The organism is Leptolyngbya sp. PL-A3, assembly GCF_039962325.1.
In the GTDB taxonomy this organism is placed as follows: Bacteria; Cyanobacteriota; Cyanobacteriia; order Elainellales; family Elainellaceae; genus Vacuolonema.
Genome location: NZ_JAMPLB010000014.1, coordinates 1 through 115,343 on the forward strand (window position 1 = coordinate 1; position 115,343 = coordinate 115,343).

70 protein-coding genes and 1 pseudogene (1 of these 71 running past the window's edge) are annotated in these 115,343 nt (G+C 49.6%); 38 read left to right on the plus strand and 33 right to left on the minus strand.

Going from position 1 to position 115,343, the window contains the following annotated elements; translation table 11 throughout:
- Positions 1-646 precede the first annotated feature (646 nt).
- The 4 genes from NDI52_RS12730 to NDI52_RS12745 all read left to right on the plus strand — a co-directional run bounded on the left by NDI52_RS12730 (position 647) and on the right by NDI52_RS12745 (position 7,518).
- Positions 647-895 (plus strand): helix-turn-helix transcriptional regulator, encoded by a 249-nt coding sequence (locus NDI52_RS12730; RefSeq protein WP_190770439.1) that lies wholly within the window; start codon positions 647-649, stop codon positions 893-895.
- On the plus strand, positions 888-3,947 hold the full coding sequence (locus tag NDI52_RS12735; protein WP_190770440.1) for a PAS domain S-box protein: 3,060 nt from the start codon (positions 888-890) through the stop codon (positions 3,945-3,947). Before NDI52_RS12730 ends, NDI52_RS12735 begins: the two co-directional genes overlap by 8 nt.
- Before the next feature lie 331 nt (positions 3,948-4,278).
- Positions 4,279-6,384 (plus strand): histidine kinase dimerization/phosphoacceptor domain -containing protein, encoded by a 2,106-nt coding sequence (locus NDI52_RS12740; protein ID WP_199307579.1) that lies wholly within the window; start codon positions 4,279-4,281, stop codon positions 6,382-6,384.
- On the plus strand, positions 6,385-7,518 hold the full coding sequence (locus NDI52_RS12745) for an ATP-binding protein (RefSeq protein ID WP_190770442.1): 1,134 nt from the start codon (positions 6,385-6,387) through the stop codon (positions 7,516-7,518).
- Between the two features lie 347 nt (positions 7,519-7,865).
- On the opposite strand, the gene NDI52_RS12750 is transcribed toward NDI52_RS12745, so the two are convergent.
- Positions 7,866-8,048: a hypothetical protein gene (locus NDI52_RS12750; RefSeq protein ID WP_190770855.1), complete on the minus strand. Its 183-nt coding sequence runs from the start codon at positions 8,046-8,048 to the stop codon at positions 7,866-7,868.
- A 1,626-nt stretch (positions 8,049-9,674) separates the two neighbouring features.
- Between NDI52_RS12750 and NDI52_RS12755 the strand changes: the two genes are divergently transcribed.
- Positions 9,675-9,992, plus strand: coding sequence for a hypothetical protein (locus tag NDI52_RS12755; RefSeq protein ID WP_190770856.1), 318 nt, complete (start codon positions 9,675-9,677; stop codon positions 9,990-9,992).
- 163 nt (positions 9,993-10,155) lie between these two features.
- Here NDI52_RS12755 and NDI52_RS12760 read toward each other — a convergent pair whose 3' ends face one another.
- The 3 genes from NDI52_RS12760 to NDI52_RS12770 form a co-directional block, all read right to left on the minus strand.
- A complete protein-coding gene (locus NDI52_RS12760) occupies positions 10,156-10,935 on the minus strand; it encodes a sulfotransferase domain-containing protein (RefSeq protein WP_190770857.1) in 780 nt (259 codons plus the stop codon).
- 269 nt (positions 10,936-11,204) lie between these two features.
- The gene (locus tag NDI52_RS12765; protein ID WP_190770858.1) at positions 11,205-12,317 is read right to left on the minus strand and encodes a glycosyltransferase; all 1,113 of its coding nucleotides are present in this window, start codon (positions 12,315-12,317) and stop codon (positions 11,205-11,207) included.
- A gap of 10 nt (positions 12,318-12,327) precedes the next feature.
- Positions 12,328-13,215 carry a helix-turn-helix domain-containing protein gene (locus NDI52_RS12770; RefSeq protein WP_242035582.1) on the minus strand — a complete coding sequence of 296 codons (888 nt, stop codon included), beginning with the start codon at positions 13,213-13,215 and terminating at the stop codon, positions 12,328-12,330.
- Positions 13,216-13,834: 619 nt separating this feature from the next.
- Between NDI52_RS12770 and NDI52_RS12775 the strand changes: the two genes are divergently transcribed.
- The 11 genes from NDI52_RS12775 to NDI52_RS12825 all read left to right on the plus strand — a co-directional run bounded on the left by NDI52_RS12775 (position 13,835) and on the right by NDI52_RS12825 (position 26,856).
- A complete protein-coding gene (locus NDI52_RS12775; protein ID WP_190770860.1) occupies positions 13,835-14,866 on the plus strand; it encodes a glycosyltransferase family 9 protein in 1,032 nt (343 codons plus the stop codon).
- Positions 14,856-15,320, plus strand: coding sequence for a hypothetical protein (locus tag NDI52_RS12780; protein WP_190770861.1), 465 nt, complete (start codon positions 14,856-14,858; stop codon positions 15,318-15,320). The genes NDI52_RS12775 and NDI52_RS12780 overlap by 11 nt, the downstream gene beginning before the upstream one ends.
- Positions 15,321-15,444: 124 nt before the next feature.
- Positions 15,445-16,416: a glycosyltransferase family 4 protein gene (locus tag NDI52_RS12785; RefSeq protein WP_190770862.1), complete on the plus strand. Its 972-nt coding sequence runs from the start codon at positions 15,445-15,447 to the stop codon at positions 16,414-16,416.
- 111 nt (positions 16,417-16,527) lie between these two features.
- Positions 16,528-18,546, plus strand: coding sequence for a glycosyltransferase (locus tag NDI52_RS12790; protein WP_190770863.1), 2,019 nt, complete (start codon positions 16,528-16,530; stop codon positions 18,544-18,546).
- A 56-nt stretch (positions 18,547-18,602) separates the two neighbouring features.
- Complete coding sequence (locus NDI52_RS12795) at positions 18,603-19,358, plus strand: SDR family oxidoreductase (protein WP_190770864.1); 756 nt, start codon at positions 18,603-18,605, stop codon at positions 19,356-19,358.
- A 14-nt stretch (positions 19,359-19,372) separates the two neighbouring features.
- A complete protein-coding gene (locus NDI52_RS12800) occupies positions 19,373-20,035 on the plus strand; it encodes an HAD-IIIA family hydrolase (protein ID WP_190770868.1) in 663 nt (220 codons plus the stop codon).
- On the plus strand, positions 19,965-21,434 hold the full coding sequence (gene rfaE2 / locus NDI52_RS12805; protein ID WP_199307577.1) for a D-glycero-beta-D-manno-heptose 1-phosphate adenylyltransferase: 1,470 nt from the start codon (positions 19,965-19,967) through the stop codon (positions 21,432-21,434). The genes NDI52_RS12800 and rfaE2 overlap by 71 nt, the downstream gene beginning before the upstream one ends.
- On the plus strand, positions 21,434-22,564 hold the full coding sequence (waaF, locus tag NDI52_RS12810; RefSeq protein ID WP_190770865.1) for a lipopolysaccharide heptosyltransferase II: 1,131 nt from the start codon (positions 21,434-21,436) through the stop codon (positions 22,562-22,564). Before rfaE2 ends, waaF begins: the two co-directional genes overlap by 1 nt.
- 101 nt (positions 22,565-22,665) lie before the next feature.
- Positions 22,666-23,472 (plus strand): glycosyltransferase family A protein, encoded by an 807-nt coding sequence (locus tag NDI52_RS12815; protein ID WP_190770866.1) that lies wholly within the window; start codon positions 22,666-22,668, stop codon positions 23,470-23,472.
- 40 nt (positions 23,473-23,512) lie between these two features.
- The gene (locus NDI52_RS12820; RefSeq protein WP_199307576.1) at positions 23,513-25,639 is read left to right on the plus strand and encodes a glycosyltransferase family 9 protein; all 2,127 of its coding nucleotides are present in this window, start codon (positions 23,513-23,515) and stop codon (positions 25,637-25,639) included.
- Positions 25,630-26,856: a glycosyltransferase gene (locus NDI52_RS12825; protein ID WP_190770867.1), complete on the plus strand. Its 1,227-nt coding sequence runs from the start codon at positions 25,630-25,632 to the stop codon at positions 26,854-26,856. The genes NDI52_RS12820 and NDI52_RS12825 overlap by 10 nt, the downstream gene beginning before the upstream one ends.
- A 267-nt stretch (positions 26,857-27,123) precedes the next feature.
- On the opposite strand, the gene NDI52_RS12830 is transcribed toward NDI52_RS12825, so the two are convergent.
- Entirely contained in the window at positions 27,124-27,489 is a 366-nt protein-coding gene (locus tag NDI52_RS12830; protein WP_190789190.1) for a DUF4345 family protein, read from the minus strand.
- 529 nt (positions 27,490-28,018) lie between these two features.
- Between NDI52_RS12830 and NDI52_RS12835 the strand changes: the two genes are divergently transcribed.
- Positions 28,019-28,516, plus strand: coding sequence for a TVP38/TMEM64 family protein (locus NDI52_RS12835; RefSeq protein ID WP_199307632.1), 498 nt, complete (start codon positions 28,019-28,021; stop codon positions 28,514-28,516).
- Between the two features lie 118 nt (positions 28,517-28,634).
- On the opposite strand, the gene NDI52_RS12840 is transcribed toward NDI52_RS12835, so the two are convergent.
- From NDI52_RS12840 to NDI52_RS12855, 4 genes are all read right to left on the minus strand, one after another.
- Positions 28,635-30,539 carry a GUN4 domain-containing protein gene (locus NDI52_RS12840; protein WP_190775822.1) on the minus strand — a complete coding sequence of 635 codons (1,905 nt, stop codon included), beginning with the start codon at positions 30,537-30,539 and terminating at the stop codon, positions 28,635-28,637.
- 386 nt (positions 30,540-30,925) lie between these two features.
- Positions 30,926-31,591 carry an SDR family oxidoreductase gene (locus NDI52_RS12845; RefSeq protein ID WP_190775821.1) on the minus strand — a complete coding sequence of 222 codons (666 nt, stop codon included), beginning with the start codon at positions 31,589-31,591 and terminating at the stop codon, positions 30,926-30,928.
- Positions 31,592-31,992: 401 nt separating this feature from the next.
- The gene (locus NDI52_RS12850) at positions 31,993-32,322 is read right to left on the minus strand and encodes a hypothetical protein (RefSeq protein WP_190775820.1); all 330 of its coding nucleotides are present in this window, start codon (positions 32,320-32,322) and stop codon (positions 31,993-31,995) included.
- 403 nt (positions 32,323-32,725) lie between these two features.
- On the minus strand, positions 32,726-35,041 hold the full coding sequence (locus NDI52_RS12855) for a nitric-oxide reductase large subunit (protein WP_190775819.1): 2,316 nt from the start codon (positions 35,039-35,041) through the stop codon (positions 32,726-32,728).
- 650 nt (positions 35,042-35,691) lie between these two features.
- Between NDI52_RS12855 and gvpA the strand changes: the two genes are divergently transcribed.
- Positions 35,692-35,910 carry a gas vesicle structural protein GvpA gene (gvpA, locus tag NDI52_RS12860; protein WP_190775818.1) on the plus strand — a complete coding sequence of 73 codons (219 nt, stop codon included), beginning with the start codon at positions 35,692-35,694 and terminating at the stop codon, positions 35,908-35,910.
- A gap of 188 nt (positions 35,911-36,098) precedes the next feature.
- Here the strand turns inward: gvpA and NDI52_RS12865 are convergent, their stop codons facing one another.
- A complete protein-coding gene (locus tag NDI52_RS12865; protein WP_190775817.1) occupies positions 36,099-36,800 on the minus strand; it encodes a TVP38/TMEM64 family protein in 702 nt (233 codons plus the stop codon).
- Positions 36,801-37,084: 284 nt separating this feature from the next.
- On the opposite strand from NDI52_RS12865, the gene NDI52_RS12870 reads away from it, so the two are divergent.
- Both NDI52_RS12870 and NDI52_RS12875 read left to right on the plus strand, forming a co-directional pair.
- Positions 37,085-37,546 (plus strand): hypothetical protein, encoded by a 462-nt coding sequence (locus NDI52_RS12870; RefSeq protein WP_190775816.1) that lies wholly within the window; start codon positions 37,085-37,087, stop codon positions 37,544-37,546.
- A 153-nt stretch (positions 37,547-37,699) separates the two neighbouring features.
- Complete coding sequence (locus tag NDI52_RS12875) at positions 37,700-38,536, plus strand: YwiC-like family protein (RefSeq protein WP_190775815.1); 837 nt, start codon at positions 37,700-37,702, stop codon at positions 38,534-38,536.
- An 89-nt stretch (positions 38,537-38,625) separates the two neighbouring features.
- On the opposite strand, the gene NDI52_RS12880 is transcribed toward NDI52_RS12875, so the two are convergent.
- From NDI52_RS12880 to NDI52_RS12890, 3 genes and pseudogenes are all read right to left on the minus strand, one after another.
- The gene (locus tag NDI52_RS12880; protein ID WP_190775826.1) at positions 38,626-40,860 is read right to left on the minus strand and encodes a family 1 glycosylhydrolase; all 2,235 of its coding nucleotides are present in this window, start codon (positions 40,858-40,860) and stop codon (positions 38,626-38,628) included.
- Between the two features lie 250 nt (positions 40,861-41,110).
- Positions 41,111-42,424, minus strand: a complete 1,314-nt coding sequence (glf, locus tag NDI52_RS12885) for a UDP-galactopyranose mutase (RefSeq protein WP_242035630.1) — start codon at positions 42,422-42,424, stop codon at positions 41,111-41,113.
- 225 nt (positions 42,425-42,649) lie between these two features.
- Positions 42,650-43,906: pseudogene (locus tag NDI52_RS12890) on the minus strand (glycosyltransferase family 1 protein); the annotation flags it as partial.
- Between the two features lie 668 nt (positions 43,907-44,574).
- On the opposite strand from NDI52_RS12890, the gene galE reads away from it, so the two are divergent.
- Positions 44,575-45,561: a UDP-glucose 4-epimerase GalE gene (galE, locus tag NDI52_RS12895; RefSeq protein WP_190775825.1), complete on the plus strand. Its 987-nt coding sequence runs from the start codon at positions 44,575-44,577 to the stop codon at positions 45,559-45,561.
- A gap of 127 nt (positions 45,562-45,688) precedes the next feature.
- Here galE and NDI52_RS12900 read toward each other — a convergent pair whose 3' ends face one another.
- From NDI52_RS12900 to gorA, 9 genes are all read right to left on the minus strand, one after another.
- Entirely contained in the window at positions 45,689-46,033 is a 345-nt protein-coding gene (locus NDI52_RS12900) for a signal peptidase I (RefSeq protein ID WP_190775813.1), read from the minus strand.
- 93 nt (positions 46,034-46,126) lie between these two features.
- Positions 46,127-46,933, minus strand: coding sequence for a phytanoyl-CoA dioxygenase family protein (locus NDI52_RS12905; protein ID WP_190775812.1), 807 nt, complete (start codon positions 46,931-46,933; stop codon positions 46,127-46,129).
- A gap of 253 nt (positions 46,934-47,186) precedes the next feature.
- A complete protein-coding gene (gene galK, locus NDI52_RS12910; protein WP_348256435.1) occupies positions 47,187-48,245 on the minus strand; it encodes a galactokinase in 1,059 nt (352 codons plus the stop codon).
- 2 nt (positions 48,246-48,247) lie between these two features.
- On the minus strand, positions 48,248-49,348 hold the full coding sequence (locus NDI52_RS12915; protein ID WP_190775810.1) for a M24 family metallopeptidase: 1,101 nt from the start codon (positions 49,346-49,348) through the stop codon (positions 48,248-48,250).
- A 109-nt stretch (positions 49,349-49,457) separates the two neighbouring features.
- Positions 49,458-50,558, minus strand: a complete 1,101-nt coding sequence (gene galT, locus NDI52_RS12920) for a galactose-1-phosphate uridylyltransferase (RefSeq protein ID WP_190775809.1) — start codon at positions 50,556-50,558, stop codon at positions 49,458-49,460.
- The gene (locus NDI52_RS12925; RefSeq protein WP_190775808.1) at positions 50,470-52,440 is read right to left on the minus strand and encodes a glycoside hydrolase family 2 TIM barrel-domain containing protein; all 1,971 of its coding nucleotides are present in this window, start codon (positions 52,438-52,440) and stop codon (positions 50,470-50,472) included. The genes galT and NDI52_RS12925 overlap by 89 nt, the downstream gene beginning before the upstream one ends.
- A 738-nt stretch (positions 52,441-53,178) precedes the next feature.
- Positions 53,179-54,465 (minus strand): ATP-grasp domain-containing protein, encoded by a 1,287-nt coding sequence (locus NDI52_RS12930; protein ID WP_190775807.1) that lies wholly within the window; start codon positions 54,463-54,465, stop codon positions 53,179-53,181.
- Positions 54,466-54,566: 101 nt separating this feature from the next.
- Positions 54,567-55,472 carry an isoaspartyl peptidase/L-asparaginase family protein gene (locus NDI52_RS12935; protein ID WP_190775806.1) on the minus strand — a complete coding sequence of 302 codons (906 nt, stop codon included), beginning with the start codon at positions 55,470-55,472 and terminating at the stop codon, positions 54,567-54,569.
- A gap of 419 nt (positions 55,473-55,891) precedes the next feature.
- Positions 55,892-57,232 (minus strand): glutathione-disulfide reductase, encoded by a 1,341-nt coding sequence (gene gorA / locus NDI52_RS12940; RefSeq protein ID WP_190775805.1) that lies wholly within the window; start codon positions 57,230-57,232, stop codon positions 55,892-55,894.
- A gap of 463 nt (positions 57,233-57,695) precedes the next feature.
- Between gorA and NDI52_RS12945 the strand changes: the two genes are divergently transcribed.
- Positions 57,696-58,634 (plus strand): AraC family transcriptional regulator, encoded by a 939-nt coding sequence (locus tag NDI52_RS12945; RefSeq protein WP_190775804.1) that lies wholly within the window; start codon positions 57,696-57,698, stop codon positions 58,632-58,634.
- Between the two features lie 154 nt (positions 58,635-58,788).
- Positions 58,789-59,241, plus strand: a complete 453-nt coding sequence (locus tag NDI52_RS12950; RefSeq protein ID WP_242046015.1) for an MAPEG family protein — start codon at positions 58,789-58,791, stop codon at positions 59,239-59,241.
- Between the two features lie 15 nt (positions 59,242-59,256).
- Here NDI52_RS12950 and NDI52_RS12955 read toward each other — a convergent pair whose 3' ends face one another.
- On the minus strand, positions 59,257-60,168 hold the full coding sequence (locus NDI52_RS12955; RefSeq protein WP_190775803.1) for an SDR family oxidoreductase: 912 nt from the start codon (positions 60,166-60,168) through the stop codon (positions 59,257-59,259).
- Positions 60,169-60,320: 152 nt separating this feature from the next.
- On the opposite strand from NDI52_RS12955, the gene NDI52_RS12960 reads away from it, so the two are divergent.
- Together NDI52_RS12960 and NDI52_RS12965 are read left to right on the plus strand one after the other, a co-directional pair.
- Entirely contained in the window at positions 60,321-61,283 is a 963-nt protein-coding gene (locus NDI52_RS12960; protein ID WP_190775802.1) for a YafY family protein, read from the plus strand.
- Positions 61,284-61,403: 120 nt separating this feature from the next.
- Complete coding sequence (locus NDI52_RS12965) at positions 61,404-62,147, plus strand: peptidase E (RefSeq protein WP_190775801.1); 744 nt, start codon at positions 61,404-61,406, stop codon at positions 62,145-62,147.
- On the opposite strand, the gene NDI52_RS12970 is transcribed toward NDI52_RS12965, so the two are convergent.
- From NDI52_RS12970 to NDI52_RS12995, 6 genes are all read right to left on the minus strand, one after another.
- Positions 62,144-65,860 carry a PAS domain S-box protein gene (locus NDI52_RS12970; protein WP_199307630.1) on the minus strand — a complete coding sequence of 1,239 codons (3,717 nt, stop codon included), beginning with the start codon at positions 65,858-65,860 and terminating at the stop codon, positions 62,144-62,146. The genes NDI52_RS12965 and NDI52_RS12970 overlap by 4 nt on opposite strands.
- A 277-nt stretch (positions 65,861-66,137) precedes the next feature.
- Positions 66,138-69,305 carry a PAS domain S-box protein gene (locus NDI52_RS12975; RefSeq protein WP_190775799.1) on the minus strand — a complete coding sequence of 1,056 codons (3,168 nt, stop codon included), beginning with the start codon at positions 69,303-69,305 and terminating at the stop codon, positions 66,138-66,140.
- Between the two features lie 2 nt (positions 69,306-69,307).
- Entirely contained in the window at positions 69,308-74,809 is a 5,502-nt protein-coding gene (locus NDI52_RS12980; protein ID WP_348256436.1) for a PAS domain S-box protein, read from the minus strand.
- Positions 74,810-74,859: 50 nt separating this feature from the next.
- Positions 74,860-78,420: a PAS domain-containing protein gene (locus NDI52_RS12985; protein WP_190775798.1), complete on the minus strand. Its 3,561-nt coding sequence runs from the start codon at positions 78,418-78,420 to the stop codon at positions 74,860-74,862.
- Entirely contained in the window at positions 78,417-83,111 is a 4,695-nt protein-coding gene (locus NDI52_RS12990) for a PAS domain-containing protein (RefSeq protein ID WP_190789236.1), read from the minus strand. The genes NDI52_RS12985 and NDI52_RS12990 overlap by 4 nt, the downstream gene beginning before the upstream one ends.
- A gap of 73 nt (positions 83,112-83,184) precedes the next feature.
- A complete protein-coding gene (locus NDI52_RS12995) occupies positions 83,185-83,532 on the minus strand; it encodes a helix-turn-helix domain-containing protein (protein WP_190775796.1) in 348 nt (115 codons plus the stop codon).
- Between the two features lie 217 nt (positions 83,533-83,749).
- On the opposite strand from NDI52_RS12995, the gene NDI52_RS13000 reads away from it, so the two are divergent.
- Positions 83,750-84,079 (plus strand): YnfA family protein, encoded by a 330-nt coding sequence (locus NDI52_RS13000; RefSeq protein WP_190775795.1) that lies wholly within the window; start codon positions 83,750-83,752, stop codon positions 84,077-84,079.
- A 179-nt stretch (positions 84,080-84,258) separates the two neighbouring features.
- Positions 84,259-85,371: an aldo/keto reductase gene (locus NDI52_RS13005; protein ID WP_190775794.1), complete on the plus strand. Its 1,113-nt coding sequence runs from the start codon at positions 84,259-84,261 to the stop codon at positions 85,369-85,371.
- Between the two features lie 60 nt (positions 85,372-85,431).
- On the opposite strand, the gene NDI52_RS13010 is transcribed toward NDI52_RS13005, so the two are convergent.
- Positions 85,432-86,352 carry an AraC family transcriptional regulator gene (locus NDI52_RS13010; RefSeq protein ID WP_190775793.1) on the minus strand — a complete coding sequence of 307 codons (921 nt, stop codon included), beginning with the start codon at positions 86,350-86,352 and terminating at the stop codon, positions 85,432-85,434.
- A 378-nt stretch (positions 86,353-86,730) separates the two neighbouring features.
- Entirely contained in the window at positions 86,731-88,962 is a 2,232-nt protein-coding gene (locus NDI52_RS13015; RefSeq protein ID WP_190775792.1) for an amylo-alpha-1,6-glucosidase, read from the minus strand.
- 772 nt (positions 88,963-89,734) lie between these two features.
- On the opposite strand from NDI52_RS13015, the gene NDI52_RS13020 reads away from it, so the two are divergent.
- Positions 89,735-92,206 carry a glycoside hydrolase family 31 protein gene (locus tag NDI52_RS13020; RefSeq protein ID WP_190775791.1) on the plus strand — a complete coding sequence of 824 codons (2,472 nt, stop codon included), beginning with the start codon at positions 89,735-89,737 and terminating at the stop codon, positions 92,204-92,206.
- Between the two features lie 251 nt (positions 92,207-92,457).
- Here NDI52_RS13020 and NDI52_RS13025 read toward each other — a convergent pair whose 3' ends face one another.
- A complete protein-coding gene (locus NDI52_RS13025) occupies positions 92,458-92,961 on the minus strand; it encodes a pyridoxamine 5'-phosphate oxidase family protein (protein WP_190775790.1) in 504 nt (167 codons plus the stop codon).
- Positions 92,962-93,590: 629 nt separating this feature from the next.
- On the opposite strand from NDI52_RS13025, the gene NDI52_RS13030 reads away from it, so the two are divergent.
- From NDI52_RS13030 to NDI52_RS13045, 4 genes are all read left to right on the plus strand, one after another.
- Positions 93,591-96,761: a PAS domain-containing protein gene (locus tag NDI52_RS13030; protein ID WP_190775789.1), complete on the plus strand. Its 3,171-nt coding sequence runs from the start codon at positions 93,591-93,593 to the stop codon at positions 96,759-96,761.
- Positions 96,762-96,764: 3 nt separating this feature from the next.
- Entirely contained in the window at positions 96,765-97,196 is a 432-nt protein-coding gene (locus NDI52_RS13035) for a response regulator (protein WP_190775788.1), read from the plus strand.
- Complete coding sequence (locus tag NDI52_RS13040; RefSeq protein WP_190775787.1) at positions 97,193-99,475, plus strand: GAF domain-containing protein; 2,283 nt, start codon at positions 97,193-97,195, stop codon at positions 99,473-99,475. Before NDI52_RS13035 ends, NDI52_RS13040 begins: the two co-directional genes overlap by 4 nt.
- Positions 99,476-99,918: 443 nt before the next feature.
- On the plus strand, positions 99,919-101,403 hold the full coding sequence (locus NDI52_RS13045; RefSeq protein WP_348256437.1) for a peptidase S10: 1,485 nt from the start codon (positions 99,919-99,921) through the stop codon (positions 101,401-101,403).
- An 85-nt stretch (positions 101,404-101,488) separates the two neighbouring features.
- On the opposite strand, the gene NDI52_RS13050 is transcribed toward NDI52_RS13045, so the two are convergent.
- A complete protein-coding gene (locus tag NDI52_RS13050; RefSeq protein ID WP_190775785.1) occupies positions 101,489-102,793 on the minus strand; it encodes a WD40 repeat domain-containing protein in 1,305 nt (434 codons plus the stop codon).
- A 1,148-nt stretch (positions 102,794-103,941) separates the two neighbouring features.
- On the opposite strand from NDI52_RS13050, the gene ptsP reads away from it, so the two are divergent.
- The 6 genes from ptsP to NDI52_RS13080 all read left to right on the plus strand — a co-directional run.
- Positions 103,942-106,404: a phosphoenolpyruvate--protein phosphotransferase gene (gene ptsP / locus NDI52_RS13055; RefSeq protein ID WP_190775784.1), complete on the plus strand. Its 2,463-nt coding sequence runs from the start codon at positions 103,942-103,944 to the stop codon at positions 106,402-106,404.
- On the plus strand, positions 106,401-107,351 hold the full coding sequence (gene pfkB, locus NDI52_RS13060; protein ID WP_190775783.1) for a 1-phosphofructokinase: 951 nt from the start codon (positions 106,401-106,403) through the stop codon (positions 107,349-107,351). Before ptsP ends, pfkB begins: the two co-directional genes overlap by 4 nt.
- A 107-nt stretch (positions 107,352-107,458) precedes the next feature.
- Entirely contained in the window at positions 107,459-109,267 is a 1,809-nt protein-coding gene (locus NDI52_RS13065) for a PTS fructose-like transporter subunit IIB (RefSeq protein WP_190775782.1), read from the plus strand.
- A gap of 635 nt (positions 109,268-109,902) precedes the next feature.
- Positions 109,903-110,655, plus strand: coding sequence for an alpha/beta hydrolase (locus tag NDI52_RS13070; protein ID WP_190775781.1), 753 nt, complete (start codon positions 109,903-109,905; stop codon positions 110,653-110,655).
- 603 nt (positions 110,656-111,258) lie between these two features.
- Positions 111,259-111,741, plus strand: coding sequence for a DUF6328 family protein (locus NDI52_RS13075; protein ID WP_190775780.1), 483 nt, complete (start codon positions 111,259-111,261; stop codon positions 111,739-111,741).
- Between the two features lie 717 nt (positions 111,742-112,458).
- Positions 112,459-115,343 carry the 5' portion of an ATP-binding protein gene (locus tag NDI52_RS13080; protein WP_348256438.1) on the plus strand. Its footprint extends 247 nt past the window's final position, so the window shows 2,885 of its 3,132 coding nt (coding positions 1-2,885); it begins with the start codon at positions 112,459-112,461; the stop codon falls past the right edge of the window.

Consider the following 115,343-nt stretch of genomic DNA (forward strand, 5'->3'; position numbering starts at 1 on the left):
AAGCCAAGAGTATCTTTCGCTATGGTTTCGACCACCTGCGTCAAATCCTACTGAATCTGGAGTTATTCATCGATGAGTTTTTCCACGTCCTTCAATTTTTGTCCTGTACCTAGTTGCTGACCATGTAGATGTTACGCACTGAACTATTTCTTAAGAAGGTCTATGTAGTGTCTGACCTTCCTGGGTGGGGTTTCTTAAGCCTCTGGCTGACAGCAATTCTCATTTTGAAATCCAAGCCGAAAATAGCCCGCCGAAGGCGGGCTATTTTCGGGGTTTCAAAGCTGAGAATTGCTGTCTGATTGACGGGCTTTGTGAAAAACACGCACGATGTGCCACGAGTAGGTCATGTTTCAAACATGTAGATGGGATGGGGTGCATCCCAGTTTTGTTAATGTGGCGGGCGAAGCCCGCCACATTAACAAAACTGGGATTTCAATCTGCAAAAGTGGGATGTACCCGATGGGATGTGCTGAAAGGGGCATGAAGTGGTCCTTTCCCATCCCCATCCACACATCTAGAACATTACCCTACGAGTGGTGCTCATCAGCGGAAAAGTCTTCCCTGGCCCCTTTTTAAGCTCCTCCTTAAGAGTGGCGGTAGCGTTATCCCATGTGTCCTACTGTGGTACAAGCGATCACGATTAGCAATGTCCTTCACAAAGTCCTTACCCATTCCAGATTTGATTCGTCACCTCCGGCAGCATCTCAACCTGTCCCAGGAAAAATTTGCTGCACAATTAGGGGTTTCCTTCAAAACGGTGAATCGGTGGGAGAACGGGCATAGCTTACCCTCCCCGATGGCAATGAAATTACTGGAAGAATTGCTGAAGTCAACCGGGGAAGCAGAGAAAGGTTTGTTGCAGCAGGATTTCTCCAAGGGAGAATGGGATGTCTGAAATGTTGCCCTCTACGGGTTTGAATGATGTTCTGATTACTGCCGCCTTAGCGCAGAGGCCGAGCCGAACCCCAAACTTACAAGCCGAGACTGAGGCGCTTCATACCGTAGCGCGGCAATTGGCAGAGCAGTCCCAAACCATGCTCAAGACGCTGGTAACGGTGGCGAAAGACTTATGCCAGGTAGGGAGCGCTGGGGTGAGCTTGCTAGAAGTTACCCCTGATGGGGAAGAGATGTTTTGTTGGAGTGCGATCGCCGGAGCATTAGCTGAGCACGAGGGGGGAACAATCTCAAGGAGTTTCAGCCCCTGCGGTACCTGCCTGGATCTCCAGAAGCCTCAACTTTACTCCCATCCTGAACGGTACTTTACCTACTTAGAGGAAGCAAAAACGACGATTGTTGAAGGGTTGACCATTCCCTTAATGGGGGCGACTAACCCCTTAGGAACGATCTGGGTCGTGTCCCATGACGAATCACGCCAGTTTGATCTGGAAGATGTGCGGCTCATGACCAGCCTCGCAGATTTTACGGCGGCTGCCCTGCAAAGTATTCATCTGCGCCAAGCGGCTGAGGTGGCCTTGCAGCGAGAGCAAGCGGCCCGTCAAGACGCGGAAGCAAACCGCCGAGCTTTTGATGAATCGGCACGACGAGCCGTTGAAATTCTAGAAAGTATTACGGATGCTTTTGTCTGTGTCGATCAGGATTGGCGGATTACCTATGCCAATCAGGAAGCCGCGCGAGTGAACGGTCTGCAACCGGAGGAAATGGTTGGAAAAACCTACCAGGACATGGAGCCGTGTGCGATCGCCACTGTTCTAAAACAAATCCAGTGCCGCATCACCGCAGAACCAGAAATAACGCAATTTGAGGTATTTGATGAATCTTCGAAGAAGTGGTTAGAAATTCATGCTTATCCTTGTAAGGTCGGTTTCAGTGTTTATTTTCGAGACATTACCGAGCGCAAACAAGACAAAGCCAGACGCCAGGAAGCGGAATCTGCTCTCCGAGAAAGTGAATCCCGCTTTCGTTTAATTGTCGAGAGCGCAAGGGATTATGCCATCTTTACCCTTAATGCCAGTGGTATCATCACCAGTTGGAACCCTGGAGCCGAACGGTTGTTGGGCTATCATGAGGCAGAAATCATCGGTCAGCCCAACTACATAATCTTTACCCCAGAGGATAGGGAAACTAGACAATCCGAGAAGGAACTCCAGACCGCGCTGGCTCAGGGGCATGCAGAGGATGAACGCTGGCACCTCCGCAAAGATGGGAGCCGGTTTTTTGCCAGTGGTTTGATGATGCAACTGCGGGATGAAGCGGGCAACCTTCAAGGTTTAGTCAAGATGCTGCGGGATAGAACCGAAGCGCATCAGGCCGCAGAGCGAGAGCAATTTTTGTCCCGGGCGAGTGCTGTATTAGCGGAGACTCTCGATTACAAAATCACGTTATTTAACATTGCACAGTTGGCTGTACCATTTCTAGCCGACTTTTGCTTCTTTGATATTCTCAGCCCCAGCAACCAGATTGAGCGAGCGGCGTGGTACCACGGTGACCCAACCAAACAGGAGTGGTTTGAGCAGCTACAGCAATACACCCCACCTCACAAGTGTGAGAGCCACCCCATCACAAAGGTTCTGAGCACGGGTAAAGCCAACCTGATGTCTCACGTTACCGATTCATGGATGCAAATAGTTGCTATTAATGCTGAGCACCTTCAATTCATGCGAGATTGCCAAACGCGATCGCTCATCACCGTTCCCCTTACAGCTCATGGTCGCAGGTTAGGAGCATTAACCCTGGGCTTAACCGCAAGTTCTAACCGCCGTTATACTCCAACAGATTTGGCTGTTGCAGAGGAACTCGGGCACCGGGCTGCACTGGCATTTGATAATGCCCAACTGTACCAGCAGGCCCAGGAATCCAACCGGATGAAGGACGAATTTATGGCGGTACTCTCACACGAGTTGCGATCGCCTCTTAACCCAATTCTGGGTTGGATCCAGATGCTGCGGAAAGGCGTTTTGGATGCAAACAGAACGGCAAAAGCCTGGGCAGCCATTGAGCGCAATGCCAGGCTGCAAGCCCAACTGGTTGAGGATTTACTGGATATCTCGCGCATTCTACGTGGCAAGCTCAGCCTGAATGTGGCACCTGTTAATTTGGTGGCGACCGTTCAAGCCGCGATGGAGACTGTTCAGTTGGCAGCCCAGGCCAAGTCCATTGAGATAGAGACAAGGCTAGACTCTCACGTCGGATTGGTTTTAGGCGATGCAACCCGATTACAGCAAGTGGTTTGGAATGTCCTCTCTAATGCGGTGAAGTTCACACCAGAAGGCGGCCAGATTGAGGTGAGCTTAGAGCATCAGGATAATCAGGCTCTGATTACGGTAAGGGATCGGGGCATTGGCATTCATGCTAGCTTCCTGCCCCATGTGTTTGACTACTTTCGGCAAGCAGATGGAGCAACTACACGCCGCTTTGGGGGGCTGGGACTGGGGTTGGCGATCGTGCGTCAGTTAGTGGAGGCCCATGGTGGATCGGTGCAAGTAGAGAGCCCCGGCGAAGGGCAGGGGGCAACCTTTACCATACGGTTGCCACTGATAACTGCACAGGCCGTTCAAGAGGAGAATAGGCAGCCTTCAGAGGAGGACTTTAACTTACAAGACACGCAAATCTTAGTCGTGGACAATGAACCCGATGCGCTAGAGTTCGCCACGTTTGTTTTAGAACAAGCGGGCGCAAAAGTTATCTCGGCAACATCCGCTGATGAAGCCCTGACCTTACTCAGCGAATCCCAACCGGATTTGCTGGTCAGTGATATTGGGATGCCAGACATGGATGGTTATATGTTGATGAAACAGGTGCGATCGCTTCCACCGGAGCAGGGAGGTAAGGTTCCGGCGATCGCCCTGACTGCCTATGCCGGAGACATCAACTACCGGCAGGCTATAGCAGCAGGGTTTCAACGACATATTTCTAAACCGATAGAACCAGAGACGTTCGTTAAAACAGTTGCAGCTCTAGTGCAACCGACTCGGCATGGAGAAATTTAACCCAGGTGCTAAAAAATACCTTCTTGGGAGTATGTAATATTTTTTAAAATGACTTGAAATATATTCACTGATAGCATTGTTCTGCTACGTCAATACGGATAGAGGCAATTGTTAAACTGCCCCGGTCTTGAGCAGGGTCGGGTATGCTTAATTCTCTCTCCCAGTTTTTCTGCGAATCGTGCTCCAGGTCTTATTCAAAAGCACCTGCCACTCAAAAACGATTGCTTCCATGTATCCCCAACAGTCATCGAACCCTCTCATAGCTGTGGACCCTGCCATTGACCGACGTCCACTCACGGTGTCGCCTGATGTTTCTGTCAGGGACACAATTATGATGATGAGCAAAGCGCAGAGCAGTTGTGTTCTGCCGGGGCTGGAACTCTCGCTCAATACCATTTTGATGAGCGAGGCACGAGCGAGTGGCATTTTAATTGTAAACGGGACACAGCCCTTAGGAGTATTTGCCGAGCGAGACGCGTTACAGGCTATTGTTTCGGGGCAAGACCTAACAACGGTAAAAATTTCTGATGTGGTGTCGCGGTCCATCATCGCCTTAACCCAATCGAGGGGTCAAAATACATTGACTGCCCTTGCGCAAATGCGTCAGCATCGGATTCATCATCTTCCAGTCCTTGATGAGCAGGGACAATGGCTTGGTATCGTGACCCTACCGAGTATTCGCAAGGTCCTACAGTTAGATGAATTATTGAAATCAAAGCAATTAGGCGCAATCGTTTCTCCACCAGCCATTTACGCGCCTGCAACAACAACCATTCTTGATCTGGCCCAACAGATGGTCGATCATGCGGTTGATTGTATCGTACTAACGGCAGCTCATGAGACAGAGAATAATTCTTACCCAGTAGGGTTGATTTTAGAGCGGCATATCCTTCAACTTTGGTCATTAGGGCTAGATTTATCGCAAATACAAGCCCAAACGATCATGAGCACACCATTTCTGCACTTTGCATCGTCAGAGTCAGTATTAGTTGCCTACTGGAAAATGCAGCAAGCAAGAGTACAGCGGTTTGGAGTATACGGAGAGCAAGGCGACCTTTTAGGCGTGGTCTCACCAACAAGTTTCCTGCAAACGTTGGACTTGAACGAGATGTATAGCGCGGAGGAGGAGCTACAACAATCGATTGAGCACTTTAAAATCTCACGCACGGAATCTGAAGACCAATACCCAGAGCTTGACCGCCAGTTATTAAAAAACCCGTCAGGCTTATTAGAGCAGTTGAAGTGTAGTCAGATTCTCGCCACAATGGCGCTTCACATTCGAGAATCCCTTACCCTGCATGACATCCTCCAAAGGAGTGTAGAAGAAGTTCGACAATTTCTTAAAACTGACCGGGTCATCATTTACCAGTTCAACCCTGACTGGAGTGGCACGACTGTGGTTGAGTCGATCGAGAACGGTTGGAGACCTGCCCTGAATAGTAGTATTCGAGATACTTGCTTTGGGCAAAACTATGCCCAGGCCTACAAAGAGGGACGGACTCAGGTTTGTGAGGATATTTACACGGCTGGTTTAACTCAATGTCATATTGACATTCTGGCTCTCTATGATGTTCGAGCTAGCCTAGTCGTACCAATCCTTCAGGGAGAACATCTGTGGGGATTGTTGTGTGCCTACCAGTGCTCTGGACCGAGACGATGGCGAGCATTTGAAGTTGAGTTGCTAAAGCAACTGGCAACGCATATGGCGATCGCCATTCAACAATCAGAGCTATATCAGCAGGCTCAGAATGAACTTAAGGAGCGTAAACGAACTGAGGAGCAACTAAAGCTATCGCTGAAAGAGAAAGAAGTTTTACTAAAAGAAATTCACCACCGGGTCAAAAACAATCTCCAGGTAATCTCCAGTGTCCTGCGCCTCCAATCAGACTACATCAAAGATGATAGGGTACTCGCGCTATTTAAGGACAGCCAAAATCGAATCCGTTCAATGGCGCTGATTCATGAGAAGCTGCATCAATCGAGTAACTTGCTCAAAATCAACTTTGCTGAATATATTCGTGACCTGGCCGATAACTTGCTTCGCTCCTATGCAGCTAATTCGAGAGCTGCAACTTTACGAACTGAGGCAGAGAATGTTTGGCTCAATATTGATACAGCGATTCCCTGTGGATTGATTATTAATGAATTGGTTTCTAATGCCCTAAAACATGCCTTCCCAGCCTCCAATCCAGAAAATGAAATTGTTGTGAGAATCTTTCCCACAGCTAACAAGCAATTTACATTAGGTGTTCAAGATAATGGAATTGGCTTTCCACCAGAGCTGGACTTTCGTAATACCGAATCACTCGGTTTAGAATTAGTCTGCATTTTCACAGAACAGTTAGAAGGTACGATTAAACTGGATCAAACTAACGGACGAGGAACAACTTTTACAATTACATTTTCAGAATTAGAGAATACTGGGAAGGTACAATAAGTGGCTTCTGAAAAGATTTTGATTGTTGAAGATGAAAGAGTCGTTGCTCGAGATATCGAGAAGCGGTTAAAGAAGTTAGGATATGTTGTATCCGAATCGGTTGCTTCTGGAGAGGAAGCCATTGCCAAGGTCGCAGAATTACGACCTGATTTAGTTTTAATGGACATTCGGCTAAAAGGCCATATGGATGGTATCGAAGCGGCAGAACAAATTCGAACTGATTTTGATACCCCTGTCATTTATTTAACAGCTTACGCCGATGATGCAACCTTACAACGGGCAAAAGTAACTGAACCATTTGGGTATATTGTTAAACCGTTTGATGAGCGAGACTTACAGGTTGCGATCGAAGTTGCCCTCCGCCGTCGTTTATCAGAGACGGCCATCCGCGTCGCTCTGGAGAAAGAAAAGGAGTTAAGCGAACTAAAATCTCGATTTTGGTCAATGGCGGCTCATGAGATCCGGAGCCCGATGACATCTATTCTAGGTTGCGCCCAATTGCTTGAGCATGAGTATCACAATTTGACTGAGGAGCGGCGACGCGAGTTCCTATACATGATTCAGGAGTCGCTCCGAACTATGGATCAATTGTTGAACGATTTGCTGGCTATTGGTCGTGCTGAAGGCGGAAACTTGAAGTTTGAACCAGCACCTTTAGATTTAGAGCAGTTTTGTCTAAGCTTGGTGGAGGAAATACAATTTAGTGTAAATCCTCACCATCGCATTAGGTTTAATTGCCATGGTGATTGTGAAAATACGTATTTGGATCAGAAGCTTCTCAGACACATTCTCACTAACTTAATCTTAAACGCAGTTAAATATTCGCCTCAAGGTGGCACCGTCTATTTTGATCTTTCCTGTGCTCCGGAAGAAGTCACACTACAGGTTCGAGACACAGGCATTGGAATTCCCCTTGATGCCCAACAGCGTTTATTTGAACCTTTTCAACGAGCAAACAATGTCGGCGATATTCCAGGCACAGGACTAGGGTTGACTATCGTAAAACGGTGTTTAGATCTGCACAGTGGGCAAATTGCTGTTGAGAGTGAAGTGGGTATAGGAACAACCATAATTATTAAATTACCACACCACCAATATGCAGATAGTCAACAGGAAAGTACCGTGTCGAGTTGAAAAGAGTTCCGGGATGCTTACCCATAGTTGTACTCAATAGTTCAACCTGCTTAAACATAAGATCTAAAAGGCTGTGCCGCTCTTCGTAAGCAGCACAGCCTTTTGAATCTTATGTTTATAACAAGTAAAGTTAAATGCTTATGATAAAAAGTAGCGCGGCGCTTTGCGCCGCGCTACTTTTTATCATAAGCATTTAACCTGGCATAATATTAATCACAACCGCCCACTTCAGGAAATTGAAAGTATGACAGAACAAAGCTTCTAAGCTCACCACTTCTAATAGCTTGAGACTTGAGGAAATCGCCCTCTGTAAGGGGCTTTCAGCGATACATACAATATCTGTTCACCTAATCCTTCTCTGTGCTATTTTCTTCAATAACTTCTAGATAGCTAAGCACTCCATCTAGCGTCCGATAACCGACTATCCTTCCGGTTTCCACGTTGATAAGAACGTACTGTTTATCCAGCAGCTGAAGCTGATAGCCACGTCTTGAAGCTACTGCTGCTGCATACTTTTCTAAAGCATTCATGACAGCCTACCCTAAAAAAGCGTCCTCTAAAATCTTCTGTCGCAAACATTACTTCAAATTATTAGGGTGGTTCATATCCTTTTTATTGTTTACAAGTGACTATTTTAGAGAAAAGGGTGTGAGGATCTTGTGTGGGTAATAACAAGCATTTCCATAAAAATCATAAATAGCAACCGTGCTGAAGCCGAATCACAGCCATGTCTTTAGATCTGATTCCATAAGGAATTTATATTCTTTGAATGAATAGAAGAGGCAAGCGATCGCTACTATTTAAGCAAAGCTACCTACATGAGGTAGGGCGATCGCGCCAAGAACCACCCCGGCTCCAGATTTATATCATGTCGGGTTAAATGCCTATGATAAAAAGCGGCGCGCCGCTTTTTATCATAGGCATTTAACTTTACTTGTTATTAGGTGTCTTGAGAACAGTTTTTCAAGGATTTACCTACCTCTCAGGAGCGAAATAAGCAGGTAATTATGGGTCCACAGGAGCGAAATATGAAGGGAGAGGTGGCTATTCCTATGACTCCTCCCAAAAGGCTGTTTAAAAACAGTAACGTAAGCGCTTTGATTTTATTTATCAAGCTCAATTTAATGCTGTTTATAACAGGATTGGAGCAAGTTCTAGTCATACCCAGAACTCGCCAAGTAATGCCGAAAGATTCTGCTATGTGATGCTATTGATTCAGCCAGTATTCATAGTTTCTGTTCGAGTGCCTGGTATGGGACACCTAACAAAAAACAGACCGTTTCTATACGAGGTGGAGTTCGTATGAACTGCTAAGTGACTCACTCTGCTGTAGAAAAAATATGAAATTCAAAGATATTGAAAATCCTCAAATAACTGAAGGGTTTTACCAAACTGTTACTAGGGCAGGAGTGCCTACCTATATGCCCTGCAGTATCATTACCGGGACATATCGAGGGAATCGGATTACTGCCAAATTTCGCACACCCTATGGCGTTTCTATCCCTGACAGCGAGGAAGCATTTTCAGTACAGTCTGACACCTTATCTAGCGAAGACTGAATTCCTGGTACTTCACCATATGGGTGCATCCCACTTTTGCAGATTTGGAAACCCACTTTTGTGCGTGAGGCGCACCCTCACCATACCAATTTTGACAGGTGAGATGCGGCACAGCAATTCTCATTATGAGCTTCAAATCCGAGAGTTTGCGCCCGACGGGCGAGAACTCCTTGATTTGAAGGCTGAAAATAGCCCGCCGAAGGCGGACTATTTTCAGCCTTCAAACCAAAATGAGAATTATTGGATGTGGCAGGCGAAGCTTGACACATCTCACCTGTCAAAATTGGTGGCCTGTCACAATCTTTATGGTGGTAAACAGCAGAAATCAATCCATGTTTGGCAGGGGAGGATGATCTGCACTTTCCACTCTCAAACATGGGCAAATTTAAGCTGTTGATTACTAGAGCAGGTACCCAGTCTGCTTGTAGACTAATCCAGTCTTAACCTGAAAGCGATCGCTAGCTCTAGGAACGTTAAATACATAACAAAACAAAAAAACTATAGACAAAATAAAATTAATTTCATAGATATTTCATTTGTTTCCGATACGCTCTCTGATATGGGTCAATGACTAACGTATAGAGGCTGCGATCGTCCATGACCGAATCTGCATACATTCCCGAACGAGTTGTCGAGTTGATGTCATTACCATTAGGCCAGTTTACAGAAGTAACGAAGGATATCAGTCCCAGGCCATGCGACCCGGGGAGTGAACCAGGATTGTTTCTGCGGATTGAACCAACTTTAGCTAACATTCCAACAAAACAGCTACTTCCCCGACTACTCCGGGAGTACCGCAGTGGACGTCAAATCTTTAATAGCTGGCTACAACTGGCCTTAGAGAAATGGGCAGCGGAAAGCCCTGATGAAGCCAATGCTTGGACAAAACTTATGTATGACGGTCAACACCCCTAATAAGTGGTACTCCTATTTCTTAAAGGATAGAGAAAAAAGGCTGGTTTTAGAAGTTGTGCAAAGCGTAACTTCTAAAACCAGCCTTTTTTCTCTATCCTTTACAGAAGTGTACTACCTTATTTGGATTTGGGTGAACAGTTAGACGAAAGATACGGTGGTAAAACTACAGCTCCACGGAAGTGGATAGCAATGCATTGGATTTTTGAAGGAAAAGAGAAGGATTATAACTATGCTGGTTACACCATTCGATAACCTTCTCTTCAATTAAAGCCACTTCTTCAGGTAAGAGATCCTCTCTCCAACGACCGCGCTTTGCTGAATCGATATGGTTCATGTGAAGTAGTGTTTCTTCATCGTGATAATCAACAATTTCGCGGTGATCGTTAGGGTTTAAAGGCGTTTGTAGAAGTTGTTTGCGAAAACATTCAATTCGTTGTTGTTGAGATTCTAGGCTATAGTCATCTGCAATCTGTTGGCATTCCTCCAGGTTAATATCCAGATTTAGATGGTGGGCAATTCTGAGGACTTCTTCAGGTGGGTTATCCATTACCCTCTGGTATGTAGAAACAAGTGTATTGGGTAATGTTGTCCAAATTTTATAGTTATTCAAGCATGTTTCTAGAAAACCCTCATTCCATATAAATTGAAATGACTTTTGACGCTGTTTGAGATAAGACGAAAAAACATCTCGGACATCCCTAAAGATGTAAATTCCTAATGCATTATCTTGTAAAAACTCTGCCTGGATGGATTCTGTGCAAACATGAACTTTGACGACCTTGAAACCCGGTTTATGGGTATGGGTACGTTGTATTTCTGCAAAGCGATACGCATCAATCCAACCAATCTGCTCGCCAACTCCTGCATCTTTTACCAGCCGCGTTGTGATTTGAAACTGTAGAGTTGATGCTGACCGGAACATGCCACCACAAAAGACCCACATAGGCTTCTCTCATGCAGAAATCACACCTAACCTACAGTTTCCGGCTACTGTTCTGCCTCTCTACCAGGATAGGTATTTGTAAACTGGATCACAATTGTAGTTTGGATTACAATTATGTTCCCTGTTTTCTACAAAACTCTTTTGTGTGTCTGACAATAAGCAAGGTTAAATACACACAATAAAAAGTGTTGTGACGTGGTGTGCCATACCACTTTTTATTGTGTGTATTTAATACGACATAACATGAAGCGATGCAACAAAATGCGTAATTATTCTTTGGGCTGGGGAACACGTAGGCGAGGAACTTGGGGCTGTGTCAGCAACGATCGCCATAGTTCTTGATATTGGGCTGTCATCGACTGGATGGTGAAGTGCTGAAGGGCTACTGCACGGGCATTCTGACCTAATTGGTGACGGAGGTCGGGACGATCGCGCAAGTACATCAAGGCTGCCACAAGGCCATCGACATCGTCCTTATCGATCAAGAGCCCGGTCTTTTCAGGGATGATCGCTTCAGCAACGCTACCTACTCGGGTGGCAATGATGGGGCGGGCTGCTAGCATTGCTTCCACTACGGTAAGAGGAAACCCTTCGGAGCGGGAAGGTTGAACAAAGACATCAAACGTGGGCAGGTATTGTCGAGGTTGATCGACCCAACCGGGTAGGAGCACGCGATCGCTAATCCCTAATGCTTCTGCCAGTCGCTCCAGTTCACCTCGGTAAGCTCCGTCACCCACGATAACCAATTTGGTCCCTTCAACCTGGGCAACCGCTCGTAACAGGACATCATGGCCTTTCATCGGATCAAGCCGTCCGATGCTACCGATGTGGAACCAATTGTGCTCGGTTGAGGTTGCCTTGTCTGAAATACAGGATGTTGGATCAAGCTCGGGAACGCCATTGGGAACCGATAGGACTGTCCGGCGTCCGAGCGCATAAAAGTCCTCCATTTTGCGTCCACACTCCTGGCCTACGGCGACATGAGCATCGACGCGGAGGCTTAGCGATCGTGTCCTGAGCCAGGTCCATAGATCCGTTGTTCGCAGAGGAAGTTGATCGACCCGCACGACCCGTGCTTGGGGTAGAGAGAGGGCAGCCAGTAGCCCTGTTGCGCAAGCCCAGGGAGTGCAGAGGTTGAGATGAACAATATCAGGTAGGAGGCGATGGAACGTGGTCAGGTGCGATCGCAGTGCTGCTAAACCTGTGGCTGGTAGCACATAGCGTTGGGTTTGAGGGCGATGTCGAGCGATCGCATTGACAACGGTTGAATTAACGCCAACGACTGTTATTGTAATGTCGGAAGAGGCGTTGGTGACCAAATGGCCAAGGCTAATTTCGGCTCCACCAATACCAGCGGAGTCCGTATAGGCCAGAACGTGCATGATTAGCGTTTCAACTCGGCTTAAGATCTTGCAGCAACAGGGCCAAGCGGATTTGCACAGCTTCATCAAAGCAGCGTGGATCGAGACCTGTCAGCAAGGCAATTTTTTCCAGGCGATAGCTCAGGGTGTTGCGGTGAATGGAGAGCTGCTTAGCAACAGCGGAGGGAGTACAGCCCAGGTTAAAAAAGGTCAATAGTGTATCCAGTAAATCGGGTTCATTGTCGAGGGGGCTTAATAGATGGGTTGCCAGTTCAATTTTGGTTTGCTCATCGGCGACACAAGCAAAGGCAGCAATTCCCAAACTATCCAGACAATAAACCCGGTTATGACCGTTGAACTGGCGGCCTAACCGTAAGGCAACCTGAGCATCTTGATAGGAGCGGGATAAACCATATAATCCGGGATGGTAACGGCCTATCCCAATGCTAATGGAGGCTCCCGTGTCACCCCGAAGGCGGCTCATTAGAGCGTTTCCAGCTCGTTTAACGGCCTCTAAATTGGTCCACGATGAGGCCGCGAACTCATTGGGGTTCATGTCATTATGCATGGCCCAACTGCCCATGTTGCGCGTGTCGCTAGCCTTCAGGACGGCAAATTCTCCATTGCCTAAGTCGGCACAAATGGTGTCGTCAGGGAGGTGAAAGAAGCTGACAATGCTGTCGATGATGAATTGCGATCGCGTCTGTTTTGTGGTCGTTTGGTCTGAGTCTGTCGCTTGAGCACAAACAAATTCACTGGCATCAATGAGAATGACCGCTCGGGGAGGCGTGAGATCCAGCTCAAGCCGTCGTGCCTGTTCTAAAATTACATCATCTTTCCCAAACTGCCCATGTAATAAACCATAAATGACTTGATTTTTATAGCGTTGAGCACTCGTGGCAGATTGGTTCAGAATCATGTCAACAAATGCTTGTGAGATCTGAGACGAAAGCATTTCTGGCTTTATTACTTGCTCTATCATCATTTCGTTCATGGGGCGATATCCGTGGAGCAAAGACGGTGGAACTTACTCATGGAGTGAACAGAGTTCATCGATCTTTAAATGAACCAGAGCCGTTGATTTTCTGTTGGCTTGGCTTCTCTCAATGACCTCAAGGAAAGATATTGATAGCCCAGAAAAATAATGACAGAAGTCTTAACTTATCCAGAGATAATTATCACTGCACTACTACGTCGGAACAAAAACTATCTAAGGTGGGGTTTACTTCTATTTTTCTAACAGAGTGGCTTATGAGACATGTACTGAGGCTATACAACAATCCAAAATCGCATCATGCAGGTTGTTATTGAGCTTAAATTAGATACTGACATCAGCTTGTTGTAAAAAGCTCGATTACATCATCTTCCCAAAGGTGTAATAAAGTCTGAAGAAAATCTATCGATCGATCTCCAACCTGGCTTCATTGGGCATTTGCACAACAAATTAAAAATTTTCGGTATGGTTTTTTTGGCAAATGCCCAATGAAACCCAAAATTGAGTTTTCTAGGATGAGCATCACAGCCTGCTCTGCGTGTCTATGCTCCATCTAGATTCCCAACCAAAGCGCATTCTTGTGGTGCGATCGCTACCCGGATTAGGCGATTTACTGTGCAGTGTCCCAGCATTGCGGGCACTGCGGACAGTGTTTCCGGCATCTCAGATTTCTTTTTTAGGGTTGCCGGAACTGCGATGGTTTGGCGATCGCTTTTCTCACCTGATGGATGACTGGGTGGAGTTTGCTGGATATCCTGGCATTCCTGAGGGTTGGCAGGGGGTGGAAGCAATTCCGCCGTTCCTGGCAGCGCAGCAAGCCCGAAACTATGATTTAGCCATTCAACTGCACGGAAATGGTAGCTATATCAATCCATTTCTGATGTTATTAGGAGCCAAGCTCAATGCGGGCTTCTTTGTACCGGGACAGTTCTGCCCCGACCCTCGTCATTTTCTGCCCTATCCTGCCGGAGAGCCAGAAATTTGGCGAATGTTGCGGTTACTGGAATTTTTGCAAATTCCACTTCAGGGGGATCAACTCGAATTTCCACTGCAATCCTCAGATCATGCTGCTTATCATCGACAGGTTCAACATCATGGATTGCAGCCTCAATCCTATGTCTGTATTCATCCGGGTGCAAGTGGAGACGATCGCCGTTGGTCGACGGAGGGCTTTGCAGCTGTTGCTGATGCCCTGGCCCAACAGGGTTATACCATCGTGCTAACGGGAAACGCGGCTGAGCGATCCCTGACGGAACAGGTGGCCCAACGTATGGTGTCGCACCCGATCAATGTAGCTGGACAAACCCAACTGGGGGCGATGGCTATCCTCCTGCAACAGGCGGCTTTGCTGGTGTGCAATGACACGGGGATCTCCCACCTGGCTGCTGCTATGAAAACACCGAGCGTGGTGGTTTTCAGTAACTCCGAAACCCAACGCTGGGCACCGTTAAACCGCGATCGCCATCGGGTGGTTGATGTGCGTCAAGCACAAACGGCCACCTCAAAAATGGTTTTAGCAGAGGCTGAGCATCTACTGGCAAAACAACCGCAATGGGAGGTGGCCTGTGCAGGATGAATGGCTCTCCACAATTCAACGGTTGTTAGTCATTCAACTGGATACTGCGGATGCCATTCGGGGAGCGATCGCAACACTCCAACAACATCGGCCGGATATCTCCCTGATTTTATTAGAGGCCCAGAATGATGACGGTTCGAGCGTTAGCTACATCTTGCCCGGTGAGATGCCTCTAACCGTCCACGATAATTTCCAACACGCCACTATTGAGTGGATTCGGGAGCAGTCGGTGGATGCTGCCGTTGTGTTGAGTGCTAGAGAGCGATCGCCCTATACCTGGGCCTATCGCTGTTATCTGGCTGGAGTTCCTATCCGCATCGGTCAATCCCTGGAGTTTGGTGGGCAAGTGCTATCTCATTGCATTGCTCCACCGGACACAACCGTCTCCGATCCCCATTTGCATCTCCTTCAGACCTGTGGGCTTGTTGCCACTGAAGCGTTGCCTCAAATCTGAATGGCTGCCGCTTGCTAAAACGTGATCCCCAAATTTTCCTGTTTGCCATAACGGCCATAATTAGCGTTTCAAAAAATCGTATCCCATCCTGCATTTATCCTTTATCGATACCCACCACCCAGCCATGCGACGTCTACGAATTCTGACCTGGCACGTTCACGGTAGCTATCTTTACTACCTGACCCAGGCTCCCCACGATTTCTATTTGCCTGTCAAGCCCGATCGCCCAGAGGGTTATGGGGGGCGGCTGCCAGGTTTCCCCTGGGGGGATAACGTGCATGACGTAGCAGCCGATGAAGTGCGTCACCTGCCGTTTGATTGCGTGCTGTTTCAATCACGACGCAACTATTTGCAGGACCAGTACGAAATTCTATCTCCTGAGCAACGTCAGCTCCCCCACCTGTTTTTAGAACACGATCCACCTCGGGAACATCCTACCGATACAACCCATGTGGTGAACGATCCCAACATGTTCCTGGTGCATGTGACCCACTTTAACGATTTGATGTGGGACAGTGGTGAGACGCCGACCTATGTTATTGATCACGGCGTTATCGTACCCAACAACGTTACCTACACCGGAGAGATTCCCCGGGGAATTGTGGTGGTCAATGGATTGCGATCGCGCGGGCGTCGTTTAGGGTCTGATATTTTTGAAAAAGTGCGTCGCCAAGTGCCCATTGATTTGGTGGGTATGGGCTCTGAAGCGCTAGGTGGGCTCGGCGAAATTTCCCATGAGGAACTTCCCGGTTTCCTCAGCCGTTATCGCTTCTTCTTCCATCCCATTCGCTACACCAGCCTGGGTCTATCTGTCTGTGAAGCCATGATGCTGGGGCTTCCCATCGTCGGCCTTGCCACGACTGAACTCCCCACCGTTGTAGAAAACGGCGTTTCTGGCTATGTCAGTACCGATCTGCAATGGCTTATCCAGCAAATGCAGATACTCATTGATGATCCCGCTCAGGCGCTCTTCCTGAGCCACAATGCCCAACAGTATGCCCAACAACGCTTTTCCATTCAGCGCTTTGTTCGTGACTGGAATGATGTGTTGGAGTTGGCGATCGCGCGTCACAGCCCGGTTTATGAAACGGTTTAGTTGGGAAGGCAGAAGGCAGCGGGCAGAAACGTTGATGTCGCCCCACCGCTCCCCGTACCTCTGCCCCCCTGCCGCTCATTCCCTACCACCCTCACACCCTTTCCTAAAACCATGACTAAACGTATAGCTCTCATTAGTGAACACGCCTCACCTCTGGGCATCTTCGGTGGTACTGATAGTGGTGGCCAAAATGTATATGTCGGCCAAGTTGCTAAGCATTTAGCTGGTCTGGGTTATCGGGTGGATGTCTTCACTCGGCGCGATCGCTCGGATCTTCCAGAGCAGGTGATTTGGCACAATGGAGTTCGTATTATTCATGTGCCTGCTGGCCCTGCGACATCCATTCCTAAGGAAGATCTACTCCCATTCATGGGGGCATTCACGCAGTTCGTTCAGTCATTTATGGAGCGGGAACGGAAGCAGGCGAATGGCTCTCTGAAAGGACAACAATTTTATCAGCTCATCCATGCCAATTTTTGGATGTCAGCATTGGTGGCGTTACAACTGAAGCGACACACCGATATTCCATTTATTGTCACGTTTCACGCCCTGGGGCGTATTCGGCGGCAGTATCAAGGGAGTGCTGATCGCTTTCCCGATCAGCGCTTTTCTGTGGAAGAAGAGGTGGTGCGGGCAGCGGACTTCATTGTGGCGGAATGCCCCCAGGATCGCGATGATCTCATTCAGTTCTATCAGGCTGAACCCAGTAAGATTCGTGTGATTCCCTGTGGGGTGGATGCGGCTGAATTTTGGCCCATTCCGAAGGCGCAGGCCCGTGCTACGTTGGGGTTGCCATTGCGCGATCGCATCGTGCTGCAACTGGGCCGTATGGTGCCTCGTAAAGGGGTAGACACGGCGATTCAGGGGGTTGCTGCCCTGAATCATGAAGCCTGCTTGCCGACCCAATTGTTGGTAGTTGGAGGCGAAGCTCCCACCCCTGACCCGGTAGCAACTCCAGAGATCGGTCGCCTGCAAACACTGGCCCGGAAGTTAAACCTGGCGGATAAAGTCACCTTCGTGGGACAACAGGGGCGCGAAATCCTGAAGTACTATTACAGTGCGGCGGATGTTTTTGTGACAACACCCTGGTACGAGCCCTTCGGTATCACCCCGCTGGAAGCGATGGCCTGTGGAACTCCTGTGATTGGTTCCAATGTAGGCGGCATTAAATTCACCGTTAAGGATGGTGAAACGGGCTACCTGGTACCACCGCAGCGCCCCGATCGGATATGCGATCGCCTCGCCTTCCTCTATCGCCATCCTGAATTACTCAACCTGATGGGGCGTCAGGCCATTCGCCATGTAGCCGCGCAATTTACCTGGCCTAAAGTGACCAGTGCGATCGCCGCCCTCTATGAAGAGGTGCTAGCCACTCCTGCCCTTTCTCTGTCCACCGTGAGTGATGAGGTACAGGCCCGCCTGCGGCTGGAGGATGCCTTTGATGCTGCTATGCACACTCTCCAACAGTCTAAACAGGCTTTAGGTGCTGATATTTTGGCGGCAGCTGCTCAACTTGGCATGTGTTTCGAGCGGGGCGGTAAGGTGCTGATCTGTGGCAATGGTGGCAGTGCGGCAGATTCGCAGCATTTCGCCGCTGAGCTAGTCGGGAAGTTCCGATCGCCCCATCGGGCTGGTCTGCCTGCGATCGCTCTCACCGCTGATACCGCGTTACTGACGGCCTGGTCAAACGATGAGGGCTACGAGGATATTTTTGCGCGTCAGGTTCGAACCTTCGGCCAACCGGGGGATGTGCTGATGGTGATGAGTACCAGTGGGCGATCGCCCAACGTCATCCAGGCGGTACAGGCGGCTAAAGCGCGCAATGTCTTCACGCTGGCATTGCTGGGCGGTGACGGTGGGAGCGTGCGCGAGCTGGTCGATCAGGCCATTTGCGTTCCGGCCACCGACCCCCAACGCATCCAGGAAATTCACCTCTTGGTGTTGCACCTGATTTGCGAATGGATTGAGGAGGATATGTTGCGTTCGAAGAGTGCAACCCTTCCCGAAAACACCTGGGATGTTTGTGCAACCCAGTCTGTGTCTTCCCCTAATCTGACGTTGACTCACGTTCCTGCTCAACGGGAAACACCTGTGGTCGCGTTAGAAACCCAAGACACCGGGTGCTTTTAAAAAACCGGTATCTGGAAACCCTAACTTTGCAAACCCGTTTTACTCAAGGAGTCATTATGCAAACGCTACCTAAAACCACTCGTGCCAACCAGAAACTAGCCGATAAAGTCGTCATCGTAACGGGCGGCGCACGGGGCCTGGGAGAAGCGACCTGCCACTGCTTGGCGGAAGCTGGCATGAAAGTGGTGGTCGCTGATATGCGGCAAGAATTAGCCACCCAAGTTGCAGAACAGATTCAGGCGCAGGACGGAACGGCGATCGCCCTCCCTCTCGACGTTAGCAGCCCCGATAACATTGCTAAATCGGTAGACACTATTCTCGAAACCTACGGAAAAATCGATGTATTGGTGAACAATGCGGGGATCGATATTACGCTTTCTGTGGAAGAAATGGCGATTGACGAATGGCAGCAGGTGATTAACGTTAACTTGAACGGGCCGTTCTACATGTCCAAAGCTGTTTTTCCCCATATGCGTGAACAGGGCGGTGGACACATTATTAACATTGTATCTACGGCAGCGAAACGCGCTTGGGCCAATGCATCAGCTTATCACGCAAGCAAATGGGGCTTGTTGGGACTCAGCCAGGCATTGCATGTAGAAGGGCGATTGCATCAAATTAAAGTCACCTCGGTGATCGCTGGAGGAATGCAAACTCCCTTCCTGCTGGATCGCTTCCCTGATATTGATGTGACGACGCTGCAAGATCCCCGCAACGTGGCTGAAACGATTGAATATTTGCTAATGCAACCCAAGGAGACGGTGATTTCTGAAATCATGGTGCTGCCCATGAAGGAGACTTCATGGCCCTAGGGCGACTAACCAATATGGAGGTTGGGTGGGCTAAGCCCGCCCAACCTCACGTCTTAAAGCCAGCCGTATTTCTCGACAAGGACGGCACATTAATTGTGGACGTCCCTTACAACGTGGACCCGGAGCAGATACAGTTACAACCCGGTGCAGCGTCAGCGGTACAACGACTCCATCAAGCCGGATATGCCTTGGTGGTTGTTTCCAATCAATCCGGGGTAGCCCGAGGTTACTTTGCGGAAGCCGCTTTGAAAACCGTTGAGCAACGTTTGCAGGAACTGTTGGGAGTACCGCTGGCAGGGTTTTACTATTGCCCCCACTATCCAACCGGTGTCGTGCCAGAGTATGCGATCGCCTGCTCCTGCCGTAAGCCCGAACCGGGAATGTTGCTGCAAGCCGCCGCCGATCTTCACCTGGATATGAGCCGTTCCTGGATGATTGGCGATATCCTCAACGACGTTGAAGCCGCGCATCGGGCTGGATGCTGTGCCATTTTGATCGACAACGGCAACGAAACGGAATGGGAGATGACCGAAGGGCGATCGCCCGATTTCACCGCACCCGATATGGCGATTGCCGCCAATTTTATCCTTCACCAGGCTAAAGACGATGACACCAACGGATTCGATGCTGACGTTTCTCGATCGCTTCGCCCATCTGCGCGTGTTGGTGATCGGTGACGCCATTCTGGATTGCTTTCTACAGGGAGGCGCCAGTCGTATTTGCCGTGAGGCTCCTGTGCCTATTGTGGATATTGAGCGGATACAGGATGTACCGGGGGGAGCGGCGAATACGGCTGCCAATGTTGCCAGTCTGGGTGGCGATACCTACTTTCTGACGGTCGTTGGCATGGATGATGCGGGCGATCGCCTGCAAATTGCTTTAGAGCAACAGGGTGTACAACTGGATGACATTCTATGTCACCCCAGTCGTCGTACCTTGATCAAACAACGAGTAATGGCAGCCGATCATCTGGTCGTACGGTTTGATCAGGGAAGTACGGGGGCGATCAGCGAAGACCTGGAGGATCAGCTTATTGAGCGGCTACAAATCCGCTTCCTCACCTGTGATGCGGTGATTATTTCTGATTATGGTTATGGCATTCTGACTCCTCGTGTGATCGATGCCCTGGCCCAACTTCAGGCTGAAAATCCCCGTGTTATTGTGGCCGACTCCAAGCATCTTCAAGCCTATGCGGCGGTCGGGGTCACGGCGGTGAAGCCAAATTATGGCGAGGCAACAGCGCTCCTGAATTTGCCTTCGTTGTTAGGAACAGCGCGCGTGAACCAAATCACACGGGAAGGCCAGAGGGTTCTAACCCAGACGAAGGCACAATTGGCTGCTATCACATTGGATGTTGATGGAGCGCTCATTTTTATGGGCGACCATTCCCCCACGCGCACTCTGGCTCAACCGGCTCCCAGTTGCAATGCCACAGGGGCGGGAGACACCTACGTGGCCTCTCTGGCGTTAGCTCTGGCCGCTGGAGCCGATGCGAATGCAGCCGCCACCCTTGCCGGGGCTGCAACTGCGATTACAACCCTGGAAGTGGGGACAACGTGCTGTGAGCTGGCTACGTTACGGCGATCGCTCTCAGATACCCACAAACGCCTCAGCGACCAGGCCGAGCTTCTCTCTGCTGTAGAGCAGATCCGCAATCGGGGCAAACGCATCGTCTTCACGAATGGTTGCTTCGACTTGTTGCACTCGGGCCACGTCACGGTCTTAGAACAAGCTAAAGCCTTGGGCGATGTGCTGATGGTGGGCGTGAATACTGATGAAAGCATTCGCCAGCTTAAGGGGGATGCTCGTCCGGTGAATGGGTTGGGCGATCGCCTTGCGGTGTTGGCTGCTCTGGGATGTGTCGATTACGTGATACCGTTTGGCGACCTATCGCCCCGGGAACTGATTCGTCTGATTCGCCCTGATGTGTATACCAAAGGTGGAGATTACACCCGGCACAGCTTACCGGAAACTCCCCTGGTAGAGGAACTGGGCGGTGAAGTCATTATTTTGCCTTATGTGGAACAGCGCTCTACCACCGGCATGATTCAATCCATTCGATCAGGGAGGGGCTAATGACCGACGTGACCTGGGAGCAGGACTGGGCCGCCGCTAAGCGAATTCTGTGCATTCGCCTCGATAGTTTAGGGGATATGGTGATGACCACCCCTGCCCTCAATGCTTTAAAAGCGGCCAATCCAGAGCGCCATTTGACCTTAATGACCTCTACGGCAGGAGCGGCGATCTCCGCTCACCTACCCATGATTGACGAGGTTATGGTCTACGAAGCCCCCTGGCTGAAGGCAACTGCCCCCCGCCAAAACAGCCAGCCAGAATTTGAAATGGTGGAGGTGTTGCGCGATCGCGCCTTCGATGCCGCCATTATCTTCACGGTCTACAGCCAGAACCCGCTGCCTTCGGCTTTCATGTGCTACATGGCCGACATACCATTGCGTCTGGCGCACTGCCGCGAAAATCCCTACCAGCTCCTCACTCACGTCATCCGCGACCCCGAGCCTGAGCAGTTCACCCGCCACGAAGTCCAACGGCAACTGGATCTCGTCGCCAGCATCGGAGCCCATCCTGTTAATGGTGACACCCGCCTCACCATCGCTACTTCTCCCCTGGCGGAGTGTCGCATAGCCCTGCGCCTCCGGGAATTAGGGCTCACCCCCGATCGCCCCTGGATCGTCATTCACCCTGGAGCCACCGCCCCCTCCCGCCGTTATGCACCCGAGCGTTTCGCTGAAGTAGGGCGATCGCTCCATCAACAAGGGATAACCGCCGTCTTCACTGGTAGCGCTGAGGAACAGGAACTCGTCGAATCCATCCGTCAGCAGATGGAAGTCCCCTCTATTTCCCTGGTGGGCCAACTCGACATCCCCGACCTGATCGCCCTCCTGCAAGCCGCCCCCCTGCTGCTTTGCAACAATACCGGCCCCGTTCACCTTGCCGCCGCCCTCGGCACCCCCGTTGTCGACCTCTACGCCCTGACAAATCTACAACACACCCCCTGGCAAGTGCCCCACCGGGTTCTCTACCACGACGTCCCCTGCCGCATCTGCTACCGCAGCATCTGCCCCGAAGGCCACCACCATTGCCTGGAACTCGTCACCCCCGACCAGGTCGTGACAGCCATTTTGGAACTACTCGCAGAAACCAGCGCTTCCGAAACATCTGTATCCCTCAGCCCTCACCTTGTTTGAGAGTTGCGAAGGCGAACCCACACCCCCTAGCCCCCTCTCCCAAAAGAGGGGGAACCGGAACAGGTTTATATACGCTCTCCAACAACACAATTTCTAAACCCATGTCAACCATCGACGTCCTAATCCCCACCTACAACCGCCCCACCGCCCTAGCCGTCACCCTCACCAGCCTCAGCGCCCAAACCCACCCCGATTTCAGCATCATTGTCTCTGATCAAAGCGACACCTGCGACGTCGCAGACATCAGCGAAATCCAAACCATCCAACGGGTGTTGCGATCGCACAACCACCCCACCCAAATTCACAAACACCTTCCCCGCCGAGGCATCGCCGAACAACGCCAATTTCTTCTCACCCAGGCTACCGCCCCCTACGTCCTCTACCTCGACGATGACGTCATCCTCGAACCCTGGGTTATCCAAACCCTCCTCGAAGCCCTCCAAAACCAAGGTTGCGGCTTCGTCGGCAATCCTCTTATCGGCCTCAGCTTCCTGGACGACATTCGTCCCCACGAACATACCGCCCTCCAATTCTGGGAAACCGCTGTGCAGCCTGAAATCGTGCGATCGCACACCCCCGAATGGGAACGCTGGCGACTCCACAACGCCGCTAACCCCTACCACATCCAACAAAAACTAGGCATCACCCCCGACAACCCCCGTCTCTACCGCATCAACTGGATTGGTGGTTGCGTATTATTCGATCGCGCCAAACTGCTGGATGTTGGTGGCTTCAGCTTTTGGCAAGACGTCCCCGCGACAGCTTGTGGTGAAGACGTGTTAGTGCAGCGGCGCTTAATGGCCCAGTATGGCGGTTGTGGCCTACTACCATCCGGTGCCTACCACCAGGAATTGCCTACAACCCTGCCCGATCGCACCGAAAGTGCGTCCAATTTATTGTCCATATAAACGCTGATGTTTCCCATCAGCCCCCATCGGTAGAACCCCTGTGTCCTCCCTCACCCGTATCCTCTTCATCGAACTGCTTGGCGGCTTAGGCGACGTATTGATCGCCCTGCCCGCCATGCAAGCGATCGCCCAATCTCACCCTCACGCTACCCTCACGGTTCTCACCTTTGCTCCGGGTGGCGATCTGTTGCACTATCATCCCCTCATCCATCGCGTCATCCAGATCCCCAAAGGCACCGCTCGCCACGCCGTACAAGTTCTCACTCACAATTCCTCTTTCGACCTGATCATTACCGATACGACTTACGATGGCATTGCCGATTTGGTTCAACAAAGTGGTGTGCCCCACGTCGTCACTAACCTGTGGCGGAATCCACCCGATCATCAGAAAGTGAGCGATCGCTTCCTCCAACTCCTCCACGAAGACGGTTGGATTACACCAGAAGCGCTGAATATGAATCAGCACCCGCGTATCTACCTGACCCCGGCCGAACATGCGGCTGCCCAGGCACGTTTGGGCGATCTGCCCCACCCCCGTATTGGCCTCTATTCCGACGCCGGAATGGCCATCAAACGGTGGCCCACTGAAAACTTCATTACCCTTGCTCACGTTCTCCAACAAGAACATCAAGCCAGCATCATTGTCCCTGAAGGGTCTGATACGGCTTCTATTCAGGCCATCACCGCAAAAATTCCCACGGCTAAACCCTGGCCTAAAGGAACGCTGCGAGAACTCGCGGCCCTCTTTGCACAACTCGATGCTGTTGTAGCCGCTGACACAGGCCCGGCTCGTATTGCGGCTGCCCTGGGCATTCCTACCGTCACATTGTTTGGGCCATCCTGGGGCGATCGCTATGGCCAGCCTCTGCCTCATCAAAATCTTCAGGGTTATCCTTCCTGCCCCGAACGCTACATTCCCAACTTCACCACTCAATCCTGTTGGTACAGCGGCCAATGTCCATTTGAGTGGAGGACGTGTGTTGATGACATTTCGCCTGAAGCCGTTCTCACCGCTCTGATTCCTATGATTTCTGCTGGTTTAGAAGGCAGAGAATTACCGGAGCAGGAGGGTAAAGGGATAAACCAACGGTTAGAAGGCATAAGGCTAGGATCAAAAACGGGCAGCTTCCCTTCCCTCCTTCCCTCTTTCGCTTCTGCACAGAATATCCTCGCCATTCGTCTCGATAATATTGGCGATGTGATCATGACTGGCCCCGCTCTAAAAGCTCTGAAAGCAAACGCCTCGACTCAGCTGACATTGCTGGCAAGCCCTGCCGGAGCGCAAGCGGCTGCCGTATTGCCGTGGGTTGATGATGTCATTGCATGGCGATCGCTCTGGCAAGACCTGGGGCGGCTCCCCTTTGACCCGGACCGGGAATGGCAGTTGATCGAGCAATTGAGAGCACGGCAATTTGATGCGGCTGCCATCTTCACGAGTTTCAAGCAGAGCCCTCATCCAGCAGCCTTGATTTGTCAAATGGCTGGAATTCCTGTGCGCTTAGGGTTCTCGCGAGAAGAAGATGTTGTGCTTACCCATACGGCTTCTGCACCTCCCGACGAGGAACATCAGGCCGAACGTAACATGCACTTGGTGGAATTCGTGGGTTATTCAGTCCACGATCGCAGCTTACAACTCCAAATACCGGCATGCTCCCTCATTCCTGATGAACCCTATTTACTTCTGAACCCATGGGCCAGTTGCCCATCTCGCACGTATGATCTGGAACGATTCGGAAAAGCGGCTGCCCTGTTGAGTGAACAGACTGGGTATCGGGTGGTTGTTACAGGGTTGGAAAAGGACCGCGATCGCGCCCGTCCATTATTGGAGATCGTGGGCGATCGCGCTATCGACTACATGGGACAAACGAATTTTACAGATTTAGTCGCGCTGGTCGCTCATGCTCGTCTGATGCTGTCTAACAACACTTCCACCATGCACATTGCCGATGCCACGCGCACTCCCAGCGTCATCCTCTTTGCCGGGACTGAGTTGGAACGACAATGGCGGCCCCGCAGCACACGAGCGGTTTTGCTACGCTGTCCGACCTCTTGTAGCCCCTGCTATCAGTTCACCTGCCCCTATGAGCTGGAGTGTTTAGATATTACTCCAGAGGCGATCGCGGTGGCTGGCCTATCCCTATTACAGGAGGCCCGTCTATGCGTGTAACCTTTGTGGCCGGAGGTTATCAGCCTCAGCGGTGCGGTGTAGCTGACTACCTTGCGCACCTACGCACACACCTGGCCAAGCAGGGTGTTGAATCTCAAGTTGTGACGTCACAGGTTTCTGCCCAGGCTATCAATAAACCGGATGTGATAGGAGCCGTAGATGATTGGGCAATGCCCAACCTGTTTCCCCTGGTGCGGACATTGATGGCTCATCCTACAGATGTGTTGCATATTCAGCATGCAGCAGGGAGCTATGGGTTTCAGCGTCCCATTTTTTTGCTGCCGCTTCTGTTGCGATCGCTCGGCTATCGCCCACCTATTGTTACCACAGCTCACGAATATGGCTGGTGGGAATGGACGCCCAGTTGGATTCCGGCTGGATTGTTGGAATTTGCCAAAAATTGGGGCCAGCAACGCGGTTGGTGGGATCGAGAAGACGGCTGGTTATTGACGGGTAGCGAAGCCATCATTACGACCAATGAAAATATTGCGGCAATTATGCGCGATCGCCTTCCCCAATTGGGCGATCGCCTCCATTCCATTCCCATTGCAGCGAACGTAAGTGTTGCCCCCATCGATCGGGATATAGCCCGGCGTCAACTACGGCAAACCTGTAATTGGCCGGAAGACACAGAAGTGATTGCCTTTTTTGGGTTTCTTCATCCTGTTAAAGGGATTGAAACATTGCTGCAGGCTGTGCAAAAGGTGGTCTACTCACGTCCCAATGTCCGGTTACTTCTGCTAGGTGGAGTGGAAACCCTCTCGCTACAAGGAGAAGATGCAGAACGCTACTGGCAGAAAATCCAAGCTTGTATTGCCGAATTGCAATTATCTCAGTCTGTTCATTGTACGGGTTATATAGATGCGGAACAGGCGTCTCATTACTTATCAGGGGCGGATATCGGTGTGCTTCCATTTAACCCCGGCGTAACCCTTAAAAGTGGCTCATTGTTGACTTTGCTAGCCCATCGACTACCGACTGTCATCGCGGAGTCAGTAGAAACGGATCCCGTGTTAATGTCAGACTTGGTGAAGCGTGTTTCTCCCCGCTGTGTGCCCTCTCTGGCTAACGCTCTTCTGGAATTATTGGATGATTGTTTCCAGTGCGATCGCTTATCGGAAAATGGATACCGATTTGTACAGTCGCGTACCTGGGAGGCGATCGCCCTCCAGCATCATGCTATATATCAAAAAGTTATAAATCAATTCTCCAATTAGAGTCTGTTTTTTCGTGCGCAAGGCGCACGAAAAAACAGACTCTAGCGGAATTCCGTTTGGCTTTTTAGCCAGCAATTCTCATTTTGAAATCCAACCCGAACATAGCCCGCCTTCGGCGGGCTATGTTCGGGTTTCAAAGCTGAGAGTTCGTGCCCGAAGGGCACCAACTCTCAGCTTTGAAACCCATACTGAGAATTGCTGCTTTTTAGCCGAGGGTCAAGATTATCAGGTTGTGGGGTGTATTGCGATTAGCATGGTGCCCACGCTTTACACAGACCAAAGCCAGCTCAGAAGAAATAAACCACCCAGGAACGCTTCTGCCACAACACCCCCGATATTTTTAACTGTAATACTGCGATCGAACAGACTCGACAACAGACGTACCAGGGCCGCTCCTAATGATGCAATTCCTAAAACTGTAAACGCATCTGTTGACTGCAACCATAAACAGGTAGCTCCCAACCCCAGGAAAAAACTTCCTAACGTTGATCGAATTTCAGAAATCCCCACCGGAGCAATGGGTTGAATACCCACAAAAGCAGCCATGGTTTTGGGAAAGAACAAGGCGGCTCCCCCTAACACCATGAGAAGGGCTGCTGCAACGTTAGGTGCAAGTTGAATCAAAGTTTCCACACGCAAAATCTTGAAGCAATATCTCCATTTGTAACTACCGATGTTAAAGTCGGTACTGTCTGCCGATAGAATTTCCTAATTTCCTCCTCGGGCAACTGTCGCAAGAGGAGTTAGCGCTGATAGACAACCACGTTAGCGGCTTGAGCCCGTTGCGATCGCTCATCCTCAGCGGCCATCAGGTTACTAATACGAGGTCCTTGGCAACTCTAGCCCATTTAACGGTTCTGGGTTTAGCAGAAAACCCATAGGCGATCGCACTTGTCCACTTCGCGACCTCAGTGCGCGTTATTTCGAATAAGATATTTCCATATTGCTTCACTCCTGCTCTATGATCGCACGCTACTTTCAACAATTTCGCCAACTTCTAATCAATAGGCGCTTTCAAGTCGCGCTCATTTGGGGTGTTGCAATTCTTATTTTCTGCTTTAGCCCTTTGCGATTTCTATTGAATCGTGAAACGCTCATTCCTTATCTACAAAGATTGGGTATTTGGAGTCCTCTTCTCTTTATTGGAATCTATGCTGTTTGTATGGTAATTGGCTTCCCGACTGTTATTTTTACAATTGCAGGAGGAGTGGTGTTTGGGCTCCTTTGGGGGACTGTTTATTCCATAGCCGGGGCTACCTTAGGAGCAATGGGAGCATTGTGGCTGACGCGTTATCTTTTTCGTGATTGGGTGGAGCATCGGTTTGGCCATAACCCAACCTTACAGAAATTCCAGCGCGGCATTGCAGAGCAGTCGCTGTTGTTTGTTCTCTCGATGCGGTTGATTCCTGTCACTCCCTTTAATGTTGAAAATTACTTATTTGGGCTTACCTTAGTGGATTGGCGGTCTTACCTGCTAGGAACCATCGTCGGCATCATTCCAGGTACCATTGCTTACACATGGGTTGGTGTGACGGGAGCTCAGGCTTTGGAAGGAGGTAGTGCCCTTTCCTTCTTTCTGGCAGTCGGTCTTCTGCTGTTTATCTCTGTGTCCCCAATATTGATTTCCCACTGGCATCGCCGTAGAACAGTAAAACGCTAAGATTTGCTTTAAAGGTTGTTTTTTCGTACGCAAAGCGCACGAAAAAACAACCTTTAAAGTGCCCAGGTTATACCAAATCTGCTTGAAAAAGCATGAGAATACTACTTTCGCTTGCAGGTTATGGTTGCCAAACTTGCAGAGTGTGCCCGTTTGTCAATAAGAACTGACCGTTGGGACTGAAGTTAAATGTCGTTGCATACTGCACCTGGTTGATGCTCTGTCCAGAAGCTACATCCCATAAGGTAAGACCCGGCAACGTCAGCGGTTCTCGCGTAACGGGATGAGCGAAGGGTAGCAGAGCACTAGCCGCTAGGGTACGGCCATCTGCCGTGAAGGACAAATAGCTGGGGCTTTCAGTCTGCCCTCCTATGGTTCCGGCTGCCCCATTAAGAGTATGCAGGAGCTGGTAGTTTTGCATGTTCCACAGCCGGATAGAATAGTCAGTGCTGCTGCTAGCCAGAGTTTGACTATCCGGGCTGAAGGCCAAGCCATTGACCGTCGTCCCATGGCCTTGAAGGGTAATCAGGCGAGCACCTGTGCTGGCATTCCACACTTTTACGCTGTTGTCGGTGTCACTCGTTGCCAGAAACCGTCCGTCTGGACTAAAAGCAATCGGTATCCCATAGGGCTGAGGTACCGTTCCCTCTACAAATGTGCGAATAAGTTGACCGGTGGAAAGATTGCGCAGTTGCAGTTCGTTTCGGTTGGTGGCGATCGCCAACCGCGTCCCATCCGGGCTGATTTTCACCGTGTGTACTACTCCATCTCCCTCACCCAGTGTCATGGTGCGGCTGAGCTGTCCCGTTTGCAAATTCCAAACTTTAATGGTTTGGTCTGAGCTGGCACTCACCAATTGAGTGCCGTCAGCGCTAATGGCGATCGTCCGCACGGCATAGCGATGCCCCGTCAAGGTGCGCTCTAGCTGCCCTGTGGCCGTCGACCAGATGCGTACTGTTCCATCAGCCATCCCTGCTACAATTCGCTCGCTATTGGGGGTGAAGGCGATCGCATTGGCGACATCACCAACCATCTGACCTTGCTCTGTGGGTGGTTCCTGGGCTTGCCCTCTATAGGCATAGGACTCCATAGCCTGCCCCCGTACAAGGGTAATAATGCGACTTCCCCGTTGAGCGTTCCACAGAACCAGGGTGCTATTGTTGGCGGCCCCTCCACAGGCCCGCTCGTAACTGTAGCTGCTCACGGCGAGAATCTGACTGTTGGGGCTGATGGCTTGAGCCACGGTCTGTAACGGGCATCGGTTGGAAGGGTACAGAGAATTGAGGTCGATTTGAAACCGCAGCTCGGGGCTACTCCAGGTTTGGGTGCCTGGTTGCGTGGGAGTTTCTAATGCGACTTTGACGCGATCATAGAGGATAGGGATGTAGCGATAGAAGCGATCGCCCTGCAAGTCCATGGCATCAACCATGCAACTGCCACAGCTTTGCTGATTGAGCATCTCTTGAATCTGGCTCCAGGGAACCCCTGCCCAGGGAAAGTGACCCATAGGCGCATTCAAGGAGTTAGAAAGTTCCGGCTCAGTAAACCAGTCGGGGGATACAAAATTGTTGCTATCGGGAGCTGGCCGTAGCCACCCTACCCGTCGCCCAAACGCCCGTACTGCAGCAGCTCTATCATTGGGATACTGCGTCGAGACTTCCTGCCAAATACGTTGCTGTACACTAAATCCGAATCGCCCATTGCTGGCCTCTAACCACAACTGATCCAGCGTTTGCAACGCATCGACTGGGATATTGCTGACTAGGGGAGTGCTCATGGGAGCATTTCCCTGAGCCCACCGCTCCAGTAGTCGGCGGGTTTCTTGATCAGCTGCCTGCCAGTTTTGAGTATTCAAATGGCGACGCAAAGAGGCATAGGCATCGTTCTGAGCTACCAGGGGAACATCCACGGGCACTGGGGGCACAACCGAAGAACGTGTGGTTGCAGCAGGAACGGCGCCTGCTACCAACGTCATTGACATCAGCAAAAGTCCAGCAAGTGGCGAAACCAAACCAAGAATTTTCATAGGTGGATGATACAGGGGAGACGATTTCCTACGCCTTGCCATAGAATTGTGCAGACGTAAGAAAGGCAGGATGCGTGTTGGAAGAATGAGGCTGAATTCGGCCTCTAAGCTCAAAACCATCCTTTACAGGCTATGTTTATTTTGAACCCCCTGTTTTTCCCTGGCTGAGCAGTTACAGAAAATGATACGCAAATTTGCTTTAGATTGAAAACGCTCAAAAACCCAAAGGAAAGAGGTCCCAAGTGCCCCTTTCCTCTGGGTTTTTGAACATACCTGTGATCTACTGAATCTGTCATTCTTTCTGTGGGAGGTATGATTTAGTACCACTTTCCACAAAAATCCGGGTTTTATTTAGCTGCATTTCTAACGGCTTAATGGAGAATCATCTACCAGGGCAGCACCTCACCGTTACTGTGCCAAAAAGTACCTGTATTCTCCAGCGTCAACTCATGAATTCGTGCCAGCAGCCCTTGAACGGAGACTTCTGGTGGAATGCCGCCGGGGGTAAAATGGGTCATTCGAGTTTGAACTAGACCGGGATGGAGAATGGCGACAGCAATCCCTCGTTCTTTCAAATCATGTGCTAATGACTTACCCGCCATGGATAGTGCAACCTTAGACATACGATAGCCATAAGAACTTCCAGACGTATTATCACCAATCGACCCCATCCGGCTCGTCATTAGTACAACTTTGGACCCAGACGAGAGGTTGGGCAGCAGAGCATGGGTAACACGCAAAGCTCCAAGAGCATTCACCTCAAACTGTTCACGGATGCTATCAAAGTCAAGATTGTCTAGAGTCACGCGTTTGAGAATGCCTGCATTATTGATGAGGACATCGATCGCCGTATCCTGTAAGCGCGATCGCAAGTCCGCCACTGAAGCATCGGAGGTAATATCAATCCCTTCTTCAACCTGCACACCCAGTTGCTTCAGCTCCTGAGAGACTGCGCGGCAAACGGCAATGACTGTGTTGCCCTGGCCTTGAAGTTGGCGGCAGTATTCGTATCCAATTCCTCGATTTGCACCCGTAACTACATAAATTGCCATGGAACCCTCAACCCCGCTTGTGAAAGGATGTTTTTTCGTGTGCTTCATACACAAAAAATAACCCTCTTTCACGTTCCCTAGGGTCCTTCGCAGCCGCTACGCCCTCAATTGCTTTGTGAAATGCGTTGGTGTTGCCTCCAATCTGCATTATCAAAGGGCAAGCACGATTGGTTCAAGCTGATGAGCCAGGGGAAGGCATTCGCTTGTTAGGCGATCGCCACCTGCATTTACACAAGACCACACAACTTTCTTCTCAACGCTCTATTCGTCCATCAATACTCTGGACAGTTTTTCTGAAACTCTTGGTTTTGCGTGCGCTTCGCGCACGCAAAACCAAGAGTTTCAGAAAAACTGTTCGAACTAATGGTCCATAAAACGTTGATTCTTATACAAAAGCGGTTTCAGGCATCTTCTAAATGCTGGCTCAGCTTATGCTCCAGCTTGTCTTTAAACGCCTGACAGTTCTGGATATTCCAGCTCATTGCTTCCATATCCTTTCTCGATCGCTTAATTTCTGCTTCTAGTGCGCCTAAATGCTGCCTTGCCCATCGAGGTAGAGGCATTTTAAACGACAAAAAATATGTTCTCTCTTCATCAGCCTGAGCCAAAACTTTATCCTTGTAGTTCAGCAACAATTTCTGGTTTTCCAGAGTTTCACTGAACAGATAATTCAATTCAAGGATGGCGCGCTCGCATGCGATTAGCTGAGCTTGAAGCATTTCAACATCCATCAATCTAGCTACCTGATTATCTACACGTCATACTCACGTTTTAAGAAAAATATGATTCCAAGACAGGGTTCTATTGGAAGAGCTGAGGCGTGCGAAAAGTAGGAATTCTAAAGAATAAACATAAACCATAAGTTGTATCAGGCTTTACCGTGCTTCTAAAGTTCATATTATTTCCTTGGGGTGGTAAAATCTGTGGCTTGAATTTGCTTGAACTTTATTGCCATATCCATTTGTTGGAGCAAAAAGCGTGTATTTTTTGTATTGGGAGTAGCGATAGAACCACTACTCTCAATAGGAAATTACGGGTTGTTTTATTTGTGATCCTGAGTTGAACTATTAGCGAATGTGCACGATACTTTGCATCGTGCACATTCACTACATAAAGATAGGGTGGAAGTGCCGTTTAAGCTTCGGCAATAGGCTTAATTTCAGCCAGCTCAGGGTGATTCTGCGTAGGTTGGTGTAGGATAGCCCAAATAGCTTGAACTACGAACACCATTATTGCCAGAGCCCCAACTGTAAAGATGATATCGCCGGGAATGCGGAGCCAAACTGTCCATTCCATAAAACGAGAGTGAATCACTTCAGCACTGCGAGCATACCAGGTGCCATAGTTCACGGATTGAATCAGTTGGTAGAAACCGTTTGGAATCAACCCAAAGATCATCATGACGGCAAGACCACCATTAATATGCCAGAAGGCAAAATTCAACAATCGTTCATTCCAGGCTTTCTCGGGAGTGATTTCACGCAAGGCAAACAACATCAGCGCCAGGGCCAGAGAACCGTACACCCCAAACAGAGCAGAATGAGCGTGAATAGGAGTGGTGTTTAAGCCTTGTGAGTAGTAAAGCACGATCGGCGGATTAATCAGGAAGCCAAATACACCGGCACCAATCAAGTTCCAAATACAGGTAGCGATGAAGAAGCGCAATGGCATTCGGTAGAAACCTTGAGCATTCTTCGCCAACTTGGCAGACTTTGCGACTTCAAAACCGATCAGCGTCAGAGGCACAACTTCCAATGCGGAGGCTACCGAACCCATTGCTGTGATGAATACTGGAGTTCCAGCAAAGTACAGATGGTGTAAGGTGCCAATAATACCGCTGCCAAGGAACAGAATCGTGGTCAGATAGGTGGCTTTGAGAGCGGCAGAGCGTTTGAGAAAGCCGAGCTCGCTGCATAGGTAGGCGATCGCCACCGTTGCAAACACTTCAAAGAACCCTTCGACCCAGAGATGCACAACCCACCAGCGCCAGTATTCGGCAACACTCATTGGGGTGTGGTTAGAGTACATCAACCCGGCGGAGTAGAACAAGGGAATTGTAATCGCACTATAGAGGAAGAAGTGATTCAGGCCCGTCTTCGAACCCTCCTGCTTCAGAGCAGGCTTCAGAGCACGGTACATCAACCACAGCCAGAAGACCATGCCACCGATGAGGAGAACTTGCCAGAAGCGGCCCAATTCTACATACTCGTAACCCTGGTGCCCAAATAGGAAGCTGAGCTTCGTACCCAGAATGCCTTGAATAGCTGCCCAGGAACCAATGCAGGAACCTACCACCACAATTGTCAGCGTACCGAGTAGAACGGCATTTCCAATTGCCTGCCCCTTGGGTTCATGCTTCCCAAAGCGAGGGCCAAAGTAGAGGCCGGCAGCCAGCCAGCAAGTCGCAATCCAGAAAACTGCGAGTTGCAGGTGCCAGGTACGAGATGCGGCGTACGGGAGGAATTGATCCAACGGCACACCGTAGAAACCATCTCCCTCAACGGCATAATGGGCGGTTACCATACCCATGCCGATTTGCACCAGGAACAGAGCCATTGCAACGCCGAAGAATAGCGTGGTGACTTTTTGGCTAGCAGTGGCAAGGCGAACTGCAGGACGAGCAGTAACTTCTTGTACTTCGTCTGCATCTTCCGTTTTCAGGTTGACGAACAGGAAGATGCCGATCCCCGCAACGAGCAAAACCACTGATACGATCGACCAGATGACAAACTGACCGGGCGCTTCGTTCCCCACCAATGGATCGTGAGGAAAGTTTGCCGTGTAAGAAAAAGGCGCATTAAAGCGGTTCGCAGAAGCAGCCCAGGCTGTCCATGCAAAGAATGCACTGACATCCTGAATTTGCTCATTGCTCGTGAACCAACCGCTGGGGATAGAAAAGTCCCGAGAACCATGGGCCAGCAAGGTTTGGTAATCAGCGAATACTTTGGTTAAGGCCTGGGTCTGAGCGTTCGTTAGCGCCAAAACCTGAGTTTCAGGATCGTAGCGATTGGTTTTGAACTGCTCAGCAACGCGGGCTTCAAGGCTGGCGCGATCGCCCACTGGCAATGCTTCCAGATCTGCTTGGCTAAAATCGACGCTGCCGGTTTGTAATACACCCGCTGTAGCCAACCCCCATTTGTGGAGAAAGTCTGCTGACCAATCAGGGGCTAAATAGCTCCCATGTCCCCATACACTACCGATATGCTGTCCACCCCGCGCCAGATAAATTTCCTGGCCAGATTGGATGTTGGCTTGAGTCAGAATAACGTCTTGTTGTGGGGAAATAATGGTTGCTGGCACTGGAGGCGCATTTTTCCAAATGGCGGCTCCGGCTCCTAACAATACAGAGAACATAACAACACAAATCAACACGAGCCAAGCTGGTAAGCTCAGCCACCGTCTATGAGTTGGTGATTTGGGTGTTGTAATACTAATGGATGGACTCGTCATCGTGGCAGTCTCTCGCAAAGGCTTTAAAGAGAAGGGTTTAAACCGGGCTGAAGGACAGTGAAATGTCTTACGCCAGGAGAAATATCAATGAATTGGAAAAGGCTTCAGCAAAGGCCAACCCACTTGGGGTATTTGGATTTCTGTAAGCTTAGATACCGAATGTGAGGAAGTTGTGAGGAGGCTCAACTCCACTTCCAATGTTTTCACTATGGCAAGGCTTGTTTTTCCGTTCTATGAGCTACCTCATAAAGCGATCGCTTTTCTGGCCTGTCACAGACGTGCCCTACACAAAAACATAGGTGATGGATTTCCGCCTCAACGTACTAGGTCATGCACTCAGTGAAAATACGAGTGAAAAAAAGCAAGATTATAGTGACTCGGTGGAATGACATAGAATATTATTAATAGAATGTCACTATCATCGCTTTTGTGAACTTATAGTGATGATTGATAACACAAGTAAAGAATTGTCTTGTAACCACAGGAATTACAGCATTTCTAAAAAATAGAGAACAACAAAATTAAGTGCAAATCCGGAGAACTCCTTCAGGCTCATCGCTTATCCTCGGATACAGTGAGGCCGAAAAAGCTTCGAAACAACGCGGTGTTACGCATAAACAAGTTACTCCCTGAAATTAAGGAATACTCAAATGGCTGTTGAAAAGGTAAACTCCTCCTCAAGCTTGGCTGAAGTTGTTGACCGTATCCTTGACAAAGGTGTTGTGGTTGATGCTTGGGTTCGGGTTTCATTGGTAGGAATTGAGCTACTCGCTATCGAAGCTCGTATCGTTATTGCTTCGGTTGAAACCTACCTCAAGTATGCTGAGGCTGTAGGCTTGACCGCAACGGCCGCTGCTCCTGTTGCATAAGCACAGTAGAAGATGCTGTTTCGATGCTGAAAGCACTTGTAGGTTAATCCTCACGGCTGGCTATTAACTCATATTCAGTTTTATTGTGAAAGAGGACGTGGGGTTAACCCTACGTCCTCTTTCACAATAAAACTGAACAGCCTTAGGCTGACTAAGACTGCTCTATGTACGGTACTTAAATATAGAAGTTACTCAAAACGGATAATATCTCGCATATTAAACCAGTTATAGCGATGAATTCCGTAGGGTAAACCAAATAATAGAATGAGAAACAGAGTAGAGAAAATTATTCCTAGTGGCAAACCAACTACAAATGTTGCTCCTAAAAACGTCAGAAAAAAAGTAGATGGAATCATACCGAGTAGCGTAGCTGTAGCATAAATAGGCAGGGAGAGCCCGCTTATACCAGCTCCGTAGCTGATTAAATCAAATGATAAAACGGGTAGCAGACGGGTGATGAAAATAATCCATCCCAAATAAATTTCCCCTCGATTTTTTGAGAAATAGATTAGTTTTCCCGTTAGCGAATATACGACTGAACGTCCCAATGTGTATCCAATAAAGTAGGCTAGTAGGCCTCCTAAAAAACCGCCAATGACGCTATAAATCCCTGCCCGAACTGGCCCCCATACCATACCTGCAACAACTGCTAAAGGAGCACTGGGAATTGGGCTAATGACAACAGAAAGCATGAGGATGCTTATGTAAGCCAATACTCCTCGCCATCCCCAGCTTTGGATCGCTTGCTCTAGGCCTTTTGCAGAGAATAGATCGCGCTCTGGCTGTCTCCAAAACCAGGTATAAATCAGCAAGCACAACAGCAGAATAGCCAGGGCGATCGCATTTTGGCGGTTTAGAAATGGCTGCTTTTTGCGTTGCTTGCGTTTCATGGGAGCAAAGATGAAGTGGCGATCTCCTCTACGTTAACTTTATTCGTTAACCTTCAGGTAACCCCAGTTCGGTATCAGCTTTTTGTTGTGGAGAAGAACTTCCACAACAAAAAAAATGGGCTTTAAAGGTTTTCCTCTGTACTGAGAATCAGCATAAAACGAGGCTGAAAAGCTTGCGGCTACTCAGGCTAATTTTGGCTAGTATAGAGGCACTACCTTGTTACGTGAAATGTGGTAAAGATTAGTCCTCTCAGCCGGAGCAATCGTCAATAGAGAGAGTGCTTATGTTGTATCCATGGAATCGTCTGGAAGCAGGGTCTGCTTTAAAGATTGGTTTTTTGCTCGCAAAGTATACGGAAAAGGCATTCGAGATAACTCTCAGACACACCCTAGAGCTCCTTTGTCTCGTCCTATTTTCTAATCTATTTATCAGTGCTGTTGCTGCAAGCCCTCCACGGGTAACTACTCCCAGGCAATCGCCGTCGATAGATATTATCCTCGACCCAGAAGTTGATTCTGAAGATGTTATTCCAGAAACATGGCAGCGACAACGAGAAGAACGCTATCAAAACGAACAACAACGGCGGCAAGAACGCTATCAGCTTCAATTTGAGGATCGCCAAGAGGAACTTTGGGATCGGCAACGAGATAATTGGAATGACTACCAACAGGAACAGCGAGAACGTACTCAACAACGACTTGATGAATGGAATGAACAACGCCGAGAGCAGCTCAGGCGTTATTAACATGTTGGTAACAAAAGTTATGCAATTATGAAAGGGTTTCTTGATACATGAATCGTGTAGAAAATAACGTTTAACACAGACCCTGGAGTGTAGGTTTAGAAACCCTTTCCGTCCCTTGATCACAAATTTGATAACTGTATCTGCGATGCCACCATGGATGCTTCAACACAAAATCAAACCCCTACCCTTTCCCCTGCCCACAAGCCCAATGCTCAGGTCTGGTACCGCCCCGTGTTCTCCCATGATCACGGTGTCTACATTATGCTGCTCGTGTCATTTTTGACGGGAGCCGCTGCCGCTCAGCAATGGAGTTGGGTGACGACCTTGGCTCTCATTTGTGCCTTCTGCGGTTTTCAGGCTGAGCATCCATGGGCTTTACAAATTAAACAACGTCGCAGTCTTAAACCCCGCTTTCTATTTTGGGGTAGCTTGTATTCGAGTGTCGCAGGGGCGATCGCTCTCTACCTCTACTGGCTTCAAGGCGCATGGTCTCCGTTGCTATGGATTTACTTGGGGGCGATCGCTGCGTTTTTGATTGATGTGGTTTCAGTCTTCTTTCGTGAGCAAAAATCTGCTCTCAATGAGTTGATTACGTTTGCGGCTGTGTGCTTATGTGCTCCGCTCGCTTATACAGTTACAACAGGAAGCTTTACCATCTCTGTGCTTGGCTTATGGATTTTGAATACACTTTTCTTTTCTAGTGCGATCTTTACGGTTAAGTTTCGCAAAGACAAATCCCATTCTGTAATGCCGAGCTTGGTTTATCATGCGATCGCAACACTGGCTGTTACAGGATTGTGGTCTATAGGCTGGCTATCACCTATCACTGCGTTGTCTTTTGGTGTAGTTTTGCTCAAGTACGGTATTATTTTTTTCAAGCGTGATTGGTACTGTACAACAAACATTAAATATGTCGCGATGTTAGAGACGGGCTCTGCCCTGTTGTTTTTAGCGGTCGCTACCCTTTCTCTTCTTCCTGCGTATCGATGAATTTTTAATATGTAATTTAATCTCCCCCTTGAAGACCCACAATGTGTAGCGGCATGGTGCTGCTGCTACACATTGTGGGTCTCAGAAGGCTAGCGGTGAATGAGCTCACAGTCCCGAAGGTATTGAGCGATCGCCCGATCTAAATCCGGGAGCAAGATACCGCGTTCACTGCTGAGAACGCTATAGGTAGGACGGGGAGCTGCGAAGCCAAGATTCTTAATCGAGCAGGGTTGGATCGTAGAGGCATCTACTCCAGCTAACTGAGCCGTCAAACGGGCTAAATCGGCCCAGGCGATCGCCCCCGGATTGGCTAGATGCCACAATCCACATTCCCCATCAATCAGTAAATCCAGAGTGGCATGAACCAGGTCGGGCACGTAGGTGGGAGAAACAATAGCGTCTTCCGCAGCTACAAAGGGTTGTCCGGCCTGCAGAGTGCGGAGAGCGATGGTCAGGAAGTTGTACTCATCCCAGGGGCCAAAAAATGCACTGGTACGAATAACGAGAGAACAAGGATGATGGTGTAAAACCCATTGTTCAGCTTGTGCTTTGCTATGGCCGTAGACATTTAATGGCGATACCTCGTCGCTTTCTAGATAGGGTTGTTGATGATCCCCATCAAATACGAGATCAGACGAGAAATTAACGAGCCCAATATTGCGTTGAGCACAGGCATTGGCTAAGATTGCCGGTCCATCGGCATTGATGAGACGGCACAGGTGCGATTCGCGTTCCGCATCATCCACTCGCACATAACCTGCTGTGTTAATCACTGCCCAGGGCTGTAGCTCGTCTAAGACTTGCTCTACTCCGGCCGGGTCTGTAATGTCCATTTCCCGCCGGGTTAATAGGCGGTGAGGAATGCCTCGGATAGTACAGATACGGGCGAAGGCTTGTCCAAGGGTGCCGGTTGCCCCGGTGATGAGCAGAGGGGCAGGGGGGCAGGGAACCAGGGGAGCGGGGGGGCTTATCCCTGCTTCTTTGGAACTGGGGGAACAGGCGACGGGGGGGTAGAGAAGTCGTTCGGGGCGTTGCCACCATCCCGGGACTTCCAGAAGGGGATGATTGTATTCCTGCCCTGCGCCCAAGTGGCGTAGCATTGTGGCGATCGCCGTAGGACGAGGTTGCAGCGGTTGCGAACTGTTACGACAAGTTGGGCGCACATCAAAAACACCCGACTCATAAAAACCGTCAGCCCGGGTGACGAGGCTATTCCAGTCATAGGCTCCCAACAGTGACCAGGCTGTGACCGCTCGCACGTCTATCTTGTCCTGCCGTAAGGATTGGGCAGCTTCCCAGATCTCCTTAATCCAGCGTAACTGTTCCTCGCGGGTACATCCCAGGTGTACTTCTGTAATCGCGATGGGACGCTGATAACGCTCCCAAACATCCTTTAATAACGTGTAGGCTGGGCAGATGCCGTCGGTACAGACCCGCACCGCTTCAACATCGGCATACTGGTGTTTACCGTTGCCACCGTGAGTGTGGGGTGGGTAACGATCGAGCCGTTCGTCCAGGAAGCGATCGCTCGTGAGATAGCGATTAATGCCGAAAATATCAGGAGGGCAAGGATGGTCGAGAAACCAGGTCAGTTCGGATTCCTCAATACCAATGGAACGTAAATAAGGCCACAGGAAGTGGTTGTGGTCAAGGCGACCACAGAGTAAATCAAAGGAGAGCCATCGCCGTTCATTTTCAAACTCCGCCTGATAAGACAACAAGGGAGTGCTAAATACTTTGCCGAGGTCTTCAGTTTGAACCAGTTTTGCCCCCGGGTTAATCTGGCGAATGGCTTGCATGGCAAGCACGACACCACGGCACTGATTCAACAATGCTTTGATAAAGCTAACACCATCTTGATGATGGGGATACCAGTGCCCATACAACCCGCTAAACCGTGCAGTTGTTAACGGTTCATTAACGGGTGTATAGTACTCCACCCATGGGTAACGGGTAGCAACAGCCTGGGCAAACTGGGCTAATCCAGTTGCAAATGTAGGCTCCATCAGGCTCGTATGGAGAGGGCCACTACCGTGATGCACCAAACCAACAATGGGACGAATGCCAATGTCATCCAGATAAGTCAACCGCTCATCGGCCCATGACCAATCGGCCTGATCCAAACCATTAGGCGCAGTACGTTCCCAGAGAACAGGATATCGGATCGCCTGTATCCCAAGCACGGCAAACCGATCGAGGTCTTCGAGGCGAATGTAATGTCCGTTGCGTTCGAGTTGATCTAGATAGCGATCGCCCACGCGATTCACCGTACACTCAATTCCACCCCATAATTCCAATTCTGGTGAAACTTGCTTTAAATTCATCACGTCCCCAGCCGCTCCAAACTGACAATTTTCAGGTTTTTGATTTAACACTGGAAGAATTGACATTGCACGGTGTCGGGCATGCAATGCCAAATTTTAAGTGCCGAGTACCTGATACTTATCGGTGTTATTTATAGGGTCTTTAGCCCTACAAATAACGCTTAGCAATTGGTATTATTTGTGGGGTCAAAGGCCCCACAAATAATGCTTAGCAAACTCTATGCTGATGCAAGGGATTTACCAAAGAGAGTTAGACAGAACCATTGGACGATTTGCTGCCTGTACCGTTGAGGGACCGTTCGGCCTTTCCGTTTTGCTGGAACTCGCCGGTTGCACTGACCGCAGGAGTTTTCCCAGTCTGTTGCAACTCACCCGTGGTACTGACTACACCATGTTTGGGGCTTTGTTCGAACTCACCTGTAGCACTGACTGGCTTCCTAACCCGTAGGGTTTCAGTTTCGGGGTGCCAACTTGGGCGCTCAGACAGTTGGGCATAGAGTGCCAACGCCTGTGCAACCACCTGGTCCATGTTGTAGTACTTGTATGTGGCGAGCCGTCCAACGAAGTGAACGTTAGGGGTCGCATCTGCTAATGCTTTATACCGCTTATATAGATCGGCATTTTCAGGACGCGGCACCGGGTAGTAGGGATCACCTTCTGCCTTGGGATACTCATACACGATGCTGGTCTTGGGGTGTTCCTGTCCGGTCAGGTACTTGAACTCCGTGACACGGGTATAAAGATGCTCGTTGGGATAATTAACTACTGCCTGAGGTTGGTGTACGGTCTCGTTCAGCGTCTCGTGCTTGAAGGCGAGAGAACGGTAAGGTAACTTACCATAGCAGTAGTCAAAGAAGCCATCTACGGGGCCAGTGTAGATCATCTCGCGGTAGGGAATGAAGTCTTGAATCTCCCGGTAGTCGGTGTTGAGCATCACTTTAATATTGGGATGCGTCAACATGTTCTCGAACATACGCGTATAACCGTGGAGAGGCATCGCCTGATAGGTATCAGTGAAGTAGCGATCGTCTCGATTGGTACGCGTGGGAACACGTGCTGTAACCGATTTATCCAACTCGGATGGATCAATGTCCCATTGCTTGCGAGTGTAGTTGCGGAAGAACTTTTCATAAAGCTCTCGCCCAACTTTGCTGACAACAACATCTTCCGAGGTGCGGATGTAGTCCTTAGGCTCAGCTACGGAAGCGAAAAATTCGGTTAACTGGAAGGAAGTTAAGTTCAATCCATACAGCTTGTTGATGGTGTCCAGATTAATGGGGATAGGCACCAATTGGCCGTCAACACTGGCGAGAACGCGGTGTTCATAGCGCCGCCAGTCTGTGAAGTTAGACAGGTACTCAAATACATCCCGTGAGTTGGTATGGAAGATGTGAGGACCATATTTATGTACTAGAATACCATCGTCATTGTAATGATCGTAGGCATTACCGGCGATGTGATTGCGGGTATCCACAATCAGGATCTTTTTGTTACTTTGGGTGGCTAGTCGTTCCGCCAAAACGCTTCCAGCGAATCCGGCACCAACAATTAAATAGTCGAACATGGGTTTATTCCACCGTATGAGTAATGAAGTGACCGTGTTTGAAAAGCTCTGGAAGGAGTCACATTTTTGGGCCCTGTGTCCACAAAAGTTTGCTTTTCAAACTTCTCTAAATCACCGTTTGTTCGCATTGGCTGTGCTCCCAATGGTCGTTTTGACCTCACTGGAAGTTGGCTTGGCCGATGCCGGTGCTTGCCTTACTGGAGTGCTGTTAGGAGCGTTGCAGGTCTTGAGGGCGATCGCCCGCTCAATTAATTCATTCATTGCCTGCCAGGTTAAATCCCAGGATGTTTGCGCCAGGAATGTATCGACTCGGTCCAACCAGTCAGGAGTTGTCTGAGTTTGCTCCAGCGCAGCGGCGATCGCTGCGACAAACTCTGGTGCCGTATCGGCAATGTGTACCAGAGATTGTTGCCCATAAGGGCGCACCACATCCCGAATAGAGGTCGAAACAACGGGTTTTCCGGCAGCCAAGTATTCGGGTGTTTTGGTAGGACTGATGAAGCGAGTTGATTCATTGCGGGCGAAAGGCAGCAATGCCACATCCCATCCTGCTAAGTATTTCGGTAATTCCTGATAAGATTTGCCTCCCAAATAATGAATGTTGGAATGTTTGGGCAACGTTTCGGGATCAATTTTCACGACAGGACCAATGATCACGAAATGCCAATCGGGTCTGGCCTGGGCAATGCTGTCTAATAACGCCAGATCCATCCGTTCGTCAATGACGCCGTAGAATCCCATGCGGGGATGAGGAATAGCGGCCTGATCCGCTGGATCTTCAATTCCTTCTCTTGCCTGAGCAAAGTGTGTGGCATCAATGCTGCTGGGGAAAGCATGAACACTGGGGTGTTGGTGCTGCTTGGCTTCGTATAGACTATGCCCGCCTGTAAATACGAGATCTGCCAGCTTAAAGAGATGAGCTTCCCGTTCTTGCAATGCTGGAGGCGCCCCCTTGAAGGCAGACAGCTCATCCATACAGTCATACACAACTGCAGATGCTTGCAGATGGCGAGTGAATCCCACTGCCATAGGTGTGTAGTACCAGAGAATAGGCGCATGAATATGAGCGGCTGCGAATAGATCGTCTAGCAGCCGCCGCTGGAGAGTTATGTGTTGCTCTTCATCCAAGCCCTCTGGCAGGTATGGAACAACAATGCGAACATTGCCCTCGCGCTTGCTAACGTCCAGCCATGCGGAACCATCAGGGCTGGCCATGGGTTCTTCTATGATGAAAACTCTACGGCTTTGAGCGCAGCGACTCAATAAGTGTTGAGGGCGCTGATAAACAAAATCCCAGCGCAAATGTGAAAAACAGACTAGATCAGAAACTTCAGGAGAAGTGGCTTCTAAAACTGTGTTTTCAGATAAGCGCAGATTTGGAAATAAAGAATTTTGTTCTCGGTTAAGTTGATTCTCTAAAGATTGCTTTACTGACCCATTACCTCCATTTAGAGAACCGCTCAAGCCATAATGTGTTGACATACTTTACCTCCAACTTATGGATTTAATGAGTCAAAGTCACCCAGGAATGAAATTGACAGCATAGATAAATGGCGAGAGTTTAAGGTAGAAATTCTGCAAACCTTCGCAATTAATATCCGCAATGCAGAGATCAATATGCAGAAAATTACAAACCCGCCTCTTCACTTCCTACTTAAGCCTTCGAAAGAGCGAGTGCCGCGTAATTAAAGAATAGTGGTTTTTATTCTATTGAAAATACTTCTTCAGGTAGAAGTTCGGCTAACCGTTTTGAGTATAAATGTTATCAGTCATAATGTGTTTAATCTGATTCACGAATTTTTTAATACTTGATTTTTAACTCTTTTCTTGCTGCTGCATCAGTAATTTAATGAAAACTCGTAAGCCTTGAAATGAGGGAGCTTTAAGGTATAAAAACAATTATCAATTAGATAAGAAATTGATAGAGGCTTTTTGAAAATAAGGGATAGAAATTGGGCCTTTTATACGGTATATCCGATTTCATTATTCCTCTTTGTTCCGTATAATCTGGGAGGCGGTTGGTATATATTTCATTTCTCTTTTGTAGAGTATACGGAAATATTTCCATCGAAGTTTTTAGGAAATAGAACCTCCAAGTATGATTACAAAAACCTTTTTAAGCAGAGGGTAAAACGGTGGTTGATCAACCCATGGTTTTGGTGACTGGGGGCGCAGGGTACATTGGCTCCCATGCAGTTTTGGCATTGCAACAGACGGGATATGACGTGCTTGTGCTGGATAATTTGTCTAACGGGCACCGGGAATTGGTTGAGCAAGGATTAAATGTGAAACTGATTGTGGGCGACATTAGCGATCGCTCCCTACTCGATCAACTCTTCAGCACTTATCCAATTACAGCAGTGATGCATTTTGCAGCATTCATCGCGGTGGGTGAATCTGTTGCACATCCCGGTAAGTATTATCGGAATAACGTAGCGGGGACGCTAACGTTATTAGAGGCGATGGTTGCGGCTTCCATTAAACATCTAGTTTTTTCTTCGACTTGTGCCCTGTATGGGGCTCCCAAATTTGTACCCATCACTGAAGATCATCCCCAAGCACCTATGAGCCCGTACGCCACCAGCAAACAAATGGTGGAACAGATGCTTGCTGATTTTGATACAGCATACGGGCTCAAGTCTGTGCGTTTTCGTTATTTCAATGCGGCTGGAGCTGATCCCGGCGGTTTATTGGGCGAAGATCATGAGCCTGAAACTCATTTGATCCCCCTGGTGTTGTTGGCCGCTTTGGGTAAGCTTGAAAGCATTTCAATATTAGGAACGGATTATCCTACCGATGACGGAACTTGCGTTCGTGACTATATCCATGTGTCGGATCTGGCGCAGGCTCATGTGTTGGGATTGAAGTATTTGCAATCTGGCGGCAATAGTGATGTGTTCAACTTGGGTAATGGCAATGGCTTTTCTGTGCGAGAGGTCATTGAAGTTGCCCGAAAAGTGACTCAGCGAGAGATTAAGGTCGTTGAGCGCGATCGCCGTGCTGGAGACCCACCCATTTTGGTGGGCAGTAGCGACAAGGCACGAAATGTTCTAGGTTGGCAACCCCAATATGCCGATCTCAATCAAATTCTCACCCATGCCTGGGACTGGCACCAAAAACGACACGGGCAAGGCTAAAGCGAAAATGGGAGGTGTCAGCTTTGCTTACACCTCTCATTAAAGGTTGCCTGAAACTGGCCCCAGAGATGCTACGGGCAAGCTTAAAGCAAAAATAGGGGATGTGAGCTTTGCTCACATCCCCTATTTAAAGCTTCCACCGTACCGTTACTACGATGGATGCTTCTTCAGCTAACCAGGTGTGAGAAACACTCGGCAGCCAGAGTACGTAGTCTCCCTGGGATGCGAGCAGGACTTCACCATCGGGAAATTCAAGTCGGAACCGACCGCTGATCAAAATGGACAGGGTAGCTGTTTCGGATGGCCCTGCCCAATCAGCGCGGCGATCGCCTTTCCCATGCACTCCCCACTTCACTTCCACTGCAGAAGTTGAACGGGGATCATCGGGTGGGGTGATAAATTCCCCAACAAACCAGCCTCGTCGCTGGTCAGCTTCAAGCTGTGCATTACCCGTAATGACGTCAGATAGCATTGGCTAAACCCCAGTTAGTTTGAAACCTTGAGCTTTCCTACAAAGAAAACTCAAGGTTTCAAACTAACTAGTTTTTTGGAAGACGTACTGCCATTAGTACTGGAAGTTTACGTAGGTTTCGGTTGCCTTATCCGGCAACTGTTTGATCGTCTGGCAGCGAAGTAGTTGCTGAAGTTCAGGCGATAACCCATTGTAATAGCCTTCTTCCAAAAGCAAATCTACCTTATGGGTGTGGAGCCAGTGCATGACATAGCCCATCACGATCATTGGGCGGGGATCAGGAGTTGTATTGGGAGTGCCCCGGTGTAGAGCCAGGGGCGATCGAATCATTACATCACCGGGCTGCAAGTAAAACTGCTCCATGGGGATTTCGCCTGCCTGCACTTTAACCAATCCCTCTTCGCGGGACATGACATGGGTACCCCGTGCCATCTCGAAGGGGCCGTTTTCAGAGGTCACTTCAACCAGAGGGAAGTTCACGGCCAGCGCATAGAGGGGCGTGACAATCTGATCGCTGAACAGGGGACGAAAATCACGATGGATTTCCTGGTACTCCGATCCCTGCATGGGGATGTCGGCAGCCAGTTGAACGAGTTTGTATTCCTGATAGAAGACGCGATCGATCACACCCAGAATAGCGGGGTTGGCAAAGACTGCAGGATTCGCAAAGGGAGCAACCCAGGGTAATGTCAAATAACACCGGGCTGTTCCCCGAGGCGCGAGGCCACCGGGCCGCTGTTGACGCTCATGGAATAATTCATCAAACGCCGCTTTCCACTCTGCAATTAAGCTGCGATCGAGTGCTCCACGAAGGATGCAGATACCATCACGATTCAAGTCTTCTGCAAGTTGATCTAAATCTGTTGAATTAAAAGTCGCTGTATTGATGCTCTGAACCATTTTGCTGTCCGTTCCGCTTGGGGGTTAGGGCTAATCGCGCTTCCGCAAAGCAAAATGTAGCCCTCTATAGAACCTATTCTCCCCATTGATAGAGGCGGAATGAATACGGTAACGCTGTTTCTTCAAAAAACTCAATTTCTTTAATCGAAGTACTGAAAACGCTGTGCGCATTGATTAAGGACGATGGTGTGGGGCACGAAGTGCCCCACACCATCGTTGCTGTACCTAACGCACTTGCATATTGCTATATGAGTTAATCAACGAGAATATGTCCGTTGAATCCAGCATTGTTGTAGTGGTTGAGCACGGTTTGGGCGATCGCCTTTCCTTCTCCCTCCGCAACCAACGCTACACAGGCGCCTCCAAATCCAGCCCCCGTTAAGCGAGCTCCAAAGACATTGGAGGTATTTTGTAGAATATCAACGAGTTGATCGAGGGCAGGTACTGATACTTCGTAGTCATCCCGCAAGCTGGCGTGAGAGGCATTCATGAGCTCGCCAAAGACCTTCGGCGGAACTCCGTCTAAGGCTTTGAGCACCCGGTTATTTTCAGTGATGACATGGCGAGCCCGCTTACGGATAGGCTCTGGCAAATGCTCCACCTTCTGCGGGTCGCTGACATCGCGTAGCGCTTTGACGCCTAACTGACGGGCTGCTTCTTCACACTCCGAGCGTCGCTGGTTGTAGCCACTGGTGGCGAGCGATCGCGCGACTCCACTGTCGATTACCACAATTTCAGCTCCCGCAGGGAAGGGCAGAATCTTGCGCTCGAGGGTGCGGGTATCCAGGAACAGCATGTGCTCAGTATCAGCAAGACTGGAGGCCATCTGGTCAAGGATGCCGCAACTGACCCCTGCGTACTGAATCTCAGCTTGCTGTCCGAGTTGTGCGATTTTTACATCGTCAATGTCGAGATTGAGAAGCGATCGCAAGCCCCGCAACATCGCCACTTCTAGCGCGGCACTACTCGACAAACCTGAGCCAATAGGCACCGAGGATGTCACAAACACATTCAAGGGAGGAACCGGATAGCCAGATTCCTCTACCATGCGAATACAGCCGTATACATAACTGGCAAAGCCCTCAGCTGCGGCGTCAGTCGGGTTCAAATCAATCATTTCTTCTAATTCAGCAGAGTAGAAGTGGTGGCGATCGTTTGGACTGGGGCCAATGGCAACGGTTGTATGTTGAGGGATGGCTGTTGGCAGCACAAACCCATCGTTGTAGTCGGTGTGTTCGCCCAACAAATTCACTCGCCCGGGCGCACTGGTTTCAATTTTGGGGGCGTCATTAAAAATTTGAACAAAATCCATAATTAGCGCTCCAACGGGACAGCGCGGAGCCGCCCTTCAACTTCAGCGTGGGGAAACTTGGGGTCAAAGCTCAGGTTTTCCAACGTATTATTCGAGGTCAACAAGAAAGTATCTTCAATCTTGGCTCCCGGAATGCTGGGGTTCCAGGCAACGGCCATATTAGCAGCGAGCTGACTGGTCGTTTCTGGGTTTGCCACGACATCGCGTGCTCCATAGCTCGCCGTCCCTCCCTGATGGTGTTCGCGAATGGCGTTGGGATAACCGTGCTGCTTATAGGCTGTGGCGAGAACGTTGTAAACCGCATTCAGCGGTGTTCCAATTTGGGAATTATTGAGAGCTTCTGCTTCAATTTCAGCAATGGTGCGATGTAATTGTTGATCTTGCTGCGTGAAACCCTCGAAGAAAACAAAGCGGGTCAGGCTAATCACCAACCCATGTCCTCGCGCACAAAAAACCAGCATAGCCTGCCGTCCCAGGGTTTCTCCACTGGGTAAGGGGTGCCGATGGATGGGGAGGCGGCGATCGCCTGCCGCCAATGTCAGCGCTGGATGCAGCCCTCTGGCCCACATCGCTTCTGCCCCTGCTCCGGCAAGCTGATACTCTGTCCAGTTTGGTTCTGCCCGCATCAGCACTTCTGTCATGGCTTCACTGGCAAGCCGTCCCACCTGACGATACCGCTCCACTTCGCTGGGCAGCATAACCCATCGGTGCTGAGTCAGGGATTGGGGAAGTGAGGATTCGTTGGCTGCGGCTGGTTTATCGCTCAGAATCTTGCCGTTATTCGTCGCCTCCTGAACGAAGGATTCGCGATCAGAACTTTTGGCCCAGGGATTGACGGAGAGCTTATAGGAGGAACCTTCGGGAAGCTCCTCATCCTTAAGCCGTTCGGCTTCAATGGTATCTGTGAGTATCCAGGCATCTGTTGGTGTTACCAGAACTTCAGCCACACCCGTTTCGGCGGCCAACAGTACAGTATTGGAACCGCCAGCCGTCGCCCAGGCAAACCAATCCGTTCCCCGTAGTCGAATACCTGCGGCCTCTGTTTCATGCAGCACACCCCGCATGAATTCTAGTTTGGTAGATACTTCCTCTAACCGATTCATGGTATTCCTTAGCCTATTCGTTAAGGATTCAGAAATTCATTCCAATTTCGTTCTGGATCAAGCTACAAACGCAGGCAATTCTTTAGGAAACAGCAGAGTCCAATGCCGGTTATACAGGAACCGATGCATCCAGCTCAACTGCTACAGCCTGCAATTCCTTTGCTTTTTCCTCAGGCAAGGCATCGTTCGCAAACATGCCTGCTGCCAGCTCGGTTCCGGCTAGATATTTGAGTCGGTCAGCAGTGCGGTAGGGGGGGTAGAACTCGGCGTGGAGATGCCAGTCAGGGCGTGCTTCTCCATTGACAGGGGCCTGGAACCAGGCCATCAAATAAGGAAATGGCCGGTTCCACAACCCGTCATACTTGAGCGTGACGGTTTTGAGGGCCCGGGCCAATCCTGCTCGCTGTTCGGCCGTTAAATCCGAGAACGTTGCCGTAGGTTGAATGGGGGCAACCCACACTTCGTAGGGGTAGCGCGCACAAACCGGAACAAAGGCGATCGCCCACTCATCCCGATACACGATACGCTGATTGTCTTGAATTTCGCTTTGAATCAGATCTTGCAGCAAACCCCGTTGATGCTGCTGATAATACTCGCGTTGATTCACATCCATTTTGGCCGGAACGGGCGGCACAAAGGGATAGGCATAAATTTGCCCATGGGGGTGGTGCAGAGTTACCCCGACTTCAACGCCTTTATTTTCGAACGGTAGGACGTATTGAATTTGAGAATGTTGGCTGATGGCACGGGTGCGATCGCCCCACACCTGGAACAACAACTCTACATGGTCGAGCGGTAACGAACTCAAAGAAGCCTGCGGGTCTTGGGTAAATACCACGACCTCACAGGCTCCGTTTGCTGGCAATGTATCCACAATAGCGTGGGGGGCATCCGCCGCTGACGGAATCAGCGACGGAAAACGATTGTCAAACACCGCGATGTCATACTTGCCCTGGGGCAGTTCTGTAGGGAACTGTGGATCCCGAGTAGGAGCCAGGGGGTTGTATTCCGGGGGCGGCATGAATGTCCGCCCCTGGCGATGACTGGCATAGGCGACCCACTCAGCTCGCAACGGATGCCAGCGTAAGTGAGGGTTAGCGCGAACAGGCTCATCACTGGGACTAGGAGCGATTATCCCCTCCGCAATGGGGAACCGGCTGTACAGTGTGAGAGTTCGTCCATCTGGCTTTAATAGCGTCTGAGAGTGCATCTTCCATTTGGGACCAGGCCACCTTGGCTGATTCTAGAAGCATAGACTGGTCTACATCGATATTCCCCCTGCCGAAAGTAGCAGATGCAATGGCCTCAATTGGGAACTTGGGCGTGCGATCGACATAAAGCAATCCGTTTGCTTCCTGGAAGGTATCCGTCAACTGTGTATAGCAGAAACCGCTAAACAGCTCAATCTTGTTGACGGCTTGCAACAACGCCGCATACTGGCTTTGAAATTCCAGCGCATTATCTGAACGGGCATAACCCCAGGTTTGACACTCCTCTTCAGGCCGTGTGCAGGCAATGCCACCAAACTCGGTCAGCATAATGGGTTGGCCCTGATGGGGATACCCGTCAAGAGTCAGCACTCGCCCACCGGGACGCTGGCGATCGAACAGATCGGTCAGCTTCACCTCAGGCCCATAGCGCTTCGCCAAACCGTGTGGCTTGGTGTCGTAGTCGTGGATGGCGAGAATGTCCGTTGTTGTACTTTCCCAGCCGTCATTACCGATGACAGGTCGGGTCGGATCGAGCGTCTTGGTCAGGTGATAGAGAGCCTGAACCCAGTGCCGGTGGGCTGGAGTTGCCGTCAAATCAGGTACACCCCAGGACTCGTTGAAAGGTACCCAAACTACAACACAGGGGTGGCTGGCATCTCGCTCAATGACCTCAGTCCATTCCTTAGTCAGACGCTCGACAGACTTTGGTGTAAAGCGATAGGCGCTGGGCATTTCTTCCCACACCATTAGACCCAGTACATCAGCCCAGTATAGATAGCGGGGGTCTTCAATTTTCTGGTGTTTCCGTACCCCATTGAAGCCCATTTGCTTCGTTAACTCGACATCTCGGCGGAGAGCTTCATCAGATGGGGCCGTCATCAAAGTGTCTTCCCAGTAGCCCTGGTCTAGCACCAGTCGCAGATAGTAGGGCTGGCCGTTGAGCATAAAGCGATCGCGCTCAATGCTGACCGTCCGCATGGCCGTATAGGATGACACCTCATCCACCAACTGCCCCTGGCACCAGAGTTGAATCTGTGCATCAATCAACGTTGGTTTCTCAGGTCGCCACAGCAACTCGTTCCGGTAATCATCGATACCGGGGTCTGAGAGGGCAATGCGGCGATGAATTTCGCCATTTAATACTTCATAAGTGTCGTTAACCAGCAATTGACAGCCGACTGTCAACCGCACCTTTAATTGCATTTCTTTTTGCAATTTTCCGGCAACGAACCCTTCGAAGCCAATTTCCCAGCGCTCAAAGTGGGGCGTCCACTTCAGACGTTGGATGTAGGTTTCGGGTACTTCTTCTAACCAAACCGTTTGCCAGATACCACTGGTGCGGGGATACCAAATGCTATGGGGTTCCCGCTGCCAGTCTTGTTTGCCACGGGGTTTCGCCAGATCGTGTGGGTCATCTTCGGCCCATACTGTAACGGTTTGAGGCCCTTCTGGACGCAGAGCGGAGGTGATGTCCATAGAGAAGGGAGTATGCCCACCTTCGTGGTCGATCATGAATTGACCGTTTACCCACACGCGCGCCCGGTAATCAACAGCTCCGAAGTGGAGCAAAACGCGCTTATTTTTGTCGTCTACGTCAAACTCTCGCTCATACCAACAGTTGGTGTGGAATCCTGTATCGTGAATCCCACTGCGGATAGATTCGGGCGCAAACGGAACTTGTATATAGTTGTCCCAATTGACGACATCACTGGGACGCATATACTCTCCCTCATCATCGTAGGTGAACTTCCACGTACCGTTTAAGGAGGTCCACTGGCTACGACGTAACTGGGGGCGGGGATATGCTGAGTCGGCTTGCAATTTGGCTGCGGTTACCAAATCGCAGGACTGAATTTCTAAACTTTTTCCAAATGATTTCATGGGAACCTGGAGTCAAATTGCATCTTTCTAAGAGTGCCCTATTACGCGTCCCTGCGTAACTCTATTTTCGCAGTTGTTTAAAGCTACGGTCCATATTTAATGGGTCTAACCTCAACATATAGCCCCTATAAATAACTCAAAGATGGATTGTGCCAAGCATAAGGCACAGCGCACAATCCATATATAGATTTTATGATTATTCAATTGAATTGAAATCAGTTTCTATTGAATCCCAATTTTATGAATATTGTTGTGCTTGCCTTGACGGGGACAGCAGGTAAAGGGCAGCTTGTAGTACCATCCCTCAGTGACTATCTGAATAGTAAAGAAGGTGAGTATACCTCTCCAGCCTCAGCATCAAATGAGGGGATGAAATCTCTTTCTTTGCTATTCCTTTGTATCCGGAGGGATCGTTAATCTCTCCTGGTATAGCTGCAATTGCCGACCTGCATATAATTACTCAAATAAGCTTGATATATAGGAGTTCTCTGTTACCCTAAATCGGGCTTATTTAATTGGGTTTAATGTTAGTCCAAAACCTATAAACTGTCCTTATAAAACAGTTGAATACAGGCGTTCTGAGAATGGAAATAGAGATAGGTATTAATACCAGGTTTTTGAGGCCATTTGTGGGTAAAGAGCTGAAACCTTTGTAGTAAGCGTGATGGCGGAGTATCCTTGCTGCAAAGGTTTCAGCATATTGTGACCTATTCCTGTGAGAGTGAATAGGTGCTACACCTAAACCGCTACTGTATAGCCTGCTAATAGCAGCCCTTTACTATGCAAGCTTTGCTCAATCTGTTGCATATCCTGCAATGTTTCTCCGGTGACAATTCCGTAGATTTCGGTGTAGATCTTGCCGTATTTCACCTTCTCCAGCGCCGACAGAATCAGAAAATCTTTGCGCTCTAGCTGAGGCCGTAGCGTCGTCAGAATGGAATCCAGGGTGCCTTCCATTCTGTAATCGCTGGAGTATTTAGCGATCGCTTTATCCAGGCTCATCAATTGATGCCGTTGGAGACAGAGCGGCGTCGAACCGTTGATCCGAAAGTTTGCATCAATTGTATAAAGTTGACCGTCACGATCTTCCAGGACGTCGAACCCAATGACTCCAAAATATCCCTGTTGATGGGCATACTGGCCCACAGATTTAATCATGTCTAAAAACTTGCCGAGGTCATCTGTATAGTCGATGACCCCACCCAAATAATTACCCTCAGGACTGACCAATTGCTGAGTTACCCCAATCAGAGTAATAGCCCCCTGTTTATTGACGTAGAACTGCACACAGTAATTATTGACTTCGTGCTTCACAAACTCAGAAACAATAATGGTTTCCAATAAATTAATGTGCAGGTATTTTCTGAGTTCTTCCAAGCAATAGTTGAGGTCGCTTGAATTGCGAATAATATAAGTTCCTTCACCTGAAAGACCGTGAGATGTCTTAATCAGATAAGGGAATTGTTGGGGTAGCGGAAGCTGATCCAGATCCTGTGAGCTGAGGTTATAGGTTTGATAGTTGGGGCAGAGAATACCTAGCTTTGATAGAGTTGCTTTGCTAAGCAGGTGGTAATGGGTATCGGGCTTAACCGCATGCCTCTCTGGCCGCAAATGGTCGAAAGGAAACAGGGTGATCAGCTGATCGATGCGATCGCCCTCACTCAGTTCATCCAGGTAATTAGAACAATCCATCATTTCGGCCGGGATATTGCCAAAGCCAAAATACTCTTGCCAGTACTGCGTGAGTAACTTCTGTGGCGGACTGATCACGATACCCGGTAGCTTTTCTCCCAACACTGCCAGGTTTTTCCAGGGTTCCTTCTGACAAATTTTGTCAAAGGATGTTTTGGTCGATTCACTGCTGCCATCTTGCAGGAAATATTTCTGGACATTGGGGTAGGCAGCCCAACTTGCCGTCGCTGGATAATTCAAGAGCAACGCATAGTGCGCGTCATGGATATCCTGCGCGAACAGATCGGAAAGGCTATTGCCCTGAAAAAAGGGAAGGATGTTTTGGGTTTTCATGGAACTACTGGCCAGTAGATTTAGGACACTTTGATGAGCAAGGCTTAGCCCCCGCCGTATCAAGTGTCCAACTCTACAAGCGGGGGCTATGACAAAAGGAGTTAGGCGGCTGCCAACGGCTGCTCCTTACCTGTAAATGTGGCAGGTTCTGATAATTCTTCGTTCATATAGGCTACGGCCATGTCTTCGGAGTTGTAGGCCCAGCCAATACGCCCCTGGCAATCGATCAGAATACAGCCCGCTTCTCCCTCTACACGAGATTGAAGAGTGGCGATCGCCTGCTGAGCGGCCTCATCGGGATGCCGTCCTCCCGCTAAGGCATCAATTGCACTCTTCGCTAAAACGACTGGAATAATAGACTCCCCATCCCCTGTGGTAGAGCATCCTCCTAATCGGTTGTCGGCATACAGACCGCAACCTACAAGCGCTGTATCCCCGACTCGGCCCTGGGGTTGTCCATTGGTGCCTCCTGTAGAGGTGCCTGCTGCCAGGTTACCATTGATATCCAGAGCGACACAGCCTACTGTGTTAGGCCGGTCTAACACTTCAACGTCCTCTTTCCACTCCTCATATTGCTCTTCACTGATCAGATCCTTTTTGGCACACATTTCCAATCCGTGTTCTAACGCAAACCGCTCTCCACTGCGGGCTACCAATAACCGAGGTTTCTCCTCCATGATGCGGCGAGCGGCAGCGATGGGGTGGCGAACTCCCTGCACCGCGGCCACAGCTCCCCAGGACAGGGTCGCGCCATCCATGATGGCCGCATCGACTTCGACCTCTCCTTCGCTGTTGAGGGTTGAACCGAAACCGGCATTGAATGTTTGATCGGACTCTAGCACTCGAATAGCGGCTTCAACGGCTTCGGCAGCGCTACCCCCTTGTGCGAGTACTGACCAACCTGCCAGCGCTGCGGCTCGGCATCCAGCATGGTTTGCTTCTACCTTGTCTTCTGAAATAGTTTTTGCACCACCATGAACGATGATGACGGGTTTTGTCTGACTCATATCTACAGGGACCTCTGGTAGAGATAATGACAGCTTGCCATTGCAAAGCTTGGTCTTCAGGCAGAGAGCTTAGGAGCTGGAGATCTTAAACTCTTTGCCTTCGAAAGACTGTCGATGGCTAAAAGACTTGTCCGATAGCATATCGGCTGTTTCCCTGAGGGAATCTCTATCGTAGGAATAGCCCTGAAACTTCCAACAGAATGAAGTTGGGTGAATGGCGCAATTTACACCACTGCAAATATTGAAGTACTTCGTAAGAGGGTTTTGCTTGAAGCCTTAATTTTGCGGGCAGATTGTCAGAAACATGTTATCCAGCTTCAGCCGCACCAATTTTGCGGCTCCGCTTCAAAACAGGTTGTTATCCGATGCTTTGGAGAGTGCGATCTACGATGCGTGCTAAAGACCGCACCGTAGACCGGTTAGATGGAAAATAATTCTTCTGCAGTTGAGGGATGGACGCCAATGATTTGAGTTAGTTCTTGTCGTGTTACTCCTTTTTGAAGGGCGATCGCAGCACCCTGCACAATTTCAGCCGCATTTTCACCAACCATGTGAAAGCCTAGAATGCGATCGCTCTCACGTTCAACGACTAACTTCATCAGTGCCTTTTCTTTGTCATTTGTCAGGCTGTACCGGAGCGGCACAAACTCTTTGCAATGACATTCAATGTTGTCCCCGTACTGCTCTCGTGCTTGGGTTTCGGTTAAGCCCACACTCGCCGCTTCAGGACGACTGAGAACTGAGGAAGGAATGAGTTGATCATCCAATTCATCACCAGGTTTGCCAAACATGGCATCAACGGCCCTGCGTCCCTCGGTTCGGGCAACTGGGGTGAGTTGCTTGCGATGGGTGCAGTCACCAACGGCATAGATGTTCGGTTGGCTGGTGCAATTCTGGTGGTTGACGGCGATGGCTTTCTGATCGAATTCCACATCCGCAGCTTCCAACCCTAATCCTTCCAGATTGGGGGCACGACCGATCGCGCACAATACTTTATCAACTACTATTGTCTCGGGACAATCCCCTGTTAGGTGCAGGCATAGCCCTTCGGAGATTTGCTTGATTTTGTCTGTTGTTGTACTACAGAGGGTTTGGATGCCCCGTTGGATAAATCCATTCCGCACGGCAACTTGCACAGCTTCATCAAAGCCTTCCAACAGGCAAGATTCTCGGTTCATGACGGTAACATCACAGCCGAACTCACGCAGGGTGCTAGCGAATTCGGCACCAATATATCCACCACCAATAATGGCAATCCGCTTGGGCAGCTGCTCTAAATCCAGTAACTCATCAGAGTTCATGGTGTACTCAATTCCCGGAATATCAGGTTTGATGGGCTTTCCCCCGACGGCAATCAAAACCTTATCCGCCGTATATTTCTGCCCCTCCACATCAAGGGTGTGGGCATCTAAAAATTGAGTACGCCCTTTCAGGAATTCCACTCCTGCTTGTTCCAATGCCTGTTGATGTACCTGGCGTAAGCGTTGGAGTTCTTGATCGCGCTTTTTCCGAAATGTCTGCCAGTGAAAGTTGCTGGAGCACTGCTCCCAACCATAATCAACGGCATTTTGCATGGATGCGGCATAATCTGCTGCGTAAATCATCATTTTCTTTGGCACACAGCCTCGATTGACGCAGCATCCGCCCAGTTGATCCTGTTCCGCGATCGCAACCTTCACTCCATACTGAGCGGCCTGTTTTGCAGCGGCCAAGCCTGCCGGGCCTGCACCAATGATGAATAAATCAAAGTTGTATGTCATTCTCAATAATCTCAAGTCTCAGGGGATAGGGTGCAGCCTGACAGGGTCGTAATCTGAAGGCGCTGCAGACTTTGATAATCTAGCAATAATGACTCACAGCGTCGTCTAACCTATGGGCGAGTTCGCTTAGAACTGCTTGAAAGGGTTAATTTCCACGCCCAAAAGGTATGGAAAATAACCCTTTCAAACAGGACCTTACAGCGCTTTTCAAACGCTTAAAATCTGGTTGTTTTTATGAGAGTCGCGCTCCACGGGCTCCCATAAAAACAACCGTGGCTGATTCAAGCGCAAAGGGTGCACATCCCATTTTTGCAGATTTGGAAACCCACTTTTGTAAGTGAGGCAGGCTTTGCCTGCCTCACTTACAAAAGTGGGATGCACCCAGCGCAAAGCGCTGTAAGAGCATGTCTTGAGTTTTCGTTCAAGATGAGAGAATAGATTCATTCTTCATCTGTTGCAGGCGATGAACATGCCCAATCACTCGATCAAACAATTGGATTATCAGCAGGATAATGCCTCTGATGCGATCGTTCCCAATCCTGCAATTTTGAGGAGTTCTGGTTGGGATGGTTTACATTTTGAACTGCATCAACAGCCCATTTTTGCAACGGGCGAACATCAGCACACAATGCATGTGCTGGCCTGTGGTGTACCAGATTCATCAGGCATGAGTGCGTTGGGTATGCGATCGCTCGATGGCAAACGGCAGCAAGAACGACGAAGTGCAGAAGATATTGCTATTATTCCCGCAGGCATCGTTCATCGTTGTAGTTGGGATGCTCCGGTTCAGTTTATGGTGTTGGCCTTTGAACCAGCGCTTCTGTACCAGCTCGGCCAAGACTGGGTAAATCTTGATCAGGTTGAGCTGACGCCTCGCTTCATGAGCCAACCGGACGGGTTTGTGCAGGGTATCTTTTCGACTCTTCGAGCAGAAGCAAAAACGGGTGGCATAGCGAGTGCTTTGCTACTTGATAGCCTTAAAACGGCACTTGCTATTCATCTGTTGCGGAACTATTGCACCACTCGCCCCAAACTCTCTAGCTACGGAAATGGTTTATCTCGCAATAAGTTGGCTTTGGTAAAGGATTACATCAAAGCACACCTGCATCAACCTTTAAAGCTGGAGGAAGTTGCAGCGATCGCCCAAATTAGCCCCTACCATTTCTTGCGTTTATTCAAGCAAAACATGGGAGTGACACCTCACCAATACATTCTGCAATGTCGCCTGGATCACGCAACCTATCTTCTGCAATACAGTGAGCTAAGTATTTCTGAGATTGCACTACGAGCAGGCTTTAGCGATCAAAGCCACTTAACTCGATCCCTTAAAAGCAAGCTGGGAATGACACCCAAACAACTTCAAACACGATTGTATTTTCAGGAGAGTGGGCGATCGCAATAATCTTCTAAACCCTGGCAACTTTCTTCTAGAGCTTCAATAGCCTGCCTCTCTACAGTAGAGACAAGTTCGGCTTTGCTTCAGACCCCTCAATCAGGGTGTGCAACACACCCAATAACGGTCTGGAACATGGCCCTCGTTTCATCGGAGGTAAGCGATGCTAATTGAACAGATGTTCATTTCTGCTGTAGTCGATGCACCACTTGCATCACCTATGACAGTTCCTCTTTGGGGTTTAGTCGTTCTTATTCTATGGGCGATTGTCGTTGTTGTCCTATTGCTCATCGTCCGCATACGACATTTAGCCGCAGGAGGAAGCCCTAAAGACTTCGGTACTTCTGATCATACAAGTCCGCTTTGGCGGTTCTTACGAGTACAGGCCAACTTGATGGAAAACGTTCCCCTTTACCTGGGTGTTGTCTTTCTTCTGGTTGTTCGGGGAGCCTCTGGAACTTTAGTCGATCTATTCGCTGGCACCTACATTGTTTTTCGGCTTTTCCATTCCATTGTTCATATGCTGGGTGCGAATCCAAATTTACGTTTGTTTAGCTTGGTCATTCAATTTATTTGCTTAATCAGTTTGCTTTCCCTGGCTACCTTCAATCATTGATTGTTCTCACTGGGATTATCGGTATCCCGTTGCATCGGCAGGTTTGTCTAACTCTTGCACCTCTGGAAGATAGCGGAATGCTTCAGGCTGTGAGCCATCCAAATCGGTGAAGCCATACACCTTGGCCAGTTGCCCGCTGGATAGAGATTGCCCATTCCAGCGGGCAACATCGGGGTCTGCAGCCAGGTGAGCAACAGCCCGACCGATATAGCGTGGAGTTTCAGAAATGATAAAGTGAGGATCTTTTGCTACACCCTCTTGCCAGTTTGCTTCGGTGACCCCAAAAATTTCTAACATCATCTCTGAGCGCATCCATCCGGGTGTGAGAGCAATAGCTGTGCATTGGTGGGGCTGAAGTTCCTGGGCCAAGCCCCAGGCCATACGGGTTACAGAAGTTTTTGCCAAATCGTAAAACAGAGATAAGCGGTAGTGGGTGTTATTATAGTCAGCCGTACCATCCGTGATTTCGACTAACAATCCACCTGGATTTTTGATGAGCAGTGGTAAGGCAAAGTGACTGGTAATGATGTGGGTATCGATCGCCAATCGTAACATTCGTAAGCCGCCCTCCAATGAGTGCTCCCAAACTGGAGTGTTCCACTGCGCTAGATTTTCTCCACCCCAAATATCATTGACGAGAATATCTAACCGTCCTTGTTCCTGTTCAACGCGGGTAACCAATGCTTGTACTTGTTTTGGGTCTAAATGATCCACTTGTACCGCAATCCCTTTTCCACCGGCTTGTGTGACTAGCTCTGCGGTTTCTTCAATGGTTTCGGGACGGTTGTATTCCGATCGCTGAGTTCGAGTTGTGCGCCCTGTCACATAAACCGTTGCTCCGGCTGCACCTAGCTCTACAGCAATGCCCCGTCCTGCCCCACGTGTGCCTCCAGCAACGATCGCAATCTTATCTTTGAGTGGTTGCATAGTTTATCTCCTGCAATTCTTTCAAATGGTTGAAAAACTGTGTCTCAGCTCTCTTTTTGCAGCATAGGGCTCCTTTCCTGACACCCATTGTCATATTTCACGTAAACTCAAAAGAATAACCCCTTCATCCACCCGTTCCATCTCCTGTCCTTATGCGTGCCGATCGCCTCCTTTCAATCCTGATGCTGCTCCAGGTACATGGTCGTCTTACGGCACACGAGTTAGCGGAGCGTTTAGAGGTGTCTGAACGAACCATTCATCGGGATATGGAAGCTCTCAGTAGTGCCGGGGTGCCTGTGACTGCCGAACGCGGGCAGAGTGGGGGGTGGAGCCTGTTAGATAACTACCAGACCACCTTGACCGGGCTGAATTTGGCAGAGATTCAGGCGTTATTTCTGCCCAAACCCACTCACCTGCTGGCTGACTTAGGCTGGGGCCAAGCGTTTGAGGCTGCCTTACTAAAGCTTCTGGCCGCATTGCCCACAGCTAACCGTCAGCAGGCTGAAGTCGTAAGCCAGCGCATTCACCTTGATCCGGCGGGATGGCAGCGTTGGGAAGAGGAGATGTCAGCTTTTCCGGTTCTGCAAGCTGCCGTTTGGCAGGAGCGGCAATTGGAACTCAGTTATGAGCGCAGTGATGGCAAGCTGGTTGAACGAATTGTTAATCCGCTGGGACTGGTTGCGAAAGGGAGTGTCTGGTACTTTATTGCTGCCGTGGATGAGGAGGTGCGTTCTTATCGCATCTCACGAGTGCGGAATGCCAGAGTCATGGAGTCTCCTTGCATTCGTCCAGATGGATTTAATTTAGCTGAGTATTGGCAGCGATCGCTCGTTGAGTTCAAAGCCAATTTGCCGCGCTATGAGGTGCTGCTTCGGGTTGCTCCGGATGCATTGCCTCGGCTGCGCTATGCCGGATATTTCGCCAAAATAGAGCATATCGGTTCACCCGATGCAGAGGGGTGGATTCCCGCCTCAATCCGGTTTGATATCGAAGAAGCGGCTTGTGCCTATGTGCTAGGGTTTGGGGGGCAGATGGAGGTGCTGGAGCCATTAGAATTGCGCGATCGCATTCTACAAACGGCAAAAGAGGCGATCGCACTCTACACAAAAGGTTGATGCATCCAACATTAGTAGCTCACATCTTGCGGCCCTTCTCACAAAAAGAATTACAGGTTATTTTGTTTTTGATCCTTAGCTTATCCTAGATACATCCTGCCAGTAATTGAGGCGAGAAAAATGTCAGCATCTCTTCCAGACAAGCATATTGTGGCTATGGGTGGAGGCGGTCTTTCGATAGAACCGGATAACCTCTTACTCGACCGATATGTCCTGGAGCTAGTCAGTAAGCCTCAGCCTAAAGTTTGCTTTCTACCAACCGCCAGTGGGGATAGCGATCGCTACATTGTCAGGTTCTATTCCACATTCTTGAAATTCCCCTGCCAACCCAGTCATCTCTCGTTGTTTCATCCTCCGACCCTTGACCTGCGAGGTTTTCTACTGGAACAAGACATCATTTATGTGGGTGGTGGAAACACCAAAAATTTATTGGCGCTTTGGCACGATTGGGAGTTGGATAGCGTCTTGAAGGAGGCTTGGGAACAGGGAACCATTCTTTGCGGATTTAGTGCTGGTTCACTGTGTTGGTTTGAATCCGGGGTTAGCGATTACCCTGGTAACGGTGTTTTAAAGCCGTTGAATTGTCTTGGGTTTTTAAAGGGTACCCATTGCCCCCATTATGATGGGGAAGCCAATCGTAGACCTGTTTATCATGAGTTAATTTCAGAGGGAGCGCTGGAAGATGGTTATGCCGCAGACGATGGAGTTGGCTTACATTTCGTCAATGAAACTCTGGAAAAAATTGTAAGTTCTCGTCCCTCTGCAAAAGCCTATCGTGTAGAACGCCAGGATGGTGATGTTCGAGAAACACCTCTCGAACCTATCTACCTTGGAGATAGATATAGCAATACACAAGTGAGCTAATGGATTGATGATTTAACGTGAATGTATTCAGAAATGGCTTTGATCAGAGTTTCTGGATCAACAGGTTTGGGAATGTGCTTCTGAAAACCAACTCTGAGTGCCTGACGTTGGTCGTATTCCGCTGCATAGGCGCTGAGGGCGATCGCCGGAATCAACCCCCCTTGATCGGGAGGAAGCGATCGCACCTTTTGTAGAAGCATATAGCCATCCATATCTGGCATGCCGATATCGCTTAACAAGATGTCCGGTTGAAATTTGGCTAGAGCAATTAGCGCTTCTGACGCAGAGGAAGCCGTTATGACGGTTGCCTGTTCGTGTTCCAGTAAAAATGCAACCAGGTCACGAGCGTCAGCGTCATCATCGACGACTAAGGCCTTGATCCCATTCAAACTGGGTAGATGCGTATGAAGTTCCCCTACGGGGGATGCCGGAGAAATCTTGGCAAGCAGCGGCAGTTGTACCGTGAACGTTGCACCCTGCCCTTCCCCTGGGCTTTCTACCTGAATCGTTCCCCCGTGTAATTCAACGAGATGTCGGACGATCGCCAGGCCCAGCCCTAAGCCGCCAAATTTGCGCGTTGTTGTTGCGTCAGCCTGCCGAAAATACTCGAACACGTGAGGAAGAAATTCTGGTGCGATGCCTTTTCCCGTATCGCTGACAATAATTTGGGCGTAGGAACCCATCTGCTCCAGTTGCACATGAACCTTGCCGCCCTCCGGTGTGAATTTGACGGCATTCGACAGGAGATTCCAGACGACTTGTTGGAGACGGCTGGAATCCCCTAAAACCTGCCCAACATTAGTCGCCAGTTGCGTTTCAATCTGGATCGCCTTGGCCTCAGCAGACAAGCGAACTGTTTCGAGCGCTGCATGAATGGTCGTGGTGAGGTCAACAGCAGCCCGGTTCAGGCTGAGCTTGCCCTGCAAAATGCGCGATACATCCAGCAAATCCTCAATTAATTCAGATTGCAGACGAGCGTTACGCTCGATGATTTTTAACGCTTCGGTAACTTTTGCCGCATCTAATTTTCTGGTTTGCAGGAGTTTCGCCCAGCCCAAGATGGGGTTAAGGGGCGATCGCAACTCATGGGAAAGCACGGCTAGGAACTCGTCTTTAATGCGGTTGGCAGCTTCTGCCTCTGCCCGTGCTTTGCGTTCGGCTTCGTAGGCCTGAGCACGAGAAATAGCCTGGGCACATTGCCGGCTCACGGCCAGAATAAAATCGCGATCATCCTGGCTGAGAGACTTATGTTCTTTAAAGCTGAGCAGCATACCGCCTACGGCTTTGCCTTCACTCATCAGCGGCAACGAGATCCATGAGTTGAAATCATAGCGGCTGTAAATGTCTGCCAGATGCGGGTAACGAGCTAACCGCTCGGCCTTTGTCTCTGCCCAAACTGGCGTTCCTGTGCGGACCGCATCCGCCAGGGGAACTGCTGCCGACACCGGAAACCGTCGCCATGATTCTACGATATCCGTGTGGTATCCCACCGCTTTGATAATCTCTAATTCTTTCTCGTCATCCGTCAGTACCGTCATCAGGGCAGAATCCGCTGATAATGCAGCAATGCTTTGCTGCACAATCACATCAGCCACCTGTTGGGGAGTTAGGGACTCCGATAGAGCTGCCATGATTGTTTGCAGACGAGCCGTACGATCAGCGGCCTTCTCAGCCGCCTGACAGGCCTGTTGAGCTTCTTGGAACAGCCGGGCATTGTCGATGGCGATCGCGGCTCGACGGGCTAGATCCTCTGCCAGTATCAGATCAGCTTTGCCATATTGGCGGTTTGATTCGCTATAGATGAACGAAATCGTACCCAATACTCGGCCTCGCGCCTCTAACGGTGCGATGATACAAGACTTTATACCCAACCCCCGAATGACTTGTAAGTACTCCTGGTTCTGAATGACAGCTAACTGCTCATCCGTAATATGGGCTGCAATTTCGCTGCGCCCCGATTTAATAACCTGAGCAATGCCGTAGTTATTATCTAGAGAGGGGGGAAACCGCTGCACTACCTCCCAGGCAAACTTTACTTTTTCTGGGTCCGTGTGAGCTACAGCCACGCGACTAATGATGCGATCGTCACTCACTAAATCCACGCTGCACCAATCGGCGACCCGGGGAACGGCCAAATCCGCAACGCTCTGAAGCGTTTGCTCATAGTCCAGGGAGGATGACAGCACGGCACTCACTTCTGCTAGAAATGCAGATTGTTGCTGTGCTGTTTCGGCCGCTAACCGAGCGGCTTGTTCCTGGATTAAGGTTGACCGTTGTTCCTCCACCTGTTTGCGTTGGGTAATGTCAAAAAATGAAGCGACAACGGCAAAAGGTTTTGTATCTTTCGGACGAAACAAAGGGCGAGTGTTGATGGAAATCCAGGTTAGAGTTTCATCTGGCTTCCGGATACCCATGATCACATTGGATTGGGGCTCTCCCGTTCGCAGTGTCACCATAGATGGGTGTAAGTTCCCTGGAAACGGAGAACCATCCTCATAAATCGACTGCCACCCGGGATCCAGGGAGGTACGTCCCATCAACTGCTCTGCTGTCTGGCCTAAAATCTGTTCAGCACTGGTATTGCAGGTGAAGATTTTGCCATCTGCATACTGAAGAATAATGCCTTCTGCAGCCATCTCAATGACTGAGCGATAACGTTCTTCTGATTCCCGCAACGCTGCATCTGCCTTCTTGCGAGCCGTAATGTCGCTGAGTGCGGTGACGATGTTAATCATCTGCCCGTCCGCATCAAACAGAGGTGAGGCATTGATCGAAAGAATAATTGTGGTGCCATCGGTGTGAGTAATGGCATGTTCAACACCATAAACTGGCTGTCCAGTTGCTATGACACGAACAAAAGGCAACTCTTCCTCTGGAAACGGTAAGCCCTCAACCGTTGTAATGGTCCAGGAAGGATTATTGTAGATCCGCTCCGTGATGTTGCTGTTGGTTAATCGAAGAATCGCTTCTGCTGCTGGATTTGCAGCGGTAATTTGACCGGATCGATCCAAAATCACAATGCCATCGGGAATGGTTTGGAAAATACTTTGAAGCTGGGTTTCGCGATCGCGCAACACCATTTCTATCTGCTTGCGCTCCGTGATGTCGTGCATCACGACCACGGCACCCAACTTTTTCCCCGTAGGCGTGACAATTGCTTCAGCGTTTGCCAGCAACGTTCGTGGTAGTCCCTGTTTGGGGATGATCATCATCTCCATCTGGTGCACAGACTCCCCCTGGAGGGCCCGAAACAAGGGAATATCCTGGGTGGCCATAGGAGTCTTGCCGTCAGGCAAATACAAGTCATAAAACTCGGCCCACTGCTCTGGTGGTAGGGGCTTTTCGGGTAAACCGTGAAACGAACGGGCAACTTGATTGAACAGCTTCAATTCTCCATCGGCATCACAGGCAACAATGCCTGCCTGCACATTATCCAGAAGCACCTGAAGGAATTCCTGCTCCTTCAAGGGGCTTGCAACGGAGCGATCGGTTGGGGAGGCGGCTTGCACCGATCCATGATGATCTATAAGGGCCGGATGGGCTTGTGCTAAACTGCGGGCAAAACATTCGATTAATTCAGAACGGGAAATACCCTGGTTTTGAGCTTGCTTTTCTAAAAGCTGCCAGGCGGTTTGTGTGAGTGAAAGATTAACGGCGTGCTTGATTTCCTGCGTCCAGTTCGGAATAAATCGGCCTGTTTTGTCCCGTCTCATTGGTGTTGTACCAAAATTAAAAAGCAAACCCATCAGCTAACTGCGGTAAATGAGCCTGCGGGTCAGTTGCCCACCCCCAGCTGACCTGATTTTTACTCCTTTTGGGCAGTCATTCACCGTATCAACATACGGTTGATCTCTATATTAAAGGGGATTTTTAGCGATTTAGGATCTACCAGAGGAGGGACGGTACACTCCGCTTTAAAGCACGTTCTGGGGAAGCCTTCGGGATAGATACTAGATTGCACCTACAAGGCTCACAGAAGATTGGTTACTGTTACTCAGGGATTGCCATTACTCCTACTAAATCGATGATGGCCTGGATTAAGGCATCCGGTTCGATGGGTTTGGAGATGTGTTTTTGAAACCCGGCTTGTAGGGCTAACTGCTGGTCAAACTCTGAGGCATAGGCAGTGAGCGCGATCGCCGGAATCATTCCCCCCTGTTGGGGCGGCAGTGACCTGACTTTCTGGATGAATGTATAACCATCCGTATCGGGCATGCCGATATCGCTGAGTAATATGTTGGGCTTAACGGTGAGCAGCGTTGTCAGAGCTTCATGGGCAGACGCGACCGTGATAACGGTTGCCATTTCCTGTTCCAATAAAAAGGCGACAAACTCACGACCATCGGGGTCATCGTCAACCACCAGCACCTTGATGCCATTCAGGTTAGGCCGTTGCTTGGGTAAGACATGACGTTGAGACGTGGCAGCAACCCTTGCCATCAACGGCAGTTGAACTGTGAAGGTAGCACCCAAACCTTCCCCCGGACTTTCGGCCTGGATAGTTCCTCCATGTAGTTCCACCAGGTGGCGCACGATAGCAAGTCCTAACCCCAACCCTCCAAATTTGCGAGTGGTAGAGGAATCAGCTTGCCGAAAGTACTCGAACACGTGGGGCAGAAACTCTGGAGAAATGCCTTTTCCAGTGTCACTGACAATAATTTGCGCCTGAGAACCGGCCTGTTGTAGCCGTATATGAACCCTGCCCCCAGATGGGGTGAACTTAACGGCGTTAGAAAGCAAATTCCATACAATTTGCTGTAAGCGGCTAGCATCCCCAACAATCGGATCTGAGCCGGGCTGTAACTCGGTTTCAATGTGGATCGCTTTGGCTTCAGCGGCTAAACGAACCGTTTCGATAGCGGCTTGAATCGTTGTGCTTAAATCAATGGCCGAAAGATTGAGGGTCAGCTTGCCCTGCAAAATTCGGGAGACATCCAACAGATCTTCGATCAGTTCGGCTTGCAGGCGGGCATTGCGTTCGATGGTTTTGAGGGCTTCAGTCACTTTTGCTTCGTCAAGCTTTTTGGTTTGCAGGAGGCGAGACCAGCCGAGAATGGGGTTAAGGGGCGATCGCAACTCGTGGGAAAGTACGGCCAAAAATTCATCTTTAACACGGTTAGCGGCTTCCGCTTCGGTACGAGCCGCTCGTTCCCGTGCTAAGAGTTGTTCACGTTCCGTTTCAACTTGTTTGCGATCGGTGACATCTAGAACAAGGGATAGAACAGAGAGCATCTGTCCATTCGTGTCCCGCAGACTGGAGTTGTACCATTCACAATGCACGACATCCCTGTTCTTTGTGTAGTTACGGTTATACGAAAAGATAAAAGGTTCTTCACCCAGTGCCAATCGTTCGCAAACGTCAGTGACTTCTTGCATATCGTCTTCATAAACGAAATGTAAGTCTGCCAATGGCTTGCCAAGAACCTCCTCTGACGACCAACCTAAAATTCGTTCGGCTGCTCCGGACCAGCGAGTGATTCGAAAATCTCGGTTCCACTCAATCACCGCTATGGGAGTATTTTCAACGTGGAAGGTGAGTTTTTGTAGGGCCTGCCGTAGTCTTTCCTCGGCTTGCTTACGCTCCGTAATGTCTCGCCAGGCCAGAATACCCCCTGTCGTATTGCCTTTGGCATCATGAATGGGGCCTGCATTGCAGAGAATACTGATTTTGCCGCCGTCGGGCTGTTGAACAACCCATTCTTCATTCACGACGACTTCCGACTGGCGTACTGCACGAGTTAGAGGGAGTTCATCCTCAGTGGGTCGTGCGATGCCATCGGCCCGAAAGATGCCCCAGTCATCCACATGAGTGCTGGCCGTAGTGCCCTCCAATCGTTCTAGTGGCCGTCCGACTAACTGTTGCCCATGCTTACTGACTTTGCGAATGATGACATCGGGGGCATCGGCAATGGTAATGCCTTCAGGAATATATTCCATCAGAGCATCCAGGATTTGTTTATCTTCCTGCCATGCAACTTCTACCCGCTTGCGCTCAGTCAAATCGATATAAAAGCAAATAGATTCCTGCTCGTGATCGGACGGTTCTTGAGATAAAGTGACGCCTACCAGAATGGGAACTCGGCTACCATCCTTGCGAATGTATTCTTTCTCAAAAGGGGTTGCAACGCCAAATTCCTGTAACTCCAAGTTGGCCTGCTCATCCAGGAGGCGAAATTCTGGGGGTGTCATGTCAAGCCATTGGATACGCCCAGCCTTCAAATCCTCTCGGGTATACCCCACCATATTGAGAAAATAATCATTGGCATAATACATTTCTCCGTTGGCTCGACTAAACGCAACACCAAACATATTGGATTCAACCAACTGTCGGAATCGCTGCTCACTTTGCCACAGCGATTCCTCCGCTTGTTTGCGCTTCGTGACATCAATGGCGGCGCACGTAACTCCAATAACAACACCCTGCTCATTTTGTAACGGTTCAACAGTCAAGTCATAATGGTAAATTTCTCCATCAATGGTGAGCTTGACTTCCTCTCGTACTCCCACACCTGTTGCCAGGACACCCCCTTTGATTCGATCGAGAAGTAGGGCATCCTTCTCGGGAACTAAGTCGCGATCGCGCTTACCCACTACTTGATCAACCTGATAATCAAACGTTGGGTTATAAATCCAGGTATAGACTAATTCTGTATTTTGGTTAAAAACAGCGATTGGTGCATTTTTCAGAGCAACCCGCAACCGTTCCTCACTCGCTCTCAGGGTTCGTTCGGCAACCGTTAATTCGTCAACTTGATGTTGCAGTTCCTGGTTGAGTGTTTTGATTTCTATTTCTGAAGCCTGCAGTTGCTTCAAGCTCTTCTGAGCCTGTTCTTGTGCTGTTCGAAGTGCCCCGACTAAAACACTAATGAGAATTCCTTGCCCCAGAAACAGTAGCATTCGAATGCTACTGGCTAAATCCATCGTCCATTGGTACTTGGGACCGAGGAAGAAATAGTTAGCGAATACGGCAGCCAGAACCGTTGCAACGATCGCAGGATTACGTCCGCCATATAAAGCTGTGAGGGTAACGGCACCAAAAAAGAGCAAAAAGGAAGCCTGAGACAGATGAACGATGGGGTCAAACGCCAACATCAGCAGCAGGGCCGTGATTGTTGTCACAAGCGCCAATCCATATCTCAGAAGCGGTTGATTGATCATGGTTATCGCTCCTGAGCCGCCGCTAAGGTTGCGATTGCTTCGACTAATACTTCCGGTTCAATAGGTTTAGCGAAGTGGCATTGGTAGCCGACCGCCAGGGCTTGCTGCTGATCTTGTTCCATGGCATAGGCGGTGAGGGCGATCGCTGCCAACGGTTGGGATTGATGTAGCGATCGGCGTCTTAACTGCCGCATTAATTCATATCCATCAATATCTGGCATCCCAATATCACTAACCATGACTCTGGGCTGAAATTGCTCGACCAGGGATAGGGCTTCCATCGCTGATGCAGCGGTTTGAACGTGTGCCCCTGCTTGCTCCAAAATTGTAACGGCCAAATCTCGCATATCCGCTTCATCGTCAACGACCAGAATTCGCAACCCCTGCAACGGTTTTCCTTGGCTTACCGCAGCTTGCGCGGAGGGGGGGGCAGCTCCCAGGTTGGGGATCTTCATCAGGGGTAAGCGGATGGTAAAGGTAGCTCCTGTACCTTCCCCTTGACTATCCGCCTGTACGGTTCCCCCGTGTAACTCAGTCAACTGACGTACAATGGCTAACCCTAACCCTAACCCACCAAATTTGCGCGTCGTGCGCCCATCCTCCTGACGGAATGAGTCAAACACATGGGGTAGAAATTCAGGGACGATTCCTTTCCCTGTATCCTTCACCTGAAGCTGTGCTTCCTCGCCTATACGCTTTAAGCTGACGTCTACTTGCCCACCGGTTGGGGTAAATTTAATCGCATTGGAAAGCAGGTTTAGAATAATTTGCTGTAACCGTCCGGCATCTCCCAAAACAGGCGGAAGGTTTGGCTCAACGTTAATGGTGATGGGAATATGCTTGGCTTCGGCGGCTAACCGCATGGTTTCTAACGCCGCTTCAAGGGTGCGGCGCAAGTCAACCACGGCCTCTTCTAAAACAAGTTTGCCTCGTAGAATTTTGGAGATGTCTAACAAGTCGTCAATTAATTGGGTTTGTTGTTTCGCATTCCGCTCAATAATGCTGAGAGCTTGCTTTGTTTTTATAGGATCGAAGTTGTTAGTTTGGAGCAGTTTTGTCCAACCCAAAATGGGGTTTAAGGGCGATCGCAACTCATGGGACAGCACAGCCAAAAACTCATCCTTGACCCGATTTGCCTGAGCTAAATCTTCTGTCTGTTTTTGTAGGGATGTAACTAATTCTGCACGCTCAAGGGCGATCGCTACATGCTCTGAAATAGCTTGTAAGAGATTAGCTTCCTCGGGGGTGAATTGAGTGCGAGTGAGGCTGGCGAAAGACAATGTGCCCAGTAGCCGTCCATGCACCATTAAGGGTTGCCCAGCATACGCAGATACTCCCATGGTACAGAGCACATGGGCATTACCATGACTGGCAATTTCCTGTTGATTAAGCACAATTTGACGTCGCTCCTGGGCTACCAGACCGCACATGGCCTGACCTAAATCCAGGGTTCCAAAAAATTGCGCCTGTTCCTCCGAAATACCCGCATAGTGCATCAGTTGCAACTGCTCCTGCCCTTCCTGCTCCGTGAGTTGGAAGTGATAGTAGTAGTGCAAATCTAACTGCTCTGAAAGACGGGCAAATAATCGATTCATCAACTCCGTAGGTTGCTTAGAGGAAAGCAAGTCACGGGCGGTTTCATAGAGTAGATTCAGTCGTTGGGTGTGTTGGCGGAGTTCGGCTTCAATATGCTTGAGCTCGGTAATATCGGTGATGGTAACCCCAACCCCTAAGACTTCTCCATCGGGTAGACAAACCGGGAAATGATTCGCGATGGTATGCCGATACACACCGGGCCGGATCTCGCCGCTGTACTCTAGGCCGAGGACGGGTTCCTGGGTTTCTATAATTCGCCGCAACATGGGGACAAATTGAGGAGCCATATCGGGTACCACATCCTGCAGAGTCCGACCGATATGCACCCCAAGGGGCAACTCATTAAGCTGTGCCAGAGCTTCGTTCGCATAGATGTAACGCAGGTTTTGGTCAAAGAGCGTTAAGGCAATAGGGGAGGCTGTCAGAAAGGCATTGAGAATGGCTTCACTGCGTTCACGCTCTAATTCACTTTGTTTACGTTGGGTAATATCGATTTGAATCCCAATCAGCCCTTCCTGATTGCCCTGGTCGTCATAGGTGATTTGTCCAATATCCGCAAGCCAGCGTACAGAACCATCGGGTAAGCAAACTCGGTATTCAAAATAAAGGTTGCTATTTTCGTTTAAGGTTTGTTGTATGATCTGCGACATCTTGCTGCGATCATCAGGATGCATGGCCTGATACCAGGCTTCAAGGGTGGAAAGACACTGTTCTGGTTCATACCCCAACATCCGGTATGTCTCTTTCGACCAGATCACGCAGTTGTCTGCCTTAAACCATTGCCACATGCCTGCTTGAGCTGATTGCAATGCCAGAGATAGCCGTTCCTCACTTTCGCGCAGTATCTCTTGAATATGCTTTTGATCATCAATATCCGTGTCTGTGCCCACCCAACTGGTAATTTCCCCATTGGCGTTACGTACGGGTAAGGCTCGGCAGAGGAACCAGCGATAAACTCCATCCTGTCGCCGCAAGCGAATTTCAGTGCTGTGTTCTTCTCCCGTTTCGATCGCAACTGACCATTGTTGAAGCACCCGATCGCGATCCTCAGGATGCATAGCATTGATGCTTTCCAGACCCATGGATTCGGCTTCACTCAAACCCGTGTAGTCATACCAGTATGGGTTGAAGTATGTCGCCAAACCCCTCGCATCGGTTGTCCAAACAATTTGTGGGGTTGCTTCTGCCAGATGACGATAGCGTTCCTCGCTAGCTTGTAGTGCGACTTCGGCTTGTTTGCGTTGAGTGATGTCGAGCAGCGAAACCAGCACATGGTCGTAGGGTTCCGAGGCTGGTGGAAAGGTAATGCTTACCCAGACATTAAGACGATCGCCCTGTAACGTCTGTAATACTGTTTCTGTGGCAAAGAAAGTTTCTTCATTGGCGATCGCCAGTAACTCATCAATAAATGTGGCTTGTGTTTCAGCCACAACGATTTGGTCGAGAGACGATAGCAGTTCTGCTTTTTCCTGAGCACCAAACATTTGCAGAGCGGCATGATTGACATCCAGAATTTTGACTTGATGCAGCATCTGCTGTACAAATTCAGGATGTTCTGCAAAGTATTGACGAAAATCTTGAATCCCTGAAGCTTTGAGTTGATCGATCGCCACTTTCACACTCGAAAAATCTTCTTCCCAGATCGCTACATTAACCGCCTCAAAGATATAGCGGTACCGCTGTTCCTGTTCTGCCAGATTGGCTTCGGCTTGTTTACGTTCGGTGATGTCGAGTAGTGTGCCAAAGAAATCAATAGCATGGCGAGCTGCCCCTTCGCCTTCAAATTGAGCCTGGCCTTTTGCCAATACCCAGCGTTCAGTGCCGTCATCCCACACAATGCGATACTCAATTTCGTAAGCGCCCGTTGAGTCAGAGGCAATGGCTGCATTCACTGCATCGGCGACGCGATCGCGCTCCGCTGAATGAATGCGTTCTAACACGGCAGGAAGCGGAACCATCACAGCATCGTCCGGTTCTCCCCAAATCTGGCGCATCCGCTCATCCATTTCTACCTGGTTTGTGTCCAGATGCAATCGCCAGGCACCCAACTGGGCTACCTGTGTTGCCAGTCGTGCCCAAGCCTCACTTTTCTGCAACGCCTGTTCTGAGTATTTGCGATCGCTAATGTCGATAGAGACACCTAAAATTTGGCGAGGTAGCCCATCAGCGGTGCGATTAAACACCACGCTGCGGGTATAAAGCCAGCGCCATTCACGACTTGCATGGTGAGCCCGATACTCGATCCCTAAAACCTCGCTATCCGTTAACGTCTTGAATGTTTCCGAGTAGGCAAGGATATGCGGCAAATCATCGGGATGAACCAACGTCGCAATCGCGTTTGCTCCCATTTCTTGAACTTGTTCAGAGGTATATCCCAACAAATCAGCAATTTGGCGATTTGTATAAACATTCTCCTGATTAATGATGTCATGTACAAATAAAACACCTGGCATAGCTTCTGCAATTTGCTGGTTATAGTGCTGGCTCTCTTGCAGTTGGGTTTCCAGTTGTTTTTGAGCTGTGATATTTTCAAAAGCAAAGCCGAGGCAGTGATCCGGCAAGGGAAAGATTTTAAGGCTGTACAACTCTGCCGGAAGACCTTCCCGGCTATAGGAGACTTCGCCTAAATCCAGCGATCGCCCTGTGCGAATGACATCCAGATATTGTTGTGCGGATGGGGTTTGCAGAAGCGTTGGAAAACTTTCTGCTAGGGTTGTCCCTACCATGGGTTCTAAATCAAACCCCAGTGCATCCGAAGCCGCAGGGTTAGCCGTAACCAGGCGAAAAGAACCCGGATCATCCAGGTCTTCCAGTTGCCAGACCGCAATGCCGACTTGTGTGTTACGAACGACATCCGCGTAAAGTTGCAAGCGTTGGTTGGCTTCCTGTTGTTTCTCTTCGGCTTGATGCCGTTCCACTTCTGCCGCAATACGTGTAGCCAGAAGGGCCAGCATGGATTCCACCAGCGCAGAATTTTCCAAGGGTTTGTCATCCATCACGCCGAGTAGACCGAGCAGCTTCCCCTGGGAACTAAAAAAAGGTATTGATACATAACTTTCAATGCCCAGTGAAACCAGAAAGAGATCGTCAGGAAACAACTTTTGAACACTGTGGATATAGCAGCCGATCTTTTGTTGACGAATCACTTCTCGGCAGGGCGTCCCTTGTAGCGAATATTCGACATTATCAACGATTTCGCCCTTTGCGCAAAAGGCAACGGTTCTAACAGTTTCTATGATCTCGTCCGTGAGCAAACTAATACAGGCGTAATTTACTCCTAAAGCTTTTGCGAGATGTCGCACCAAAGCATTGAAGAAAGCCTTGCCCGTGACGGCAGATACTCCCTGAGTTACCTCTAACAGAGCAGCATCGACCTGAGCAACTTTCCGAGCTGCTAATCGTAACTCCAGTTCGTCCATTACCACAGCGGCTAAGTCTTTTAACGTCGCTTTCTGGTCGTCGGTGAAGCTGTCCCGGGGGTTGCTGTCCAACAAACAGAGCGTTCCTAAATTAAAGCCATCCGACGTGAGTAAGGGCGCACCTGCATAGAACCGCAAACCGGGTTCACGTTGTACAAAGGGATTGCAAGCAAATCGCTCATCCTGTCTAGCATCGGGAACAACTAAAACATCATCACAGAGCAGAGCAAAGCTACAAATTGTCGCATCCCGTGCCACTTCCTGTTGATTGAAGCCATAGCAAGACTTAAACCACGCCCTGGATCCATCCACCAGGGAAACGAGTGCTGTGGGCACATTAAACAACCGTGCTGCCAGAGCCGTGATGCGATCGAACGCTATTTCTGGTGGGGTATCCAGAATGTTGTAGCGCCGGAGTGCTGCCAACCGTTCTGGTTCATTGGCAGGTATGAGGGCCGTGTTAACACTCAGCAAGGGCAGGTCTGTCATAGGGAATCACAAGATGACGGTCATGGGAAGCAAGGCTGGCATCATTGGCGTTAAGAACGCCGCACTAAAGTGGCGATCGCTCTCACCAACTCCTCCGGTTCCACTGGTTTTGCCACATGCTGTTGAAATCCAACCTTCAGTGATAGTTGTTGATCATGTTCTCCGGCGTAGGCCGTGAGGGCGATCGCCGGGACAAGCCCCCCTTGATCTGGCGCTCGATTCCGAATTTGTCGCATTAACATATAACCATCGACCTCTGGCATGCCAATATCGCTAATAAAGATGTCAGGCGGATGATGATCGAATAGCTGCAATACTTCAGCCGCAGAGGCCGCAAGGGAAACCTGTGCTCCTTGCTGTTCCAGGATAACTTGCGTTAATGCTCGCATATCCTCATCGTCATCCACGACTAAAATTCTGAGTTCACTTAAATCAATGGATTGTGGATGACCAGAGACTGTATCCGTAGAAGTGGATGCTAGCGACATCACGGGCAATTGAACGGTAAATGTTGACCCCTGGCTTTCTCCAGGGCTCTCCACATCGACCTTCCCTCCGTGTAATTCAGTGAGATGACGGGCGATCGCCAGCCCTAGTCCCAACCCTCCAAACTGGCGCGTCGTTTTGCCGTCTTCCTGACGGAAGTAATCAAATACATAAGGCAAAAAAGTGGGATTGATGCCCTTGCCTGTATCCGAAACCCTAATTTGAACGTAGTGGGGGAGTGAGCCAGAGGATTGATTCGCAACCGATGATGACTGACCCGTTACTTTTTCTACGCTCACATTGACACGGCCACCTTCTGGAGTGAATTTAACGGCATTCGAGAGTAAGTTCCAGACAATTTGTTGCAAACGAGTCGCATCCCCTAATACGCGGCCATCTTCAAGAGCTATATCGGTATGAATCTGAATGTGTTTAGCTTCTGCGGCCAACCGTACTGTTTCGATGGCCGCTTCAACCACACCCACTAAGTTAACAGAACAGGTGCTCAAGCTCAGCTTGCCCTGCAAAATTCGTGAGACATCCAGGAGATCATCAATTAACTGAGTTTGCAGCCTGGCATTGCGCTCGATTGTCTCAAGCGCACGGCGATGAGTTTGCGCGTCCAACGTGCCTTGCTGAAGCAGCTTCGACCATCCCAGAATAGGGTTGAGGGGCGATCGCAACTCATGGGAAAGCACAGCCAGAAATTCATCCTTAATGCGATTGGCCGATTCCGCTTGTTCTCGGGCTGCTTTTTCGCGGGCCAGTAATCGCTCGCGTTCCTCCTCCGCCTGAACGCGATCGGTAATATCCGCTGACACTCCCCCTAGAAGCCGTCTCCCTGAGGCGTCCTGTAGGGGAAATTTAAAGGCCATAAAGTGACGCACCTGGTCACTAAAGGGTACAGTCTCCAGAATTTGTAGGGCTTCATTTTTAGCTAGCACCGCTGCATCGTGGGCACGAATCTGCTCGATCGCCTCGGCGGGAAACCAGTCTGCATCGGTATGGCCTATCAATTCTGTTGCCGGGCGATCAAACAACTGCTCAATTAAAGTGTTGACATAAACATATCGTCCAGATTCATCTTTGATGTAAGCGGCGACTGGGCTATGGCTCATAAAACTCTGGAATAACTCCTCGCTTTCCCGTAACGCTGCCTCCGTTTGCTTGCGTTCCATAAATTGCCCAATTTGTCTGCCAATGGCTGCCATCAACTGAAGTAGGTCTGCATCAGGGGATTGGATGCGATCGCTAAAACACTCAATAACCCCAAAAAAATCATCCCCCAGCAAAATGGGGAAGGCAAATCCGGCCTTCAGCCCAGCTTCGGATGCCGCCTTCCCTCTCAGAAAATTTGTATCCTGCGTCAAATCCTCAATCCAACGGGGCTGGCGATCGCGCCAAATTTGCCCAGGTAATCCGGTTCCAGGAATAAATGTGATACGCTGGCTGGCCTCGATGAATCGCTGAGTTATGGTTGATTCAGTCCAACTATTGGTGAAATGCAAGATGGAGTCTGTGCGATCGGTTCTCCAAATTAAACCCACTTGCCACCCTAACGCCTGGCACATGCTTTGCAATAGAGCGGGTACCACATCCACCAGCGTTGTCGCCTCGGCAAGAATTTGGGAGATGCTGTATTGCAATGCCTTGCGCCGTTCCTCCTGTTTGCGCTGGCTAATGTCACGAAAGAACACCGAGATGCCGGGGGTTGCTGGAAAAATCGAAGCTTCTACCCAGCGATTCATCACTGGAGAAAACCCTTCAAAATGAACTGTGGCACGTTCGACCATGACTTTCTCCATCTGCTGGCTAAAAAGCGTCCTGCTTTCAGCCAGCTCCGGAAAGACATCTTGCCATTTCTTGCCTAACAACTCTTCGACCGGTCTGCCCAACAGCTTTGCGGCTTCCTGATTGACATAGGTGTAATGCCACTCCGGGTCAAAGGCAATGAACGCATCCGTGATACTTTCAAGAATGTTAGAAACTCTTTGATTGGCTGCCTTGAGTGATTCTTCAAACTGTTTGCGCTCGGTAATATCGAGCGTCACGCCAACAAGACGGCTTGGGTTACCTTCGTCGTCGAAGATCAATCCGCCCCGAGCAATAAGCCAATGTAAACTCCCATCTGGGTGGAAACAGCGTTCTTCCACTTCATAATCGGTATGTTCTGTAATGGATCGGTGAATGGCAGCTTGAACGCGATCGCGATCCTCAGGGTGCAATGCGGTAAACAGAATTTCATGGGTAAATTCAGCGTCCGCAGGCAACCCAACGTTGGCTTTACATTGCTCAGAACAGGTGAGGGTATTGGTGGTTAAGTCATACTGCCAGGAACCCAGTTTTGCTGTACGCAGCGCCAGTCTCAGCTGGTGCTCACTTTCTCGCAGTGCTGCTTCGGTGCGTTTCTGCTCAGAAATATCGACGGCAACTCCCCCCAGAAGCTTCTCCCCAGATTCATGAAAAATCGGAAATTTACACACCAAAAAACTGCGAATACTGCCATCTGGGCTAAGGGTATGTTCAATGGTTTGAAGAGCTTGCCCGGTTTCAAAAACCTGCTGATTATTTTTGAGAAACTGTTGAGCTATTTCTGGCTCAAAGATTTCGGAAATATGTTTTCCGGTCACATCTTCATCAAAGTAGAAAGTCTCTAAGTAGGTGGAATTGAGATATAGCAGGTGCCCTGATTCACCCACAATCCAGGCCGAAACAGGGCTATGGTTCATGAATGCTAGGAACCGAGACTGGCTATCGCGTAACCCAGCTTCTGCTTGCTTGCGTGAAGTAATGTCGATCGCGAGGATTGTTAGACCTGTGCCGGTCGGGGAAACCCGTAGCTCAAACCAGTTCTGCCGCTTTGGGCAAACATACTCCAACTGGAGTGGGGTTTGGGTGGTCATGGCTTGCTGTAATGGTTGTCGAACCTCAGAACAATTCCAGGCTGGGTCGATTTCCCAGATTGGTTTGCCAAGCGCGTCTGCTTTAGGCACTCCAAACCACTCTGCCTGCTGTCGGTTGAGGTAGGTTAAAACCCATTCACTGTCAAGAACGGCCACACCATCGGTCAGATGCTCTAGAATGCTATGCTCGTTGCCTGGCAGGCTTGCATCTGTACAGCTCATGTCAATTCTCGTCCCGGATTTACCAATTCTGCGATCGCGGTTATCAATTCTTCTGGCTCAATCGGTTTCGACACGTGTTGTTGAAACCCTGCATTAAGGGCTCGTTGTTGGTTGTACTCTCCCGCATAGGCGGTGAGAGCAATAGCGGGAACGAGACCTCCCTGTTTGGGCGATCGCTGACGGATTGTCTGTATGAGCTGGTAACCATCCATCTCAGGCATCCCAATATCACTGATGAGAATGTCAGGTTGTTGCTCGTCAAACATGGCCAGAGCTTCTGTTGCAGAGGCTGCCAACCGTATGTGTACATTCTGTTGTTCCAGAATAACCTGCACCAGATCGCGCATATCGGCCTCATCATCTACCGCTAAGATGCTGAGATGGCTGAAATTGTTGAGTGAGGAACTGGGGGCGATCGCCTTACCTGATTCGACAGCCCCGTGGAGGAGCGGAAAGCGTACGGTGAATACTGCCCCCTGCCCTTCGCCAGCACTTTCCACCTGAATGGTGCCGCCGTGGAGTTCGGTCAGGTACCGCACGATCGCCAGCCCCAACCCCAGGCCACCGAACTTGCGAGTTGTCGTCCCATCCTCCTGCCGGAAGTAGTCAAACACATAGGGGAGAAATTCTGGCTTGATTCCTTTGCCGGTATCAGAAACCGTAATTTGGGCATAGCTACCCATAGCCACTTCCAATTTCACGTCTACATGGCCACCTCCGGGAGTAAATTTAACGGCATTAGAGAGTAAATTCCACACAATTTGCTGTAACCGTACGGAATCCCCTAATACCGTGTATTGGGAATATTGCGTTTTAGCAATGGGCTTTTGCTGATTTGGCTCAGAGCCAACATCACCAAAAGCCCATTGCAGATCAATCGCTTTCGTTTTGGCCGCTAACCTCACGGTTTCCATCGCAGATTCCACGACGGAAACGAGATTTACCGGACAGGTGGTGAGCGCCATTTTGCCTTGTAAAATACGCGACACATCGAGTAAATCTTCAATCAATTGAGTTTGCAGCTTGGCGTTGCGCTCAATCGTTTGTAAAGCCTGTAGTGTGCCCTGCTCATCAAACTGGCCTGTTTGCAGCAGCTTTGACCAGCCCAGAATGGGGTTGAGGGGCGATCGCAACTCATGGGACAGCACCGCCAAAAATTCATCCTTCAACCGATTAGCTGATTGGGCTTCCTCCCGGGCGACCTCAGCCAGGGCTCGGGCCTGCTGCTCTGCTTCATAAAGCTGCGCATTTTCAATGGCAACCGATGCCAGTTGCGCCAGTTGTACCAGAATAGCCTCATCTGCTTCGGTAAACTCGCCCTCAAACTTGTCAGAAAGCTGAATCAATCCAATGTTTTTGCCATCGCGTCCCTTTAAAGGAGCCGCTAACCAGCCCCACATGGGGGGATGATGGTTAGCTTCTGCTCCAAACCCTTTCCAGTGGGGATGGGCTTCCAATTCAGCCTGGGTCATCCGCATCGGATGATTCATGTGACACACACAGGCATAAATACCTGACCCATCTGGTTTGGTGTTATAGTCTCGCCACTGAGCATACTTATCGGATAAGTAGACAGCACTGACAGCTTGCGCCCAGTTCTGATTCAAGGTCATGCTGATAACTGATTGGTGCGCCCCAATGATGAATGCGGCCTGATCGGTAATCACTTGCAACACTTCTTCAACAGACAGAGCCGAATTGATCGCCAGGGCCGCAGCCGTCAAACCCTGCAACTGGCTGACATATTGTTGCTCACGCGCCAGCAGGTGTTCACGCTCCAACTCGGCTTGTTTGCGGTTGGTAATGTCTAATACCACTCCAATCATGTCGGTTGCTACCCCATGGTGGTCATAACGCGCCCGGCCAATGGATCGTAACCAGTGAACGGAGCCGTCAGCCCAAACGGTGCGCATCTCAGCGTCATAAATATCTTGCTGGGCAAGTGTCTGTTCAACCGCTGTATGAATGCGATCGCGATCGTCTGCGTGGATGGCCTGAATGAAGCTGTCATAATCCACCTCGGCATCAAGCGGGAACCCAAACATCATTTTGGATTGCTCAGACCAGATAATTTTCCGGGTTCCCAGCTCATATTCCCACGTACCCAGGTCAGCCCCCTCTATGGCGAACCTCAAGCGTTCTTCACTCGTCCTCAGGGCTTCTTCGATGCGTTTGCGATCGCTAATATCTTGAAAGACCACAACTCCCGAGATAATTTGGCCCTGCCGATCGTAAATGGGAGTTGAACTGACTTCCATGACCCCTTCCGTGTCATCTCCCCGTAAAAATCGAATTTCCTCTTGGGTGACAACTTCACCGGCCATTAATGAGCGTGCTAATGGCCATTCTTCGGACTCATAAGGCCGACCATCGGCATGGAAACCTCGATACTCACGGTATTCGTTAATCCCATCGGCGAGAAGAAGCGGATGTCGCCAGATTTGTTCGGCCTGTTCATTTCCTAAGATTAGTTGACCCGAGGGTGATTGAGCAATTATCACACCCGCAGGCATCTGCCGCAGCACAGCCTCAAATCGAGCCTGCTCTGTTGCCAGGTCTTGTAGTAAATGCTCTCGCTCGGCTTCAGCCTGCTTGCGGGCTGTGATATCGCTAAAGGAAACCGCAAGGCCATCTTCAAGCTTTACTGCCATGTTGCGGAACCAACCTATAATTCCGTTCACCTCATACTGGAGTTCAATATCGTGGGATTCTCCTGTTTCGACGACGCGCACATAACGTTCAAACAGTTCGCTGTTGAACCGATTGACTGGGAACACGTCTAGCAAGTGCTGTCCCACCAAGGCCTCGGCTGGCTTCTGAAGAATTTCTGCTGCTTTAGGATTGACATAAGTCCAGGCAAAATCAAGGATCGCCCCGTTCTCATCTCGCACACAATCCATGGTTGTAAATGCATCTAGCGAGAGTTCCTGGCTAATCCGAAATCGCTCTTCACTGCGTTGTAAGGCTAATTCTTTGACTTTGCGATCGCTAATATCATGATGGATTCCTGCCATTCGCAATGGATTACCTTTTGCATCTCGCAAAACGACTTTTCCATAAGTGGCAATCCATTTCCACTCCCCGGTTTTACACAACAGCCGATATTCAAACTTGTAGGGTACAGAGCCATCCTGGAGATGGGCTTCCGTGCGTTCCATAACCCATGCTTTATCATCAGGATGGATCATGTGCTCCCATGTGTGGGCATGTTGCTGCAAGTCACCTTCCTGATACCCCAGCATCTCTAACCAACGAGGGCTCAGATAGGTTTCATTGGTAGTAATGTTCCAATCCCATAATCCACCACTTGAACCCTCTAAAGCTGTTTGCAGTCGTTCTTCCCCTTTCCGTAGAGCAGCATCCGCTTGACTACGTTCATACTCAGCACGCTTGCGATCACTAATATCAACCGTACAACCAACGATGCGAATGACCTGCCCCTGTTCATCACGAATTAAACAGGATTGCTCCCATACATCTACCCAATGCCCATCTTCGTGGCGAACCCGGTACTCGGTTTGATAAAGTTGTTCGGCACTGATGAGCAGCTCGTGTATGCGTGGTTGTAGACGGCTCACATCATCGGGATGAATCCGCTCATGCCACCAGCTTGCCTCTGGCGGAGCGTTTTCTGGCTCAACGCCAATCAGGGTGTATAACTTTTCCGAGCGATAGACTTCGTTGGTCTGCAAGTTCCAATCAAAAATAAGCCCATCAACAGCCTGAGTTACTCGGCGAAATCGTTCCTCGCTCTTGCGCAAGTCGTCCTCGGCCTGTTTACGCTCTGTAATGTCCTGAATAACGGCTATCAGTAAGGATCGCCCATTCGCATCAACGGCCACATTACCGGTTACCAGTACCCATATGATGCTGCCATCCTTATGCAAATAACGTTTTTCTGCCTGGTAGGTTGTTGTTTCTCCTGAAAGCAAACGAGCGAATCGTTGGCGATCGCCTTCACGTTCGTCGGGGTGAGCAATATCATCCACCCGAAGTTCGAGCAACTCAGCTTCGGTGTATCCAGTAATGCTACAGAAGGCTGCATTAACATGGAGTAGTTGACGGGTTTTAATATCCGCTTGGGCCATGCCAACACTGGTCACCGTGAACACGTCACGAAAGTCTTCATGCTCTCCGAGAATTGCGGGTATGCAGCCCTCCTCAACTTGCGGCTCGACAAGATCATTGTTAACGCGGAAAGACTGGCCTTCGCTTGAAGCAGTCCCCTGAATTCCTGTCGCAAATACCCCACTGATTTGCCCATCACTGTCCCAGAGAGGATTGTAGAACCAGGTGTAAATGGGTGTCTCCGTATTATGGTCTAGCCTGGCAGGGAGTCGTTGATTGCGTTGCACCGATTGCCCGGTTGCGAAGACTTGTTCAACCATAGAGGAGACCATAGGCCATATCCCATCTGTGTCGTTTATGGGCTGACTTAAGGACTGTGGGCCTTGTCCCTGACCTAATAAAGAGGAGCAGGCATCGTTATAGAAGAGAATGCGATCGCTCCCCCAGGCCAAAAACATGGGATAAGGGGTATGAAACAGAATATTGAGGGTAGTTTTGAGACTCGGAGGCCAAGCTTCGATCGAACCCAGAGAGGTTTGTGACCAATTGTGCGATCGTATCTCTGTGGCTATGGTGCTATCTCCTGCAAATCGCTGATCCGATGCTTGACGATGCTGAATCATACGTTACGTGTCTCCGCTCTGTTAATCCCAAACGATGACGGTTACAATCTCTGCCGATTGAGCGGATTCTGGTTCAGGTCGATTTTTCTGTAATTGAGTGCAGTGCTGTAGTGTCCTTTTGGGTGAAATCTTTTCCACCAAAATATTTTTGTAGCAGGGCTTGACTGCCATCCTTTAGGGATTCCGAGGGGGAGGTGCTGAGCTGATTAATTACAGTACGAAGCTGTTTTAAAGCCAGGGCAGACGGCTGCATGTGCCCGTTTTCCCAGCGGTTAATCGTTTCGTAGGCAACACCAAGCTCAGCGGCTAGCTGCACCTGGGTCAGTTGCATGAGTTGACGCAGTTCACGAACCAGGTTGCTTACTTCAGGTTGTTTTAATACCACTGCTTCTTTGGATGCGCTTTTGGGAGCCAATACCATAGGATTGTATGACTATGACGTTCGTCATATTGCATCATTACCTAATAAGTCGTAATCGAGAATCTGTCTTTAGAGAGAGGGCCTGAGATGCCCGTTCAGGTGCGTGCCATCTGGGGAAGCGATCGCAAGTGGCCTTCCTCCTGAACTGGGTTTGTGCTCGTAATTCGTGGCTGGTAAGATGCGTGGCATTGTCGAGCCATTCACGGGTAGAAATTGAATGACCCTGGTTAATTCATTGATTTATTTCGTCCTGGCTGGGTTATGTGAAATTGGAGGCGGCTATTTGATTTGGTTGTGGATCAAGGAAGCCCGAGACTTGCGCTATGCCCTGATAGGAGGGGTGCTGCTTTTCCTCTATGGCATTATTCCGACATTACAATCGACTCATTTCGGGCGCATCTACGCCGCTTATGGAGGCGTATTTATCGTGCTTTCTATTCTATGGGGATGGCGTATTGATGGTGTAAAGCCTGATCACTTTGATGTGTTGGGTGGCTTCATTTGTTTGCTTGGAGTTTACATCATGATGTATGCTCCGCGCCCCTAAAACTATTGTAAAGAAGAACTGCATAATCCTTGAACCCCTTGCTAATGTTTGTCCTAGTGCGGTTACGACGTCGGTTTCCGATGTGGGGCTAAAGTTTCTCTTTATCTGGAATCCAAATGCCAGTCCCATTCAGGACGTTCAAGAATTAACAACTGAACAATCTTAAGGAGCAACAGGTTATGGCTCTCGATGCTTACTACACTCTCGGGCGCTCGGGTCTGCGCGTTAGCCGTCTTTCTCTCGGCACGATGACCTTTGGTACTGAATGGGGATGGGGATCAGATGAGGACACGGCCCGCCAGATGTTCAACACCTATGTGGATGCGGGAGGTAACTTTGTTGATACTGCCGATTTATACACCAATGGAACCAGCGAATTGTGGACCGGCAAGTTTATTGGAGAACGTAACTTACGCGATCGCATGGTTATTGCCACCAAGTTCACCTACAACGCAGACCCTAGTAATCCCAACGCTGGAGGAAATGGCCGCAAGAACATTATGCGTGCGGTAGAAGGTTCATTAAAGCGATTGGGAACGGATTATATTGATCTCTATTTTTTGCATACCTGGGATAGTATTACGCCTGTTGAGGAAGTGATGCGAACTCTGGATGATTTGGTGCGATCGGGTAAAGTTCGCTATATCGGTTTGAGTGATACCCCGGCCTGGTATGCAGCACGGGCACAAACTCTGGCAGAATGGCGTGGTTACGAGCCCATCAGCGCATTGCAACTGGAATACTCCCTGGTAGAGCGCAATATTGAGAAGGAATTTGTTCCCCTGGGAGTGGAATTGGGGATGGGAGTAATGGTGTGGAGCCCATTAGCGGGTGGGCTTTTGAGCGGTAAGTACCGCCCCAGTGAAGGGGTGTTAAATGCCGAGGGACGCCTCGACGTGATGAAGGATAGCCAGAACACAGCGTTTCAAAAGTTTAGCGATCGCAACTGGAAAATTGTTGCAGAACTAGAGGCCGTGGCAAAAGAGCTAGGCCGTAGCATGGCGCAGATTGCTGTAAATTGGACTGCAACACGACCCGGTGTCGGATCTGTCATTGTTGGGGCAACAAAACTATCGCAGTTAGAAGATAACCTCAAAGCATTGGATTTTGAGTTGCCCACAGAGTTAAGCGATCGCCTGGAAACGGTGGGTCGTCCAGATCCTCAGTTCCCCTATAGTTTCTTCGAAGCAGGTCATCAAGCTATGATTCATGGGGCCAAACCCGTCGGGCTCAAACCATCTGGATACATACCCAATGTGTTGATTGATGCACCTGCGGCAGGAGTATCGTAAGATTCGTTTATCTGATCACCATAAAGAGTGGTACAGCGCTTTGCGCTGTATCACTCTTTATTAGCCAAAATGAGTAAAACTATACTGTTCTCTGTAGCTTCTGGGTGTAATACCTGTTAGCTTACGGAAGTGTTTTGTGAAGTGAGTTTGATTGGCAAATCCACATTCTAATGCTACGTCAGTAATCACTGATTTTTGGTGTTTCAATAAATGCTTTGCTTTATTAATCCGTTGTTGTAACACGTATTGATAGGGTGATACTCCCATTGATTTTTTGAATAGATGACAGAAGTAATACTGGCTCATATTCAGGTGATTGGCGATCGCTTCCAAAGAAATTTCTTCACCTAAGTGTGCCTCAATATAGGCGATCGCTTGCTGAAGCTTGTATTTGGGTAATCCTTTTGCTGTTACTTTGATGGGGTGTGTGCGGGAGCAATAATGATGCAATAGGTGGGTTGCCAGGAAGACCGCAGCAGATTCTGCATAAAGCCGTCCTCTTATGCTGTCGCTTTCTAGCTCTGCTTTAAGGGCTGAACCTACACTGGCGATTATGGGGTCGATGCGGGCAAATTGAGGAATGAGTTCGATGCGATCGCCCTCCAATGTTTCATAAGCCAGTTGAGCAAGATAAGCCGGCTCGAAAATCAGTAAGGTAAATTCGGCTTCATGGCCCCAACTGCTTTCATGGGGAACCGCTGCTGGAACGATGACACAGCTACCATTGCGCATGTATTCCTGTCGCTTGATGGCATTCATCGTTCGGTTCACCTGGAGACGGGAACCGACTTTGTGATGAACGACAACAACATGCTGATTTACCGTATTTTCTGGCATTTCCCAGGGTGGTTGCTGGTGATGCTGAACGAGAATATTCTTCCATTCTGCTTGTTGGCTAGTCAGAAGGGGAGGGCGAGGAACCAGTTGTAGCAGTTCGCTAGATTGGGTGAGATCAATGGTGAGAGAGGGTCGTTCTGGCATCACTCTGCCGCTCCGATTGATACAGGGGTAACTTCAACCGAAACCAGAAACACCTGGCTGTATTGTTTGTTTTGACGGGCGCAAGAAAAGGTTGTCTGCTAGTTGAGCAAATTATAAATCGAGAACCCCTACCATTTGCTTTTACATCAAATCCGGTTGAGTAACTATAACTTGCATCTTCCATCTTTCTAAAACCAGGGCTTGGTTCAGAATATGGCATTACGTGCTTAGAACCAGAAGGGTTATTTCTTAAAAAGCCTCACGGAGCGCTGCTTTTCAAGAAATAACCTGTCCTATAGATGTCATAAACAGCATATGCCCAAACGGAAGAGAGGTGGGGTTTCGCCCCACCTCTCTTCCGTTTGGGCATAAGTAAAATTACACCTCAATCACAACTTGCAGATCCCCATCTCGCCTCACGACTCGGCAAGCAGTTTGATCATGCAATTGCTCAAATTCCAAATCCAGCCGAGTTTGGCCAATATGGAGGTTGTTGACAGAGAGGTACTGAATTGACGGAGGCAGCGAGGGCCGCACGATACGCAGCATGCCATTGGGAGCATCGGGTTGAAGATTGACCATGACCTGTAGCAATTGGAACAGGCAGCCTGTAGACCAGGCCTGAGGTGAGCAGGCTACCGGGTAGGCCACTGGGCTAGTTGTGGGTGTGCGTTCCGTACCGCACAACAGCTCGGGGGGACGGTAATAGCGTTGGCGGGCTGTCATGTCTAAAATGCCCTGGGCGATCGCCAACGCCTGCTCAGTACGACCAATCGTTCGCAACCCGGTGGCAATAATACCATTGTCATGGGGCCACACGGAACCAAGATGGTAGCCCATGGGATTATAAGCTGGGGACTCACTACTGAGGGTACGAATGCCCCATCCGCTAAACATATCGGGAGCTTGCAGACGTTCAGCCACGGCCAAAGCCTGTTCAGGTTGGAGAATCCCTAACCCCAGGCAATGGCCAGGATTGGAGGTGATGCTATCTACAGGACGGCCTTCACCATCTAGAGCCAGGGCAATGTAGCGCTGATCGGGCATCCAGAAGTCTTGGGTAAACCGCTGTTTCAAATCCTGAGCTGCTTGTTGCCAACGTTCGGCCAGATCTGGGCGTTGCTTTAGGCTGGCGATCGCGGCCATCTGCATGCGAGCCGCATACACATACCCTTGCACTTCTGAGAGGGCGATCGCTCCCTTAGCCAGGTTCCCATGGCGATCCACCATACTTTTTTCGGTGTCCTTCCAACCCTGATTCAGCACGCCTTTCGGGGATAGACACTGATAGGTGAGATAACCTGTGGCTGCGCTGCTGCGATCGATCCACTCCATAGCGGCCAGAGCATTGTCCCAGAGGTCGTCGAGCAGTTGGCGATCGCCTGTCCAGGCGTAGTGCTTGCAGTAGAGCAGTAACCAGAGGGGCGTTGCATCCACTGTGCCATAGTAAGGCGTGTGAGGAATTTCGCCACAACGGGCCATTTCTCCCAGACGCAATTCATGCAGAATCTTGCCGGGTTCCTCTTCCCGCCAGGGATCAACCTTCTTCCCCTGATATTGAGCCAGCACCGTAAGGGTTTGCCGGGCCAGTTCCGGATCTAGCATGAGCGTTTGCGTAGCCGCAATCAACGCATCCCGCCCAAACAGCGCGGCAAACCAGGGCACCCCAGCAGAAAGCGCTGTATTGTTATCTTTACCAAAGGTTTGACCCAGCAAAAACAAGTCCTTCTCGGCCTGTTCCAGAATGGTATTGATAATGGGCTTATCACTGCGAATGTGGGTAATGCGCTCACGCCATCCCTGTTCCTCCTTCGCTTCGGCGGCGATCGCCTGACTCAAGGTCGTCGGGCCACTGGTTGCAGATGCGGGTTGACCAGCGATTAATGGCTGTACCCAATAACCCAACACCTCCGTTTCATGGGGAGCCAAGTTAACGTGCCAACGAGCTGTGTAATCCTGACATTGATCGGGTGGACGATGAAGAAATCGAATCCGTGACTCCATCTCGATCTGGTCAATGCCCTGGTAAGCCAACCGCAACTCGGGTGCATCTGCTGAAGATTGTTCTTGCCACGGATAGCGCTGAATTTTTCCCCATCGTTGTCGCTGCCAGCCCCGAATTTCAAACAGGTCAACAAAATCAGCATCCAGGCTCAGGCTTAACTCGAACTGCACGGACTGCATGCTGTAATTCGTCAGAGTGATCTCTTCAAACAGCCCACCCTGCAACACCATATCCCGCTGAATCCAAATACTTTCCACAGGAAGTTGATCGTTAATCCACGGATTCGTGCAAGACACAGAGAGGGCAAATCCCTGATTTGCATTGCTGCTGAGCAACGTTGGCGATCGCCCCTCAATCTGCAATTCGAGGTAACTGAGGAACCGAGTATCACGGCAAAATAGCCCCAGGCTGGCGTTAGGTCGCCCATCTTCCCGTGGTAAATTTCCCAGGTTATCGCTGATAAACAGCAAATCATTATCCTTTAACAACAGTGTTGCCAAAGGCTTCTTGGGTGCTGCATAGGGCCACTGCGAAGATGGCATCTGCTCCGCAGTAGAGGGTGGGCGCTCGGTGAGTGCTGAGTTAAGTTCGGTTGGGTCAGTCATAAGGTTGGATCGGTGGATGGATAGGGGGGCAAGGGGTGAGGGGGCAGGGGCGTTAGGAGCCAGGGGGGACGGAGGTAAGAGTTAAGGCGTAGGCTTTATGAGTGCTCAGGTGATGACTATCGGGGCCATGAATGCAGGTTTTCTAGAAGGCTGTATTGGCATAGACTATAAAGCTTTCGCTCATGAGCTCACGACAGAGTAACCCCGCTAAAAACGCACACAAGCCTGATCCGAAACCAAGCAAGCCGAGGGGGCCTAACATTATCCATGCAAAACCTCTTTTTCGAGGGAGCCTGGAAGACGGGCAGCGGTTCCCCATGCAGGGGATAAGGGCGGTGTTGCCCTAAGCCAGGACTGCGGGACCGAACGATAATCCTCAACAGTGGCTATCTAGAATCCTGTACCAACGCTTTGATCCCCACGGCTTCTATCGCTAGAATGGCAGGTTTTGGAAAAGCTTGGGTTCGTTATAGAAGGACGAATCGCTATTTGTCCCTACAGATTCTAAGAAAATCAACTACCGCTATAACTCTTCTCAAAACTAATAGCGAATCTGCCATTCTAAAACCTACTAAGGGGTGATGCCTTACGATAGGGCTAATATTCTAATACCGTTTTATATGAAGCTGCTCAGCGTTTAAAGTTTAGATTTCACGATATTAAATCCCTCTTCAGTAGGAGAGTAAAAGCAAGCTAATCCCAACGCAAGGGAGGGGCCGTTTTTGCGTTAACCATGACATCGTAATGCTGAACACGGCATCAACGCAGCACCATGAGTATTAAACGCTGGCTCTGGCAACGGTGGAAATTCGCCCAGGGGTTGCAATTCTATGCGACCTACGCACCGCTTGGAATGATGTACTCGTGGAAACGCGATCGCATTGAAGCCATGTTTCCTGGCCCCCCACCTGGGCAACCTGTTACTCCGGGCAAGCTCAATCAAGCAGAACCCATTGCCAATGGAGCTAAGTTTTACTTCGAAGAAGCAGAGCTCGAAATTTATTTCCTGACTGCGGATCTGGTGCGTGTCACGTGGCAACCAGGATTGTTACCTGTGCCCTATGCGATCGCCCGCACCGAATGGCCTGACGTGCCTGTAAACCTGCAAGATACTGAAGGGGGATGGTCAGTCTCCCCCATTCACACGGGAGCTGTCTCCAAAATTCAGGTCAATCAAGACGGTAGCTTGCAATTTTACGATGGCAACGGTCAGGTTTTCCGCCATACATTGCCTCCTGTACGAGCCGGAGTCGCCCTCACGGATGAAGCCTCCCTGCGTCCCGAAGAAGCAGTCTACGGCCTGGGCGAACGGGCCTTCCCACTCAACTTACGAACCGCTCGCGAGAAGATTGAGAAAGGCTCCCGCAAAGGTCAGCACACCGACCAGCCCAAAGTATTCCGAATGTGGAACTATGATGCGGCTGGGCGGTACATGCCAGAGCAAGACCCCATGTATCTCTGCATTCCCATCTACATGGGGTTAAATGACCTGGGCAGCTATCTGGTGTTCTACGAAAACTCCTTTGAAGGTTCCATCACCTTTAGTGACACCGCCAAGGCTGAGTTCACGGGTGGTAGCCTGCGCTACTACATCTCCAGTGGTAGCCCAGCCGAACTGCTTGAGCGGTATACCGACCTGACCGGGCGATCGCCCCTACCGCCCCTCTGGTCTCTGGGCTATCATCAATCTCGCTGGGGCTACCGCAACGAAGATGCCATCCGAGAAACCTACCGGAACTTCGAGAAATATGACCTGCCCCTCAGCGCTATCCATCTAGATATTGAAGTGCAAACAGGGTTCCGGGCTTTCACCATTGACCCCGATCGCTTTCCAAAACTCGGCCAGTTTGTGCAAGAACTTCAGGCCCACGATATCAAATTCATCACCATTGTCAATCCCGGTATTAAGTACGAACGCCACGGCACAGCATTCCTTCAGGGACGGATCCTTGAAGCATTCTGTACCACGCCCGATGGTGAGCTGATCGTTGCTCCTGTATGGCCCGGTTGGACCGTCTTTCCTGATTACACCCATCCGCGCGTCCGCCGCTGGTGGACACGCCAGTACGCCTACTTGTTAGAAGTCGGTGTCGCTGGGTTTTGGCACGACATGAATGAACCGGCTGTTTTTTCTGGCAGCGGTGATCCCTCTCTTCCAAAGGCAACCCGGCACTACATGGAAGGGCGCGGCGGCGACCATCGTGAAGCCCATAATGTGTATGGGATGATGCAAACCCAAGCCGCCTTCAGTAGCCTGCGGGATTACCGCCCTAACCATCGTCCCTTTTTAGTGACCCGAGCTGGATGGGCCGGTGTACAGCGCTACTCCTGGACCTGGACCGGGGATGTTTATGCATGTTGGCCTAATTTGAAGCTCACGATGTCTATCGTTATGGGTTTGGGGCTATCAGGTGTTCCTTATAGTGGCTGTGACATTGGAGGTTTCCAGGGCAATCCTAGCCCCGAGTTGTATCTCCGGTGGTTCCAAATGTCCTGTTTCTTTACCTTCTGCCGTACCCATTCTTCCAATAATGCTGAGCACCGGACTCCCTGGATGTATGGCGAGCCTACCGTCAGCCTGATTCGTGAAGCGCTGCGGCTACGCTATCGCATGTTGCCCTATTTCTATACCCTCGCCTGGGAAACGGCCCAGACTGGGGTGGCACCTGTACGTCCTGTCTTCTGGAATGATTCCAGTAATTCAAAACTATGGTCAGTAGATGACCAGTTCTTGTTAGGGGATGCTCTGCTGGTGTGCCCTGCTACGGAGGATGGGCAGCGATCGCGCTCCGTTATCCTTCCCAGTGGTCACTGGTACCACTTCTGGGACGATCGCCTGCTGGAAGGTAACACAACCGTAGAACTGGAAGCCCCCATTGAGCACATTCCCCTCCTGGTAGAAGCAGGTCGCATTCTCCCCATGAGCGAGAAGGAGGAATTAACTCTCCACCTCTACTCACCTCAGAATGAAAACCGCACCACAAAACTTTATAGTGATGCTGGAGATGGCTATGAAGAATCTCGGGTGGATTACTTTCATGTAAGGCGCGAGGGTCAGGGTATAGAGCTGATTTGGGAGCAACATGGAGACTATGTCTTCCCTTACAAATCCATCATTGTGCATGTCCATGGAACTACCGCACAGCAAAGCTGGATGGATGATGTAGAGATGCCCTGTGAGGAAAATCAGATACGATGCGATCATACATTCCATCGCATGTATATCGCTCTTAAGGAAGTCTAGACGCAAACCCAAACAAACGCATTTTAGCTATCTGAATTCTTATATTTTGGATAGCTAAATATGCTTTCTTGAGTACAAGAAAAAAACTCTAAAACCCAATTTTTTGTTGTGGGAGCTTCACCTTCACAACAAAATTGGGTTTTAGAGGTAGTTCTATTTTTTGTTCCGTACTGAAGGTGTTGTTATAAGAGAGAGGTAGGATTTCGTTCTACCTCTCTCCTTTTGGTAAAAGCTAGTGGGTGACAGCCATATTACTGCAAGTTGATCTTGGCATTCTCACCACTTCCTGCTCTTTCTCCCGTAGCCGTAGCCTTGATAAAGCCCAGAGTTTTGGCGACCCAACCTGCTGGCGAATCCCAATACTCAGCTTGCTCTACAGTGATTTTGAGCAATGCAATGTTAGGTTCATCTAACTCCTGCGGAAACCAGGCTTTAAGGGAGGGATGCCATAACTCCTGCATCTTTGTACGATCCCTTACTACCTCTGCTCTGCCTGAAATAGAAACATACGTTTGTTTGTCAGGGGCTGAGTAACTAACATTGACCTGATGTTCCTGCTCGACCTCGGCCACTTTATGAGAGGTTACATCGGTGAAGAACCAAAGTATGCCATCCGCATCAATTTCCTTGTGAGTTGCCATCGGCCGACTACGCAAGTAACCGTTATCGATTGTCGTCAGCATTCCATACTCAATGTCCTTGATCAGGCTTTGTAGCTTCTGAATCTGATTGCTTTGTTCAATCGCAGAAGTCATAGCTTTTCCTCTTCGGGTATATCTCTAGTGATAAACGAAGGAGCATTGAATCTAATCCAACAAAGGTTGGATTTTTCTTGTCAATTGTTCAATCAACACTCCGAATAGTTTTTCTAAAACCCTTGTTTTGCATGCGCTTAGCGCATGCAAAACAAGGGTTTTAGAAAAACTATCCGAACTAATGTTAAATATAGAACTCAAAAGATCGGGCCGCCTGCTTCACGGTCAGCACAATCTTTTGGATCTTATGGCAATGGGTGCATCCCACTTTTGCAGATTTAGAAACCCACTTTTGTAAGTGATATTATGTCGGGTTAAATGCTTATGATAAAAAGTGGTGCGACGCTTTGCGCCGCACCACTTTTTATCATAAGCATTTAACTTTACTTGTAAGTGAGATGCATCCTATAGCAACTACCTACTTAATAAAATGATGTTGCCGATTGATTACTTAAAAAACTTGATGTTGCTAGGGAAGTAGAACATGTATCCTGGAATAATTGAGATGTCAGCTTGCGAACCAATCTTAACAATAGTTAATTTAGTGGTCTTTCAACATACCGACGATAAAAACTATTCAAATTTTGTGTAAGTACTGAACAGTGCTAATTGAGGGGCAACTTAATATAATGATTCCATTCTTTTATGACAAGCTTATCTATTTAGTGCTGATTTCTCAGGGCAACTGTGACCCGTGGGAACCCCAGTTGATGTGGTTATCGACAGGTTCGGATGGCCTCATCATATTGGCTTTTGCTTTGTTTTTGGTGGTACGGCTTGCTTTTCTACTGAAAGCCAGCTCCGGCAAGGCAGGCGAAAAGGGTGGAAACGAATCCGCCCTTTCTGCTTATGTTAGTAGAACGAGCTTTGAATCGATTCATCAAGGACGGAACTTGCCCTACTTTTGGCACCAGTTTCTTAGGCTGCTTGGTGTTCATGTTGATATCAGCGATCGCACACTGGCTGAACAGACCCTAAAAACACAGCGAGATTTCAATCAGCTCATTGCTGAAATCACGAGTCGATTTGTCAATCTGAGCTCCGATAGTCTGGATGCAGAGATTGAACGAAGCTTGCAGCTTATAAGTGAGGTTATTCAGGTAGACAGCAGCTATCTAGTCACATTTGATTTAGATAACAGCACCATGAGCATGACCCACGAGTGGTCTCAACCTCACTGCCCCTGTCGAATTTCACATCTACAACATGTTCCTTTCGCTGCGTTTCCCTGGTCAGTCGCCAAGTTGCAACAACGAGAAATTGTTTATGTACCAAATGTTGCAGAGCTTGGCCCCGAGGCGGCAATTGATCAACTGGGTTGGCAGCGCTTTGGTTTAGTCGCAGTCCTCTCCGTCCCTCTGATAGGGCGTATGGGAGTTGTCGGGTTATTTGGGTTTGCTTCTTTCAGCCAACCTGTGCTCTGGAATGAGGAGACGGCTCGGCTGCTAGGAATACTGGGGCAAACCATTGCCAATGCTCGGCAGCAAGCACAAGCTGAGCAGCAATTAGCCATGAGTGAAGAGCGACTACGGTTAGCGCTGGGTGCTGCAAATCAGGGGCTTTATGACCTCAATATCCAGACGGGGGAAGCAGTGGTCAGCCCTGAATATGCTCTTATGCTAGGTTATGACGACCCCGTTACCTTTCACGAAACTCATGCCTGGTGGCTGGAACGCCTTCACCCTGATGATCAGGAACCTGTAGCGGCGATCTATCAAGCCTACATTGCAGGAACCCTACCCCAATACAAAGTAGAATTTCGCCAACGCACCCAGTCTGGCGACTATAAATGGATTTTATCCTCAGGTAGAGTCGTAGCATGGGATGCCGACGGCCAGCCGCTACGAATGATAGGAACCCATACCGATATTGATGATCGCAAACGGGTAGAGAATCAGTTGCATGATCTGAGCGATCGCCTCAACCTGGCCGTACAGGCCGCCAAAATGGGTGTGTGGGATTGGGATATCGCCAACAATCATTTGAGTTGGGACGATCGTGTTTACGAGCTTTATGGGCTTCAGCGGGCCGGAGACATTACCTATCGAGACTGGGAAGCGGTGATCTACCCGGATGATTTGGCCTACTGTCAGGCAACGATACATCAAGACTTGGCAGAGAGAGGCGAGGGGACTATTGAGTTCCGTGTGCAGCAGTCAGATGGTAGCCTGCGCTATGTTGCCTCCTATTACCTGATTGCACGGGGGACTGATGGTCAGCCCGTGCGTTGCACTGGGGTCAACTTAGATGTTAGCGATCGTAAACAAGCAGAAACAGAGCGGTTTCAGGCAGAAAAGCTCCGCCTGGAGTTAGCCCTGCTTGAAAACATTCTTGACGGAGTTTTGGCTGGATATTGGGATATGAACTTTTCAGCCAAAACCAACTACTGGAGTCCCGGCATCAAGCGGATGTTTGGATACAGGGAAGATGAATTACCGGATGAGGTTGATACCTGGCAGAAGCTAATTTTTGCAGAAGATCTACCAGAGACGTTGGCATGTCTCGATCGCCATATACAAAGTCATGGCGAGGAACCTTTTTATAGTGAAGTGCGATACCGACACAAGAATGGCTCCACGGTTTGGGTAATTTGTGCTGGCCAAGTGATTGATTGGGATATTACCGGGCAACCCTTACGGATGGTTGGTTGCCACGTAGATATTACACAGCTCAAGGAAACAGAAGCCCAGCTTCAAAAAAGCGATATTCACTTGAGGCAAGCTCAACGCATTGGCAAACTTGGTAGCTGGGAGCTTGACCTGGTTACTCAAAGAATTAGCTGGTCTGAAGAAGTCTTTCGTTTATTCAAACGTGACCCAGTCGAGGGGACGCCAAAATCTTTTAGGGAGCTTCAGCAACTGATTCACCCGGATGATCGCGACCTGCATCAGCGAAGCATCCAACAAGCCATTGACACTCACCAACCCTACGACATTGAGTGCCGTATCTGCTGTACCGATGGCTCTATTGCGTACATGCAATCTAAAGGAGAAACATTGGTCGATAAAGCAGGAAATGTGATCCTTTTAACCGGTACAACATTGGATATTACGGAACGTAAACAAATTGAAGCGAAACTGTTAGAAAAGACAGTTCAACTAAAAGCGTCTAATCAAGAACTGGAAGCTTTTGCCTATTCTGTATCCCATGATCTACGTGCTCCTCTACGGGCAATTGATGGGTTTAGCAAAGCCCTACTCGAAGACTATGGTGATCAATTTGACGCAGAGGGAAAGGACTATTTTGCTCGCATACGGCATAACGTCCAGCGGATGAGCATGTTAATTAATGATTTACTGAACCTCTCTCGTATTTCTCGCTATGAAATGCAACCTAAGACGGTAAACCTCTCCAAACTCGTAGAGCGGCAAGCAGCGGAGCTAAAAGCCTCAGAACCAGAGCGACAGGTAGAGTTTGTGGTTGCACCCAATGCGATCGTATCTGCCGATTCAACGTTGATGTCGGTGACAATCACTAACTTGATGGCAAACGCCTGGAAGTTCACCAGTCATCATTCCTCTGCACGGATTGAATTTGGCATAATCAAACAACATGGAGAATTAATTTATTTTATCCGTGATGATGGAGCAGGCTTTGATATGACTTATGCAGCGAAACTGTTTGGCGTCTTTCAACGCTTGCACAATACGGATGAGTTTCCGGGTACTGGCATTGGGTTAGCTACAGTTCAACGGGCAATTCATCGGCACGGTGGGCAGGTCTGGGCAGAGGCCGCTGTAGAGCAGGGTGCTACCCTCTATTTCACGATCCCTAAGCTACTCACCGGAGTAAACGCTTAAGCTATGACTTCCCTGCGCACCATTGTCCTCGTGGAAGATAATCCTGATGATGAACGCCTCACCATCCGTGCTCTTCGACGCGGCAAATTGGCAAATGAAATTTTGGTCGCTCACAATGGTGAAGAAGCCTTAGAGCTAGTTGGTAGGTTAGACTCGCTTCCCTGTGTCATCCTGCTCGATCTCAAATTGCCGAAACTAGATGGGTTGGAAGTTCTTCGAGAACTGCGGGCCAATGAACGCACTCGCCTGTTGCCTGTTGTTATACTCACCTCATCCAGTGAAGACCGAGATATTGTTGAAAGCTATAGCCTCGGTGCCAATAGCTATGTGCGAAAGCCTGTTGAGATGGAACACTTCACGGAAGCTGTGCGGCAATTAGGGCTTTACTGGGCGTTACTCAATGAACCGCTGCCAGAGGGAGGGATAGCGTTATGAGTGAATCCCTCAAGGTCTTAATCGTCGAAGATTCCGAGGATGATGCTCTACTGATATTACGGGAACTGCGCCGGAGCGGCTTTGATTTAACCTGGGAACGCGTGCAAACAGCGGATGCACTACGGAATGCTTTGATGTATCAATCCTGGGATTTGATTATTTCTGATTATCGCTTGCCCAGCTTTGATGCCCGAGCCGCTCTAGAAATTGTCCAGCAAAGTCAACTCGATTTGCCCTTTATTGTGGTGTCAGGCACGATTGGGGAAGAGGCTGCAGTCGCCCTGATGAAGAAGGGAGCCCACGACTATTTGATGAAAGGGAATCTAACCCGGTTGGCAGAGGCAGCACGACGAGAAGTGCGCGAGGCACTTGTTCGGGCAGAACGTAGGCATGCAGAAATCCAACTCCACCAGACGGCGGCACGAGAGCAGTTAATTCGCATGGTAACGGAGCGGATTCGACAGTCCCTCAATCTGGACGACATTCTGCGAGTTACCGTGACGGAAGTACGCCAGGTTTTACAGACCGATCGCGTGATTCTCTTCAAGCTCAACCCTGAGGGGCAGGGCCATGTTGTGCAGGAGTCCGTTAACGAGAATTGGCAGGCTATTTTGGGCCAGGAGATTGGCGATCTATGTCTGAAATTAGAGTTGCTCACTCATTATTTTGATGAACAGGTGCGAGCGATCGCCGACATTGACGATGCTCGTATTCCACCTTGCTATGCAAATTTCCTCCGGCAGTTCCAGGTTCGGGCTAATCTTGTGGTGTCTATCATGCAACCCAACGGGTTGTGGGGATTGTTAATTGCCCACCACTGTACTCAACCACGACAGTGGACAGAGGATGAAATTCAATTATTAAAACAACTGGCGAATCAAGTCGCCATCGCTATTCAGCAAGCTAATCTCTATCGACAAACTCAGTTGGAGCTGGCAGAACGCCAGCGGGCAGAAACTGCTTTGCAACAACTGAATCAGGAGCTTGAACAACGGGTACGGGAGAGAACTCAATCCCTGCAACAACAAGCTGAACAAGAACGGTTATTGCGTTTAATTATTCAAAATATTCATCGCTCGCTGGATTTAGAGGAAATTTTAGCAACTGTATTGAACGAAACCCGTCAGACGCTTCAGGTTGACCGGGTTGCGGTTTATCAATTTGCAGAGGATTGGAGTGGGGAGTTTATTGCAGAGTCGGTAGGAGATGGGTGGGTACCCCTGGTGGGAGGGCACATCAAGAAGAGATGGGAAGACACCTATTTGCAGGAAACTCAGGGAGGACGGTATCAAAATAATGAAATGTTCGCAGTTAACGACATCTATGCTGTTGGGCACGCCCGGTGCCACATCGATTTACTGGAGCAATTTCAGGCGAAAGCTTATGTGATTTCCCCCATTTTTGTGGATGAGAAACTCTGGGGCTTTTTGGCGGCCTACCAGAATAGCGGAGCCCGCGAGTGGCAATCCTGGGAGGTGAGTTTGTTACGGCAGATTGGCATCCAAACAGCGATCGCTTTACGTCAATCTCGCTTATATCAAGCAGCTCAAAGTCAGGTAAAAGCGCTGGAACAGTTGGGACAGTTGAAGGATGATTTTCTCAGTACCGTTTCTCACGAACTGCGATCGCCCCTGGCTAATATCAAAATGGCCATTCAAATGGTGAAGCTAAGCCTGAGCCATCCAGGGCTTCAGGGCGATCGGCTCACCCGCTACGTCGAAATCCTGGAGGAGGGCTGCACCCAGGAACTCAACTTGATTAACGACCTGCTGGACTTGCAACGTCTGGAAGCTAATGTTCAAGTGCTCGACTTAGAAAGCGTTGATTTGAATGATCTGCTAGTTTCTATTGCTGAACCCTTTTTTGTTCGTACTCAGGAACAACAACAGCAACTCACTGTGGACTTGTCTCCTGATCTCCCCTGCATCACAACGGATGTATCGGCACTGAACCGAATTATCGTTGAACTGCTACACAACGCCTGTAAGTACACGCCGCCCCATGAGCAAATTATCCTAACGTCCTGGGTTAAGGATAGGACTGTGCAAATTCAGGTCTGCAACTCTGGGGTAGAACTTCCAGCCGACGTTTTACCTCACCTATTTGAGAAGTTTTACCGCGTCGCCAATGTCGATCGCTGGAAACATGGTGGCACCGGCCTAGGACTAGCCCTGGTAAAACGTTTAGTGGAACATTTAAGCGGTTCTATTAAGGCAGAAAGTTTTAACGCTCTTGTTCGATTTACCGTGCAACTTCCTCTTGAAATACAGGAATCGTAAATGTTCAGGGCTTACGCATTTATGTTGTGTGTGATGTGCTTCGCACACTACACACAACATAAATGCTCCAAATATGGTGAGCGTGCGTAAGCCCTAATATTTTTTGAATGGTAGGGTAATACATGCTTTGAACCAGAAGGTTATTGAACGTGCTTCGTACATCCAAAAAATCTACAATCAAGACAGAGTTCGCGCAGTGCACTTTTTCCGGGTTTTAGGATGCATTTGCAATCTACAAAACTATTCGCGGCGGTCCTCATGGTAAGCTTCAAAGCCGAGAGTTCGTGCTTGTAGGGCACGAACTCTCGGCTTTGAAGCCCGAAGACCGCTCACCTGAGACGAGCGATTTTCGGGCCGGATTCTAAAATGAGCATTGCTGAACTGTTCGAGTTTGTGGAAGTGTTGTTAACGTTTAAGTGAGAAAATACGCTGGGAAGCATTATATGTCCGATTCCTTCACCTCTACAGCTCGTAAATCTAGCACGACAACCCATGTTCTCTCCCTGGCGGATGGGGCGATTCACTATACGGCGATCGCCGAGTGGCAACCTCTGTATGAGCGTGAGAAGGCGATCGCCGAAATATTTCATGTGGCTTATTTGGTAGATCATCAGGGCTCAACGCCCCGTCCGCTCACCTTTGTATTTAATGGTGGGCCTGGTGCTGCTTCTGCCTATTTACACATGGGGGCATTAGGCCCAAAGCGGATTGCCTTTGGGGAACAGGGAGACTTACTGCGACCTCCGGTCAACGTTGTCGATAATTTAGAAAGTTGGTTGAGCTTTACAGATCTGTTGTTCGTCGATCCGGTAGGAACGGGTTTTAGCCGGGCTGTTTCCCCTGAGAAGGAGGAGGCTAAAGCAGATGAGAAGCCAAAATCTGAGAAGCCGGAGGAGAAAGAAACGGAATTTTGGGAAGTTGAACGAGACCTGAAAGCTTTGGGAGAGTTCATTCAGAACTTCCTCTCGAAACATAATCGCTGGCTATCGCCTATTTTCATTGCTGGGGAGAGCTATGGAGGGTTCCGAGTGGCGAAGCTAGCTCGTAAATTGCAACAGGAATTTGGTGTAGGGTTGTCAGGGGCTATTCTTATTTCTCCGGCACTCGAGTTCAGTTTATTAGAAGGAACTGACTACAACCTGACGACTTGGGCGACGGTGCTCCCTTCTATGGCAGGGTCGGCAGCTCACCATAACCGTGCCCAATTGGCTGGCGAGAATTTGCAGACTCACCTCGCGGCAGCTGAATCATTTGCCCGCAAAACCCTGATTCCTTTACTAGCTATGGGAGACGCTCTCCCTGAAGATGAGCGGCAACAGGCTTACCAGCAATGTGCAAATTTAATTGGGCTGCCTGTAACGTTAGTAGCCCGCCACGGTGGACGCATTGGTATTGAAGTATTTGCCCGAGAATTGCTACGTGATCAGCAACGCATTGTGGGCCTGTATGATGCCTCGATTACAGCGATCGATCCCTTCCCCGATCGCCCCCTCTACGAAGGCACCGACCCCACCTTAGATGGCCTGGATCGATTGTTTACAGGGGCTATCAATAGCCACCTACGAGGTACGTTAGGGGTTGAAACAAACTTGACTTACCATTTGCTGAATTTTGATACCTTCAAAGCCTGGAAATTCGAGCTCAAAGGTGGCTTGAAACAGGGTTTTATTGGTGCAGTGGATGATTTGCGGGTTGGAATGACCTTGAATCCCTACATGCAGGTTTATATCACTCACGGATTGTTTGATCTGGTTACACCTTATTTTGCTTCCAACCATTTAGCTGACTTGATGAAGCTTAATCCTGCAGTGCGCCCCAATTTAACCATTCGCCATTTTCAGGGTGGACACATGTTTTATACCTGGGAAGCGTCCCGTCATCAATGGTTTGGTGAAATGATGCAATTTTATAACCGGGCGATCGCTTAAGCCTCCAACACAACTGCTGCCTTAAAGATGTTTTTCGTGCGCAACGCGCACGAAAAACACGTCTCCTAGCAAAGCGCTTAGAATCCTATTCACGTGAAAGAAATATACTCACGCTGCCATCTCGTCTGCCGATGGCCAGAGCTCGTCCATCGGGCCGAAATGCAACGCTTAGCACAGCACTCGTGTTGCCCTGGAATGTTCGGACAAGCCGCTGCTGCTCGATGTCCCAAAGCCGAACGGTGCCATCCAGACTTGCACTCGCTATCAGGTGCCCGCTGGGGCTGAAGGTCAATCCTGTAATGTAGTCGCTGTGGCCCCGCAAGGGTTCACCAACCTCGCTGAAGTCTTCCGCATCCAGCAGGTGAATTGTGTTGTAGTCTTCACGGTTACCCTCCGGTACGGGGCCCGCAGGACTTTGCATATCTGGGCTAAAGGCTAATAGTTGCCCATCGGGGCTAAAGGCCAGGGTTTGAATCGAGCGAGCATAGACCCGAGAGGTAAGAATTGGCTCCTCTTCCTCCTGCCACTCCCATAGAGACCCCATTCTGTCGGCTCCGGTGACAGCTAACGTGGCACCATCAGGACTAAAGGCAATTTTGTTAACCGCCTGTCCAGTTGTAAGCAGGTATTTCTGATCACCCGTGTTGACATCCCAGAAGCGAATCGTGTTATCACCACTACCACTTGCCAGGGTTTGTCCATCGGGTGTGAAACTGAGCGAGTTTGCAATATCCGAGTGGCCTGATAAGGTGTGAACCAATTGCCCTGTGCGCCAGTTCCATAACCGCACGGTTCCATTCAAACTACCACTGGCTAGAAGGCTACCATCGGGGCTAAAGGCAAGGGACACAATCTCACGATCGCCCGCATTCACGACAATATTTTGCACACGTGCGGGGTTTCCAGGATCATTTCTGAGGTTACGAGTATCCCATACCTTAATCGTGCGATCGCCCCCTGAGGTTACCAGAAACTGCCGATCAGGGCTAAAGGCAACCGCGCGAACTGGGCGATCGTGGCCTCCCTGGGTTTGAGTGTAGGTGATGACAGAGCTTGTCCCTTCTGCCCAGCTTGGATCAGCTTGGGTATTTGTTGCTTGGCTAATGAGAAGAGATGAATGAGACGGTGTTGGAGATGGAGTAGATGCGGAGGCGATCGCCTGATTTGTCCCATAGGACAGGCCTAAAATCGTGGCTAAGGTCAGTGCAATTTGTCCAGGTTTGGGGGAGTAGAACCTTCTAGAGAGCATGGAAATAATCCAGTAGTCTGCAATGGAATGAATTGACCCAACCGTACCCCAAATTGGAGGATAGCCCTTTGCAGTTATCGGTAAAGTAGCCTGGATAAAACGGACATTTAATTTCTCATTTTCTGCACCAACGCCTTTCATCACTGAAAGTACGGTGGCTTGAATTTGGGTTAAGAACTTCGAGTAACGCGCTTTGTACTACCTTCGAAACAGCCATTCTGATGTACTCTGCACACACCAAAATGGGCAGTGGAACTTATCTCACATTGAGGCTACAGTACTTGATGTAATCTTTGTGCTTTCGCTTGATGTAATCTTTGTGCTTTCGGACGCTACAGACACTTTAAACCTGCATAGTGAAGAGAAAACACAGATTTAAAGGTGGTGCAAATTTAGCGATCGCTAAACTTTGAAGCTTCGCCAAAATGCACCTTCAAAAATAAGATTACCAAGCCGAGCTCATCAATAATTTAATAGATTGTACCACTCAATCTTGCTTGATCAAATTTTAACGGAATTATTACGGATTTCTGCTTCTTGTCGTCTTTAACTCCTAATTTCTTTAACAACCAATACGAGAACCGGATTTCGAATCGCAATCTCATTTGCAATTTTGGCAAGTTCTACTACATCCCGGATAATGGCACCCAGGCACCTACTAAAACAGGTCTAGGGCTAGTTAACAGCCTAACTCTATTCAGCAGGCTGTGCCGTTTGCGAAGCACACAGCATAGCTTTTTGGGGCTTCATATTTAATCCTACCTACCGCTAGGTAGTTCAATGCTTAGTATCGTGTATTAAATAGCCTGTAATTCTTTTTGTGGGAGGGGCGGCTTCGCTGCCCCTCCCACAAAAAGAATTACAGGCTATTTTGTTTGTAATCCTTAGTAAGGCAACTGGGAGTTCAGTGAAGGTATTGAACAGAAGCAAACCTGTCTGTTTTGCGCTAAAATTAGCGACTTTATCTTAAGTATTAGACATTTTATTAACTAAGAATTTTCATCCTACTTTAGGGTGGTTTTAGACAGCCTTAATGTAATAAAACATTGCTTTGAAGGATAAAACCTATCGTTTTTTGAAGTGGCCTTCAATTTAGTAGTTTCTACTTTCATAATCAAGAAAGTTAGGGCTGAAGCTACACCGTGGTTGTTTGGCTTGCGTTCTCTTTGGAGGCTTTTGTACAACAGGCATTGCGCATCGCCTGTGTACAGCAATATGAGTTTTTGCCACCCCCTGTTGGGGGAGAGTTTTTAAGCATTAAATTTTTAAGCTGTTGAAGGATTGTGTGAATGATTAATTTAGGGCTGGAAAATGTTTGTCTGAAAGCTCGACCTGGCAACAAGCGAGAGGCAATTCAACAAGCGGGAAAATTGCTGGTTGATAGCGGTTTTGTAGAACCCGGTTATGTCGATAGTATGCTGCGGCGAGAGGAGCAAGCGAACACCTATTTAGGTAATGGCATCGCCATTCCTCACGGGCAGCCTCAAGACCGAGATTGGATTCGCAAAACAGGGATTTCGGTGACGCAGATTCCGGATGGAGTGGAGTGGAATCCCGGGGAACGAGTGCATCTGGTTGTAGGCATTGCAGCCCGCTCGGATGAGCACTTACAAATTCTCACAAACCTGACTCATGTGTTAGATGACCCGGCTGCGGTACAAAGATTAGTTCACACCAATGACCCCAGCGAAATCATCGAACGGTTAACCCGCTCCACGACCGAGACTGCAGGCTCGTCTAATGGTCATCAGCAGGATGTAGAGTTTGAGCAGGGCGTTGATTTAGTTATTCGAGGCAAATCAGGACTACATGCCCGCCCGGCGACGGCATTTGTAGAACGAGCTAAAGCCTTTGATGCAGACATTCAGGTGCGGTGTGGCGATCGCACGGCCAATGGCAAAAGCTTAATGTCCCTCCTAAAGCTGGGGGTAGAGTCTGGTAGCACAATTCGCTTGATGGCCCGAGGAAGGGATGCTGCCGCCGCCCTGAAAGCGTTGCAAGTTGCTGTTGAAGAGGGATTAGAGGAAACCGATGAGGAGCCAACAACCCCCGTTATTGAGTTACCAGCCCTTAACCTGAGTTCACCTAGCATCAATGGAGTGTCTGCTTCACCGGGAATTGCGATCGCTCCCCTACACCGCTATGAACGCAGCCGCCTCATCTTCTCTGAAACGGCCGAAAGCCCCGAAGCAGAGCTGCGGAAGTTGTTGGCCGCGATCGCGACGGCTAAAGCAGAACTATCCGATTTATATGACACGGTAAAACAACGAGCCGGTGCCGGAAAAGCTGCCATCTTTCAAGCACATCAGGAATTCTTGGATGACCCTGAGTTGTTGCAAGCGACCACCGCTCGCTTAGCCTCTGGGCAAACTGCAGCCTCAGTCTGGCAACAGGAAACTGAGGCGCGAGCGAAGACATTAGAAGGACTGAGCGATCGGCTGCTGGCAGAGCGAGCGACAGATGTGCGCGATGTTGGTCAACGAGTGCTGCGGCACCTGGCAGAGCGCGTTGATGAGACTGTGCAATTGCCCGACACGCCTGTGATTTTAGTGGCGAACGATCTGACCCCCTCAGACACGGCAAGTTTTGATCCGGCCCGGATTCAAGGCTTCTGTACGGCTCGGGGTGGGGCGACATCCCATGCCGCGATTATGGCGCGATCGCTCAACATTCCTGCTGTGGTAGGTGCTGGAGAGACTGTACTCTCCCTGCCTGTGGGTGGGGTGGCAGTGCTGGATGGCGATCGCGGTGTTCTTTACGCCCAACCCTCCGAAGCCGATTTGGTCGTTGCAGCCCAGGCTCAGCAGGAGCACCTGGCGTTGCGGGATGTGGAATGGCAATCACGCTTCCAACCTGCCTTGACCCCAGATGGTCATCGAGTCGAGGTAGTTGCCAACATTGGGGCACCGGAGGAGGCCGAGCAAGCGATTCTAGCGGGGGGTGAAGGAGTAGGCCTCCTGCGTACCGAATTTCTGTTCCTAAACCGCACAGAGCCGCCCACCCAAGCAGAACAGAGCGCCGCTTATCAGCGCATGGCCCAAAGTTTGAACGGCTTGCCCCTGATTGTGCGGACATTGGACATTGGTGGTGATAAGGAAATTCCCTATCTAAATCTGCCCGCAGAAGAGAACCCATTTTTGGGAGTACGAGGCATTCGCCTGTGTCTGACTCAGCGGGAGCTATTTGAGACGCAGCTGCGTGCCATTCTGCAAGCAGCCTCGTCGGGTTACCTCCGCATCATGTTTCCTATGGTGGCAACCTTAGAGGAGCTACGAGCTGCCAAGGCGATTTTGGAGTCTGTACGGCGCAGCCTTAATGCACCGCCTTTAGAAGTTGGGATGATGGTGGAGGTGCCATCCGTTGTTCTAATGGCCAGGGAGTTTGCCCGGGAAGTCGATTTCTTCTCAGTAGGTACCAACGATCTGACGCAATACCTGTTGGCCATGGATCGGGGGCATCCGGCTCTGGCCAAGCAGGCAGACGGGTTGCACCCAGCGGTATTGCGAGCGATCGCCCAGACCGTCGAAGCCGCCGAATCTGAGGGTAAGTGGGTTGGTGTCTGCGGCGGTATTGCGGGAGATCCGCTCGGTGCAGCCATTCTCACGGGGCTAGGGGTGTCGGAACTCAGCATGAGTATTGCCAGCATTCCGGCGGTGAAAGCGCGCATTCGTAGTCTGCCTCTGACGCGCATGCAAAAACTGGCTCAACGATCGCTGCGTTGCCAGACCGCGGAGGAGGTTCGCAGTCTATGACTACTCCATCGCCGGGCATCGTCACCGTAACGCTAAACCCGGCTGTTGACCAGACAGCGGCTATTCCCAATTTCACCCCCAATGCGGTGAACCGAGTGGCTTGGGAACAAACGGATGCTGGAGGAAAAGGGGTCAATGTCGCCTCCTTTCTAGCGGATTACGGTTATGCCGTTAGCGTGACCGGATTGTTGGGCCGCGAGAATCCAGAGCGGTTTGAAGCGCTGTTTCAGCAAAAGGCGATCGCCAATCACTTTGTTCGCATCGCTGGCAACACCCGCGTCAACGTCAAAATTGTGGACGAAGCCCAGCAACAGGTGACGGATATCAACTTTCCCGGCCAATCTCCTGTCGAGGACGACCTAAAACAATTAGACCAGGTGTTTGAGCAGTTAGCGGCTCGCCATGAGTGGTTCATCCTATCGGGGAGCATACCGGCTGGAGTGCCGCCCAGTATTTACCAAGAGATGACGACCCGCCTTAAGCAAGCTGGAAAACACGTCGTTCTCGATACCAGTGGCCCCCCGTTGCAGCAGGCGATCGCCGCCGCTCCCGATTTCATCAAACCCAATCAACTGGAGTTGCAGGAGGTGTTGGGGCAATCCCTCGATACTGAAGCTCGCCTTGTTGAAGCAGCCCGTTCTCTGGTGCAGCAGGGTATTCGTTGGGTGGTCGTGTCGCTTGGAGCGGATGGCGCGTTGTTTGTGGATGCGGATAATGCCATTCACGCGCAACCGCCATCGGTCGATGTGAAAAGTACGGTGGGAGCCGGAGATGCGATGGTCGCGGGGACTGTAGCGGCTCACATTCAGGGGAAGCCCTTAGATGCCTGCGCCCGCCTGGGAACAGCATTTGCGATGGGGGCGCTCACGCAGATTGGTCCCCGGCTGCCACCGATGGCGACGATTGCAGAGTATGGCGATCGCGTCACATTGCGGCATCTGGATTAGGACGTCAGAGGGCAGGCAACGGAGAGAAGAAAGGTTTTCCTTTGAGTATTTGCATTCACAATTTCATTCTTTAGTTATTCACTTTTGTGTAAATCAGGATAGATCGAATGACAAAAATTGTTGCGGTAACTAACAGTGCAGCGGGAGATGCGCACAACCATTTAGCGGCGGAAGCCCTAAAGAGTACGGCTCAAGCGTTAGGGCATCAACTAAAAGCGGAAGATCCGGGTGTAGCATCGCTGTCTAACGACGATATTCAGGCGGCAGATCTGGTAATTGTCGGTACCGATCACCAGTTTGATCGGGAGCGCTTCGCAGGCAAGCCGATCTATGCAGTGTCGAGTAGTGAGGCGATTCGCAATACAGAGATGGTGATTCAGAATGCAGTCACCCTGCTACAGTCGGCTCCTGATCTTTCGCGGCTTAAAACGACGCCCCATCCCCATGACCCCATGCCGGATGAACCAACAGAAGCGACGGCGGCTCTTGCCGCAACAACGCCTACAACGGGTTCTAAATTCTTAGTGGGGATTACTTCCTGTCCCACGGGCATTGCGCATACCTTTATGGCCGCTGAAGCGTTGAAGCAAGGAGCTGCCAAACTGGGTCATGAGATGCGGGTCGAAACCCAGGGGTCTGTTGGGGCAAAAACGGCCTTGACGGAAGACGAAATTGCACGAGCCGATGCAGTGGTCATCGCGGCCGATACCCATGTGGATTTGTCCCGCTTTGACGGTAAGCGAGTGTATGAAACTTCCACAAAGGCTGCGATTCACGATGGCTCTGAGGTCGTCCGGGCTGCTCTCGCCGCTCCCGCTCCCCAGGGTGGTGGGCAAGCCTATTTAGACTCGGTGCAGCGGATTAAGGCGGAGCGATCGCAGAAACGCCTTGGTCCCTATAAGCACCTGCTAACGGGTGTATCCTTCATGTTGCCCGTTATCGTAGCAGGGGGTTTGATCATTGCCCTGTCTTTCGTGTTTGGCATTAATCCACCGGAGGGTACGTTTGGTGATGCCTTAATGCAAATTGGCGGAAAATCTGCTTTTGCACTGATTGTTCCCGTCCTGTCAGGTTATATTGCTTTCTCCATTGCCGATCGTCCTGGTCTGGCTCCTGGCCTGATCGGTGGGATGCTGGCGGCCAACCTGGGTATGGGTTTTCTCGGCGGCATTTTAGCCGGATTTTTAGCCGGATATGTCGCCCTATTTGTGCGCGATAAGATTAACTTGCCGACGAACTTTGAGGGCTTGAAGCCGGTGCTGGTAATTCCGTTACTGGCAACTCTCGTGGTGGGTTTATTGCTGGTCTATGTGTTTGGCGGTCCCGTACGCGCCATCATGGATGGGTTAACTTCATTTCTGCAAGGTATGGGTAGCACCAACGCGGTGTTGTTGGGACTGATCCTTGGTGCGATGATGGCGGTAGATATGGGTGGCCCTGTCAACAAGGCCGCATACACCTTTGCAGTTGGGTTACTCTCCAGCAACATCTATGCCCCGATGGCGGCTGTGATGGCCGCGGGTATGACGCCACCCCTGGGTCTGGCTCTAGCCACATTTATAGCGAAGCGTAAGTTTACGCTGGCAGAACAACAGGCCGGAAAAGTTGCTTCTGTATTGGGCATTTCTTTTATTACAGAAGGTGCAATTCCTTTTGCAGCCAATGACCCCATACGCGTTCTACCCGCTTGTATTCTCGGTTCTGCTGTAACAGGGGGATTGTCCATGCTGTTCAATTGCACCTTACGAGCGCCCCATGGTGGCATCTTTGTTCTGGCTATCCCCAATGCCGTTGGGAATATTGGTTTGTACATTGCGGCGATCGCCGTTGGCACCTTTATTACAACGATCGCAGTCACACAATTCAAACGTCGCCCTGTGGATCAATCTCAAACTCAAGAAGCTGAACCAGTCTAAGAATTGATGCTGAATGCTTGCAAACATTCAGCATCAAAACTCGCAAAAATGGCGAGTGTGGCCTAAGGGCATCACACTCGCCATTTTTGTTGGGAGAGTTGGGAACAGGGTGTGTAGTGCGATCGCCCGCACAATAGAAGCTATGTTGTGAGGATATGCAGTCTTATTGAGATCTAGTACTAATAAGCTCTGGTAAATTGATCCATCTTCTAGGTTCGTTACCCATGTCAAACCGGATAAGGTAGGAATGGGTTCGGCTAGCAAAAAACTTATTTCATATAGACTTAGAACATTCAAATGCCTTGAAAGCAGTAGACTTGTCAAACTTTTAAACCTTACATAATAAGTCTTCTGTCTCTACAACGTCCAGTTCGCTCTTAAATTCTGTTAACAATACTTAACCTCATATTACTGCGAAAGATTTTAATCTAGGTTTTGTGAGCTTATTGATTTATATTCTCAATAAGTGAGGTTCTTGACTTGTAAGGCCACTATGCAGATGTACAACAATTCAACGGTTAAGGACGGCTCTTTCAGGCAGCTCAAAAGTACACCCTAGTTCTCGCTAGCTACACGCTTCTCACCGACCTGACCATTAAAAGACTGCTTGAACAGCAATGCTAAGGAATTTCGCAATGCCTCATTCTTCTGATGCCCTCTGGCTCAACGTTAGTCCATCCTTGCAGGGCTTCGATCGCCCATTGCTCAGATGCCTCTCCCGGGCTACTTCCCTGGCCCAGTGGGAGTATCAACAGACGCCCGATGAGCCCACCTCCTTCGCAATAGCATTGGTGTTATTGCATGACTATCTCAAGTCGCGAGATCGTCCCATTCATTTATTGGGTCATGGTATCAGTGGACTGTTAGGGTTACTCTATGCCCAAAGGCATCCTGAACGGGTGCGATCGCTCACGCTTCTTTCCGTTGGGGCTCACCCTGCAGTCGACTGGCAAGCCCACTATTACGCCCAGCGCCGGTTGCTTCCTTGTGCTCAGCAGACGGTTCTGCGCCAGATGGTGTATAGCCTGTTGCGCTGCCCCTCAAAGGACACCATTGAATCTTTCGTCAAAGTGCTGGAGCAAGATTTGTATTCTTCGCTCTCTCCCCATAACTTATTTCGTACTACAAACTTACTACCTATTACAGTGTCCGTTCCCCTACTGGTTTGCGGTAGTGTAGATGATGGGATTATTGGCTTAAATCAATTACAGAAATGGCAGCATCATTTTGAGCATCCAGCTTCGCACCTTTGGATGTGTCCAGGTGGTCGCTACTTTTTTCACTACTTCTATCCACAACAAGTAAGTGAACAGATTACTAAATTTTGGCGGACAGCTTCCATGTCAGAGTCTCTCCATGTGAAAGAAGCGTTCATCAATTCAATATGACAAGATAACAGCATCTCATTGAATGACCGTAATAAGGATTTGTGCGCAAAATATCCCATCGCTCTTTATTACAGTCAAATATCGTATATTAAATAGCCTGTAATTGTTTTTGAAGAAAGAACGACTTTGCCACCCCTCTCTCAAAAACAATTACAGGTTGTTTAATCGGTGATTTTAAACTTACTTGCAGCCCTTCAAGGTAGAGAGGTGGATATAGGGCAGTGTCCCACATCTATCTCTGTACCTCTCTACCCTAAAAGCTTTGTGGGATGGGTATCTCGCCCACCTCAGAAGGTAGATTTTGTTGGTGGAGGAGCTCCTATAAAGGGCAAGCACAATTAATATTTTTTGAACAAAATATGTGTTGCTTCTGCCAATCCAAAACTCAAGTTTTTTTCAAGGGTTACGCTATTAAAAATTAGAATTCTAATTCGCCGCGAAATACAATATTAGGGACGCTCGTTTCTGTCTAAAGAATGATTTTTAGCTTTAGACTCCGCTTTATAGAGACGTTAGCGTACCTTTTAATTTATCCTTAATTTAAGCATCTAGGATGGGTAGAATTTCCTACCTTTTCAGTTTCATGACTTATCATATTAACTCATGCAAAAGCAAGATATGTCAGTTACTTCTCAAGAAACGCTCAATAGCAGTGATCATGATCCAAGAAGCTTAAATGAAATGTTGCAGGAACTTCGGGTTCTGCAACAGGGGAGTCAAATATTAGCTGGGTTTCTTGTTCTTCTACCCTTTAGCGAGGGATTTGTAAAGATCGCTCCTGTTGAGAAATGGGTTTATATTGTTGCTTTTATTTCTGCCATTACTAGCCTGATTTGCTTTAGTGCCCCAGCTGCACAACACCGAGTTGAACGGCCATTAAGGCATCGCGTAAAATTTAAACGCATGTCAACTCGCATTATTATTGCTGGAACAATTGCGCTCTCCACTGCTTTAATCTCAACTACTCAATTGGTTCTAAGTGAAGTAGTAGGAGGTAGATGGGCCCACATTGGTACTGCCATCATAGCGGCATTGATTTGTATTATCTGGTGGATAATTCCTTTGCAGAGGAAAGTCAGATTCTAAATACTCCGGTTCTACATCAGAATCTAGAGGGGTAGTTTCTATGGCGAAGCGACAGAAACTACCCCTCTGGTTTTGTTTTAGGCATAAGGAGGTTTCTGCATAAGAATTTACCCAGGATGTTGGTGTTTTGGCCGCGAAGCGGGCAAAACACCAACATCCTGGGGGGTAATTTCATTGCTGGAAATCTCCTAAGATGTGAGTAGACTCTTATCTTATGCCTAGAACAAATACTTTTCTTTTTCTAACACAGAGCCGTAGAAAAATGAGGACGTTAGTGTTGAATTTGCATAGGTGAAAACGCAGATAAAATAGATCTATCTTTAGATGGATTTTGTAATCTGTTTTCGCCTTCGTTTTGGCTCTATTTTCTTCTCTATTTTTAGTGTCAATGAATTTGCTTGTGGTTAGTCTGACCAGGTTTCAACATGTAGATGGAGTGTGGTGAAAGGGAGACTTCGTGCCCCTTTTACCACGCCCTATCTACATGTCTAGAGCATTACCTAAGTCTGTAATCTTAAATTTTGTTATATCAAAGGCAAAATTCAAGATTCTAGACTCGGCTGTGATGGGGTAAAAGATGTGAATATAGCTATAGCTTAAAGCTGGCTTTTCAGCATTATGATTGGGCAGCTTTGTTCCATAAAGCGGAGAAAAGGCGTAACAATAATGCTCTCCTGGTTCCGTTCTCCCGGGTTCTCTAGTCTCCGTACTCGCTTAATGTTGCTTGTTCTCCTGGCGGTTATTCCGGCCTTGGGGCTCATTTTGCATACTGCCGCAGCGCAACGACGGAGTGCAGTGGCTGAGGTGCAGGAGAATCTATTGCGATTAACCCGGTTTGCAGCAGCGAATCAACGCCAAACCAGTGAAGGGGCGCGTCAATTGCTGATTGCCCTTTCCCAAATGCCTGAAATCCGCAATGGGAATGTAGAAGCCTGTAATCAATTACTGACAAACTTGCTGCCAGAATACCAGGCTTATGCCGGGTTGGGTGTGGTCGATGCGGCAGGCAACGTCATGTGTAGCGCCCCTGAAGCGACAGAATCCATCAACGTGAGCGATCGCGCGTACTTTCGCATTGCCCGGCAAACCCGTGATTTTACCATTGGAGAATATCAAGTTGGCCGCGTCACGGGGAAGGCGACGCTCAATTTTGCTTATCCCATTCTCGATGAAGCTGGTGAGCTGAAGGCAATCGTGCTAGCGGCTCTGGAACTGTCGTGGTTGGAACAACTGGTCACTGAGATGGAGCTGCCTGAGGGAGCGGTTGTAACCATAGCTGATCGCAACGGCACCGTTTTGGTTCGTTATCCAGATTCAGAACGTTGGATCGGGAAATCCGTGCCAAATTCTCCTATGACGAAAGTCGTGTTAAGTCAAAAAGAGGGAACAACCGAAGCATTGGGTTTAGATGGGGTTGAGCGGCTTTATGCTTTTACGACCTTGGGCAATAGCTCTGTCGACCAAAGTATTCATATTCGTATTGGAGTTCCTAAAAGGGTTGCTTTTGCAAAAGGAAATCAGCTTTTAAGACAAAATCTGCTGGGGTTAGGATGTGTAACCGTTTTAGCCCTAACCGCTGCCTGGTTTGGGGGTGATGTCTTCTTTACCCGTAAGGTCAAGTCTCTTGTCCGTACAACTCAACGGCTTCAGGGAGGCGAGTTGGGTGCCCGGACGGAACTGCCCTATGACTCTGGGGAGTTAGGACAACTGGCCCGAGCCTTTGATGAGATGGCGACTGCCATTGAAGCGCGGGAACAGGCGATCGCCGCACTCAACCAAGATTTGCAAACACTGTTTGAAGTCATTCCCATTGGCGTCTTAATCGCCTCCGATTCCGAATTTAAACAAGTAAAATCCAACCCGGCATTTGCTCAAATTTTGGGGCTTACCCCAGATGCCAATGTTTCTTATACGCCAGACACAACATCGCCTCCTACTTACAAGCTTGTAAGAGAGGGGCAAGAGCTCACTCCGGATGAATTTCCCTTACGCTATGCTGCCATTCACAAAACAGAAATTAAAGGAACGGAAGTTGATATTGTTCGGGGAGACGGTCGTATATTTAATTTGTTTGGTTATGCTAAGCCATTATTGAATGATGAGGGTGTTGTTCGAGGATCGGTCGCAGCATTTTTGGATATTAGCGATCGCAAGAAATCAGAGGCCGAGCGTGAACAGTTACTTCATGAACTCGGAACGAGCCTGGACAAGCTTGAAGCGGTCATCAACAACATGCGAGAGGGATTAATCATTACAGATCCCCAGGGCAATCTGCTGGCGTGCAATCCGGTAGCGCTTGCCTTGCATGAGTACGATACCATGGAGCAAATACAGCGACATCTTCACGAGTTCCCAGACACCTTTGAAGTGTGGGATTTGCAGGGTAACTTTGTTCCCGTAGAACAATGGCCGGTTGCCAGAGCTTTGAAGGGTGAAACCGTTTCTAATTACGAGGCCCAGATTCATCGTCGGGATACTGGCAAAATTTGGTTTGGTAGCTATAACGGCACGCCTGTTCGCGATAAGCAAGGACAAATTATTCTGGTGGTTGTAACAATCCGGGATGTAACAGAACAGCGCCAGGCTCAGCTTGCTCTAGCCCGTAGCCTTGCTGCCGAACAGGCCGCACGTGCCGATGCAGAAGCCGCCAATCGGATTAAAGATGAGTTTCTGGCGGTTCTCTCCCACGAGCTGCGAACACCCCTCAATCCAATTCTGGGCTGGTCGAAGATGCTGCGATCGCGCCAATACGATGCAGCTACCACAGCCCGTGCCCTGGAAACGATTGAACGCAATGCTCAGCTACAAACCCAATTGATTGAAGATTTACTTGATGTCTCACGCATTCTTCAGGGCAAACTGCGGTTGGATAGTCAGCCCCTTGACTTGGCGAACATTATCCATGCAGCCGTAGAAACCATTCGCCTGGCTGCAAATACTAAATCGGTTCAAATTCATATTGATGTTGAATCGGATATAGGCAAAGTTTCTGGGGATTCTGGCCGGTTACAACAAGTAGCGTGGAACCTACTCTCTAACGCGGTCAAGTTTACTCCGGTGGGAGGGCAGATTGATGTGAAGTTAGAGAAGGTCATGGGGCCTGGGAAACTATTAGAAGATACGGTTTCTGCTTATTCCCCATTCGCCATGCCCCATTACGCCCAAATCCAGGTAACCGATACAGGACAGGGGATTGATCCTGAGTTTTTGCCCTATGTATTTGATACCTTTCGGCAGGCAGATGGTGCAACAACCCGGAGGTTTGGGGGGTTAGGGTTAGGATTGGCGATCGCCCGGCACATTGTTGAACTGCATGGAGGCACCATCGCAGCCATGAGCCTGGGTGATGGAAAGGGTGCCACGTTTGTCGTCAGGTTACCGATCCTGCAAGAGGCTCTACAAAAAGGGGGCAGGAGCCCAACTCAGGATGCAACGCCGATGTCCCCCAGCCTTCATACTCCATTAAAAGGCTTACGAATCCTGCTGCTGGATGATGAACAGGACACCCGTGACTTTTTCCTGTTTGTGCTAGAACAGGCTGGGGCTACTGTGATGGCAGCGGCGACGGCGAAAGACGCTTTACAAACCCTTGTTCGGCACAA

Bases quoted from the DNA above. Each gene is read 5' to 3' on its own strand.
- NDI52_RS12730 (WP_190770439.1), top strand. From the start codon at position 647: ATGTCCTTCACAAAGTCCTTACCCATTCCAGATTTGATTCGTCACCTC.
- NDI52_RS12735 (WP_190770440.1), top strand. From the start codon at position 888: ATGTCTGAAATGTTGCCCTCTACGGGTTTGAATGATGTTCTGATTACT.
- NDI52_RS12740 (WP_199307579.1), top strand. From the start codon at position 4,279: ATGATGATGAGCAAAGCGCAGAGCAGTTGTGTTCTGCCGGGGCTGGAA.
- NDI52_RS12750 (WP_190770855.1), bottom strand. From the start codon at position 8,048: ATGAATGCTTTAGAAAAGTATGCAGCAGCAGTAGCTTCAAGACGTGGC.
- NDI52_RS12755 (WP_190770856.1), top strand. From the start codon at position 9,675: ATGACCGAATCTGCATACATTCCCGAACGAGTTGTCGAGTTGATGTCA.
- NDI52_RS12760 (WP_190770857.1), bottom strand. From the start codon at position 10,935: ATGTGGGTCTTTTGTGGTGGCATGTTCCGGTCAGCATCAACTCTACAG.
- NDI52_RS12765 (WP_190770858.1), bottom strand. From the start codon at position 12,317: ATGCACGTTCTGGCCTATACGGACTCCGCTGGTATTGGTGGAGCCGAA.
- NDI52_RS12770 (WP_242035582.1), bottom strand. From the start codon at position 13,215: ATGATTCTGAACCAATCTGCCACGAGTGCTCAACGCTATAAAAATCAA.
- NDI52_RS12775 (WP_190770860.1), top strand. From the start codon at position 13,835: ATGCTCCATCTAGATTCCCAACCAAAGCGCATTCTTGTGGTGCGATCG.
- NDI52_RS12785 (WP_190770862.1), top strand. From the start codon at position 15,445: ATGCGACGTCTACGAATTCTGACCTGGCACGTTCACGGTAGCTATCTT.
- NDI52_RS12790 (WP_190770863.1), top strand. From the start codon at position 16,528: ATGACTAAACGTATAGCTCTCATTAGTGAACACGCCTCACCTCTGGGC.
- NDI52_RS12795 (WP_190770864.1), top strand. From the start codon at position 18,603: ATGCAAACGCTACCTAAAACCACTCGTGCCAACCAGAAACTAGCCGAT.
- NDI52_RS12800 (WP_190770868.1), top strand. From the start codon at position 19,373: ATGGAGGTTGGGTGGGCTAAGCCCGCCCAACCTCACGTCTTAAAGCCA.
- rfaE2 (WP_199307577.1), top strand. From the start codon at position 19,965: ATGACACCAACGGATTCGATGCTGACGTTTCTCGATCGCTTCGCCCAT.
- waaF (WP_190770865.1), top strand. From the start codon at position 21,434: ATGACCGACGTGACCTGGGAGCAGGACTGGGCCGCCGCTAAGCGAATT.
- NDI52_RS12815 (WP_190770866.1), top strand. From the start codon at position 22,666: ATGTCAACCATCGACGTCCTAATCCCCACCTACAACCGCCCCACCGCC.
- NDI52_RS12825 (WP_190770867.1), top strand. From the start codon at position 25,630: ATGCGTGTAACCTTTGTGGCCGGAGGTTATCAGCCTCAGCGGTGCGGT.
- NDI52_RS12835 (WP_199307632.1), top strand. From the start codon at position 28,019: ATGGTAATTGGCTTCCCGACTGTTATTTTTACAATTGCAGGAGGAGTG.
- NDI52_RS12840 (WP_190775822.1), bottom strand. From the start codon at position 30,539: ATGAAAATTCTTGGTTTGGTTTCGCCACTTGCTGGACTTTTGCTGATG.
- NDI52_RS12845 (WP_190775821.1), bottom strand. From the start codon at position 31,591: ATGGCAATTTATGTAGTTACGGGTGCAAATCGAGGAATTGGATACGAA.
- NDI52_RS12850 (WP_190775820.1), bottom strand. From the start codon at position 32,322: ATGGATGTTGAAATGCTTCAAGCTCAGCTAATCGCATGCGAGCGCGCC.
- NDI52_RS12855 (WP_190775819.1), bottom strand. From the start codon at position 35,041: ATGACGAGTCCATCCATTAGTATTACAACACCCAAATCACCAACTCAT.
- gvpA (WP_190775818.1), top strand. From the start codon at position 35,692: ATGGCTGTTGAAAAGGTAAACTCCTCCTCAAGCTTGGCTGAAGTTGTT.
- NDI52_RS12865 (WP_190775817.1), bottom strand. From the start codon at position 36,800: ATGAAACGCAAGCAACGCAAAAAGCAGCCATTTCTAAACCGCCAAAAT.
- NDI52_RS12870 (WP_190775816.1), top strand. From the start codon at position 37,085: ATGTTGTATCCATGGAATCGTCTGGAAGCAGGGTCTGCTTTAAAGATT.
- NDI52_RS12875 (WP_190775815.1), top strand. From the start codon at position 37,700: ATGGATGCTTCAACACAAAATCAAACCCCTACCCTTTCCCCTGCCCAC.
- NDI52_RS12880 (WP_190775826.1), bottom strand. From the start codon at position 40,860: ATGAATTTAAAGCAAGTTTCACCAGAATTGGAATTATGGGGTGGAATT.
- glf (WP_242035630.1), bottom strand. From the start codon at position 42,424: ATGTTCGACTATTTAATTGTTGGTGCCGGATTCGCTGGAAGCGTTTTG.
- galE (WP_190775825.1), top strand. From the start codon at position 44,575: ATGGTTTTGGTGACTGGGGGCGCAGGGTACATTGGCTCCCATGCAGTT.
- NDI52_RS12900 (WP_190775813.1), bottom strand. From the start codon at position 46,033: ATGCTATCTGACGTCATTACGGGTAATGCACAGCTTGAAGCTGACCAG.
- NDI52_RS12905 (WP_190775812.1), bottom strand. From the start codon at position 46,933: ATGGTTCAGAGCATCAATACAGCGACTTTTAATTCAACAGATTTAGAT.
- galK (WP_348256435.1), bottom strand. From the start codon at position 48,245: ATGGATTTTGTTCAAATTTTTAATGACGCCCCCAAAATTGAAACCAGT.
- NDI52_RS12915 (WP_190775810.1), bottom strand. From the start codon at position 49,348: ATGAATCGGTTAGAGGAAGTATCTACCAAACTAGAATTCATGCGGGGT.
- galT (WP_190775809.1), bottom strand. From the start codon at position 50,558: ATGCACTCTCAGACGCTATTAAAGCCAGATGGACGAACTCTCACACTG.
- NDI52_RS12925 (WP_190775808.1), bottom strand. From the start codon at position 52,440: ATGAAATCATTTGGAAAAAGTTTAGAAATTCAGTCCTGCGATTTGGTA.
- NDI52_RS12930 (WP_190775807.1), bottom strand. From the start codon at position 54,465: ATGAAAACCCAAAACATCCTTCCCTTTTTTCAGGGCAATAGCCTTTCC.
- NDI52_RS12935 (WP_190775806.1), bottom strand. From the start codon at position 55,472: ATGAGTCAGACAAAACCCGTCATCATCGTTCATGGTGGTGCAAAAACT.
- gorA (WP_190775805.1), bottom strand. From the start codon at position 57,232: ATGACATACAACTTTGATTTATTCATCATTGGTGCAGGCCCGGCAGGC.
- NDI52_RS12945 (WP_190775804.1), top strand. From the start codon at position 57,696: ATGAACATGCCCAATCACTCGATCAAACAATTGGATTATCAGCAGGAT.
- NDI52_RS12950 (WP_242046015.1), top strand. From the start codon at position 58,789: ATGCTAATTGAACAGATGTTCATTTCTGCTGTAGTCGATGCACCACTT.
- NDI52_RS12955 (WP_190775803.1), bottom strand. From the start codon at position 60,168: ATGCAACCACTCAAAGATAAGATTGCGATCGTTGCTGGAGGCACACGT.
- NDI52_RS12960 (WP_190775802.1), top strand. From the start codon at position 60,321: ATGCGTGCCGATCGCCTCCTTTCAATCCTGATGCTGCTCCAGGTACAT.
- NDI52_RS12965 (WP_190775801.1), top strand. From the start codon at position 61,404: ATGTCAGCATCTCTTCCAGACAAGCATATTGTGGCTATGGGTGGAGGC.
- NDI52_RS12970 (WP_199307630.1), bottom strand. From the start codon at position 65,860: ATGAGACGGGACAAAACAGGCCGATTTATTCCGAACTGGACGCAGGAA.
- NDI52_RS12975 (WP_190775799.1), bottom strand. From the start codon at position 69,305: ATGATCAATCAACCGCTTCTGAGATATGGATTGGCGCTTGTGACAACA.
- NDI52_RS12980 (WP_348256436.1), bottom strand. From the start codon at position 74,809: ATGACAGACCTGCCCTTGCTGAGTGTTAACACGGCCCTCATACCTGCC.
- NDI52_RS12985 (WP_190775798.1), bottom strand. From the start codon at position 78,420: ATGAGCTGTACAGATGCAAGCCTGCCAGGCAACGAGCATAGCATTCTA.
- NDI52_RS12990 (WP_190789236.1), bottom strand. From the start codon at position 83,111: ATGATTCAGCATCGTCAAGCATCGGATCAGCGATTTGCAGGAGATAGC.
- NDI52_RS12995 (WP_190775796.1), bottom strand. From the start codon at position 83,532: ATGGTATTGGCTCCCAAAAGCGCATCCAAAGAAGCAGTGGTATTAAAA.
- NDI52_RS13000 (WP_190775795.1), top strand. From the start codon at position 83,750: ATGACCCTGGTTAATTCATTGATTTATTTCGTCCTGGCTGGGTTATGT.
- NDI52_RS13005 (WP_190775794.1), top strand. From the start codon at position 84,259: ATGGCTCTCGATGCTTACTACACTCTCGGGCGCTCGGGTCTGCGCGTT.
- NDI52_RS13010 (WP_190775793.1), bottom strand. From the start codon at position 86,352: ATGCCAGAACGACCCTCTCTCACCATTGATCTCACCCAATCTAGCGAA.
- NDI52_RS13015 (WP_190775792.1), bottom strand. From the start codon at position 88,962: ATGACTGACCCAACCGAACTTAACTCAGCACTCACCGAGCGCCCACCC.
- NDI52_RS13020 (WP_190775791.1), top strand. From the start codon at position 89,735: ATGAGTATTAAACGCTGGCTCTGGCAACGGTGGAAATTCGCCCAGGGG.
- NDI52_RS13025 (WP_190775790.1), bottom strand. From the start codon at position 92,961: ATGACTTCTGCGATTGAACAAAGCAATCAGATTCAGAAGCTACAAAGC.
- NDI52_RS13030 (WP_190775789.1), top strand. From the start codon at position 93,591: ATGATTCCATTCTTTTATGACAAGCTTATCTATTTAGTGCTGATTTCT.
- NDI52_RS13035 (WP_190775788.1), top strand. From the start codon at position 96,765: ATGACTTCCCTGCGCACCATTGTCCTCGTGGAAGATAATCCTGATGAT.
- NDI52_RS13040 (WP_190775787.1), top strand. From the start codon at position 97,193: ATGAGTGAATCCCTCAAGGTCTTAATCGTCGAAGATTCCGAGGATGAT.
- NDI52_RS13045 (WP_348256437.1), top strand. From the start codon at position 99,919: ATGTCCGATTCCTTCACCTCTACAGCTCGTAAATCTAGCACGACAACC.
- NDI52_RS13050 (WP_190775785.1), bottom strand. From the start codon at position 102,793: ATGAAAGGCGTTGGTGCAGAAAATGAGAAATTAAATGTCCGTTTTATC.
- ptsP (WP_190775784.1), top strand. From the start codon at position 103,942: ATGATTAATTTAGGGCTGGAAAATGTTTGTCTGAAAGCTCGACCTGGC.
- pfkB (WP_190775783.1), top strand. From the start codon at position 106,401: ATGACTACTCCATCGCCGGGCATCGTCACCGTAACGCTAAACCCGGCT.
- NDI52_RS13065 (WP_190775782.1), top strand. From the start codon at position 107,459: ATGACAAAAATTGTTGCGGTAACTAACAGTGCAGCGGGAGATGCGCAC.
- NDI52_RS13070 (WP_190775781.1), top strand. From the start codon at position 109,903: ATGCCTCATTCTTCTGATGCCCTCTGGCTCAACGTTAGTCCATCCTTG.
- NDI52_RS13075 (WP_190775780.1), top strand. From the start codon at position 111,259: ATGCAAAAGCAAGATATGTCAGTTACTTCTCAAGAAACGCTCAATAGC.